The sequence below is a fragment of the Nocardiopsis sp. LDBS1602 genome (genome assembly GCF_035818715.1).
Classification (GTDB): Bacteria; Actinomycetota; Actinomycetes; order Streptosporangiales; family Streptosporangiaceae; genus Nocardiopsis; species Nocardiopsis alba.
Genome location: NZ_JAYLVW010000004.1, coordinates 228,686 through 342,518 on the forward strand (window position 1 = coordinate 228,686; position 113,833 = coordinate 342,518).

Genomic DNA, 113,833 nt, shown 5'->3' on the forward strand with positions numbered 1-113,833 from the left:
TGCATGAGGGCCCCGCCCCCGTGCCTCTCCTCGTACATCCAGGTGAACGGCAGGACCGGCACCCCCATCGTGCAGGTGGTGCTCACGTGCAAAGGCCTGCCCACCACGCCCTCGGCGAGGAGTCGCCGCATGTGGGTGAACGCGGGGTCCAGTCGCCAGATGAACCCGGTGGCGTGATGGACACGATGTTCCCGCACCGCGCGGAGCATGGCTTCGGAGGCTTCCGAGTCCAGCGCCATGGGTTTATCGCAGAGCACGTGCCGTCCTGCGGCAGCGGCCCGTAGCACCGCTTCCTCGTGTGCCTGCGGTGGGGTCGCCACGGACACGACGTCCACCGCGTCGATCAGTTCGTCAAGGGTGTCCACGACTGAGTCGACGCCGTATTCCGTGGCCAGTTTCTCGGCCGTACCACGCGTCCGGCTGGTCAGGGCGACCAGGTCCACGCGTCCGGTGCGCTTAAAGCCTTCCAGGTGCAGCTTCGCACCCCAGCCCGCTCCGATGACACCTACGCGTGGGCGGTCCGCGAGACTCACGACGCCACCGCCTCAATGGCGGTTTCTCCGCCGGGACCGGGAACCTCGGGACGGCGCACGCCGGTGACCTGGAATCCAGACTTGTCGAGGAGGTCCGTCATCTCTTCCACGGTCCGTTCCTTACCTCCGAGGACGACGAGCATCTGGAGGTCGGTGAGCTTGCCCGGGTGGAAGCCCGGGGTGTCAGGGATCGTCTGGTCGACGATGACGAGCCGAGCACCGGGCCGCATGGCCGAGCGAACCTGGTCGAGCAGGCGCAGAGAGTCCTCATCCGACCAGTCGTGCAGTACGCGGCAGAGCAGGTAGACGTCGGCGCCCTCGGGGACTCCGTCGAAGAAACTCTTCCCCACGATCTCACAGCGATCCTCAACCCCGTATCGACGCAGTACCTCGGGAGCCTCGGCTACCACGTTGGGCAGGTCCTGCAGAATGCCGCTCGCCTGCGGATTGCCTCGCAGGACCTCTGAGAGCGTGGTGCCGGTGCTTCCTCCGATGTCGACGATCACACGGGCTTCGGACAGATCGAGGTCGGCCAGGATACGCGGGGTGGTGCCGGCCCCGGCCATCGCGTTGAAGTCGGAGTTGGCCTCCGGGTTCTGGGCCAGATAGTCGAAGTGGGGCATACCGTGCACACGTTCGAACGCGGGCTCGCCCGTACGAACGCTGTGTTCCACCTCGGCCCAGGCCGCGAAGGCCTCGGCCCCGTTGACCACAGCGAAGTGGCGGAAACTGCCCGGTGCTCCGGTGCGGAGCAGGTGACCCCCCTCTGTGAGAGAGAAGCGCCTGTCGCTGTGCTCCTCCATGAGTTCCAGAGCGGTCATGGCACGGCAGAATCGGTAGAGCGCGCCCGGGTGAGCGGAGACCTGCGCCGCCAGTTCGTCGGAGCCGACGGGGCCATCGGCGAGAGCGTCGGCGACGCCCAGTTTGGCGATGACGTAGATGGCCTGTCCCACCCACGGCATGCCCAAGAGCAAAAGCCTCTGCACCCTGCGCGTCTCCTCTGGGGAGACAGGCGGAATCGGGAAAGCGTTCGTCGCGGGTTCGGTGGTCATGGTTCGCTGTGTCCTTTCGGAACAGGGTGGTGGAGTCAGATCAGTTGACGTAGTTGAGCGCGGTGCAGGCCGAAGTGCAGGGACTCCGCGTACCTATGGATGTGGCAGAGGGACCCGAGGACGGTCTCACAGTGGTCCAGGCTCCCGTCGGTGATGACGAAGCCGATGCGGTCGGTGCTCTCTTCCCGCATCGCTTCCAGGACCCGCCCCAGGAAGGGACGTACGGTCTCGAACGCGGAGGCGAGCTGACGGTCGCACTCATGTCCCATGCCCGGGCCGACAGGTGATTCCAGCAGTTCCTCGCACACGACGGTGTGCGGTCGTGTCTCCAGGGCCAGGGTCACGATGTCCTGTCGCATGACCTGTTCAGATCGCATCCGCTGATGTGAACGGTGCAGGCCCAGGGTGTAACCCATGAGAACCTCGGCGTAGAGGGAGGCGATACCGTCCTTGAACTTGGCGATTTCGCGGACCTTGCGCGACAGCAGCTCGCCGCAGATGTCCACTATGGGGCCGGAGTTCGCATGTTGGGACTTGCCCAGGCTGATCTGCGCGTCCGCTAAAGAGACCTGGGAGTACTGGTAGGAGACCGACATTTCCGAGCAGACATGACCGAGGACGGCCAATGCGTGGAGCGTACTGGTATCGGGTTCCCGGTTCTCCGCTTCGATTTGTGGAATCTCGAACATTGCTTTGTGTGCCACTTCCGCGGTCGAGGTTGCTAACAGTGGTTGGAAGATCAGGTGTTCTTCGGGCTCCTCAGCATGCTCATCGGTGCAGAAGATGGGTGGCACAGGACGGGTGGCCGGGGAGAGCCTTGGGATACTTTCGGTCGGCTCTTCGTTATCTCACTGTGGGAGCTCGGTGCTCTCTCGTACGACGCTGAATGAAACTTCGGCCCGGGTACGACTGTCCGAGCCGAATCGCCGATGAGGGTGGCGACCTGGCGGCGTCGCGGAAACACCACCGTTCGACGGTCCACCGAGTGAGGGCGGCAGTGTGTGGCGGAGCGAGACCGGAACGATCCGAAGAGGCGACGACCTAAACCGGACGGGCCACGATCGCGCTCTCCGCCCGGGGGTCCGCGCCCGCGGACGGTGGAATCAACGATTCAACGGAGAAACCGTGCCGTTCCAGAAGGGAGCCGTACTCCTTTCGGGTCCGGTCCCCTCCTCCGAGGACGACGAGCATGACCAGATCCGCGATCTTGCTCGGGTGGGGGCCGGAGACGTCGGGGACGACGCGGTCGAGCACGCACAGGCGCCCCTCTTCAGGGATGACCTCACGGATTCGATCCAGGATTCGTCCGGCCCGCTCATCGTCCCAGTTGTGCAATACCCGGGAGAGGAGGTAGACGTCTCCTCTGGGAGCCGGGCCGAAGAAGTCGCCCGGAACGAAGGTCATACGCGCACCGACCTCGGTGCCTCCGTAGACGCGCTCGGCTTCGGCGACGGCGTCCGCGACGTCGACCAGAACGCCTTTGGCATCGGGGTATCTCTCCAATACGCGGGTGAGCAGGGCGCCGGATCCCCCACCCAGGTCGATGACGGTGGCGGGATCGCGAAAGTCGATCTCGTCCGCTACGACCGGGGGCGCACCCGAGATCCCCATCGCAGCGTGGAAGGTGGCCTCGGCCTCGGGGTGCTCGGGGAGGTACTCGTAGAAACCCTTGCCATAGACCGCGTCGAAGGACGGGAGGCCGGTACGGACGGTATGCAGTACATCCGCGAAGGCCCGGAAGGTCTCCTCCCCGTGCATGATCACGATGTGCCTCATACTGGCGGGCGTGTCGGAGCACAGGTGGCGTGCGGGAGCGTTCAGCTCGTACACACGCGATCCGACCTCGGCGAACACTCCGGCCGAGGTCAATGCCCGGAGGAAGCGGTGCAGGGCTGCCGGATCCGCGCCCACACGGTCGGCGATCTCCTCGACGGGGAGAGCACCCTCGATGAGGGCGTCGGGGACACCGAGCTTCGTGACCGCGTACAAGGCCTGTGACAACCAGGGAGCGGTGGACAGTTCGCGGATTCTCATCCGGTCGGCCGGTGGTGGCCCGGCGGGCATGGGCGGCCGTTCGCCGGACGCTGTGTCGTTACTCAAGGGTGTCCTCCTGGACCGACGGGTGGATCATGGTGTGCGCGCTGGGGATCGGAGGCCTTGATCACCGGCCGGCGCGACTATCGCGGGCCGGTGACGGGCCATGGCGAGGCGTCCCGCCAGACGTGCGAGACGGGCTCCGTGGGCACGACCCACACGCGGGTCGTGCCCTGGGGGCGGGGTGTCCGCGGACACGAGGCTGCCCCAGTGGTAGGCGGTGCGGTACACGGCCGATCGGGCCGAGGCCGATTCCACTGATGGATCGGCGGAGAAGGCCGAGACGAGCAGCGACCCGAGCCGACGTGCCTGCCAGAGGGAGGCCGTGTGCTCGAGGAAATTCTTGGACCCGGGGGCCAGGGTTCCGTTATGCCCTTCGACGCCGAAGGTGACGCCGTCCGCCCAGTCCAGCAGGGCCAGCACGGTCTCCTGCCGTGCGTCGGCGTCGCCGACGCAGCGGACCTGCGCGCCGGCCGAGGTGGCTCCGAGGCGGATGTGCTCCGCCACGGCGTGCAGGCGTGGGCGGTTTTCGAGGGCGATCACGAGTACATGAGGTCGATTCATATAAACCCGCATTACTGTGAGTATCAGCCAGAATACTCAGCCGACTTAATTGCACCGGAAAAGTATTTCTTCGCCATTGGAGTCTGTTTCCTTAAGTTGAAAACTATAGAACAAACGCGACCCCCACAAAGATCTACAGTGGCCAAATGTGGCCAATTCACGACACCATCACGACCCACAATAGATATACTCTCCGTCACCCCTCCGATGGAAATCGTGAAATCAATGCCAATCCAACCCGAAAACCGGAACACCCTGGCATGGTTTTTCATATTTCACAATGAGCAACAAAGGTGAGCTCCTTGTTGCGACACAAATAACCCCTGGCCAGAGCGGTCGGTCCACTCGGCCAGGGGCTATGGATATTCTTTGAATCAACGACTGTTCGGAATTCGGTATCCGATGATCACGATCAGCCCGACCACGATGTGCATCAGGGAGAGAATCACCCTGACCGCGCCATCGATCCCCGGCATCGCCAAGGGGGACAGCATCGACCCGGCGAGAACGATCGCGGCGATGATGGTCCAGATCAGCGTGCCCTTACTCGTGAACCTCTCCAGGAGAGCGAGGAGCCCCCAACCGACCAGGCCGCTCGCCAGACTCATACCGACGATCATGCCCGGACCGATCTCCATGGGCTCGGCATCGCCCTGCCCCGGAACGACCAGTTCCACTCCGAGCAGGGGGGTCGAGACCACCCACACCAGGAGCGCGGCGACCGCGGCGGCCACGAGCGAAGCCCCTCGTATCATGGGCTTGTTCCGGACCCCCGTCTGATTCCGTACAGATGTCTCCATCGAACTTCTCCTTCGTGCTGGGGATACCTCAGAGGGTGAGCGTGAGACGACCGGTGGTCTCAGCCACCCGACGGCCGAGGAATCGTCCCGCCGTCAGGTCGTCGTCGGTGGGGACGAGACCGGTGGGCCCGCCCGCTCGAGCCGCCGCCCCATAGGGGCTGGACGCCTGGTGCTGGATCGGATCCCCGTAACCGGGCGGGACGATGACCACGCCGAAGTGCATGAGCGCGGTCAGCAAATCGTGGATGGTCTTCTCTTGGCCGCCATGAGGGGTGGAGGCGGTCGCGAAGGCGCCACCGACCTTCCCGTTGAGGGCTCCGGTCATCCACAGACCAGAGGCGCTCTCCAAGAAGTGGCGCATCGGTGCCGACATGCCACCGAAGCGGGTGCCGCATCCGAGGATGATCCCGTCCACCTGGGCGAGGTCTTCGAACGTCGCGACCGGGATCTCGGCCACGTGCTCGGTGAAGAGGTGGCCGAAGCGCGGGTTGGCGGCGAGGTCGGCGTCGGAGGTCGCGGGATCCGGCACGCGCAACAGGCGCACCTTGGTGTCCTCGACACCTTCCGCGCCTTCGCTGATGGCACGCGCCAAGCGAGCGCTCGATCCGGCCATGCTGTGGACGATGACGGCGATCTCGGTCATGGGGTCACTGCTCCAATGTGTTCTCGGGTGGTGCTTCGGCCGAGGCGCGGTGGGACTGTCGCCTAGGTGGATGATTCGTTCTCGCCGGAACCCGTGGGGGTCCCGGCCGGGGCCTGTCGGCCCGCGGGCGCCTCCGTGGATGGACGACGGGTCAGGAGGAGGAAGGAGGCGAGTGCGCACACCGCGGCCACAGGAGCCACGACGAACGCGATCTGAAGCCCTTCCCCGGCGAGGTACTCGTCCCCACCGCTGCCCAGCCAGACGATCGTGGCCAGGCCGGCTCCGAGAGAAAGCCCCAGCTGGCGGCCGAGGCCGGACAGGGCGGCAGAGGTGCCGCGCAGATCGGGTGGTGCCGATGTCATCAACAGGGTCTGGTTGGGGCCGGCGAAGAGACCCAGGCCCAGGCCGAACAGGACCAAGGCGATCACGAGGACCGGAACCCCACCCGAGCCGACGCCGAAGAGCATGAGGAGGGAGCCGGCGAGCACGCCCCCGACCCCGATGACCGCGGTCCACATCGGCTTCCACTTGTCGGTGAGGTAGCCGGAGAACGGCCCCGCGAGTCCCATGGCCAATGGCTGGAACAGCAGGACCGCGCCGACCTCCGCCGGGCTCCAACCATGGAACACCTGAAAGGCGAAAGGGGGAAGGTAGTTGAAGGTTCCGGACGCGATGGTGATGAGCGCGAGCGAGAGTACGCAGGCCGCGACCATGCGCTCGCCCAGCGACCGCCGGACGGCGGCGAACCCCGGAAGCCTCCACCACATGAGGAGGGAACCGACGGCGACCAGGCCGAGCAAGACGATCGTGAAGCCTGCGGCCTCCGGATCGGCGAGCATGCTCAGTGCTCCGAAAAGGGCGAGGAAGGCGATACCGACGACGACGGTCTCCACGACCAGGCCGCCTTGAGGGAGCGTCATCGGGTTCAAACGATTCAGGTTGGCCAAGGCCACCGCGACGGCTCCGAGACTGAAGGGGACCACCACGAAGAAGATGGCCGGCCACCCCCAGAGCTCGGTGAGGACACCGCCGAGTCCCGGACCCGACACGGCTCCGAGGGGGCCGAGGACACCGATGATGCTCAGCGCCCTGCCCCGCTGTTCGAGCGGCACCGATCGGGTGGCGATGACCGGGACGGTCGAGGTGATCACCGCTCCGAAAGCCCCTTGGAGGACACGGAAGATGATGAGTAGGGTCAAGTTTCCGGCGAACCCCGCCAACATGCTGGCCGCGGCGAACCCGAGGACTCCGAAGACGAAGGTGCCACGTAGGTCGCTCTGGTCGACGTAGCGCCCTGCCGGGAGTCCCAGGGCGATCATCGCCGCCGCGTAGCTGAAGATCAGCCACTCCCCCTGGTGGGGACTGATGTCGAGATCCTCGTTGAGAGAAGGGAGGGCGATGGCCACGGCCGTCATGTCGAAGGTGGTCATGAACACTGCGAGCCCAGCGGCCGCGATGGCGAGCCATCCGCTCCTCTTGACGAGTGCGTCGGGAGGGGCTGGGGGGTTGGTTCCAGATGCCATGAGAGCATTCTATTAGCCGGCTAATTAAATACAAGTTCGTTCGTTCGAACCGGGGCTCCTGATAGGGCTTCACATGCCCTCAGACCAGGTGCGACAGATTTTCCTCGAGTCCGAGCAGACAGCGCGCGGCACGCCCTTCGGCCTCCGCGCCGAAGGCGATGTGCTGCCCGCCTGCGACCAGGTCCCGCCATAGGCCTTGGAGCGGATGAGCCGTGTAGACGGCGCTTCCCCCCACGGACCGGAAGGCCCAGTCGACCGTGTCGGTCGCGCTCCGCATGGCGTGTTGCACAGCCGCTACGAGTGCGGCCCGCTCCGGCGGTGCGGCACCCTCTGCCGCGGCCTTCTCCGCCACCGTGGCCAGGGCTTCGTCCACGAGCAGGCGTGCCGCGCGCATCCCGGTCCTATGGCGCAGGAGATCCGCCTGAATCAATGGATCCTCGATGAGCCGGTGCCGGGTTCCCAACCTCGACCGGTCACGTGCCCGAGCGGTGAATTCCGCCAGTGCCCGCTCCCCTACGCCCAAGGGGAAACCGGCCATCATCGCCATGAGGAAACTGTAGAACGTCCAGCCTCGCAGCGGCCCCTCATAAGCGGAGGGGGCGGCGAACGGGTCGAAGGTCCAGGCGTCATCGACGCGAACGCCCTCGACGATCAGGTCGTCGCTTCCGGTGCCCCGCAGCCCCATGACATCCCATGTATCGACCAGCCGTGCTTCGCTGCTCGGCAGTACCGCCATCAGGACCCGGGGGCGACCATCGCCCTCGGCGGGATGATCGAGGAAGGAGAGGACGTACCAGTCGGCGTGCCGGCAGCCGGAGTTGTACGGCCATCGCCCCGAGAGCAACCGGCCATCACCATCAGGAATCGGGGTTCCACGCCCGGTCGGGGCCATGGAACCGGCCATGATCGGAAAAGGCGTGCGCTCCGTGACCCGTTCGGCGATTTCGGGAGCGGCCCAAGCGAGGAAGGCCGAGGTCTGACCCACCAGGGTCGTCCAGCCGATGGAGGGATCGGCCGCGGACAGCGCGGCGACCACGTCGACCATGGCGGCCGGCCGCGCGCCCAGGCCTCCCAACTCTCGAGGCAGTGCCAGGGAGAACAATCCCGCCTCTCGCATGTGATCGACGAGCGAGGAAGGGAGGCCGCCTTCCGTCTCCGCCTCCGACGAAACGGACCGCGCTCTGTCGGCCACCGTGTGGACCGCCTCCGCCAACGGTGGTGGCAATTCGGGGAAGGTCGGGAGGCCTGGCTCTCGTTCCGTCGAGATGACGTTCTCGGTCATGGGAATCCTCCGGGAGTGTGGGGTGTTCGGGGGCGCCGGTTCAGACGTGAAAGAGCGCGGGGGGAGCGGTCAGACCGAGAAAGGTGCGGCCATAGGCCGAGCGCAGATCGGGTGAGAAGGCGAAGTGTTGCCCACCTGCTTGAAGATCGCGCAGGCACCGTTGCAACGGGTTGTCCAAGTGCAAGGCGGAGGTACCGGCCAGCCGGACCAGCTCTCCCGTGATCCCACGCCCGGTCTCCATCGCGTGCACGGTCGCCGCGGCGATCGAGGCCCGTTGTGCCCCCGAGGGTTCCCGTCCATCGGAGAGGACCTCCCACACCTCTCCGAACACGTCGTCGACCAGGGACCGCGCCGCGCGTAGCGCGGTCTCCGCACGCATGACCGTGGACACGGTGCGTGGTGACTCAAGCAGGGAAGTGGAGGCGCCGGGTCGGGTCTTGGCCCCGGCCTGGGCGGTGAACTCGTCGAGCGCCCGTCGCGTCACTCCCAAGGGAAAACCGGCGAGCAGCACCATCAGGACGTTGTAGGGGGTCAACCGGAACAGCGGGCCGTCGTGATGGGACCGCGCCGTGCTGAGGGCCACGACCCGTGAGGAGGGCACCACGGCCCCGGAGAGTTCGACATCGTGACTTCCTGTCCCTTGTAGCCCCATGGTGTGCCAGGTGTCGTGCACGACGGCGTCCCGCGCGGGAACGAAGGCCACTCTCGCGCGTTCGAGCATGGGGGAGTCCGCCGGGCCGTCCGCCCGAAAACCGGCCATCATCACGTCCGCGCCGGAGATGCCGGAGCAGAACGCCCAGCGACCGGTCACCTTGAACAGACGGCCCCCGTCCTCCACAGTCGAGGAACCCGCCGGAGCCGTCGACCCGGCCATGAGCGGTGCCGTGGAACCGACTTCCGCCAACAGTTCCTCGGCCGCCCACGGTTCGAGCCAGGCGAGGAATGCGTTGGTACCCGCGATGAGGGTGTTCCAACCCGTCGATCCATCCGCCCGGGAGATCTCCTGGACAGTGGAAACGATGGTCTCAGGATCGGACTGGAGCCCGCCGAGCGCGTGGGGCAAGGCCATGGAGAAGACTCCACCCCTGCGCAGTTCCCGCACCAGTTCGGGCGTCGGCCCCCGGGTTCCTCGGTGTTCGGCGGCCCACGTGGACAGACGCGGGAAGCTCGCTCTGGCCGTGGCTATGGGATCCGGACGGAAGCCGGGATCGGAGTGCTGTGCGGTGGCCTGGGATCTGCTCATGGGGTCTTTCCTCTCGGTGAGGAGGCGGTGGCCGGGATATCGCGGAGTCGCTCGTAGGCGAGCCGACGCAGCCGACCCGAAGCGAGGAAGCGGTCGAACCCCTCATTGGTGCGTAGGTCGAACCCCTCCCTCAAATGACTGACCAGGTCTTGGGCGGCCGGCCCTCGAGAAGCGGTGGCCCTGAGGTGAGCGAAGCCGTCAGCGAGGTCTCCGGCCACCTCCACCAGACGGAGGACAAGATCACCTTCGCGGAAGAGGCTGGTCGAAGCCAGGGCGGTCCTCGAAGTGGCGCGTACCGGGAGATCGGGGCGACCGGACAATGCTGCTTGGACCTGGGCCCCCCGCCCCGGTAGCACCGGGTAGCGCAGAAGGGCGCGTTCGCGCACTCCGGTACCGGGTAACGCTTCCAGCGGGGTGATCCGTCCGGCGAAGGCCGGGACCGAGGCACGTGCCAGCGCGTCGGCCGTCCCGGCCCGTGAGGATGTGGTCGCTCCGGTGCCGCATAGGAGCAGCGCCTCGGCCTCGGCACGAGCGACCTCGTCCAGCTCTGCCAAGGCAGAGGCGAGGAAGCGAGACCAGGCGGCCTCTGCGTCCTGGGGGACGTCGGAACCCATCGGTTCCAGGTCGAATACCCGGACCAGGCGGGTTCCGTCGATGAAGGCCGTATAGGCGGTCAGGCGAGTACGCCCATCGCTCCAACCCGGCGGCCACAGGGACATCGACGCCAATTCCTCGGCCCGAGCCCGGTGATCCCTCGGCACGGTCTGCACTACGGCGTGGCGCCAAGGTGCGGTCACTTCGGAAACACTCACACGCCCCTCCTTGTCCGGACGCCGGTGAGCAGTGGCCGTTCGTCCAGGCGCACCATCGCGCGCTGTTGCCACACACGATGTGGCGTGGCCCGGATGACGGTGTCGCGGACCAGACGTATCGCGGGATTGTTCACGTGATGCATGCGTCCGAGGCCCGACGCCTCCGCGGCCACTCGAAGAGCGGAGTGTTGCCGTTCCCCGATGTGCCGGGCGATCGCCTCGGGGACCTGCCGTGCTCCGATCCCCCTGAGATGGGAGGCCAAGGACAGGGCGTCCAAGAGGGCCTGGCCCGCCCCTTGGCCGGTGGTCGGCTGCATCCCGTGCGCGGCGTCGCCGATCAGTACCGCACGGTCCTTGTACGGCTTCCCGATTCCGACGAGCTCGTGGACGGGGGTGCGCAGGACACCGCGGGGGTCGGTCGTGGCGAGCAGTTCTCGCACGGCCCTCGGAGCACGCTCGCCGAGCCGTGCGGGTGGCCGGTCGGGAGCCGAGTCCTGATCCACCCTCAGTGTGGCGACCCAGTAGGTGCGGTCTTCGGGCAACGGCCAGCAGCCGACCGTGGTTCCTTGGCCGAGGTAGTGCTGCGCGGTACCCCGCTCCAGACCGGACGGCCGTGTCGGGGAGATCCCGCGCCAGGCCGTGTAACCGGCGTAGGAGGGACCTCCCGCGATACCCAGGCTCCGGCGGACCCGGGAGCGTAGACCGTCCGCACCTACCAGGAGGTCCGCACCGACCCGATCCCCGTCCGTGAGGTGGGCCGTCACCCGGTCGTCCGTCTGCTCCACACTCTCCACGACAGCGCCATAACGCAGATCACAACCGGCGACCAAAGAGGATAATCGAGCAAGGAGTTCCGCGCGGACCACCGTGATGTTCGGGGCCTGGAGTTCCCGTCCGACCTCACCTGGGGACCACCACGCCAGGCGCGAGCCTCGCCATGAGCGAAGTTCGAAGCGTTCGACGGGTACACCGTTCAGCTGCTCCACAGGATCCACACCCAGTTCTCGCAGGGCCAGAACGGCGTTGGACTGGAGGCCTAAGCAGGCCCCTCCTGTGCCCGGCCCCGATGAGCGTTCGAGGACGGTCACGTGGTGCCCCGCATCCCTTAGGGCCGCGGCGGCCGCGAGTCCACCGATACCGGCCCCGACCACGAGAACCCGTAACGGGACCGGCGTCGGTGCGTCGCGGGTGTTCACAGAAGCGTCAGGTGTTGCCATGTTCGACCCCTTCAGGTTCGGGGCACTCGGACAATTTTCATGACCGGACTCTAGGAACACCGACAAACTATGTCAATGAAATATTTACAGACTTTGAAGGAAAGTGTGGCCGCAAGAGGACACACAGCCCTGATCAGGGGATACCCACCGCGCCGAGAGCCCTCTGGAAAGCGTCGAGGGCACGCGCGCCCTCCCCCAGAACACCCAGAACCTCACCCGCGTACTTCCACCCTCGCGCGCACTCACGTGACGGGGGGAGCGTCTCCAGGTCCGAGATCGCCTCGTCGACCGCGCTCAGCGCCGCCTTGGACAACTCCCGATCCGCGCCACCCGAGCGTTCACTCAGCGCCCGAGCCAGTGTGAGCCGGGCGATCGATCGGATGAGAACGTCGTGTTCGTCCCCCGCTCCTGGTTCGTCGAGCCCTCTCAGGGCCCGGCGCGCCCACTGCTCGCTCTCCTCCCACTCCCCCAGGGCGAGGTACGCCTCGGCGATGCGCGCCTCACCTCGAGCCAAGGCCCAGGAGAGACCGGTCATCTCCAAACGCCCCTGGGCGTCCAGCAAGCACTGCAGGAAAGCTCGGGAGTCCTCTCCACCCGAAGCCGAAGGCGCCACCATGAGCTCGGCTCTTTCCAGGGAGATCTCGGCCTGTTCGGTGGCCGCCCAGGCCAAGGAGCTCCCGGCTTCCGCAAGCCAGACGGCGTCCTCGATCTCTTCACGCTCCTCGGCCTTCCGGCTGGCCCTCGTGTAGCGGACGGCCTGCTCGATGAGGGGGAGCGTCGCAGTGCTCGAGGAAGGACCCACCTCCATACCGAGCCTTCTGCACAAAAGGCGCGACCGCGCGTCCAGCCCCGTCCCCTCGAGCCCCAACACGCCGACTCTGTCCACGAGCTCCGACAGACTGTGCCGCGCGGCTTCGCGACTGACGGAACGGGTGCTTTCGGCGATACCCGCCTCGACGACCAGCAGATGCTCGGCGATCGAACCCGGTTCGCGACCCTCGAGCGAATCACGCACCCGACGCGCGCAGCTCGCTCCGGGGTCATTCGCCGCAGCGACCTGTATGCGCAGTAGAGCGACCTCCCGACGCATGTCGGGGTCATCGCACATGTAGCTGTGGAGCAGCTCCATCTCCTCCGCGGCGCCCCGGGAGTCTCCCGAGACCAAGGCGCTCTTGGCCTTCGCGATCCGCAGCCGGAAGAGCGCGCTCTCCTGGAGCCGACGTCCGTTCAGCAGGTAGTCGGGGGTCGTGTCCAAACGCTCCGCGACCAGGCGCAGGGTGTCGGGGTTGGGCTCGCGACGACCTGACTCGATCAGCGAGATGGCACTGGTGGACAGATCCTCCCCAGCCAGATCGGACTGGGAGAACCCCCTTCGGAGGCGCAGTTCTCTCAGGCGTCGCCCGAGCTCCGGCTGATGGCTCGGCTTCTCTGTCGTCCTGTTAACAGCCAACGATGACCTTTCTCCCAGCGGTGCGTGGTTCTCGGAGGCGCACGTCAACGCGACGTCCGCCCCTGCCCCGTTCGCCTGCTGTTGACAGGCACCCCAACACCAAGTCTTTCACATCCACGTGCCGCCACAGAATCCGTCACACACACAAAAGATCTTCTTGACAGAATTTGACAGCATCTGCATGATGAATCTGACGCAACGGTGTGAGAACAGAGCTCTCATCCAGCAGGAAAGGATGTCCGTGAACAGTCGAGTGGCGGTGGTGTTCCACAGCGACACCGGAGCGACCAGGGATTTGGCGCTCGCCGTCGAACAAGGAGCACGGAGCCGAGGAAGCTTGACACGGCTGTGCTCGATCACCGGTCCTCGTGACGGATCGGGAACTTCGCGCGCGGCCGTCACCGATGACCTCTCGTGGGCCGATGCGATCGTTATCGGAACCCCCACGCTCTTCGGCGGGGTCTCCGCGAAGATGCTCGATTTCCTCTCCGATGCCAGACGCGACGTGGGTGACGACCTCAAGGACAAGGTCGTCACCGGTTTCACCGTGGCCGGGTCGGCCAACGGGGGCCAGGAAGCCTGCCTGTTGTCTCTATGCGACATCGCGCACCACTGGGGGGCCGTGGTCATGCCCACTGGTCTCGTACCGCAGATGCGTCGCCTGGGCGGCAACCCCTATGGACTCTCCGTCACCCGCTCTAAGGGCGAAGCCCCCCTCCCCGAGGCGGCCACGGAGGCCGCGCACGAGCTCGGGGCGCGCGCCGCCCAAGCCGCCGAGATCCTCTTCGCGTCCACACGCACCAAGGGACACCTCGTCCAGACCAACGCACCTGAGGGAGCCGCCCCATGACCGAGATTTCAACGCAGCCCAGGAAGGATGACGCACCTACCCGGGCAGGCCTGCGTGTCGTCTTCCTCATCACCGTCGCGCCTGAGGATCAGGACAGGTTCCTCGACGCCTACGACCAGATCCGTTTCCGTGTCGCGGAACGTCCTGGCCACCTGTGCGACCAGGTCGGCCGGTCTACGGACGACCCCACTCGCTGGGTGATCACCAGTGAATGGGCCACACGCCACGACTTCGAGTCCTGGGAGCGCAGTGCGGAACACCGAGAGCTCGTCGCCCCGATGCGCGCCCTCCTGAGCGCCCCCGTCTCACTCCGCTTCGAGGTCCACCGGGAGACCCGATGAGCCCCGCGGTCGGCGCACCGATGGTTCGTGCCGCCCTCAGCTTCACGGTTCTCCCTGAGAGCGTGGATGAGATCTCCGCGATCCTGCGTGGCTACCCCCGCCCGGCACTCGTGGTCGATCAGGACACCAGACTGTTGCGCACCTCGGTGTTCCTCCACGGCAACCGTGTGGTGAGGGTCGTCGACGTTCAAGGGGACCTGGGAGCGGCACTACGCCACCTCGCGGCCCAGCCCCGTGTTCGCCGGGTCGAGGAGAGACTGAACCCACACCTGACCGAACCACGTGACCTCACAGACCCCCAAGCGGCACGAGCGTTCTTCACACGCGCCATGCTCAGAGCCACCAGGACCCCGTCCATGACCGGAGCGGCCCGCCCTCGGCGCGACGCCTATCTTCTCCCCCTCGGTGAAGGGAGCGGGGAGCAGGCGGCGAAGATGCTCGCCTCGGTCTCCGACACCCTCCCACCTGAGGTGGAGGCGACCGTCCTGCACCGCGAAGACGTGCTGGTGTGGCTGATCGAAAGCGAAGGGGGAGAGGGCGCCGACGCGATGCGTCGCGCCTTGACCACCCATCAGGAAGCGCTGGCCGACTTACTGGACGCGGACCCTGCGAACGGGAACACGCCTCTGCTCGAGCGATGCCACATGTCACAGATCACCGACCGGGTGGCGGAGGAGGGCGTATGAGCACGACCGCGAACACAGATGGCCATATGGCCGTATGCGGACTCGGGGCCATGGGCTCCGGGCTCGCCCACCGACTGCTCTCGGCCGGATTGAACGTGCGTGTCTGGAACCGTACACCGACGCGGACGGCCGACCTGGTCAAGGCCGGAGCGGTCGCCGACCCCACCCCCGGACAGGCCGCGTCTGGAGCCTCGACGGTGTTCGTCTGTGTCTCCGATGACGAGGCCGCCGAGACTGTTCTGACCGGGCCGAACGGGGTGCTCGGCTCACTTGAGAGGAACGCCGTGGTCGCCCTGGCCTGCACTCTCTCCCCTCAGACCGTTCAGGAACTGGTGGAACGCGTCGGCGTAGAGCACGTGGTCGACGTCGGGATGCTGGGCAACGCCGAACACGCCCGAAAAGGCGAACTGCGACTCTACGTCGGAGGTGCCTCCGACACGGTGAAGGGGCTCTCTCCAGTACTGGAGCTCCTCGCCAAGCAGGTGCTGCACGTAGGAGGAACGGGGCAGGGCATGCGGCTCAAACTGGTGATCAACTTGATCATGGGTGTCGAGATGCAGGTCATGGCCGAGGCGACCGCCCTGGGTATCGCCTCCGGTTTGGACCGCTCCCTGGTTCTCGAAGCGATCGCCGAAAGCGGCTTCGCCTCCCCTGTCATGGCGTTCAAGGCTCGCCGAATGCAGACACGCCGCTATGATTCCCCCGACTTCCGCCTGGACCTGATGGCCAAGGACCTGCGCCTGGCTCAGGAACAGGGAAGTGCCGCCGGGCTCGGGCTTCCTGTGACCTCCGCGACTCTGGCCACCCATCAGGAAGCGGTCGGGGCCGGGTTCGGAGCCAAGGACTGTGCCGCGATCGAAAGCCATCTCGTGCCCGCACACGGGGAGGCGTGAGCACGTGATCATCGACGTTCATGGCCATCTCAGCCCTCCCGAATCCTTACGCCGCTTCCCCATGCCCCCGTCCCTCGGTGACGTCGAGGGGATGATCGAGCGCAAGCTGGACCAGGGCATCGGCCTGACCGTGATCGGCTCACCCGTCGGTGCCGGAGCCATGGCCCCCGGCCTCGCGGCCGAGAACTACTCCCAAAGTGAGGACGTACTCGCAGCCTTCCACGAGTGGATCGCCGAGACCGTGCGTGAACATCCCGACCATCTGCGCGGATACGTGTACGCGAACCCGTTCGGTGGAGAACGGCACCTCGCCCGCGCCCAGGACACGGCCCGCGGTGACCACTTCGTAGGATTCGTCGCCAATAGCAGTGTGCTCGGTAGGTACACGTCAGGCCCACCGGCCGAGGACTTCTGGGCGATGGCGGCGGACACGGGCCTCCCCGTCCTGCTACACGCTCCGGCTCTTCCCGCAGCCGCGGCAGGACTGGACGAGGCCGTGGTGATCGAGCAGCTCGGCAGGTTCTGTGACGTCGCCATCGCGGTTGCCATGATGCTCTTGGACGGGGTGTTCGACCGCCATCCGGACCTGCGGCTCATCGTCCCCGGAACAGGGGGTCTACTGACCCTGCTCCCCGAACGGTTGGACATGGCCGCCGACCCACCGCACTGGGTGGGTCCCCCTTCGCGTACGACCCCCCGAACGACGCCGCCGAGTGCTCACTTGTCACGGCTGATGGTCGACACCTCCACCACCAACCGTGCGGCGCTCGCCCTGATGCTGGAGCATTTCGGGCCCACACGCGTACTCGTGGGCACCGATAGCCCCCCGCTGGGAGAGGCCGCCATCCGCACCCCGCTCACCTTGCTGTCCGAGCTTGTACCGGACCGGGACGAACTGGCCCTCGTCCATGAAGGCAACGCCCGCTCCCTGTTCGGGGAGCGACTGGCCCAAGACCTTGTCCCGACCCGTGAACGGTGACCCGCGAACCGAGGACAGGCCCCCATCGCAGACACCCGGCCGACCGGGCCGGACGACACGACACCCTACGGAGCGACCATGACCTCCACTCGCATCTTCCCCGTGGTCAACGCGGACGACGTCGCGGTGAACCGACGAAGGGGAGGAGAGATCCGTACCCTCCTCAGCCCTGCGACGACCGAGGCGACCACCGGGTTCATGGGCACCGGGCGTGTTCTGCCCGGAGACCGCATCACCGAGCACTATCACCCCTACTCCGAGGAGTTCCTTTACGTGACCCAGGGCAGTCTGGTCGTCGACCTGGACGGCGTGGAACACCACGTGCAGGAGAACCAGGGCCTCATGATCCCCCGAGAGGTGCGCCACCGAGTCCGCAACATCTCGGACACCGAGGCCGCCTTCGTCTTCCATCTGTGCCCTCTCGCGCCCCGCCCCGACCTGGGACACGTCGACACCGAGGAAAACTCATGAGCACCTCGGCACGAAGGGGTCGCGACGCCGTGGTCACCGGTGTAGGCGTCGTCGCCCCTGGAGGAGTCGGCGGTCAGGAGTTCTGGGAGGGGCTGACCGCCGGGCGCACCGCCACGCGCGCGATCACCCTGTTCGACGCTTCTGACTTTCGTTCCAGGATCGCCGCCGAGGTCGACTTCGATCCTGGTGCCCACGGTCTGGATTCCGAGCAGGTCGCCCGCATGGACCGCTATGTCCAGTTCGCCGCTGTCGCGACGAACGAAGCCCTCGCCGACAGCGGTTGGTCCGTCGAAGACCTCGATGTCTGGCGCACAGGGGTCTCCATGGGCACGGCCGTCGGTGGGACCAGCCGCTTGGAGGCCGATTACGTCAAAGTCAGCCGGAACGGGGCCGACTGGGTGGTGGACACCGATGCGGTGTCACCGTGGCTGCATCACGCCCTGACCCCCAGCATGCTCTCCGGCGAGATCGCCGCCCTGGTGGGAGCCCGGGGACCGGTACGAACCGTATCCACGGGATGTACCTCGGGGTTGGACGCGATCGGCTATGCCGCGCAGCTCATCGAAGACGACGTGGCGGACGTGGTGATCGCAGGAGCCGCGGAGTCACCGATCTCGCCCATCGCCATGTCCTGTTTCGATGCCATCAAGGCCACGACCGACCGCAACGACGACCCCGCCGGCGCCTCCCGACCCTTCGACCGGTCCAGGAACGGCTTCGTCATGGGTGAGGGCGCCGCCGTGCTCGTCCTGGAGGAGGCCTCGCACGCACGCAATCGGGGCGCCCGTGCCCGATGCCGGGTAGCCGGGTTCGCCAACCACGGGAACGCCTTCCACATGACCGGACTGCGCAGGGAGGGTCGTGAGCTGGCTCGGTCCATCGAGACCGCCCTGAAACAGGCGGGACGCTCCGCGGACGAGGTGGACTACGTCAACGCCCACGGCTCAGGGACGGTCCAGAACGACCGACACGAGACCGACGCTGTCAAACGCTCTCTCGGCGCACACGCCTATCGCACCCCGATGAGCTCGATCAAATCCATGGTCGGCCATTCCCTGGGCGCCATCGGCGCGATCGAACTCGCCGCCTGCGTGTTCGCCATGGACACGGGGGTGATACCGCCCACCGCCAACCTCAGGACACCCGACCCTGAATGCGACCTGGACTACGTTCCGGTTACCGCGCGCGAAAAGACCAGCGACGTCGTGCTCTCGATCGGCAGCGGGTTCGGTGGCTTCCAATCTGCGGTCGTCCTCGACCGAGGGGAGTGAGAAAACCATGTCCATGGTGATCACCGGGTTGGGCACGGTCTCACCCGCCGGTACCACGACAGCCGAATACTGGGAGGCGATCCGAGAAGGGCGTTCGCTGATCGGTCCCATCCCCGACTTCGACACCGATGGCTTCCCCGTGCGCCTCGGCGGAAAGGTACCCGGCTTCCGGGCCCGGGAGCATTTGGAGGGCAAGTACGCCGTCCAGACCGATGCCTTCACCCAATTCGCCCTCGTCGCCGCCGACGAGGCCATGACGGACGCCAGGCTCACCATCGACCGGGACCCTTTCTCGGTGGGCGCGCTCATCTGTTCCTATGCGGGAGGCGTGGAATTCGGGCAGCGTGAGATCGCGGCGCTGTGGAGTAAAGGCCCCGACCACGTCGGCCCGTACCAGTCCATTGCCTGGTTCTACGCCGCCAGCACCGGACAGGTGTCGATCCGTGGCGGCCTCAAGGGGATGTGCGGCGTCCTGGTCACCGACGAACCAGGCATGCTCGATGCTCTGGGGCAGAGTGAGCAGGCGCTCCGGAGAGGCACGTCCGCCATGCTCGCCGGCGGCAGTGAGGCCCCGCTCGGCTCCCCCTTCTCCCTGGCCTGCCAAGTGGGAACCGAACTACTCAGCGGCTCCGACGACCCGGCGTCCGCCTACGTACCCTTCACGGAGCAGGCGAGGGGCTACGTCCCCGCCGAAGGAGCGGCCATCGTTGTGGTGGAGGACGAGGAGACCGCAGCCGCACGAGGAGCACGGCCCCGCGCGGTCGTCGCCGGGCAGGCGAGCACCTTCAGCGATGTCGGGGGGTTCGACCCCGGAGGAGAGGGATTGCGGCGGGCCGCGCGGGAGGCGCTGCGACGCGCCGAGATCTCCCCGGACCGCGTCGATGTCGTCTTCGCCGACGCCTTGGGCGTCCCCAAGGCCGACGCGGATGAGGTCGCACTACTGCGCGGGCTCTTCCCCGACGGTGTGGCCGTTACCGCGCCCAAGACCGGTTTCGGCCGCGCCTACGCCGGGTCCTCCGCGCTGGACGTGTCGGCCGCCGTCCTGACCCTCGAACACCAGATCATCCCGCCCACACCCAACGTCCACACCACGGTCTCCGGTCTCGACCTGGTCGCGGGGGTCGCCCGCCGAACCCGCGTCGAGACCGCCCTGGTCCTGTCCCGCGGTCTGGGCGGAACCAACTCGGCCGCCGTCCTGACCCTGCCGGCCCCGCACCACGACACAGACCACAGACCACAGATACCGAGAGAACGAGCCGAGGAGGACCATCATGGCTGAGCCGCTCAAGATGGAAGAGATGGTGGAGATCATCTCCACCTGCGCCGGGGTCGACACCGACCCCGTCACCGCCGCCACTCACACCTTCGAGGAGCTGGGAGTGGACTCCCTCGCGGTCATGGGCATGGTGACCGAGATCGAACACCGCACCGGCCGAAGGCTGGCGGAGGGGGCCGACAGTAGTCCCGGCCCCACGGATCTGCTCGATCTGGTCAACGGCACCATCACGAAGGAGGCCTGAAAGCCATGCCCGGACGTACTGAGAACAGCATCGTCATCAAGGCCCCCTACGACCTGGTCTGGACGATGACCAACGACGTCGCCTCCTGGCCGGAGCTCTTCAGCGAATACGCCTCCACGGAGATCCTCCACCAGGAGGGGGACACCATCCGTTTCCGGCTCACGATGCACCCCGACGATCAGGGACGCGTGTGGAGCTGGGTCTCCGAACGGACCATGGACCGGACCGCGGGCCAGGCCCGCGCCCACCGGGTGGAGACCGGGCCGTTCGATTACATGCGCCTGTTCTGGACCTACGAGGAGGTGCCGGAAGGAGTGCTCATGACCTGGAGACAGGAGTTCACCATGAAACCCGAGGCGCCTGTCGACGACCAGTGGATGACGGACAACATCAACCGCAATTCCCCTGTCCAGATGCGCCTCATCAAGGACAAGGTGGAGGCAGCGGCGGCCTCCAGAGCCGTTGGGGGAAGCCGGTGAGCACCTCCTCCGAGCCCGACACGGGGCCGTACCGAACCCTCATCGTGGCACGTCTGAAGCCCGGATCGGAGGAGGACATCGCACGAGCGTTCGCCGAGTCCGACGCCGGCGAACTCCCCGGGCTCGTGGGCGTCCGTTCACGCAGTCTCTTCCGATTCGGTGACGTCTACCTCCACCTGATCGAGGGGGACCGCCCCCTCGGCCCCGCCGTCGCCGCGGTCGGCTCCCACCCCGAGTTCACCGGGTTGAGTGAGCACCTGAAGGCCTACGTCAGCGCCTACTTCCCAGAGACATGGCGCGGACCACAGGACGCCATGGCCACGGAGTTCTACCGATGGGAGCGGCCGGAGACGGAAGGCTGAAAAGCGGGTGTACCTCCCCCAACACCGGTCGGGCCACAGGGGTCCACCTTTCCCACACAAGACCGATGCAGGCAGAGAGGAAGGATGAGGCACATGACGTCTGCGGCCACGACCGAGTGGATCGCGTGCGGGGGATGTGCTCAACCCGTCTATGGCAAGCGCTTCGCCCGGACCGAGAAGGTGTGCCCCCTGTGCGGGTGGCATGCTCCACTGAGCGCGGTCGAGCGGATCACGTCACTCTTCGACGAAGGGTCCGCCCGGCCACTGCCCTGGGTGGAGACCACCGAGGACCCGCTCGGCTTCTCGGACACGACTCCCTACAGTGCCCGCCTGGCGAAGGCCCGCGATGCGACCGGGGCTCGGGAGGCGATCCTGTGCGTACGAGCCACCATCATGGGGCACCCTCTCATCGCAGCGGTCATGGACTTCGCTTTCCTCGGTGGCAGCATGGGAACCGCCGTCGGCGAAGCGATCGCGGGGGCGGCCGAGACCGCGTTACACGACCGGGTGCCCCTGCTCGTGGTCACCGCTTCCGGGGGCGCCCGCATGCAGGAGAGCATCCTCTCCCTCATGCAGATGGCGGTGACGGCACGGGCCTTCGCCGACCTCGACGCTGCTGGGATCCTCTCGCTCGGGCTGATCACCGACCCCACCTACGGGGGCGTCGCCGCCTCCTTCGCCGCCCTGCCCGATGTACTCATCGCCGAGCAGGGCGCCCGGATGGGGTTCGCCGGCCCTCGGGTGATCCGACAGACCATCGGCGCCGAACTCCCCAAGGGCTTTCAGACCGCGGAGTTCCTCACCGACCACGGGTTCATCGACATGGTGCGCCCACGCGGCGCCCTGCGTCACACCCTCGCTCGTCTGCTGGATGTGTGGGCGGCACGAACGACGCCGCCCAAACCCGTTGAACCGGTGCCCGGGGCCCCTTTCACCGTGCACAAGCCCTCCGACCTGGCCGATGTCGACCCGTGGCAAGTGGTCCGGGATGCCCGTGACCCGCGGCGACCCACCTCCGCCGACTACGTGACGGAACTGGTGCGGGGATTCGAAGAGTTGCGTGGGGACCGTGTGTCAGGCGACTGTTCGGCGATCATCGGCGGGTTCGGGCTTCTTCAGGGCATGCCCGTCCTTGTCCTGGGCCACCAGAAGGGGCACGAGACGGACGAACTGGTACAGCGCAACTTCGGAATGGCCTCACCACAGGGTTACCGGAAGACCACTCGTCTGATGCGACTGGCCGCCAAGCTCAAAGTCCCCGTCTTGACGTTCATCGACACCCCGGGCGCCTATCCCGGGATCACCGCGGAGGAGGACGGCCAGTCCTTCGCCATCGCCGAGAACCTGCGGGTGATGTCCTCGCTGCCGGTGCCGATCGTCAGCGTCATCACAGGGGAGGGCGGCAGTGGCGGAGCCCTCGCCTTGGGAGTGGCCGATCGGGTCTTGGCGCTCTCCGGCAGCTGCTACTCGGTCATCAGCCCCGAAGGGTGCGCGGCGATCCTGTGGAAGAGCCCTCAGGAGGCTCCACTGGCCGCCCGAGCTCTGCGTATCCGTGCCCGCGACCTGCTCGGGTCAGAGGTCGTCGACGCGGTCGTCCCGGAACCACCCGCCGGTGCGGCGGAGGATGGCGCGGCGATGGCGCGGGCATTGGAAGGCGCCGTCGTCGAAGCCTTCCTAGAACTGATCGAAACCGACCCGGAGAACCTGACCGCCATCCGACGCCGAAGGTTCAGGAAATTCGCCAACCACATCGACAAGGGGGAGCTGTGACCGGTTCACCGAGGGAGCAGGCGAAGCGCATGGAGGATGTCTGCGTCGGTCTGGGGCGAGTACTCGGACTCGCCGGCCATGACCTGACCCGGGTCCGGATCACCATGGACGGGGTCGAGCTGGAGATCGACTGGGCGCGGACCTCGGAGGCGACCCCTGTCCGCGTGGAGGGGCCGGTGAGCACGAGGAACGACGGGGAAGAGGAGCCCCGGAGCGACACGCACACCGTGCGCTCTCCCCTGGTGGGCACCTTCTACAGTGCCCCGGAACCGGGGGCCGAGCCCTTCATCAAGAACGGACAACACGTGGAGAAGGGCGACACCCTTGCCATCGTCGAGGCCATGAAGCTCATGAACCACGTCGCGGCCACAGTTTCCGGCACCATCGTGGAGGTGCATGCGCAGGACGGGCAGCCTGTGGAGTACGACCAACCGTTGGTCACTCTCTCTCCCGACTCGACGGTCTAAAGGACGAGGAACGTGATGTTCAAGAGACTGCTGGTCGCCAACAGGGGAGAGATCGCCGTACGGATCGTCCGGACATGCCGCGAGCTGGGTATCGAGTCGGTCGTCGTATATTCCACGGAAGACCGGGACTCCACCGCTGTCCGCCTCGCCGACCAGGCCGTGCACATCGGCCCGGCCGAGGCCAAACGCAGCTACCTCCACGCCCCATCGATCCTGGAGGCCGCGCTGGCCACCGGTGCCGAGGCCGTACACCCCGGATATGGTTTCCTCTCCGAGGACGCCGATTTCGCCGACGCGTGCGCCGCGGTAGGGCTGGCTTTCGTGGGCCCCTCCTCCGAGGTCATGTACCGCCTCGCCGACAAGTCCGCCGCACGTCTCCTCATGGCGGAAGCGGGTCTACCCGTTCTGCCTGGCAGTCCCGGCCCCGTCTCCACAGCGACGGAGGTGAAGGAGGCGGTAGGTCTCAGCGGCTACCCCCTGATGCTCAAGGCCGCCGCCGGCGGCGGCGGGCGGGGTATCACCGTGGTCCGTGAGCCGGAGGACCTCGACGCCTCCCTGAGATCGACCCGGGCCCAGGCCCAGGCGCTTTACGGGAACGACGACGTCTACGTAGAGCGCCTGGTCGAGGGGGCCAGACACGTGGAGGTGCAGGTGCTCGCCGACCGGCACGATGCGGTGGTGCATCTCGGGGAGCGGGACTGTTCGGTCCAGCGGCGCCACCAGAAACTGGTGGAGGAGACACCAGCACCCAATCTGCCGCCGGAGCTGTTGGAGGAGATCCGCGAGGCCGCCGTACGCGGTGCCAGAGCCGTGGGATACGAGGGGGCGGGCACCCTGGAGTTCCTGGTGGACCCTAAGGGCCGGTACTACTTCATGGAGATCAACTGTCGACTCCAGGTGGAGCATCCGGTCACCGAGATGGTCACCGGGGTCGATCTGGTGGCGGAACAGATCCGAGTGGCGTCCGGCGAGCCCTTGAGTTTCCGTCAGGAGGACGTGCGGCCCATCGGTGTGGCCATGGAATGCCGAGTCAACGCCGAGCACCCCGAACGTGGATTCCTGCCCACCGCGGGGACCCTGGACAGGTTCGAGGTGCCGGGTGGAGCGTTCGTCCGGGTCGATACGCACGCCTATCCAGGCTGGCGGATCAGCGCCTCCTACGACTCACTGGTAGCGAAAGTGAGTACCTGGGGACCGGACCGTGAAACGTGTGTGCGCAGGATGCGGCGTGCCTTGTCCGAGTTGGTCGCCGAGGGTCCGGGACTGCACACTACGGCCGACTACCTTGGTCGTCTCCTGGGTCACGAGGCCTTCTCTCGTGCCGAGCACACGGTCGCTTTCGTTGACATGATCACGGAGAGCGACCATGGACGTGCGTAGTATGTGGGAAAAGCCCTACCCCCCCCCGGGAGTGTGATGGAATCCGGACTCGCAAGGCGTACGGTCATCGTCACCGGCGCCTCCAACGGCATCGGTGCGCGCACGGCGCTGGCCTTCGGCCGTGAAGGCGCGCACGTGGTCGTTGCCTACCACCGGAACCGCGACGGAGCCGCGAAGGTCTCCGAGCAGGTGGAGGAGGTCGGCGGCACGGCACAGGTGCACCCTTACTCGCTCGCCGAGGAGGGCTCTGCGGACGAACTGGTGTCCGCGGCGGTCGAGACGACCGGAGGCGTCGATGTCGTGGTGGCCAACGCCGTCCGCTGGTGGGGCCGTGGGCCAGGCGGTTTCGAGACTCTGCCGGACGGAGAGTGGGAACAGATCGTCTCCGACAACCTCTCCGGGACCATCCGGCTCATGAGGGCCGCCGCCCCACCCCTGCGTAAGAGTGAACAGGGCCGCGTCGCCTTGATATCCAGCAACCTCGCCTTGGAGGGTCTTCCTGGAGCCGAGTACTACAGCGCCGCCAAGTCCGGGCTGCACGGCTTGTGCAAGTCTCTGTCATGGTCGATGGGTCCGCACGGGGTGTTGGTGAACACGGTGGTTCCCGGCTTGACGATGACCGACCGGAACAAGGCCAACTTTCCCGAACACCTGAAGAAGATGGAGGAGGCCCGAACTCCGCTCGGTCGGCTGGTGACCCCGGAGGACGTCGCCGCCACCACGGTCTACCTCTGCTCCGCGCTCAACACCGCGGTGACAGGTCAGCTCCTCAACGTGTCCGGAGGACGCTGAGCCTCGGATCTGAGCCGAGTTCGTTCGATCCGCCCGGGGGCTTCTCGTGAATGGACGACCGTCCACCGTGGTGAAGATCCCCGGGACAGGGTATTCGGCACCGGTTCAACGGCCCCGCCTGCGCCGATCAGCCCGCCCCAGAACCGGCCGGGTGCCGTTGGCGGTGTGACGGGCGCGCCGACGTTCGACGGGCGCGAGGCGATCGCTCCCGTCGTTGATCGCGACGGGAAACGACTGGCACCGGCCGGGTGAGCGAACTCGACACGCGGTCCCGGATCGACCTACCCGAACCCCCGTCAGCAGGATCGCCACGAGGAGCGCGTGCCTCAAAGCGAGCGACGGTGGAAGATCCCGGAGCACATGGCGGGCGGCCTTCCATCGGCCCCGTCCTCAGACGCCTGGGCTCTCTACGCATCGGGAGGCGTCATTCGGTCTTCGGGAACTCCGGAGAACGTGGAACCGCCGACAGACGAGTGTGTCACGCGGTCGTCGTGTCGCCCCTTGGGACGCCACCGAACGATGAAGAGGAAGAATCGGCGCGGTGAACATATCCGGCCTCGAATCGAAACCCCTTATTGGGGGCATCGAAATCGAACGGGCGCTCCTCCCGCCTCCGTGGCGCTCGCCGCCAGGCCTTTTCACCGCTTCCGGACATGGGCTCTCCCCCCCGGGGGACGGGGCAAGGACCTTCGCGTTACAGCATGTGCTAGAGCACCGCTCTCACCGAGGACCAGGAACCCTTGTGGGATCCGGGGGCGATCCTCATACTGAGGTCGGACGAAGCGCCGTTCCTGTCCCGTCCGGGGCCGACGCACACCACCACCGGTAGGGCGGCCCGAGGGGCCTCATGCCTTACCGCGAGCTCGGTCTCGCCCGCCTCGCCCTGTGGACGATCTTCTTCGTCAACGGCGCGATCCTCTCCAGCTGGGCGCCACGGATCCCCGAGGTGAAGGATTCCCTCGGACTGACCGACGCCGAGCTCGGAATCGCGCTTCTGGGGATCGCGGGCGGTTCCGTTCCGGCGCTGATCCTGACCGCGAAGCTGCTCCAACGCCTCAGGGACACCCCTATCTGTGTGGTCTCCGCGATCGTCTTCAGCGCGGCCCTGCCGCTCATACCGCTGACCGGAGACCTGGCCCGGCTGACGGCGGTGCTCTTCGTACTCGGGGCGGCCAGTGGCGCGCTCGACGTGGCGATGAACACCGCCGGCATCTCGCTCCAGGCGGTTTCGGAGCGGCCCGTACTCTCCGGTCTGCACGGCGGTTACAGCCTGGGGGTGCTCACCGGCGTCGGAGGAGGGACCATCGCCACGTACATGGGCGTAACGGTCTTCGCCCATTTCATGGTCACGGCCGCGGTACTGGTCCTGATGACCCTGCTGTCCGCCCCGGTCCTCCTGCGGTTCGCCCCCAGGACACATCACCCTTCCGTCGAGATGGAGAAGAGCGAACGGAGGGGGCGTCGTCTACCGGTCCTCGTCGCCGTACTCGCCGTCTCCTGCCTGTTGGTCGAGGGGCTGGTGACGGATTGGTCGGCGCTGCTGATCACGCGTGATCTCGGCGCCGGACCCGCTCAGGGGGCACTGGCCCTGACCGTCTTCAGCCTCGCCATGTTCGTCTCACGGTCGTGCGGAGACGCGATGCTGCTGCGCTTCTCCGAGAAGCGGATCGTCATGGCGTCCGCCCTTCTCCTTCCCGTGGCGGTACTGATCGGGATGCTCGTCCACACTCCGCTCGCGATGAGCGTCTCCGTCGCCGTCATCGGTCTCCTGGTCGGCCCGCTGTTCCCCGTGGCGATCTCGCGTGCGGGCCGCTCCGATCCGGGCCGCGCGGCCTCCATGGCGGCGAAGGTGAGCGTCATCGGGTACATCGCCCACCTGGCCGGTCCGCCGTTCATCGGTCTCGCCGCCGAGGCCGTCTCCTTGCCGGTCACCTTCACCCTGGTCATCGTCCTGGCGGCTCTGGGGATAGGCGTGGCGGCACGCGAGAGGAGAGCGGGCCTCCCCGGGCGGACCGGTCGGTGACCTCCCGGCCCGAAGGTCCGAGTCCCGAGGCCACGTGTGCTCCACCGAACTCGACACCCTGTCGACCCACGGTCCGGATGCGGATGTTTCCGACGAAACCGCCTATCTTGAGGGTTCCGAACCGCCGACGGACGGCGGAAACGGAGAACCCTTCGGCCCTGCCCCGGATCCACTCCGGTGACGGCGGGCCGGATCCCGTTCTCCCTTCGGGACGACGACGATCCGGCGGACTCTCCCTCGCCACTCCGACGAAAAGGGCCGACACCGTGGACCCCCTGCTCCCCACCGACCCCCCGCAGGTCGGCAGGTACCGGCTGACCGCACGCCTCGGTTCCGGCGGCATGGGCCAGGTCTACCTCGCCCGCACCGCCTCCGGCCGCGGGCTCGTCATCAAGGTCATCCGCCCCGAACTCGCCTCCGAGGACGGCTTCCGTGCCCGCTTCGCCCGGGAGGCCGAGGCCGCGCGACGTGTCGGTGGTTTCCACACCGCCCAGGTCGTGGACGCCGATCACGAAGCCGATCCGCCCTGGATCGCCACCGCCCACATCCCCGGGCTCACCCTGGTCCAGGCCGTACGCGAACACGGTCCCTTGGATCCACCGGCGCTCCGGATCCTGGCGACCGGGCTCGCCGAGGGCCTGGACGCGATCCACCGGTGCGGCCTGGTCCACCGCGACCTCAAACCGGCCAACATCATCCTCGCCGCCGACGGGCCCCGCATCATCGACTTCGGCGTCGCCCGGCCCATGGACGCCGACAGTATGACCACCCACGGCACCGTGTTCGGCACCCTGCCCTACATGTCGCCCGAACAGACCGAGAGCTCACGGGTGGGACCGGCTTCGGACGTCTTCTCCCTGGGCAGCGTGCTGGCCTTCGCCGCCACCGGCACCGGCCCCTTCACCGGCGGGACCATGGCCGAGACCCTGCGCCGTCTCCTCGGTCCCCCTCCGGACCCGGGCGAGATCGACCCGGACGTCCGCGACCTGATCCGGGATTGCTGGGACCACGACCCCGGCCGGCGCCCGACCCCGGAGCTGATCCTCACCCGCTTCGAGGCGGACGACCTCCACACCCCCGGAGCCTCGCCCCACTTCACGGCACCCGAGGAGAACACGGCGTTCCCCTCCGTGCTCTCGGTCCCGACCGGCTCCGGGCAGGCACCTCCCCCGTCGACGGCCGCTACGATCGCTCGGGGCGGCCTCCCGCATCACACCAGGGAACAGATCTCGTCCCCCGGGTCCCTGGAGGGAACCGGCACACCACCGTCCACGGCGGGTACGGGCTCCAACGGAAAGAGGTCGAGGAAGGGCCTGTACATCGGCGCTGCGGCCGTGACCGCCCTCGCCCTCGTCTCCGCCCTCCTGTTGTGGAGGGCCGATATCGGTGGCGCCGAGGACCCGGCGCAGGCGGAGGAGGCCGAGGTCGAGGGCCCCGTCCCGATCGGTGAACACGACGATCACGTGAACACGGTGGTGTTCGACTCGGACGGCGACACCGTCGCCACCGCCGGCAGCGACGGCACCGCACGGCTCTGGGACGTCGAGACCGGCGATCTCGTCGCCACACCCAAGAGCTTCGACGGTCACGTGTGGTCGGTGGCCTTCTCTCCCGACGACGCCACCGTCGCCTCGGTCCACAGCGACGGCACGGCGCAGCTCTGGGACGTCGAGACCGAAGAACCCACGCCCCTTCCCGGGCACACCGGTTACGTGAGATCGGTGGCGTTCGGTCCCGACGGCTCCACCGTCGCCACCGCCAGCGATGACCGCACCACCCGTCTCTGGGACGGACGGACCGGTGAGTTCGTCGACACCTTCGGCGGGCACACCGACACCGTGAACTCGGTGGTCTTCGGCCCCGGTGGGTTCGATCTCGCCACCGCGAGCAAGGACGGCACCGCACGGATCTGGGACATCGAAACCGGCGAACCCCGCACCACCTTCGACGGACACGAGGGTTCCGTGTGGTCGGTGGCCTTCTCCCCCGAGGGGGCCTTCGCCGCCACGGCGAGCGAGGACGGCACCGCACGGATCTGGAACGCCGGGACCGGCGAACCCCGCATCGTCCTCGACGGACACGACGGCCCCGTGAACACGGTGGCGTTCAGCCCCGACGGCATGCTCCTCGCCACCGGTGACGACAGCGGTACCGCACGTCTTTGGGACGCCGAGACCGGTGAACCCGTCACGGTCCTCGAGGGGGAGCACACCGACGCCGTGTGGTCGGTGGCCTTCTCCCCCGACGGCGCCACCCTGGCCACCGCGAGCGATGACGGCACCGTACTGCTGTGGGACATCGGTTGACCGACGAAGACGCACCGATGTAGCGGTGTCCAGGGCGGACGGGCCCGTGGCCCCGTGGCCCCGTCGAGCGATCACGCGAAGCACCCCGTGCTCCTCCGCCCGGAACGGACCACGCTCGGACCGTCGTGGCCCCGGTGTAGCTTCTCCATTCACCCCTACCCGGAAGGCTCGTCATGGAGTTCCACACCCCCGGTCGCCCCGAGGACCTGCCCCCGTTCGATCTCCTCTGGGCCCGCGCCGCCGCGTTGGCCTCCCTGGAGGCGGGTGGCGGCGCGAGTCAGCACGTCTACGCCGACGCGGTCGTGCACCACGACGACGCGGGAGGGAACGAGTGGCGGCTCGCCCGTCTCGACGACGGTCGCGGGGTGCTCGTCGGTGCCGACCACGAGTGCGACGAGCACGTCGACATCGAGGGCTACGACCCCTATGTCGGCCCCGACTGGTTGCCCTGGACCTGGTTCACCGAGCTGGAGAGCGGCCGTGAACAGGGGTTCGCCTACTGGTGGGACGGGGCCGTCTGGGACCGTATCGACTACCCCGACATCATCGACAACGACGGTCTGAACCTTCTCTTGACCCATCTGTCCACCACGGAGAGGACGGTCGAGAGGGTTCTGAACTTCCTCGACCTGCGTGAGTCCACGAACGAGTGGGAGGAGGGGGTCCTCATCCTGACCCGGGTTCTGGAGCTCGCCGAGCGGGGCGCCGGGTCCGAGGAGGAATGGCGTGAGGCCCTGGAAACGGCTCTGGACTTCGCCGCGCGTCAGGACTCGCAATACGTGAACCGCGCGAAGGACGACTTCGACGTGGCCGCGTCCATGGCGGTGGCACGGGCGACCGGGCTGATCGACGGGTTCGAGGCCGAGGTCAAACCCACCGAGAACGGCCGTCCCCAGGGGTGGGTTCCGCGTCCGGGGTGAGGACGCGGATCGTCGGGGGTGATCGTTAGGCTGGGCTCCGCGCGCCGTCCTCTCCCCCGGGTCCCGGTGTGTTCCCACCCTCATCGAGAACAAGGAACCTGATGCCCTACCCCTTCGACCCGGAGGAACCACTCTCCGACCCCTCGGCCTCGGACGCGGCGGCCCGCGCCTGGGACGAGCGCCGGGAACTTCTCACGGGTTGGCGCGATTTCAGCCGCGAGGTGGTCACCCGACTGGGCGAACTCTCTCGCTGGAACCCGCCCGAGACCCTCCTGGAGAACCCGAGCCACGGCCTCATGCACATGAGCATGATCTGCTCATCGGAGGACCTGAGCCTGTACGAGATGATCGGCTACCAGCCCTTCGACCTGTTCCTGACCACGTACTGCGCCGAGTACATGTTCAGCGACGTCGGCGGTGCGTGGGTGCTCGACGAGGATCCGGGGTCATCCACCTTCGGCCGTTTCCTCATCGGTGAGTACGACACCGATCGTCCGGAGGCGACGGTGGACGTCTACGCCGCCGTGGCGGCGTTCCTCGAAGAGCCCGAGGGACGCGACCTGGAGAAGCTCCTGGAATCGCTCCAGGAGTCCATGGGCGCCCCGGTGGGTGTCCAGGACACCTCCTACCCCTGACGAACCCTGCCCCGCCCCGATGGCCCGCCCTCCGTGGCGGGCCTTTTCATGTCCGCTTCGTGCCCCGGCCGGCGGCCTAGCCCTCGATGATCGAGGACGTTCCCGCCGCTGTCGTCCTCTCTTCTCCACCCCGGGTCTACCGGGTGCGCTCAAGGCTGTGTAGAGTATGAAAACGATTTTCATTTCCACGCTTGGAAAAGACACCTCGAGAGGAGCATCCGATGCGCATCGCACTGGCCGCCGGCCTGCACGCGGCCGCGCGGCGCCGGGCCGTGGACGAACTACTGGCCGCCGTGCCGGGGTCCATCGCCGTACACCACGACATGAGGGACATCGGTGACGGTGCCGTGCACCGTGTGGTGCGCGACCACGCGGGCCCCACCGAGATCGCGGCCGTCGACCTCGACCACGCCTGTGCCTCCTGCACCCTGCGCGAGGACCTCGTCCCCTTCCTCCTGAGCACCGCGGACACCGGCCGACACGGCCTGTGCGTCGTGGAGGCCTGGGAGGCAGTGGAACCCCGGTCGATCGCCGAGGCGATCTCCGTTCAGGAGAGGCTCCACCTGACCACCGTCGCCACGGTCGTGGACACCGCCCGCCTGACCTCGGACCTCGGTGGTGACGACGACCTGACCGACCGCGGACTGGACGTCGCACAGGACGACTCCCGCACGGTCGCCGAGGTCCTCCATCGGCAACTGGAGTACCCGAACACGCTCGTACTTCGCGGTACGGAGAACGAACACCACGTACGCTCCCTCCTCCGACAGCTCAACCCCGCGGCCACGCTCCTCCGGTCGGGGGCCGATCTGCGGAGCCTCCTCGACCGGCGCTTCGACCCGGCCTCCACCCATGACCGGCTCAACCCGGCCTGGGCCCACTACACGGACCACGCCGAGGAGCACGGGGTGGGATCGGTGACCTGGACCAGGCGCCGACCCATGCATCCCGAACGGTTCGCCGACGCGCTGGAACGGATCGTCTCGATGAGCCTGCGCGGCCGAGGAAGGTTCTGGCTGGCCGGTCAGCCCGACTCCCTCCTCGTGTGGGACTCCTACCGTGACCTGCTCATGGTGGAGAACGGAGGCCCCTGGATGGCCTCGCTCCCCGAGGCCGCCATGGACCTGGTCTCGCCCACACGACGCTCCCGTGCCCTCGTGGACTGGGATCCGGTGGTCGGCGATCGCCGCCAGCACCTGTCCTTCACCGGGATCGGTATGGACACCGACGCCCTGCTCTCCCTGCTGGACTCCTGCCTGGTCACCGACGGGGAAGCGGACCAGGACTTCCACAACGACCCCTTCGCCGAGTTCTCCGAGAGGTGATCATGTCCGCCGATGAACGCCGCGCCGCGAAACCCGCCCGCCGGCGAGCCCTCGCCAACCCCTTGGGCGAGGCCGACCACGTCGACTACAAGGACGTCGCCCTGCTCCGCCGGTTCCTGTCGGACAAGGGCAAGATCCGGGCCCGGCGCGTCACCCGGGTCACGGCCCGTCAGCAGAGGCTGCTCGCCGCGGCGATCGCGAACGCCCGCGAGATGGCCCTGCTGCCCTACCCCTCCTCCGTGAAACAGAACCGATCGACCTGAAAGGAAGAACCGTGTCCCGTATCTGTCAGGTGACCGGGAAGGCCCCCGCGTTCGGCAACGCGATCTCCCACTCCCACCGGCGCACGAAACGCCGTTTCGACCCCAACGTCCAGCGAAAACGCTACTGGCTGCCGAGCGAACGACGCTTCGTCCGGCTCCGGGTCAGTGCCAAGGGCATGAAGGTGATCGACGCCCGGGGCATCGAACGCGTGGTCGCCGACATCCGCGCCCGTGGAGAGAGGGTCTGATGGCGAAGAAGAGCAAGATCGCCCGGAACGAGCAGCGCAAGGCCGTCGTCGCCCGCTACGCCGAACGCCGTGCCGAGCTCAAGCGCCTCATCAAGAACCCGCGCACCGGCGAGGACGAACGCGCGGCCGCCCTGGCCGAGCTGCGACGTCAACCGCGTGACGCCAGTGCCACCCGGGTGCGCAACCGCGACTCCGTGGACGGCAGGCCCCGTGGACATCTGAGGAAATTCGGCCTGTCCCGCATCCGGTTCCGGGAGATGGCCCACCGGGGAGAGCTGCCCGGGATCACCAAGTCCAGCTGGTGACCGGGCCGGGGCCGGCCGTTCGCCCCGGCCGGCCCCGCCTCACACCCCTGGCTCCCACCTCGGTCGAGGTGGGTACGGAAGGGCCCGTCACCGTCGCGGGGTCGGTGGCGGGCCCTTCTCTACGAGGGCCCGTGCCCTCCGGTGGGGTCACCGGAGGGCCCGGGGCGGGTCGGGGCCTCAGGTCAGGTCGATGGTGACCCGCTCGGTGACGCCGTTCACGGTGACGGAGAGGTCGACGGTGGCCGCCCTCAAGGCGTCGAACCGGCCCGTCGCCGGGTCGAAGGATGCGGCGTGCTCCTCCCCGGCCTCGTCGGCCGGGCCGATGTGGACGTCGTCGGAACCGGACCAGTCCGCGCTCACCGGGTAGGCGACCGGGACCGCGCTCCCGTCGTTGTCCACCGTGGCGGTGATATCGGCCTGTTCGCCCACCGCGACCGAGGCCGGGGCGTCGAGTTCCAGACCGTCCACGTGAGGACGCAGTTCGGTCCGCACCCAGTCCCGCGAGGCGGCGCCGTCGGTGTCGATCCCCCACAGGGACCAGCCGGTGAAGCCGCCGTCGGCGGGGCCGGTCGAGGGGTTCTTGCCGGCGTTGCCGTTGATGACGTAGGGCACCCCGTCCACCCGGTCGGCGTGGAACGTGCCCGCGTGCGCTCCGATGAACGCCGCGCCCTTGCCGCTGTCGGCCTGGAAGTCGGCCAGCCAGTTCTCGACGGTGGTGGCCTCCTTGCGGTCCGCCAGTTCGCTCGCCCTGGAGGGGGACGGGTCGCGGAAGGGCACGTGCTGGGCGACGACGACCGAGGTCACGGAGGGGTCCTCGGCCGCGGAGTCGAGCTCCTCGCGCAGCAGGGGCAGTTGTGACCAGTCGCTGGACCGGTACGAGAGCCGAGCCGTGTTCAGGAGGATGAACCTGGTGCCGTGGTGGTCGACCACCTGGTGGGGCTCCCCGAAGGCCTCCCGGAAGTTGTCCAGAGTGCCCTCGGACACCTCGTGGTTGCCCGGAACGTAGTAGTAGGGGAGCTCACCCTCCAACTCCTCGTCGAGGATGGTCCGGGCCAGGGCGAAGTCCTCCGGCGCGGCCTCGTCGACGAGGTCTCCGTTGATGATGAGGAACTCGGCGTCGCTGTCGCGGATCTCTCGGAGCGCCCGCCGGGTGTAGGCGACGATCTCGCTGTCGGGGTCGCGGGCGACGAACTGCGCGTCGGACAGGACGGCGAACCGCCAGTCCTGGTCGGCCACGGCCGTTCCGGAGGCCACCACGGGGTCGACGACCGGTTCGGTGGGCGGCACGTCGATCGGGGGCGGCACCATCGCCGTCAGTTCGTCGAGGATCACCTCGCCCCGGTAGCTCGCGTCCGGTTCGGTCTCGGCGAAGTAGAGGCGCCGCAGCGACAGCGGGTACTGCGTGCCCGGCGGGACCTCGAAGACCAACTCCCGCCACCCCTCCTCGTCGAGGTATCCGGCGCGCAGGGCGGGCAACAGTTGGCCGGCGCCGTCCCAGACCTGGAGGCTGGCCCACTCTCCGTTCCCCTCGGTACGCACCTGGGCGCGCAGTTCCTGCGGCTGTCCGGGGATCTCCAGTCGCCCGCCGGGCGGCAGGGCGCCTCCGGTGCGGGTCCCGGTCGAGGTGGTGAAGTCGTAGGTCAGGCCCACCGCCTTGCCGCCCCGGCCCTCGGCGACCGTGACGTCCCCGTCGGCGCGTTCGCCGAAGTAGGTCCAGTCGGCGGCGTCCTCGAAGTCGGCGACGACGACCTCCTCCAGTCCGACGGTGATCGCCATGGTCGTCTCGACGTCGCCGACCCGGACCGCGGCGAGGGTGGAACCGCTGTCGGTGGCGGCGGTGATCTCGAATCGTCCGTCCTCGGTCACCGAGACCCGGGCGACGCTCTCGTCGACGGACAGCTCGACGTCGGCCGGTTCGATCGGCGCGGCGAACCCCTGGGCGTCGTAGCCGGTCACCTCGACCACGGTGGACGCGTCGGCGTCGGCCAGTCCGACCCGTTCGGGGGTGGTCTCGATCCGGGCGAGGTCGCCCAGAACGGTCAGCTCGATCTCGCCTCTGGCGCGCAGTTTACTCGCGGTGACGGTGGCGGTACCGGTCGCGTGGGCGGTGAACACGCCCTCGCGGTCCACCAGACCGACCCGGCCGTCGTCGGAGCGCCAGTTCGGAACGCCCTCGGCCGGGCCGAAGGTCTCGTCGTGACCGAACGCGGTGAGCGTGCGGGTCAGTCCGGGGAAGACCCGGTCGGGGCGGCTCGGGGCGACGTAGCCGGAGGCCGCGGCGCGTTCGGGTTCGATCCGCGTCTCGACCCAGAAACCGTCGAGTCGTCCACTGCCCTCGGGGGCGAACAGCGCGAGTCCGTTGGGGACGAGTCGTTCCGCGCCGTCCGAGGGGCGGTTCTCGACCCGTACCCGCTCCGAGCCGGGGGTCCTCGCGACCATGGTGGTCGACCCGCCCCCGTCGAGGTTGAGCGCGGTGTGCGCGCCGGCATCGACCATCATCTCGCCCAGCTCGTCGAGGCCCACGCCTTCGGAGAAGGAGGGCTGGCGGCCGTCGACGCTGAGCAGGTACATCCGCGAGCCGTCCTCGGAGAACCCGATCGCCGTGCGCGGGGCGCCCGGGGTGTTGTTACCTTCGGAGGCCCGCTGGACCTCGCCGTCGACGACGAGCATCTGACGGCCGTTGAGGGCGGCGTGGATCTCCTGGTCCTCGGCGGCCCGGGCCTCGTAGTCGATGCCGACCGCGTCGCCCACGGCCAGATCGGAGAGGGCGGTCGCACCGTCCTCACGGCCGACCAGGACGAAGGTGTCGTCGGGGATCTCCCCTTCTCGCGGTCGGTCCACGATCTCGGTGACGACGCCGTCGGCGACCACCACCTCCAGTGTCTCCGCGGCGCCTTCGACCGCCCGGCAGCGGCAGTGGTCGCCCCATAGCGGGGTGAACGCGGCGATCTCGCCGACGCCCAGCGCCGGTTTGTTGATCGCGTCCAGAGACGGCGTCTCTCCGGTCGGCAGGTCGACGGTGCCCTCGAAGAACACCTCGCCGATGGAGCCGAGTCCGTCCGGGGTGAAGATCACCGAGGAGCCGGCGTACTCGCCGGGCATCGGGGACTGGATCAGCTCGCCGTCGCGCACCGCCACCCCCTGCGGGGCTCCGGAGGCGTTGATGTCGAAGAAGTCGCCGTTCACCGCGGCGACCGCGCCGACGCGGTCGGCCTGGGCGCTCAGGGGTTCGCGGTCGGTCACCCGGCCGGGGAACAGGTAGTCGACGCCGACGCCGCCGGTGAGGTCGGTGGTCAGCAGGTCGCCCTGCAACCAGGTGGGGTTCCCGGTGTAGCCGTCCGGCCCGTAGGAGTCGAACGATCTCAGGGTGACGCCGGGGGCGACCGGACGTTCGGACTCGAACGTCTCCAATCGAGGGGCGGGAGCGTCGTCCCGGGCCACCGAGCCCTCCGGGGGGACCTCGACGTTCTCGCTGAAGGCGGTGTGGTCGCGTGGATCGTCGTCCGCGGCGGCCGTACCGACGGCCGGGGGGAGGGTGAGGATCAAGGCGCAACCCGCGGCCACGACCGCACTCGCGCGTGAACGGATCGACCACCGGCGTTTCATGGGAAGCCTCCGGGCGGCTGGGGGAGCCTTACGCGTGAACTTCTATCAGCCGACCGGGCGGTTGTGTAGGAGGTGAAGGATCCCCGATTTCCGCGCGGCTCCCGAGCCGGAATCGTGCACGTGAGCTCTCGACCTGCGGATACGCGCCGCACGCGAGGTGCGCGAAGGAGGTGAGGAAGGTCCCCTCCCCTCTCCACATTTCACCTGGGGACAGCCCATTGGTCATGAGGAATCCGATCACGCGCGACGTGGAGCGAACGGTTCAGGGCGTGGGCAGCGGACAGGACTCGGCGGCGCGCAAGCGGGAGGCGAGCGCCCACGCGGAGAGCGCCAGGCCCGCGACCGCGAGCAGAGGTTGGAGCGGCGCGAACCAGGTCATGGCCCCGTTGGCGCCCAACGCCAGGAGCACGAGCTTGTTGCAGACCGGACAGCCGATCGCGAACCAGGCCAGGGCGGCCCCGACGATCCCCTTGCCCCGGCCTCGATCGACGTCCTCCGTCGCCGATCCCGCCGCGCCGCGGACGTAGGTCGCCGCCACCAGGCCGGTCAGGACCGAGGCCGCCGCCCACACCGGATAGGACCACCACGTCGGATCGACCTCCCTGGAGAACAGCCCGTTCGGAACGAGGACGGCCGGAACCCCTAGGAGCAGCAGGGTCGCGGCCGTTCCGATCGCCGCGACGGTCCACTCTCGACGCCCCCATGAGCGCATACGTCCCCCTCTTCCTCGAACACCTCGGCAGCATTTTCTATCCTCCATAGAATACTCTCTATGCAAGATAGAAAGAAGGTGCCCATGTCGAGCCGGACCAAGAGCCGCTCCAACATGCCCCTGATCGTGGCCGGGGCCGTACTGCTCGCCCTCGTCCTGGCGGTGACCATCGGCATCGCCCTGGAGGACGGGGACTCCGAGGGGGACGCCTCCGACGTCCAGGTCTCGGGGGGCTCCGGCGAGGAACAGCGAGCGTGGGGAGAGACCCTGGCCAGGCGCGAGCCCGAGGACCCCGGCGCCATGGGGGCCGCCGACGCGCCCGTGGTGATGGTGGCCTACTCGGACTTCGCCTGCCCCTTCTGCGCGACCTGGGCCCGGGAGACCCAACCCGAACTGGTCGAACGCTACGTCGACTCCGGGGACCTGCGCATCGAATGGCGCGAGTTCCCCTACCTGGGCGATCTGTCCCGCGAGCTCTCCCTCGGCGCTCTGGCCGCCGCCGAACAGGACGCCTTCTGGGAGTACCAGGAGACGGTCTTCGCGCACCAGGAGGAACTGAAGTCGTCCTCGGACCCCGACGCGCTCCTCCGAGAGCTCGTCGAGGAGAGCGGCCTGGACCCGGAGCGTTTCGAGAAGGCCCTGGACGACGAGAGCCTGCCGGCCAGGGTCGACGCCGACTTCCTCGAAGGCCAACGGATCGGTGTCTCCGGCACCCCGGCCTTCATCGTCAACGGGGACCCCGTGATGGGGGCCCAGCCGCTGCCGGTGTTCGTCGAGAGCATCGAGTCCGCCCTGAACGCCGCGGAGGGGTGAACCCATGGACATCGGTCTCCTGGCGGCGACGGCGGGCGGGGTCCTGGCCCTGTTCAGCCCGTGCAGCGCCCTGCTGCTGCCCTCGTTCTTCGCCTACGCCTTCCGGAACCCGGGGCACCTGCTGCTCCACACCGGCATCTTCTACATCGGCCTGTGCCTGACCCTGATCCCGCTCGGGGCGGGATCGGCCATGGTCAGCGTCCTGTTCTACGGGCACAGGGAGACGCTCATCGGCATCGCCGGCGGCGTCATCATCGCCTTCGGAATCATCCAGATCCTGGGGTGGGGCTACACCTGGGGTCCTCTGGCCCGGGCCCAGTCGCGTTTCGCCTCGGGGCGCGGACGTCTGTCGGTCCTCGGGCTCGGGGCGGTCTACGGTCTGGCCGGCTTCTGCTCCGGACCGATCCTGGGGGCGGTGCTGACCGTCGCGGCCACCGGGACCCCGGCGCGCGGCATGCTGTTGATGGCCGCCTACGCCCTGGGCATGGTCCTTCCCATGTTCCTCCTGGCCCTGGGATGGGACCGGTTCGACCTGGGACGCCGTCGCTGGTTGCGCGGCCGTTCCCTGCGCGTGGGTCCGTTGACCACGCACACCACGGCCGTGCTGAGCGGCGCCCTGTTCATCGGGGTCGGGGTGATCTTCCTGGTCTTCGACGGCACCGCGTCCATGAGCGGCCTTCCGGGGATGCGGTGGTTGGAGGAGGTCGCCTACCGGGCTCAGGAACCTCTGTCCCGGCTGGGGAGCACGACCGACGTCATCGCTCTGGTCCTGGTGGCGGTCCTGCTCGGCGCACTGGCGTTGTTCGCCCGGCGCGGCGGCGCGAGCGCCTCCGACGACGCCAGGACGACGGACCGCGACCCGAGCGCGCGCGAGACCTCGGAAGGGGAGTGATCGTGCCCTCGAACGCGGGCCGCGCGGTGGTCTTGGCGGTGACGCTGCTGGTGGGCGCGTGCGCGCCGCCCGGTACGGAGGACGCCGCCGTGCGGCTCGTGGACGATCCGGCCCTTCCCCCGCCCGAGGTCTCCGTCTCCCCTCCCCCGCCGCTCCGGGGAGAGCCCCTGTGGACGGCGCCGTTCACCTCCGAACCCAAGGCCGCCGGGTCGATGTTCATCGGCGTGGCCCAGGGGTCGGCGGGCGAACGGCTCCGGTTCCTGGCCGTCGACGCCGAGGGCCGGACCAGGTGGGCGGCCGAACGCGACCCGGAGTGCACCGGGTTCGCCATCGCCCACGACCCTCGGGACGGCTCGGAACCGGTGGTCCTGCTCGACAAGGAGAAGGACCCCGAGGGAGGTCTTCTCGCCACCGTGACCACGGCCTCGGCCTTCGACCCCGACGACGGCGGGCGCGTATGGGGCCCCGTGGACGTTCCGGGCACCCTGGTGGGGCCGGGGCTGATCTTCGCGGCCGTGCAGGGCAGCGTCATGAGCGACCGCACCGGCCCCAAGGTCGCGCTCGACCCGGCGACCGGCTCGGTGATCGCGGACGAGGAACGGGGGGAGACACCCCTGCACGAGTACCGCGGCATGGTCCTGACCCGGAGCGTGGACACCCTCCGGACGATCGACTCCACCGGCGGTACCCTGTGGGAGCACACCGACCTGGAGATACCTCCCCTCTGGGAGGAACCGGGGGTCCGCGTCGGCCCCGGCCCCCGTCCCACCGACGGGACCACCGCGGCCGTGGCCCTCGAGTGGACGTCGGAGGCCGAGGGGATCCTGGGATACTCGGTGCACGACCTTGCCACGGGGCACCTCCTGCTCACGCTCGCGGAGTCCCGGGCCCCCGTGCTCTTGGACGCCGGGCGGGGACGGACGGTGGTCGTCGCCGCCCCCGTCGACGAACCCGAGAGCCGGTACGCGTTCAGGCTCGACGACGCGGGAGAGGCACCCGTTCGGCTGGGGCGAGTGGAAGATGACGAACGACCGCGGGCCCTGGTGGCCTCCACTCTGTATCTCGCGGGCGAAGGCTCTTACCGGGCCCTCGACGTGAGAACGGGTGAGGCCGGGGAGAGGTGGCGGGACGCGAGGGAACCTCCCGTGGCCGCCCTCGAGGACGGTCCGGCCATCATGGGTGTGGAGACCACCGATCGGACCCGGGTGTTCACCGCCCTGGCCACCGATCGAACACGATGATCGACCATGGACCACCACTTCGAGGACGATGGGCTCGACACCGATGAACGCCAACCCGATCCCCGGACTCGGATCCTTGGAATCCGAGGTCATGTCCGCCCTGTGGCGATCCCGAGAGCCGCTCAGCGTGCGCGAGGTGATCGAGTCGCTGAGCGGCCGGGACCCCGCCTACACCACGATCTCCACCGTTCTGGAGAACCTGCGCCGCAAGGGATGGGTGGAGCGTGAACGCGTCGGACGGCTGTGGTTCTACCGCCCTATGAGGGACCGCAACTCCCTCGCCGCCGACCGTATGCGGGGTGCCCTGGACGACAGCGGGGACGCCCGCGAGGCGCTTCTGCTGTTCGTCGACCGTATGGACCCGAACGACCTCGACGTTCTCCGTGAACTGCTCGCCGACGTCCCCCGAGACGAGGACGCATGACCTGGTCCCTGCTCGCCGTGGTCGGGCTGATCGCCTGGAGTCTGTACGGGCATCGGTTCCTCCGGGCCTTCCACCACCGGCACAGGGCCTCGCCCCGGGTCATGCTCGGTCTCTGGTGTCTGGGCATCGCCTCCTGGGCGTCGACCTGCGTGGTCCTCGCGGGCGCCCTGGCGAGCCAGGTCATGGGCCCTGGGGTGAAGGCGCTGATCGCCGCCTGCCTGAACCTGGTACAGGCGATCGACGCCAACGACGCCGGGGCGGGTCTGATCGTGATCGCGGGCACCTCCGCTCTCGCCCTGACCCGGTTGGGCTGGGTGGCCGTGCGCCGACGTCGGAAACGGAACCACTGGTTGATCCGGCATCGGCGCTGGCTCCTCTCCCAGGCGAGCAGGCGCACGATCGACCGCGAGGACTTCTGGCTGGTGCGCGACCCCCGACCACGCGCCTACTGTCTCCCGGGGCGGGGAGAGGACATCGTGGTCAGTGTCGGCGGTCTGGAGCGCCTCACCCGGCGAGAGCTCCAGGCCGTCCTGGCCCATGAGCGCGCCCACCTGCGAGGACGCCACCACCTCCTGACCGCTTGGGCACGACTGCTGGACCGCGCCTTTCCCGGGGTGCCCCTTCTCGCCGCGGCCTCCGTGGAGATCTCCGAACTGGTCGAGTGGGTCGCGGACGACCACGCGGCCCGGGAGGTGAGCCCCAACGCGCTGGCACACGCCCTGGGCAGGATGGCGGCTCCGGAAGGGGCTCCGGACCCGACCCTGTCCATCGGCGGTGCCTGCCCTGTGCGCCGTGTTCGGCGCCAGATAGCCCCGAACGAACCTCCGGCCGGTGCCGCCCTCACCCTTCTGGCCGTGGTGTCGACGGCCGCGCCCCTGGTGTTGGCGGTGGCGGCCGTGGTCCTCAACGTGGCCCTGCCCCACTGCGAATGCGTCGGTTGAGACCACGTCGGGCGTACCCGGCCTCGCGGGGGTCTTCGTAGACTCTCTCGAAAACGGAACATCGAGAGAAGGGCGCCCCGTGATCCCCCAGGCGCGCAACACCGCGGGCACGAGAGCCATACCCGACGTCATCCGCGACCCCCGGCAGTGGTGGTGGGGGATCCAAGGCGGGAACCCGGAGGCCGCCGCCCAGGACCTGCGCGACCTCCGCGCGGGCCTTCCGTTGAGGGCCGTCGCCCATCTGGAGGCCGAACACCGCTACCGGCAGGGCCTGCTCATCATGCGCTTCGGGGCCGCCGAGCCGCTCACCTGGCGCCGGTATCGACCGTTCCGGAGCTACGCGGAGCCCATCCCGATCCCCTCCCCCATCGAGATCCTCGGGCTCAGGGCTCCCAGGCTCCTCCGACCACGGGAATACGGCCTCGCCGGTTCGTGCATCCTCGATCTCCGCTCGGGTGCCCTGAAATGGCGGCTGGCCGTGGTCGCCATCGACGTTCCCGTCGTCATCGCCGCCCTGACCGAGGCGGAGTCCTGGGCCCCCGGTGCCTCGACGGAGACCCCCGACCCCCGGGTCTGAGGCGTTCGGGCCGGAGGAGGGTGCCGCCGTGGCGCGACCACGGCGGCGCCCTCCCGTGCCTCAGCCGATGGCGCGTCCCGCGTAGTCGGGGGCGGGCTCGGCGAGGGCCCTGATCCGATCGGCGACCTCATCGGGGAAGGGCACCGTACGCCCCTCCCCCTGATCGACGTGGAGCGTCATGAGCTCCTCGGTGGCCGCCAGGACGTCACCGACCCACATCTCGTGGCAGATCCGCGCCTTCTTGAGTCCGGGACCGGCGGTGCCCGGGTCGATCACCCGGGTGTGGACCTCGACCTCGGCGTCGGCGGCGACCTCCCTCAGGTACCGGACGTGCGCCTCGACCGTGTACAGCGAACATCCCGTGCGTTCGCGGTAGGCGGCGTCCAGGCCGATCCGGTCCATCAGGGCGTCGGTCGCGAAACCGAAGATCAGGACGTAGTACGCCTCGCTGAGATGGCCGTTGTAGTCGATCCACTCAGGGAGGAGCCGCTGGACGAGGGGCGCGCTCACGCGGTCCCCTCCGCCCGCTCGGCGGCCTCCGCGCGTTCGACCTCTTCGAGGGCGCGGGCCACGGCGATGAGGCGACGGTCGCGCTGGGCGATCAGCTCGGCGGTGGAACGCCCCGCCACGACCTCGTCGGTGCCCGCCACCATGCGGTCGCGCAGCTCGGTGGTGAGCTCGGGGGCCTCGAGGCGGGTCCACGGCGACTTCAACGAAGGGCCGAAGTGGTCGAGCATGTGCGCCATGCCGCCCTCTCCCCCGGCCAGGTGGAAGGTCAGGCAGGGGCCGAAGAAGGCCCAGCGCAGTCCGGGCCCGCTGGTCATCGCCAGGTCGATCTGCTCGACGGTGGCCTCGCCCTCGGCGACCATGTGCAGCGCCTCGCGCCAGGCGGCCTCCTGGATCCGGTTGCCGATGAAGCCGGGGAGCTCGCGGTCCATGCCGATCACCGACTTGCCGGCGATCCGGTAGAAGTCGCAGGCCCAGTCCACGGCCCACCGTTCGGTCCGCTCGCCGCCGACGACCTCGACCAGGGGGACGAGGTAGGGCGGGTTGAACGGGTGGCCGACCACCAGCCGCTCGGGTGTCCGGGCGCTCCCCTGCATCTCGCTCATGCTGTAGCCGGAGGTGGAGGAGCCGATGACCACGCCCTCGGGGGTGGCGGCGTCGATCTCGGCCAACAGGTCGATCTTCAGGTCGAGGCGCTCGGGCGCGCTCTCCTGGACGAAGTCGGCGTCGGCGACCGCCTCGGCCAGGGTGGCGGCGACGCTCAGGTTCTCCATGGAGGCGCCTTCGGCCAAGCCGAGGCTCTCCAGGGCGGGCCAGGCGGCGGAGACCAGGTCGCGCAGGCGTTCCTCGGCGTTCGGCGCCGGGTCCCAGGCGACCACCCGGTAGCCGCGGCCCAGGAAGTGGGCGACCCAGCCGCCTCCGATGACGCCCGCTCCGATACAGGCGACCGTGCGCACGGCCTCGGGGGCGACTCTCGCGTTCTCTGTCATGGTGCTCCTCAAGGAGTGGGCGGTGCGGGGGTCAGGAGGCGGCGCTGCGCAGCTCGAGCATCGCGCGGGTCTCGTCGGGGGTGGCGACCCGGGCGCCGAGCTGCTCGATGATGTTCACGGCCTTCTCGGTGAGCTGCCCGTTGGTGGCCTTCACCCCGCGGCTGAGGTAGAGGTTGTCCTCCAGACCCACCCGGGCGTGCCCGCCGAGCAGCACCGACTGCGCCACCCAGGGCATCTGCCCGCGACCGATGGAGAAGCTCGCCCACTGCGCGCCCTCGGGGAGCATGTTCACCATCGACATGAGGACGCCCGGGTCGGCCGGGGCCCCGTAGGGGATGCCCGTGCAGAGCTGGAACATGGTCGGGTCGTCGATGAGGCCCTCGGCGTGCATGGTCTTGGCGAACCACAGCTGGCCGGTGTCGAAGATCTCCAGCTCCGGACGGACGCCCAGCTCCTGGATGCGCTTGGCGCCGGCGCGCAGCATGTCCGGGGTGGAGATGTAGACCTGGCTGCCGTCGCCGAAGTTGAGGCTGCCGCAGTCCAGGGTGCAGATGTCGGGCAGCAGCTCCTCGACGTGGGGCAGTCGGTCCAGCCCGTTGACGAGGTCGGTGCCCTCCTCGAAGAGGAGCGGGTCGTCCTGACCGATCACCAGGTCGCCGCCCATGCCGGCGGTGAGGTTGATGACGATGTCGACGCCGGTCTGGCGGATGCGGTCGACGACCTCCCGGTAGAGGGCGTTGTCGCGCGAGGGGGCGCCGGTCTCGGGGTCCCGGACGTGGATGTGCACCGCGCTGGCGCCGGCCTCGGCGGCCTCGACCGCGGAGGCGGCGATCTGCTTCGGGGTCACCGGAACGTGCTCGCTCCGGCCTACGGTGTCGCCGGCACCGGTGAGTGCGCAGGTCAGGATGGGTTTGAGGTTCATGGTGTCGCTCATGGCGAGGCTCCGTCTCTTCGCGGGGACATGGGTGGCGGGGCAGGGTCGGGTCAGGTCCGAGACCGGTCGGGGTACGGGCCCGAGGGGTCAGGAGGAGGTGCGGGGCATGCGGTCGGCCAGGAGGTCCTGATCGATGACCGAGCGCAGGGTGGCGCGCATGTGGTCGACGGACCGGCCGGGCATCCCGGTCAGGACCTGGATGCCCAGTCCGTCGATGAGGGCGGTGAGACGCCGGGTGGTCTCCTCGACGTCGAAGTCGCCGAAGACCCCGCGCTCTCGCCCTTCGCTCAGGGTGAGGGCGATGGTCTCGTGCCAGCGCCGGTAGGAATCGGCGTGCAGCGCGCGCATCCGGGGGTCGAGCGCGGCGGCCGTCCAGATCTGGAGCCAGACCGACCATTCGAGGCGCAGCCGTTCGGAGGCGGGCAGTTGCAGTTCGATGAGCCGGAGCAGCCGCTCGTACGGGTCCTCGATGGTGTGCAGACCGGCGACCTGCCGGTCGAAGGCCTGCTTGACCGAGTGGCGCAGGGCCTCCACGAGGAGGTCGTTCAGGGTCGGGAAGTGGTAGTGGACGGTGGCGCTGGAGGTTCCGCAGGCGCGGGCCACCTGGGCGACGCGGACCGAGTGGTATCCGTGCTCGGCGATGAGCGTCCACGCGGCCTCGATGATCTGCAACCGGCGGTTGTGCTCCTTGGCGGCCGTGGGCCGGTCCGCGAGGCCCGGGGGCGGCGGTCGCACGGCCGAGGAGTCACGGGGCGGCACCGAGACCGTCTCGGCGTCGTCCTGGCCGTTGAGCAGCCAGTTGACGGTCACCCCGGTCTCGTCGGCGATCCCGGCCAGTTCCCGGGCGGTGAAGCGTCGGGTCCCGGTCAGGGACTTGGAGAGTTTGCTGGGGTCGATGCCGAGTCGCTCCGCGAACCGTCTCTGGGAGAGTCCGGATCGGCGGATCGCCTCTCGGGCCCTACCGCGCACGTCGTCGGTCGCGTCATCGCTCACGAGAGTGAACGTAACAACGCCATGGCGATTTTCGCAATGTTCCGTTGCGATCGGGCACGGAGACACGGCGCCCGAGCGAACGCGAAGAGACCCATGTCTTCGCAGGTGAATGGGGAATTCAGGTGAAGAAGGGGCAGGGTCGTCGCGGCCTTCGGTACGACTGACCGATCAGTAGATCGCAACACGAACGCGGCCGATCCCTCCCCGGCTCTCGTCATCGTTCCCGGAAAGGACGACGGCCACACCGCCCGTCCCCCCGGGGTGGGAGAGGGGGCTCCCGACCCGCCCCGAGGGTCAGCGGGAACCGGAGGAGGCGGGCGCCTCGTCGGCCAGGCCCCGGATCAGTTCGGCGACGGGCCGACGCGCGAACCCCGGAACGTCGTGGCCGACCCCGGGCAGGACGACCGGTCGGGCCCCGGGCACCCTGGAGGCGATGTCGGCGGCCGCGCGCGGCCGGATCAGCGGATCGTCCTGGCCGTGGATCACCAGTGTGGGCACCGTGATGGCGTCGATCCCCGGCCCGTGCCACTGGGCGCCGATCTGCCGACTGTGCGCGAGGTTGTCACGGCTGCCGTGGTCGACGAGGCGTTCGGCCCTCTCGCGCGCCTCCTCCTCGTCGAAGGGGCGCCGGGAGGAGGCGCAGAACCGGGCGATGTCGAGGCTCCCCTGGATCGCCCCCTCCCTGGTGGCGGGGTGGTTCCAGCGAACGAGCCGGGCCATGGAGAAGAGGTTGATGTAGCGCAGCAGCCCCGGGCCCGACACGTCGGCGGGGACCGCGGCCATCGAGGTCAGGGTGCGGACCCGATCCGGGTGTCCGATGGCGACGCGTTGCGCGATGGCCCCGCCGAGGGAGATCCCGAAGACGTGCGCCGACCCCCATCCGAGCTCGTCCATGACCGCGATGGCGTCGTCGGCCATGTCCTCGGCCGTGTAGGCGTCGCCGCGGCGCCTCATCAGGGCGGTGAAGGGTTTGCGGGTCCTGACGGGCGGCAGGTACGTCGATTCACCGGAGTCGCGGTTGTCGTAACGGGCGACGGAGAAACCCTGTTCGGCCAGCGCTCGGCACAGGTCGTCCGGCCACCACTGCCGGTTGATGCCCATACCCATGATGAGCAGGATCGGGTCTCCTCCGTTCTCCTCCCCCCAGGTGTCGAAGGCCAGTCGAACCTCGCCGTTCCGGGCCCACCGGACGGGACTCCACGTTCGTCGGTCCATGGTCGCTCTCCCTTCAATACTGCGATCACTGTTCTCAGTATTAGGATAGGGGACCGTCGTGGCAAGGGGAACAGGGGGGCCGATGGCCGAGGGACCGACGAGCGTATGGAGCCGTCCCGAACGGGGCGCGCGGGGCCCCGCGCCGGAGCGCAGCCGCGAACAGCTCACCGCCGCCGCGATCGAACTGGCCGACGAGGGCGGCCTCGCCGCCGTGTCGATGCGACAGGTCGCCCGAAGACTGGGCACCGGCCCCGCCTCGCTGTACCGCTACATCTCCGCCCGGGACGACCTCCTCGACCTCATGGCCGACGCCGTCACCGGGGAGATCGACCTCGACGCGCCGATGAGCGGCGACCCGGTCGAGGACCTGGCCGCCCTGGCCGGCCGGGCCAAGGAGGTCCACCTGCGCCACCCGTGGCTGCTCGACCTGCCGACGGAGCCCACCGTGGGACCTCGCGGCATGGACTACCTGGAGCATGCCCTCCGCGCCCTGGAACCGACCTCACTGCCCCAGGCGTCCCGCCTGGAGATCATCGGCCTGGTGAACGGGCTGGTGACGCTGTTCGCGCGCACCGAACTCCAGCGCCGGAACACGCCCGACGGCCCCGGGCGCGCTCGCACGTCCTACCTGGCCACCGCGACCGAGGAACGCCACCCGCTCATCGCGGCGGCACTGGCCGCGAGCCCCGGCACCGAGACCTCTCAGGACACCCACGTGTTGTTCGAACGGATGGTGCGCCGAGTACTCACCGGCCTCATCGAACTCCCCTGAACACGTCTCCCCCCGCTCAGGGGGACGTCCGGGCGTCCGGATCGGTGATCGTCTCCGCCAGATCCCGGACGAGCGCCAGGGCACGCTCATCGGTGAGGTCGTGCACGGTCATCCGCAGGTACCGGACCGCCGCCCCCTCCCCGCTCAGGGAGAAGTCGTCCCCCGGACGGGCCAGCCATCCTCGGCGCATGAGCCGCCGTGCGGCCCGACGCGCGTCGCCCCGCACGTCCACCCACACGTTCAGCCCGTCCGCGGCGTGGGCGGTGACACCGTGCTCGGCCGACAGGGCGACGAAGGCGTCGTTACGGCGCGCGTAGTGGTCGCGCGCCTCTGTGATGACCCGCCGGGCCTCCGGGTCGGTCAACAGCCCGCCGGCCAGACGCTGGAGCAGGTGGCTGACCCACATGGTGCCCGGACTCAGCCGTGATCCGAGCCTCGTGGCGACCTCGGGGTCGGAGGCCACCAGTGCCAGGCGCAGGTCGGGGCCGAGGAACTTCGACACCGATCTGACCAGCGCCCAACGGGCGTGTCCGGGGCCGATGAGAGTCCGATAGGGCGCACGGGACAGCAGGGAGAAGTGGTCGTCCTCGATCACCAGCACGTAGGGGTGGTCGGCCAGGACGGCCCGCAGTTCCTCGGCTCGGGCCGCGCCGAGGCCCACCCCCGTGGGGTTGTGGGCCCGGGGCGTGCACACCACGGCGCGGACCCCGGCGTCGAGGGCGGCCCGTAGCCCGTCGACGGTCATCCCCTCACCGTCGACCGGCACGGGGACGGTCCGGTATCCGGCCGTGCGAACGGTGTGGATGCTGGTCAGGAAGCAGGGGTCCTCCAGCGCGACCGCGTCCCCATGGGTCAGGGCCTGGGCGAGGAGGCGCTCCACCGCGTCGACGGCCCCGCCCGTCACGGAGAGGCGGAAGGGGCCCGGACGGTCCTCGGAGATCCATCGTGCGGCCCACTCCGCGAGGGCGGGGTCGATCACCGGCTCCCCGTACAGCACCGGCTCGTTCGCCAGGGTGGCCAGAACCGGGGCCGGGTCGGGAAGGCGCGCCGGGTCGGGGTTGCCGCTGCCCAGGTCGTGGAGGGTCGTGTCCCGGGAGAACCCCTCCTCGGGGATCGGTTCGGGGTCGACGATCGAGGTGCCGGCCCGGCCTCGGGTGACCGCCACCCCGGCCCGGACGAGCAGGCGGTAGGCGGCCATGACGGTGTTGCGGTTCACCTCCAGCCGTTCGGCCAGGTGCCGTACGGGGGGCAGGGAGTCTCCCGCCGTGAGCTCACCGCTGTCGACGAGACGGCGCACGTCGGCCGCGATCTCGCTCGCTGTTCTCCCTGTGATCTCAGTGTCCATCGATGTACCTCCTATCACTTTCGACCCCCACTTCGCTTTGTCCTATGACTATGTTACTTTTGGCCTATGCCAAAGACTGACAGGTCCGCCGAGGCGGAGGGGCGCTATCCGACGGCGCGCACGGTCGACGACTTCGCGCGCAACCTCGCCACCGTGCGCGAACGCATCGCCGCGGCGGCCGAGCGTTCCGGACGGGACGCGACGCGGATCCGTCTCCTCCCGGTCGGCAAGACCGTGCCGGAGGAACGCCTTCGCACGGCGGCGCGAGCCGGATGCCGCGAGTTCGGGGAGAACAAGGTCCAGGAGGCCGACCGCAAACGGCGCGCCCTGGCCGACCTCGACGTGAGGTGGTCGATCATCGGCCACCTTCAGCGGAACAAGGCGCGCGATGTCGCCGCCTTCGCCTCCGAGTTCCAGGCACTGGACGGTCTGCGCGTCGCCGAGGCCCTGGACCGCCGGCTCCAGGCCGCCGGCCGCGGACTCGACGTCCACGTGCAGGTGAACACCTCCGCCGAGGACTCCAAGTTCGGGCTGCCTCCCGAGGAGCTCCCCGCGTTCCTGGCCGCGCTCCCGCGCTACTCCTCCCTGCGCGTGCGCGGACTGATGACCCTGGCGGTCCTCGACACGGACGTCGACCGGGTGCGCGCCTGCTTCTCGCTCCTGCGCACGTTGCGCGATCGCGCACGGGAGGTCGACCCGGACCTCATCGGCCCGGGTGAGCTGTCCATGGGCATGTCGGGCGACTACGAGGTGGCCGTCGAGGAGGGCGCGACCTGCGTACGCGTCGGCCAGGCGATCTTCGGCGCCCGCGCCACCCCCGACTCCCTCTACTGGCCCGAGAAGACCACCGGCCGGGGGGAGGCCCCTCCCTCGTGAGGGCCCCGCCCGATTCCGGTACCCCCCGCCACCATCCGCAGAACAAGGAGTGATCCCCATGTCCCGTGTCGACCTCGTCCACAACAAGGACGTCCGAGGCGAGAGCGCCGAACGCTTCGCCCGCATCCACGAGACCTTCGGCGTCGTCCCCAACATGTTCAAGGCCGTCGCGAACTCGCCCGCCGCGCTCGCCGGTATGTGGGGCTTCTTCGGCGCTCTGGGCGAAGGGGTACTGGGAGCGAGGATCGGCGAGCAGATCGCCGTCGCCGTGGCCGACCGCAACCGTTGCGACTACTGCCTGTCCGCCCACACCCTGCTGGGCCGGAAGGCCGGGGTCACCGCCGAAGAGCTCGCCCAGGCGCAGAAGGGTACCTCCCACGACCCCAGGACCGCGGCGATCCTCGCCCTGGCCACCGCGCTCGTCGACCACCGTGGACAGGTCGAGGCCGAGGTGATCTCCGACGCCCGCGAGGCCGGTCTGACCCAGGAGGAGATCGTCGAGACCATCGCCCACGTGGCCCTGAACCTCTTCACCAACTACGTCAACGTCGCCCTCGACGTGCCCGTGGACTTCGATCGGGTCCCGCTGACGGGGGCGTAGAACCGGCCCGCGCCGGCCCGGCCTCGGTCGGCGCGGGATCGGACGGGGGCGGGACCGGTCGAGCCGCTCCGGGCGGCCGGTCCCCTCCCCCGCACACCGTGGACGCGACGAGGGGCCGCCACCCCGATGGTGGCGGCCCCTCTCCCAGGTGGGCGACTAACGTTCGTCGACGACCTCGAAGACCAGGGTGTCGGTGAACGCGCGACCGTAGGGGTCGGTCGCGGTGACCTCGGCGGTGTGCTCACCGAGGTCGAGATCCTCGTCCAGGTCGAAGCGCCACAGGTGCATCGTCCGGTCGGCGAGGCTGCCGCCGTGGACCAGCTGTTGGGCGACCGCGTACGGGTCGGAGTACTCGACACCGACGTTGACGGCCTCGCCCTCCATCCGCTGGGTGCGCACCGCCTCCTCGACGGGCCCGCCGTCGATGGACACCTCCACCGTCGACCCGGTGGAGCCGAGGAAGAAGTTGGTGGTCAGCCAGCTGCCGTCGGCCAGGTCGTCCCGGTCCAGCACCAGGGGCGCGTCCAACTCGGGGGCCTCGCCCACGGGGTCGTCGTTCCACTCCCGACGCTCGTCGAACCACGCGCGGTAGGTCGGACTGTTGATGCCCAGTTGCGTCTGCACGTCGTCGGACTCACCCGTGACGGTGTAGCGCTCCTGGAAGTCAGACCCCTCGATGTCGAGCGTCACCACGCCGGGACGGCCGCCGTCACGACCGATCGCCGTCGGGTAGCCCTCCTCACCGACCTCGCCGGAGTACCAGTCGCCGGAGATCGCGCCCACGGTGATGTGCGGGAAGGGCAGCCCCTCGATACCGAAGAGGTCGCGCCAGCCCTCGACGTCGTCACCGGTCCTCATGTTCTCGATGCTGTGGCTGTGACCGGCCACGGACACCGCCTCGCGGCCCTCCAGCAGTTCGTGCACGCGGGCGACCTGGTCGACCTGGTGCACCGCCGAGCCCTCGTCGGCGTAGTTGAGCAGGGCGATGTGGCCGGCCACGACGACCAGCTTGTCGGGGTCGACGTTCTCCAGGTCGCTTTCGAGCCACGCCAGCTGGTCGTCGCCGATCCGACCGTTGTAGGAGGGGCTGCCCTCCGGGTCGGAGCAGTGGTCCTCGATGCCCTCGGGGCTGTCGTCGGCGGCCACGCACGGATAGTCGACGGTGTTCAGCGCGATCACGTGCACGTCGCCGACGTCGTAGGAGTAGTACGCCGGGGCGAGTTGAGCGCGGAAGGTGTCGAAGGAGTGCTCGGCGCTCGGAGCGTCGAAATCGAGGTCGTGGTTGCCGGGCAGGAAGCGGGCCGGCCCGTTGGTCTCTCCGACCAGCTCCTTGATCGCGGGGTAGAGGGACAGATCGTCGCCGACGATGTCGCCCACGAACAGCGTGCCGCAGCCGGCGTAGTCGTCGCGCTCGGACAGGTCCTTGATGGCCCCGGCCCGGGCGTACTCGATCTCCTCCTCATCGTAGGTCTGGAGGTCGCCGGCGATGACGCAGTTCTGTTCGGCCTTCGCGGTCTCCTCACTCTCGACGACGGGGAAGTTGAGCTCGGCCGGTAGCGGGCCGGTCGGCTCGATCCCGCCGTAGCGCAGGTCGGGAGAGCCCTCGGGAAGGTGGTTGTAGTGGAACTGGGGGATGTTGTACTCGTCCAGGGGCACCTGGTAGCCCGACGGCTGGGTGATCGACACGGTCATGTTGTCGAACACGGGCAGGCTGTAACGGCCCTCGTCGTCGGTGAGCGTCACGTCGCGGCCGTTGGTGACCATGACGTCGGCCAGGCCGGTCTCGTCCTCGTCACCGGTGCCGTCCCGGTTCTCGTCGACGAACACCCGACCGGTGAGGGTCGAGTCGTCGGTGGAGCCGTCGGCGTCGCGGACGACCTCGACCTGACCTCGGTAGACGGACTCCTCCGAGTCCTTGGTCGGGGCCGCCGCGGCCGGAGCGAGCACCGTCGTCACGGAGCCCGCGAGGGTCACGGCCAGGGCCGCGACGATCATCGTGCGAGGGCGCGGGGGGTTCCACGTCCGCGTGTGTCGTGAGTGTGTCGTTGGCATGGGGATCGCCTCCGATACGGGGGTATCGCCGGCCGGGGGGACCGTCGGTAGGCAACCCTCGTCGACGGGGCTGAACACGACCCCAGGCGTCGACCAACGCTCGGACACCGTCCGGTGACGTCTGGTGGTCGAGCGGGGCCCGTGTGACACGCGAAAGGGCGGTGCCCACCGGGGGATGGTGGGCACCGCCGTCGAGAGGTGAGGGGAGAACGTGGAACGGGGGTACGTCCTCCTCCGCCTCCGCTCTACCGGGAGAAGTCGTCCTCTCCCCTGGTCGGGCCGTGGTAGAACTCGCGCTCCGGCTCGTTGTCCGGGACGGCCGGATAGGTCGGGCCGTTCTCGTCCGGCTCGTGCCGGGCGGCGGCGATCGGGATGTCGTGGGCCAGCATGGTCTGGGCGACCCTGTTGCGCAGGTCGGGGAGCATCGAGTAGAGGACGTCTCCGGGGCAGGCCGTGGCGTTGAAGTCCCGGTGCCCCAGGATGGCGCTCTGCGGGTTGAGGCCGTAGGCGCCGCACAGCCACGCCAGGGTCTGCACCAGGGTGTTCGTCAGGGCCTGGGTGGGGCTCGCGCTCGTGTAGGTGCCCTCGTTCTCGATGCCGATGCAGGTGTTGTTGTTATTGGCCACGTGGGCGCCGACGACGTGCTGCCGGGCGGCGATGGACTCCGGCGTGCGATCGCGGCCCTCCATGAGGTGGCCGCCGCGGCTGATGGTGAGCTGCTGCCCCGTGTCGATCCAGCCGTTGGAGTCCATGTGGTAGTTCTGGATCGACTTGGACAGGGCCAGGGCGTGGTCCAGCGTGTAGTTGGTGCTGTTGGCCGTCGCGGTGTGGTGGACCACGATGTAGCGGGGCGGGGCGGCCAGCACCTGGATCGGGCCGCTCGGCGGGCGGGCGTTCCAGGCGCCGCGCCAGTACAGCTCGGGTTGTGCGATCCGTGCGACGTCGGTGGCGTCGACGGGCTGGGCCGAGGCGTTCGTGGCTCCGAACGCGCCGAGCGCGACGGCGCCCGAGGCGATGGCGGCTCCGCGCAGGATGGCGCGTCGGTCCAGACCCGATCCGGGGTTCTCGGTCATGGGGGATCCTTCGTGGCTCGCGGGGTTACTTGCCAGTCATAAAAGAACATGGACCCCGCACGGCGCGCAAAGGGTGGTGGCCCGGATTTCCATGGCCGATTCCGGTCAGAGAATGAACCGGTCACCCCCATGGGAAAACGGTTCCCCTTGTTGTATAGGAGAAAATCGAAAGAAGGGGAGGATCACCCCTCACCACCTGTAACGATTCATCCCACCCTCCCTCGAAGGGGAAAGATGGGACCTTTCCTCTCCAGAGATCCGAATCCCGGATCAATCCGTAATTCGGACTCCACACTCAGGACACGCGCCGTTCTCCACCGATTCCGAAACCCGTGCCGCGAATGCCCATGGGTCGCACCTTCGAGAAAAAAGACCGCGTACCGTTCGGAACGGTAAATCCGTTCCTCGAAAGAAGACGGTCCGTCGAAGCCGGGGCACACGCCCGCGGCCCGGCGCGCCCCCGGGGTCGAGGGGCGCGCCGGGCCGTCCGTTCGCGAGCGGAAGGACCGACGGGTCAGACCTTGGTCGTGTCCCGACGGTGACCGCGCAGGCGGTCCGCGATGTCCCAGACCGCGATGACGATCACCAGGGCGGCGAGGAGGTCGTTCGAGATCGTCAGGTCGATCGTGCCGCCGAACACCTCGGAGAGACGCTCGGACAGGTCGGAGACGATCAACCGGTCCTGGATCAGCAGGTACACGGTCACCAGCGCGCCGGTGGCGGTGACCAGGACATCGATCACCGAGAGCCCCGAGGTCCACCGACCGACCCGCCAGGCCGCCAGGGCGGTGACGGCCCCGGCCGCCAAGGTCCCGATGAGCAGGACCTTCCAGGCCAGACCGAGCCCGGGGTCCAGGACCTGGATCTGGGAACCGGGGTCGGAGACACCGGAGAACTGCCAGACGAGGAGGGCGATCATGGCGGCCTCGAGGGCCACACGGGCGACGGTCCCCGGCAGGCCGACCCGCCCGCCGGGAACGTCGACGTCCAACCGGTCGGGGTCCCAGGCGGTCAGGGGCAGGTCACGCCGGTCGGCGGGGCGCACCCGCTCGATGACCGCGAACACCAGGGTCGTCCAGAAGGCGACGTGCACCGTCACCGTCACCAGGACGACGGCCGCCTCGATGCCGATCTCGCCGAGACCACCGGCGCCGGACTCGAATCGGTCGACGAACAACAGGGCCAGGGCGAGCGGGGCCAGGATCGCGAGCAGCGCTCTCAGCAGTCGCACGTAGTCGGGATACAGCGCGGGCCCGATCAGGTGACGGGGGAGCTCTCCGTACTCGCGGGCGAGCGTCTCGGGGTCGCCGAGTTCGGTGAGCGCCTCACGCTCCGCCGTCGCGGGGTCGTTCCCCGCCTCGATCCCGGCCTCCACACGGTCCCGGATGGAGGCGCGCAGTTCCCGGGCCACGTCGGGACCGGCCTCCGCCCCAAGGTGGCGTGTGACGGTCCAGACGTAACGGTCGGTCAGGGTGGTCTCGGTCTTACGGTCGTCCATCGGGGTCCTCTTCCATGAGAGCTCGAATCGAGCCGTCGAGGGCACGCCACTCCCCCATCAGCGCGTCGCGCAGTTCCTCACCGTCCGGACCGACCTTGTAGAACTTGCGCGGTCGGGCCTCGTCGGTGTTCCACTCGCTGGTCAACAGCCCCTGTTTCTCCAGGCGCCGCAGAAGCGGGTAGAGCGTGTTGCCGTCCACCGAGAAACCCGCCTTCTCCAGGGTCTCGAGCAGTGCGTAGCCGTAGTGGGGGCGGCCGAGGATGGCCAGGCAGGCGAGCACGACCGTGCCGCGCCTCAGCTCCTGAACATGTCCGGCCCAACGCTCATCATCCAGCATGTGTCACACGATAGTGTGCGACACACACTATCGTCAATGGCACACCCTCCAACGAGAAGAACGGGCTCCTTCGGCCTCGCCCCTCGCGGGGACGGGGGTCGAAGGAGCCCGTTCGAGAGGGCCGCCCCGATCAGCGCAGGGCGACGATCGGCGTTCGGGTCGGTTCGGGGGCCTCCCCTCCTCCCACGACCATCTCCTCCGCCGCCCCCATCCGTCCCGCGACCCAGGGGGACGCGAACGTCCCACCGGGCACGAGCAACAGCGCCCCGGGGACCGGCAGGAAGGACGGCTCCCCCGTCTCGTCGAGCCCCTCCTCGCCGACGCCCCACAGGGAGATCGTGTCGGTCCCGCCCGCGAGGTCGGTGACCTCCACCCTCGGCCCATGGCCGCCCCCGGGCGAGGTGTCCGAGGTCCGATACCGGCTCAGACCGTAGGCGCAGACCGCGGAGCCCGCCGTCATGAGGCAGCCATCGCTCTCATGGGTCAGGTCGACCAGCCGTTCGGGCTCCCCCGAGGAACCGAACCCCACTCTCTCCAGGCGGACGCCCGTCCCGTCGTTCGGACGCCCGACCCTCGCGTAGTAGGCGTCCTCGTCGAACCCCACCGGTTCCTCGGCGAAGGGGTCCGGCCGATCGCCGTCCTCAGGGGGTGTGAAGGGGACGTCCCGCTCCTCCTCCAGTACCTCCCCGGTCGTCGCGTCCAACACGAACAGACCCTCGTACCAGGTGTCGGCACGGCTCACCAGGACACGGTCGCCCCGGTCGTCGAAGTCCCGGTGGGAGAAGAGATCGCCCTCGCCGGCCTCCCCGCGGTCCTCCGCGGGAGCCTGGATCGACCCCCGGCTCTCCCCCGCGACCCGGAGCGCGGGCGGCTTCTCGACGTCCTCGCCCGCCTCCCACTCGTGCCGCCACCGTTCCCGCCCGGTGTCGACCTCCCAGGCGGCCACGGCCATCCGGTCCGGGCAGCCGTCCTCGTCCTCACAGTCCTCCTCGCCGCGAGGGATCGAGCAGAGCCGGGAGGTCAGCACCAGGTCGCCCACGAGCGCCGTCCGATCCCACTCTCCGGCCCCTCGATCGACGCAGTCCTCCTCCTCGGGGAGGGTCCACGCCGTCTCCCAGGTCTCCAGGTCGTAGGCGGTCGCGTACCCCTCCTCGGAACCGAAGGGGACGCTCCGTTCCTCACCCCCGACGGAGAGCAGGAGATCGTCGGTCATGTGCGCGAGCACCGGCGGCAGGTCCTCCACATCGCCCGACTCGGCGGGGACGACCGACAGCGGACGGTCGGTGTCCACGTCGTCGCCCGTCCCCGCGTAGACCTCGACGACGCCCTCCCCCGCCTCGGTGTCGAAGAACGGGGCGAGGGTGCGTTCGTCGACGATCTCCCCGGTGCCGGCGTCCAGACGGAGGAACTCGACCCCGACGCCTCCCTCCAGGTGATGGGCGTGGGGCAGCGCGAAGGCCATGGCGACGGTCGTGCCCTCCGGACCCACCCCGGCCCGAAGGGTGTGGCCGGGACGCCGATGACGCCACAGCTCCTCCCCGGTCTCGCCGTCCAGGAGCAGACCGCCGTCCACCAGCCGCACGAAGACCCCGCGCTCCACCGCCAGCGCCCCCGCGGGAACGAGGTCGTCCTCCGGTGTCCACCGCCAGGCGACCTCGGAGACCGATTCCGGAACGGAGGGCGCCGCGCCCTCGAGAGGAGCCGCCGTGGTGTGCTCGATGAGCCGCGCACCGACCTCGTCCGCGATCGGTCGGACCATCACCATGGCCAGGACGACCGCCAAGGACGCGGCCCCGGCTCCGACCAGTGACGAAGGCCTCCGCCAGAGCCCCTTCCCTCCGACCGGGACCACGGCGTAGAGGACGGACCCCAGGGTGACGGCCACCATGCCGATCCAGAGCCAGAGGTCACCGAGACCGTACGCCCAATGATCCGCCCGTTCGTCGCGCAGGTACTCGAACACCCACAGCGGCCGGAGCGCGTACACGAGCCCCGTTCCGGAGACCGCGGAGAGGACCGCCAGAGCCCGTCTGACCCCGCGTTCCCCTATTCCGGCGGCGGCCATCGGGGCCAGCACCACGACCCCGGTCATGAAGACCACCAGAAGGAAGCCCACGATGGGGGTCCGCTCGGTCAGTTCGGCCATGTCGGAGCGGGTCGAGAGGTTCACACCCGTGAAGAGGCAGATCAACCCCGCGAAAAGGGCCGCCACGCCGAACCCGGCGAGAAGAGACCGAAGGGGAGGGAGCGGATCCTCCCGTTCTCGTTCCGCGGATGCCGCATCCTCCGGGACCCTTCGGGCGTCGACGTCTTCCATTCCGCTCGAACCGTCGTCCGTCATACCGACCGTCTCTTGTTCTCGTGTGTTCGGGGGACGCCTCAGAGGCTAGGTCGTGTTTTTCGGATCATTTCTCGCCCACCCCACGAGATCCTCCCTCCCGACGCAGACACGACGTCCGTTTCATAACCGAGCGAAGGCGACGAGCCGCCCATCTCGAACAGGACGAACGGGATGGAACGACAAAGCCGGCCGGCCAGGTGCCCACCCACGCGCATTTCGTCACGACGATCGACCACGAAGCGTGATACGACATGTGCTGGAAGTAAAAACGCGGGCCACGACCAGGCCTTACTCCTGGTCACACGACCTCCGCGTCCCCCGTGTGTCCGCTCTCCACCACCGACCAGCCCTCGTCCCGACCGTGCCCCGCGCCGCCCCGGACCGCCCGGCGACCCGCTCCCGCCTCCGGCCTCGATCGGTGCCCTCGACCCGTGGAAGAAGACGTCCTTGAGCCAGCATCACCACCTCGCGATGGTGTCGATGCCCGACACCTCGCCACCCGTGCCCGCGCGCCCCTCGTCGGAGGACGGGAGGCGGCGACATGAGGCGTGAAGCCGTCGTCACCGGAATCGGCGTGGTCGCGCCCGGAGCGGTCGGAACCACCGCCTTCTGGGACATGCTCACCGCCGGGCGGACCGCCACCCGGGCCGTCACCCTGTTCGACCCCGCCGGGTTCCGCTCCCGCATCGCCGCCGAGGTCGACTTCGATCCCGCCGCCCACGGACTGGACGCGGAACAGGTCGCGCGGATGGACAGATACGTCCAGTTCACCGCCGTCGCCCTCGCGGAGGCCCTCGCCGACAGCGGGACCCCGTTGGAGGGGTTCTCGCCCTGGCGTCTGGGCGTGAGCATGGGCACCGCCGTCGGCGGCACCACACTCCTGGAGAAGGAGTACGTCACGATGAGCCGGAGCGGGGCGGACTGGGTGGTCGACCCCTCCAGCGCCTCGCCCCACCTGTACCGCGCGCTGACGCCGAGCATGCTCTCCGGCGAGGTCGCCGAACTCGTCGGGGCGCGCGGCCCGGTCCAGACCGTCTCCACCGGATGCACCTCCGGGCTGGACGCGGTCGGCTACGCCGCGCAGGCCATCGAGGACGACCTCGCCGACGTGGTCGTCACGGGCGCCGCCGAATCGCCGATCTCGCCCATCGCCATGGCCTGCTTCGACGCCATCAAGGCGACGTCGGACAGCAATGACGACCCCGAACACGCCTCTCGACCCTTCGACCGGCACCGGAACGGCTTCGTGATGGGCGAGGGCGCGGCGGTACTCGTCCTGGAGGAGGCGTCCGCGGCGAAACGTCGGGGCGCCGACATCCGCTGCCGGGTGGCGGGCTTCGCCAACCACGGCAACGCCTTCCACATGACCGGGCTGCGGCGGGAGGGCACCGAGATGGCGCGCGCCATCACGACCGCCCTGGACCGGGCCCGGCGGTCGGCCGAGGACGTGGACTACGTCAACGCCCACGGTTCGGGAACCGTGCAGAACGACCGGCACGAGACGGACGCGGTCAAGCGGGCTCTGGGAGCGCACGCGCGGCGGGTGCCCATGTCCTCCATCAAGTCGATGGTGGGGCACTCGCTGGGCGCCATCGGCTCGATCGAACTGGCCGCCTGTGTCCTGGCCATGGACACGGGGGTGGTCCCGCCCACCGCCAACCTGACCACGCCCGACCCCGAATGCGACCTCGACCACGTCCCCTTGACCGCCCGTGAGCAGAGGAACGACGTGGTGCTGTCCGTGGGCAGCGGTTTCGGCGGCTTCCAGTCGGCGGTCGTCCTGGACAGGGGGGTGTGAGGGATGACCATGGACACGGTGATCACCGGCCTGGGCACGGTCTCGCCCGCGGGTCTGGGCGTCGAGGCGTACTGGGAGGCGTTGGTCGAGGGGCGCACGCTCATCGCCCCGATCCCCGACTTCGACACCGAGGGCTTCCACGTCCACCTGGGCGGGAAGGTGCCCGGGTTCGACCCCTACGACCACATCGAGGGACGTTTCGTCGTCCAGACCGACGCCTTCACCCGGTTCGCGCTGGTCGCCGCCGAGGAGGCGCTGCGCGACTCGGGCGTCGACACCTCCGTCGACCCCTACGCGACCGGTGCGCTGATCTGTAGTGGCGCCGGCGGCGTGGAGTTCGGCCAGCGCGAGATCGAGGCCCTGTGGAGCGAGGGCCCCGACCGGGTCGGCCCCTACCAGTCCATCGCCTGGTTCTACGCCGCGAGCACCGGACAGGTATCGATCCGCAACGGGCTCAAGGGCATGTGCGGTGTCCTGGTCACTGACGAGCCGGGCATGCTCGACGCCCTAGGACAGAGCGCGCGGACCCTGCGTCGCGGTACCTCGTCGATGCTGGTCGGAGGCGCCGAGGCGCCGATCGGGTCGCCGTTCTCACTGGCCTGCCAGGTCGGATCCGAGGTCCTGAGTCCGGGTGTCGACCCCACCACGGCCTACGTCCCCTTCACCGAGGGGGCCACCGGTCACGTCCCGGCCGAGGGGGCCGCCGTGGCCCTGGTGGAGCGGGCCGACGTGGCGCGGGAGCGCGGGGCCCGGATCCGGGCCGTCGTCGCCGGGCAGGCGAGCACCTTCGGGGGTGTCGGCGTCTTCGACCCCGGCGGTGAGGGTCTGCTGTGGGCGGCCCGGCAGGCGATGGAACGCGCCGGGGTCTCCCCCGAGGAGGTGGACGTCGTCTTCGCCGACGCCGTGGGCCTGCCCAAGGCCGACGCCGACGAGGCGGCCACGATCCGCCGACTCTTCCCGAAGGGGGTGGCCGTGACCGCCCCGAAGACCGGCTTCGGCCGGGCCTACGCCGGCGCGGGCGCCCTGGACGTGGCCGCGGCCGTTCTGAGCCTGGAGCACCGGATCATCCCGCCCACGCCCCATGTCCTCGACGCGCCCTTCGGCCTCGACCTGGTCGTCCGGGTCCCCCGACCCGCTCGACCGCGTACCGCCCTGGTGCTGTCGCGCGGTATGGGCGGCGCCAACTCGGCGGTCGTCCTCAAGCATCCCGAACACGCCTGAAACAGGAATTCCAAGGAGGAACATGTCCCAGAGGAACATCACGATCGAGGAGCTGGTGGAGCTGGTCTCCATCTGCGCCGGGGTCAGGACCGACGTCGCGACCGCTTCCACGAGTACCTTCGAGGAGCTGGGCGTCGACTCGCTCGGTGTCCTCGGCATCATCGCCGAGATCGAGCGCCGTGTGGGCCGCAAGCTGGGCCCGGACGCCGAGCTGGTGCCCTCCCCCACCGCTCTGATCGCCTTCGTCGCCGAGGGCGACGCCGTCACCGCGGACGGGGTGTGATCGTCGTGCCCGGACGTACCGAGAGCAGCATCCTCATCGACGCCCCCTACGACCTGGTCTGGGAGATGACCAACGACGTCGCCTCCTGGCCCGAGCTCTTCACCGAGCACGAGTCGGTGGAGATCCTCCACAAGGAGGACGACATCGTGCGGTTCCGTCTCACCAAGCGCCCCGACGAGCAGGGCCGGGTGTGGAGCTGGGTGTCCGAACGCGTCATGGACCGCGCCGCCGGTGTGGCGCGCGCCCACCGGGTGGAGACCGGGGCGTTCCAGTACATGAACATCGAGTGGACGTACGAGGACCGCCCCGACGGGGTCCTCATGACCTGGTGCCACGACTTCGCCCTGAAGCCGACCGCGCCGGTGGACGACGCCCAGATGACCCGCAACCTGGAGCGGAACATCCCCAAGGAGATGGCTTTGATCAAGGAGAAGGTCGAGGCCAGGGCCCTCGCCGAGAACCCGGTCGGCTGATCGGGTCGCGGTCGCCACCGCGGGCCCCGACCCTTCCCGGGGTCGGGGCCTCTCGCGTTCTCAGGACGCGCTGCCCTCGGAACCCCGCCCCGCCAGGCTCCGGGTCGGGTGGTCCATGGACCACCCCGGGCCACCCGGGATCCGGGTCGAGGAGGACTCGAAGGGCGTCTCTTTCCCTTGGGGCATGGGCGACAGGGTATCCGGGCCGCCGGAACCATCGATGCGGGTTACGACTTTCACCCACGCGGGACCGCGAAACCTAGTTTGCTGGGACGAGCGCACCCGAGTGCCCCGCCGTGCGCGAGGGTCGAGGGGTGCGCTCCGACCATGCCACGAGTTTCCACGGGGGAAGACGAGATGCGCGCAGCAGTGATGTACGGGGCGGGGGACGTCCGGGTCGAGACCGTAGCGGACCCGAAACCGAGAGAGAGCACCGACGCGGTCGTGCGGGTGGTGAGCTCCTGTGTGTGCGGAAGCGATCTGCACCTGTACCGTTCGATGCCCGCCATGCCGGAAGGGCTGCCGATGGGGCACGAGTTCATCGGGGTGGTCGAGGACACCGGGTGGGACGTCACCGGGTTGAAGAGCGGCGACCTGGTGGTCGCTCCGTTCTCCTACGCCGACAACACCTGTGCCCTCTGCCGGGAGGGGCTGCACACCTCCTGCCCGGAGGGCGGCATCTTCAGCGGGGCCCAGGCCGAGGCGGTCCTGGTCCCCCACGCCGAGGGCACCCTGGTGAGGCTTCCGGTGGAGGAGGACTCGGCCCTGCTGCCCTCTCTGTTGACCCTGGCCGACGTCTACACCACCGGCCACCACGCCGCGGTCACCGCCGGGGTGCGGCCCGGGAAGACCACCACGGTGGTCGGCGACGGGGCCGTGGGGCTCCTGGCCGTGCTGTCGGCGCGCCGTCTGGGGGCCGAACGGATCATCCTGATGGGCCGGCACACCGACCGCACCGACCTGGGGCGCCGGTTCGGCGCCACCGACGTGGTCGCCGAACGCGGTCCGGAGGGCATCGAGAGGGTCCGTGAGTTGACCGGCGGCGAGGGTACCCACACCGTCCTGGAGGCGGTGGGCCACCTGGACGCCTACGAGACCGCCGTGGGGGTGGTCCGGGCCGGCGGTGTGGTCAGCCGGGTGGGCGTACCGCAGTACGAACGGGCGCCGATCGGCTTCTCGACGGTGTTCGGCGGCAACATCACCCTGACCGGCGGACCGACCCCGGTGCGCTCCTACATCGAGGAGCTGCTGCCCGACGTGTTGGAGGGGCGGGTCGAGCCGGGCCTGGTCTTCGACCGGTCCGTCGATCTGGAGCGGACCCCGGAGGGGTACCGGGCGATGCACGCCCGCGAGGCGTTGAAGGTCCTCGTCCGGCCCTGAGCCCACCCGGAGAGAGCCCCGTCCGGAGAGGCGCTGTCGCGGAACGTCTTCGACGGTGTCTCCCCGGGGCTCACTCCTCGTCGAGAAGGAGCAGGTCCGCCAGCAGGGCCGTCCACTCGCGGACGTAGCGGTTCCTGGTCTCGACGTCGTCCGATGCCACCGATCTCCTACGTTCGCGCAGGTCGATGACGCGCTCCTCCCAGCAACGCCGTTCGTACTCGTCCACGGCCCGGTCGTGCAGTTCGACGTAGCGGGCGGAGAGCCTTCGACCGAGGACCGTGAAGGCCTCGTCTCCGAGAGGGTCGTCGGTGTGGTCGGGGCCGTGCAATCGACGCCTCTCTTCGATCCGGGGTCTTCGATCCGCTCGCGATCCGGTGAGGCGGGGCCGGTCGGTGGGGCGTTCGAAGGGCCGGACCATCGTAACGGGGGTGGTCGGACCGTCGCCGGGGTTCCGGTAGGAAATCCCGAGCGGCCGGTCCGGGACCTCCTCCATGGAGACGAAATCGGGAACCCGGGCACGTGTGGACCCGGGGCGCCGGTTACAGTGATGATCCTTTGCCCGTGGCTTCAGGAACCCGGTGTGAGTCCGGGGCGGTTCCGCCACTGTGAACCTCCATGACGGAGGTCAGCCAGACACTGGTCTCGGGCGATCCGACCGCCGATGGGGCGAGAACCCCGAGGGAGGAACCGGCCATGACGGCACGGGTCGCTCTGCTGTCCACTTCCGACACCGATCTGCTCTCCGCGCGGGCCAGTGGTTCCGCGTACACGTGGGCGAACCCCTCCCGCGCCACGGAGGCGGAGCTCACCGGCGCCGTCGACGGCGCCGATCTGGTGGTGGTGCGGCTGCTGGGGTCGCCGCACGACCTGTGGCCCGGTCTGGCCGCCGTCCGTGAACGGGGCACCCCTCTGATCGTCCTCAGCGGTGAGCAGCAGCCCAGCGCCGAGCTGATGGAGCACTCCACCGTGCCGATCGGGGTGGCGACCGAGGCCCATCGCTACCTGGCGGAGGGAGGACCGGCCAACCTCGGTCGGCTGCACTCCTTCCTGTCGGACACCGTGCTGTTGACCGGTGAGGGTTTCGAGGCTCCGCTGGCCCTGCCCGCGTGGGGTTTCGCCGAGCGCGACCGGCCCGTGGACCCGGATCTGCCGCGTGTGGGGATCCTCTACTACCGGGCGCACGAGGCCGGCGGGAACACCGCCTTCGCGCACACCCTGGCCGACGCCGTCGACGCGACCGGTCGGGCCGTCGGGGTCCCGGTGTTCGCCGGTTCGCTGCGCTCGGCGCCCGACGAACTGTACGAGGCCCTCGGCGACCTCGACGTCCTGATCGTCACCGTGCTGGCGGCGGGCGGCAGTGTTCCCGCGTCCGCGAGCGCCGGCGGGGACGACGAGGCCTGGGACGTGGAGCGGATGGCCGCGCTGGACGTGCCCGTCCTGCAAGGGCTGTGCCTGACCTCCTCCCGGGCCGCCTGGGAGGCCTCCGAGGACGGCGTCACCCCGCTCGACTCGGCGAGCCAGATCGCCATCCCGGAGTTCGACGGCCGGATCATCACCGTCCCGTTCTCCTTCAAGGAGATCGACCGCGACGGTCTGCCCCGCTACGTCGCCGACCCCGAGCGCTGCGCCCGGCTGGCCGGGACCGCCGTCGCCCACGCGCGGCTGCGGCACGTCCCGGTCGAGGCGAAGCGGATCGCGGTCGTGCTGTCCGCCTACCCCACCAAGCACGCGCGCATCGGGAACGCGGTGGGGCTGGACACGCCCCGTTCGCTGGTGCGCCTGCTGCGCCGGCTGCGGGCGGAGGGCTACGACCTGGGCTCCCCCGAGGATCTGCCCGGACTGGACCTGGAGGACGAGACCGAGGCCGGCGACGCCCTGGTCCACGCGTTGATCGCCGCGGGCGGTCAGGACGAGGACTGGCTGACCTCCGCCCAGCTCACCGAGGCCCACGTGCGGATCTCCCCGGAGGAGTACTCGGCCTGGACCGAGGGACTGCCCGAGGCCCTCAAGGAGCAGATGGTCGAGGCGTGGGGCCCCGCCCCCGGCCGGCTGTACGTGAACGACGACGGGGAGATCGTCCTGGCCGCGCTGCGCGCCGGCAACGTCGTCGTCCTGGTGCAGCCCCCGCGCGGCTTCGGGGAGAACCCGATCGCCATCTACCACGATCCGGACCTGGCGCCGAGCCACCACTACATGGCGGCCTACCGCTGGCTGGAGCACGGCTTCGGCGCCCACGCCGTCGTCCACCTGGGCAAGCACGGTTCCCTGGAGTGGCTGCCCGGTAAGAACGCCGCTCTGTCGGCCTCCTGCGCCACGGACGCCGTGCTGGGCGACCTGCCGCTGATCTACCCGTTCCTGGTCAACGACCCGGGCGAGGGCGCGCAGGCCAAGCGCCGCGCGCACGCCACGGTCATCGACCACCTCATCCCGCCGATGGCCCGGGCGGAGAGCTACGGCGACATCGCGCGGCTGGAGCAGCTTCTCGACGAGCACGCCAACATCGCCGCCATGGACCCGGCCAAGCTGCCGGCGGTCCGGGGCGAGATCTGGTCCCTGATGCGCGCGGCCGAGCTCCACCGCGACCTGGGGTTGGAGGAGCGTCCCGACGACGAGGAGTTCGACGACTTCCTGCTGCACGTCGACGGTTGGCTGTGCGAGATCAAGGACACCCAGATCCGCGACGGTCTGCACGTGCTCGGCGACGCGCCCGCCGGGGAGGCCCGGGTGAACCTGGTGTTGGCGATCCTGCGCGCCGCCCAGGTCTGGGGCGGGGTCGGTCGCGCCCTGCCCGGTCTGCGCTCCGCCCTGGGGTTGAAGGACGACGCTCCCACCGTCGAGGTCGACCGGGTGGAGGCGATCGCCCGCGATCTCGTGGAGCGGATGGAGGAGGCCGGCTGGGATCCGGCGTCCGTGATCGACCGGAGCGAGGACCCGGAGGTGCGTCCGGTCCTGGAGTTCGCCGCCGAACAGGTGGTGCCCCGTCTGGCCCGGACCACCGACGAACTCGACCACGTCCTGCACGCCCTGAACGGCGGTTTCGTACCGGCGGGCCCGTCGGGCTCTCCGCTGCGCGGGCTGGTCAACGTGCTGCCGACCGGCCGCAACTTCTACACCGTGGACCCGCGCGCCGTCCCCTCCCGGTTGGCCTGGCAGACCGGGCAGGCGATGGCCGATTCCCTGCTCCGCCGCCACTTGGAGGAGACCGGGACCTACCCGGAGTCGGTGGGGTTGTCGGTGTGGGGGACCTCGGCCATGCGCACGTCCGGCGACGACATCGCCGAGGTGCTGGCGCTCTTGGGCGTGCGCCCGGAGTGGGACGAGGCGTCCCGACGGATCCACCGGCTCGACGTGGTGCCCTTGGAGGAGCTGGGCCGGCCGCGTATCGACGTGACCGTGCGCATCTCCGGTTTCTTCCGTGACGCGTTCCCGCACGTGGTCGCCATGCTGGACGACGCCGTGAACCTGGTCGCCGACCTCGACGAACCCGAGGGGCTCAACTTCGTGCGGGCGCACACGCTCGCCGATCTGGAGACGCACGGCGACCGGCGGCGCGCCACCACGCGGATCTTCGGTTCCGCGCCCGGCTCCTACGGGGCGGGCATCCTCCAGCTGGTCGAGTCCGGGAACTGGCGTGACGACCGCGATCTCGCCGAGGTCTACACCAACTGGGGCGGCTTCGCCTACGGTCGTGGTCTGGACGGGGTTCCCGCCACCGACGACATGCGCGCCAACTACCGGCGGATCAAGGTCGCGGCGAAGAACATCGACAGCGCCGAGCACGACATCGCCGACTCCGACGACTACTTCCAGTACCACGGCGGCATGATCGCCACCGTGCGGGCCCTGACCGGCACCGAGCCCAAGGCCTACGTCGGCGACTCCACCACCCCGGACGCGATCCGCACCCGCCCCCTGGCCGACGAGACCGCGCGGGTCTTCCGGGCCCGGGTGGTCAACCCGCGCTGGATCGAGGCCATGCGCCGGCACGGCTACAAAGGGGCCTTCGAGCTGGCCGCCACCGTCGACTACCTGTTCGGTTTCGACGCCACGGCAGGGGTCGTCCACGACTGGATGTACGAGAGGTTGGCCGCCGAGTACGTCCTGGACGCCGAGACGCAGGAGTTCCTGCGCCGGTCCAACCCGTGGGCGTTGCACGGCATCGTCGAGCGTCTGCACGAGGCGGCGCGGCGCGGCCTGTGGGCGGAGCCGGAGCCGGAGACCCTCGAGGCCCTGACCGAGGTCTACCTGGAGGTCGAGGGGGACCTGGAGGAACGGGCGGAATGAGGGTACGGATCCTCGGCATCGGTATGGGGCCCGGACATCTGACCCGGGAGGTCGCCGAGGCGTTGGAGGGCTGCGACTACGCGGTGGCGGCCCGCAAACGTCGGGACGACGACCTGTTCGCTCTGCGTCTCGGTGTCTGCGACGCGTTCGACCTCCCCTTGGTCGAGGTCCCCGATCCCGAACGCGACCGTGACGATCCCGCAGACTACGGGGCCGCCGTCGCCGACTGGCACCGGGCCCGTGTGGTCGCCTTCGAGCGGGTGTTGGCGGAGCGCGGCGGCACCGCCGCGTTCCTGGTCTGGGGGGATCCGTCCCTGTACGACTCCACCCTGCGGATCGTGTCGGCCATCGCCGGGCGAGGGAACGTGCCGCTGGACTACGACGTGCTCCCCGGGATCGGGGCGCCCCAGCTCCTGGCCGCGCGGCATCGGATCGTGCTGCACGAGGTGGGGAGCCCGGTCCACATCACCCCGGCCCGTCGGCTGCGCGAGGCCGTGGAGTCCGGCCAGGACAACCTGGTCGTCATGCTGACCGGCCGGCACGGTCTGGAGGGGTTGGAGGCATGGTCCCTGTGGTGGGGCGCCAACCTGGGGACCGACTCCGAGGAGTTGGTGGCCGGCCGGGTCGGCGACGTGCTGCCCCGGATCGAGGAGGCCCGGCGCCGGGCCCGGGAGAGGGCCGGTTGGGTGATGGACACCGCGCTGCTGAGGAGGAACGGGTGAGCGGGAACGGTACGGGGCGCGTCGGGGCGTCCGGACTGCTGGTCGCCGGCGCCACCTCCGACGCCGGCAAGAGCGTGGTCACCACCGCCCTGTGTCGGGCCTTCGCCCGCCGTGGTGTCCGGGTCGCGCCGTACAAGGCGCAGAACATGTCCAACAACTCCATGGTCTGTCACGGCCCCGACGGCCGCCCCGCGGAGATCGGTCGGGCGCAGTGGGTGCAGGCGTTGGCCGCCCGCGCCCTGCCGGAGCCGGCCATGAACCCGGTACTCCTCAAACCGGGGAGCGACCGGCGCAGCCACGCGGTCCTGCTCGGCCATCCGGCCGGGGAGGTGTCCTCCTCGAACTGGGAGGAGGGCCGCCGCCACCTCGCCGAGGCCGCGCACGCCGCCTTCGACGACCTCGCTTCCCGCTACGACGTCGTGGTCGCCGAGGGGGCGGGCAGCCCGACCGAGATCAACCTGAGGGCGGGCGACTACGTGAACATGGGCCTGGCCCGGCACGCGGGTCTGCCCACGGTGGTGGTCGGCGACATCGACCGGGGCGGGGTCTTCGCCGCCCTGTACGGGACGGTGGCGCTGTTGGAACCCGCCGACCAGGAATTGATCGCCGGTTTCGTGATCAACAGGTTCCGCGGGGACCCGGAGCTGCTGCGGCCCGGGCTGGAGGACCTCGAACGGCTCACCGGACGTCGCGTGTACGGGACCCTGCCGTGGGATTCGCGGCTGTGGTTGGACTCCGAGGACGCCCTCGACCTGGAGGGACGGCGCGCGGACGGGGTCTCGGCCCGCCGTGTGGCCGTGGTGCGTCTGCCCCGGATCAGCAACTTCACCGACGTGGACGCGCTCGGTCTGGAACCGGGGCTCGACGTGGTCTTCGCCTCGGGGCCGCGCGACATCGCCGACGCCGACCTGGTGGTCCTGCCCGGTACCCGGTCCACCCTAGCCGACCTGGCCTGGCTGCGTTCGCGGGGGCTGGACGCGGCGATCGTCGAGCACGCCCGCCGGGGGCGGCCGGTGCTCGGCGTGTGCGGCGGGTTCCAGATGCTCGGCCGGGACGTCCACGACCCCGAGGGGGTGGAGGCCGAACCCGGGGCGTACGCGGAGGGGCTGGGCCTGCTCGACGTGCGCACCGACTTCACCCCGGACAAGACACTGAGGCTGCCGTCCGGCGAGGCGCTGGGGGCGCCCGTGGACGGCTACGAGATCCATCACGGCCGGATCACCGTGGGCGACGGCGTGGAGGCCTTCCCCGGCGGGGCCCGTTCGGGCGTCGTGTTCGGCACCATGTGGCACGGGGCGTTGGAGGGGGACGCCTTCCGTTCGGCCTTCCTCGCCGAGACGCTCGACCAGGAGCCGTCGGGGGTGGACTTCCCTGCCGCGCGCGAGCGACGGGTGGACCTGCTCGCCGATCTGGTGGAGCGGTACCTGGACGTGGACGCGCTGCTGGAGCTGGCCCGTTCCGGCGGCTCCGAGCCCATGCCCGTCCTGGCGCCCGGCGGCCCGCCCGCTCGCACGGCGGGGAGCGCCCGATGAGGCTGTTGCTGCTGGGCGGGACCTCCGAGGCCCGTGAGCTCGCCGCGCTGCTGGTCGAGGCCGGGGTGGACGTGACGTCGTCGCTGGCCGGCCGGGTGGCTCGCCCCCGTCTGCCGGTGGGAAAGGTGCGGATCGGCGGCTTCGGCGGTGTGGCCGGACTGCGCGCGGCCCTGGTCGACTACGACGCGGTGGTGGACGCCACCCACCCCTTCGCCCTGGGCATGAGCGCGAACGCGGTGGCCGCCCACGACGGGCTTCCCCTGCTGCGATTGCAGCGTCCCGGCTGGGAGCCCGACCCGGCCTGGCATTACGTCGACACCCACGAGGAGGCCGCGGAGCGGGCGGCCGCGCTGGGGGCGCGTCCGTTCGTGACGGTCGGCCGACAGGAGCTGTCCAGGCTGGTCCCGGCCCTCGGCGACCGCGCGGTGCTGGCCCGGGTGGTGGACGTGCCGGAGCCCGCTCCCCCGGCGGCCTGGCGGGTGGTGACGAGCCGCGGTCCCTACACCCTGGACGGCGAACGCGCGCTGATGACCGGGCACCGGGCGGACGTTCTGATCACCAAGGACTCCGGCGGCACCTACACCTGGCCGAAGATGGCGGCGGCTCGGGAGCTGGACGTCCCCGTCGTGGTGGTGCGGCGTCCACCGGACCCGATCGGGGTCCCCACCGTCCACGACGTGGAGACCGCCTTCGCCTGGGTGATCGCGCTGGAGCGGGGCGACGACCTCGACCGGGCCGGGCCCGTCCATGGAACCCGCCCCGACGACACGGGCTCTCAGGCGCCGACGTAGGCCGCCAGGTGCTCGCCGGTGAGGGTGGAGCGCGCGGCGATCAGCTCGGCCGGGGTCCCCTCGAACACGACCCGGCCTCCCTCGTGTCCGGCGCCGGGGCCCAGGTCGATGATGTGGTCGGCGTGCGCCATGACCGCCTGGTGGTGTTCGACGACGATGACCGACTTCCCCGAGTCGACGAGCCGGTCCAGGAGGGCCAGCAGCTGTTCGACGTCGGCGAGGTGCAGGCCGGTCGTCGGCTCGTCCAGGACGTAGACGCCGCCCTTGTCGCCCATGTGGGTGGCGAGCTTGAGCCGTTGGCGTTCGCCTCCGGACAGGGTGGTGAGCGGCTGTCCCAGGTGCAGATAGCCGAGCCCGACGTCGGAGAGCCGGCCCAGGATCCGGTGGGCGGCGGGCAGTCTCGCCTCACCGGCGCCGAAGAACGTCTCGGCCTCGGCCACCGACATGGCGAGCACCTCGGCGATGTCGCGTCCACCGAAGCGGTGTTCCAGGACCGAGGCCTGGAACCGCCGCCCCTCGCACTCCTCGCAGGTGACGGTGGCACCGGCCATCATCACCAGGTCGGCGTAGATCACCCCGATCCCGCCGCAGTTGGGGCAGGCCCCCTCGGAGTTGGCGCTGAACAGTCCCGGCTTGACCCCGTTGGCCTTGGCGAACGCCTTGCGGATCGGGTCGAGGAGCCCGGTGTAGGTGGCCGGGTTGCTCCGTCGGGAACCGCGGATCGCGCCCTGGTCGATCGAGACCACGCCCGCGTCGGAGGAGATCGAGCCGTGCACCAGGGAGCTCTTGCCGGAGCCGGCCACGCCGGTGACCACGACGAGCGTCCCCAGCGGGATGTCGACGTCGACGTCGCGCAGGTTGTTGGCCTTCGCGCCGCGGATCGGCAGGACCCCGGTGGGCGTGCGCGTGCTCTCCTTGACCCGGACCCGGTCGTCGAAGTGGCGTCCGGTGAGGGTGCCGGAGGAGCGCAGTCCTTCGACGTCCCCCTCGAAACCGACGCTTCCGCCCTCCGTCCCGGCCCCGGGTCCGAGGTCGACGACGTGGTCGGCGATGGCGATCGTCTCGGGCTTGTGCTCCACGACCAGCACCGTGTTGCCCTTGTCCCGCAGGTTCAGCAGCAGTTCGTTCATCCGACCGATGTCGTGGGGGTGCAGGCCGATGGTGGGCTCGTCGAAGACGTAGGTGACGTCGGTGAGGGAGGAGCCCAGGTGTCGGATCATCTTGACGCGCTGGGCCTCGCCGCCCGACAGGGTGCCCGAGGGACGTTCCAGGGAAAGGTAGCCCAGGCCGATGTCCACGAACGAGTCGAGGGTCCGTCGCAGGGTGGTGAGCAGCGGCGCCACCGTGCCGCGCGCCTCGCCTCCTCCGGCCTCGGCGCTCTCCTCGATCCCGTCGAGCCCCCGGACCCAGTCGGCCAGATCGCTGATCTGCATCGCGCAGGCGTCGGCGATGTTCACCCCTCTGATCCGCGATGAGCGCGCCCTCTCGGTGAGGCGGGTCCCGTCGCAGTCGGGGCAGGTGGTGAAGGTGACGGCCTCGTCCACGAACGCCCGGATGTGCGGCTGCATCGCCTCCCGGTCCTTGGACAGGAACGACTTGCGGATCTTGGGGATCAGCCCCTCGTAGGTGAGGTTGACCCCGTCGATCTTGACCTTGACGGGCTCGTGGTGGAGGAGGTTCCACCTCTCCTTGTCGGTGAACTCGCGGATCGGTTTGTCCGGGTCGACCAGCCCCGACTCGGCGTAGAGACGCACGGTCCAGAAGCTGTCCGACTTCCATCCGGGGATGGTGAAGGCGCCCTCGGAGATCGCCTTGGTGTCGTCGTAGAGGCGCGAGAGGTCGATGTCGGAGACCGTGCCGCGGCCCTCACAGGTGACGCACATGCCGCCGGTCCGGCTGAAGGTCGCCTTGACCGCCTTCCTCGCCCCGCGCTCGACCGTGATGGCGCCGCTCGCCTTGACCGAGGGCACGTTGAAGGCGAACGCCCCGGGCGGGCCGACGTAGGGGGTTCCGAGCCGGCTGAAGAGGATGCGCAGCATGGCGTTGGCGTCGGTGGCGGTACCGACCGTGGAGCGGGGGTCGGAGCCCATCCTCTCCTGGTCGACGATGATCGCGGTCGTCAATCCGTCGAGCAGGTCCACGTCGGGCCGCTCCGTGCGCGGCATGAACCCCTGGACGAAGGTGCTGTAGGTCTCGTTGATCATCCGCTGCGACTCGGCGGCGATCGTGTCGAACACCAGCGAGCTCTTGCCCGATCCCGAGACCCCGGTGAACACCGTGAGTCTGCGCTTGGGCAGGTCGACGGCGACGTCCTTGAGGTTGTTCTCCCGCGCGCCCCGCACGCGGATCAGGTCGTGGCCGTCGGCGGCGTGTCCGGAACCGGTGCTCATCGTCTCTTCCATCCCCTGGACCTCCTCGACGTCCACACCGATCCGGGCGGGTCGCCTGTCCGGCCACACGGTCGCCGTTGCTCGACGCCCTCCTCGGCCACGCGCCACATCGTGACACAGGGCGAGGACAGAACGGGGTGAACGCGACCGGCCCGTCCCGGATCAGGCCGAAGGGGCGGTGTCCGGGACGAGGCCGGCCAGGGCGGCCGTCAAACGACGCGTGATCTCCGGCGGGCGTACCGCCACTCGGATCCAGGAGGGGTCCAGCCCCGGGAAGGTGTCGGCCCTGCGCGCCGCGATCCCCTGGGCGCGCAGGCGCGCGTGCGCCCCTTCCCCGGCCCGCACGAGGACGAACGGAGCCCGTGAGGGGACGAACCCCACCCCGGCCTCGCGCAGCCCGGCTTCGAGATGGGAGCGCCATCCGTCGAGTTCACGGGCGCGGCGCTCCGCCTCGGGGACCGCCTCCTCCGAGGTACAGGCGATCATGGCCGCGATCGCGGGGGTGGACACCGACCAGGGCGTGCTCGCCCGTTCCAGCCCGCGCACGGCCTCGGAGTCGCCGACGAGGTATCCGGCCCTGATCCCGGGGATCGACCAGTGTTTGGTGAGACTGCGCAACACCACCAGCCCTTCGAACCGCTCCTCGACCAGGCTCTCCGGCTCCCCCGGCACCGCGTCCATGAACGCCTCGTCGACGACGACCAATCGCCCGGGGCGGCAGAGTCGACGCAGGTCACGGGCGGGGTGGAGAACTCCGGTGGGGTTGGTGGGGTTGCCCACGACCACCAGGTCCGCGTCGTCGGGGACGGCGTCCGGGTCGAGGACGAAACCTCTCTCGGCCGGGCAGAGCACGCTCGTGACGGCGTGTCCGGCCTGTTCGAGCGCGGCGTGCGGTTCGGTGAACTGGGGGTGGACCACGACCGGCCGTCGCCAGGAACGGAGCCGCGCGATCAGGGTGAACGCCTCGGCCGCTCCGGCGGTGGGCAGCACCTCGTCGACCCCGCGCCCGTGACGACGGGCGATCGCGGCCCGGGCCGGTGCGGGGTCGGGGTAGGCGTCGATCTCGCGCAGGCTCTCGGCGAGGGCGCGGTCGAGCCACACGGGACGCCGCCCCGGATGGACGTTGACGGCGAGGTCCAGCATCCCCTCGCCCACCTCGACGTCACCGTGGTGGCGGAGCGGGTCGGCGACGGGTTCCGCCACCGCCTCCGCCTTCAGGGACACGAGGTCGGGTGCCGGGACGGAGGCGGGCGCGGGTGGCGGGGTCGCGCGCGCGGCGTCGGCCAGACGTGCCGCGAAACGCGGACGGCCGGCCCAGTGGAGGTGCAGGTAGGAGGCGTGCAGCGTGTCGGAGGCGAAGCCCTCCGGAGCTCCATCGACGACCCAGGCCGGGCGTTCGGCGCAGGCTCCGGGGCTCATGCGGGTGCGGTGGAACTCGTGACCGGTGGCGCTCTCGCCCGCGCGGGTGAGCAGCGTGTCTCCGGGCGCGGTCGCCACCGGATAGCGCAGGGTGAGCCGCTCCGTCATCCGGGCGTGCGCGGGAAGGACCCCGGCCATGGCCCTGTCATCGAGCGACCCGGCCAGGTACAGCATGCCGGCGCACTCGGCGACGGTGGGCACCCCGGAGCGGACGGCGTCGCGCAACTCGGTCAGCAGGGCCCGGTTGGCGGCGAGCCGACCCGCGTACACCTCGGGGAAGCCGCCGCCGAGGTAGAGGCCCCGGGTCCCGGCGGGCAGCGCGGTGTCCACGAGCGGATCGAAGGCCACGACCTCGCATCCGGCGGCGGTGAGCAACTCCTCCGTCTCCGGGTAGCGGAAGGTGAAGGCCCGGCCGCCGGCCACCGCGATCACCGGCCGCGGACCGTCGGCGGCGGCGATCCCCGGTTCGTCGGCGGGATCCCAGGGGCGGGCGTCCAGGGCCGGGGCGGAACGGGCCAGCTCCACCAGCGCGTCCAGGTCGACGTCGCGCGCGACGCGCTCGCCGAGCCGTTCGACGGCGCGGGCCGACTCGGCCCGTTCGGCCGCCGGGACCAGCCCCAGGTGGCGGGAGGGCGCGGCGATCTCCTCGTCGCGGGAGACCACCCCCAGGACAGGGATAGGCATGGCCCGGGCGATCTCGGCGACGTTGCGGGCCGACCCGGCCTTGTTCAAGATGACCCCGACGACCTCGACCGCGGGATCGTAGGCGACCATCCCCGCCACCAGGGCCCCCGCCGAACGCGACATGCGGGACACGTCCACGACCAGCACCACGGGGGTCGCGGTCAGGGCCGCCACGTGCGCGGAGGAGGCGAACCCGTCGGTGCCGATCCGTCCGTCGTGCAGCCCCATCACGCCTTCGACGACGGCGATGTCGGCGCCGCGCGCCCCGTGCAGGAGCAGCGGCGCCACCCGCTCCTCGCCCACCAGGTGGGGGTCGAGGTTGCGGCCGGGCCGTCCGGTGCCCAGGGCGTGGTAACCGGGATCGATGTAGTCGGGCCCGACCTTGTGCCCGCTCACCGTGTGACCGGCGGCCCGGAGCGCCGCCATCAGCCCGGTCGCGATCGTGGTCTTGCCCTGCCCCGTCATGGGCGCGGCGATCATCAACCGGGGCGGGGCGGTCCCCTCCGGGCGGAGGGGGGACGTCACCATTCGATCCCTCGTTGGCCCTTCCGGCCGGCGTCCATCGGGTGCTTGACCTTGGTCATCTCGGTGACCAGATCGGCGGCCTCCAGTAGACGCGGGTCGGCCCGACGGCCGGTGATCACCACGTGCTGGCGTCCGGGACGGCTCTCCAGGGCGGCGACGACGTCCTCGACGTCGACCCACCCCCAGGCGATCGGGTAGGTGAACTCGTCGAGGATGAGCAGGTCGTGCGTCTGCTCGGTGAGCCTGCGCTTGATCTCCTCCCACCCCTGCGCGGCGGCGGCCGCGTGGTCCTCGGCCCCGTCGCGGTGGCGGATCCAGGACCAGCCGGAGCCCATCTTGTGCCATTCGACCGGGCCGCCCTCGCCGGTCTCCTCGTGGAGCCGGCCCAGGCGTTCCAGGACGGTCTGCTCGCCGATGCGCCACTTCGCCGACTTGACGAACTGGAACACCCCGATCCGCCAGCCCTGGTTCCAGCCGCGCAGGGCCAGACCGAACGCGGCCGTCGACTTGCCCTTGCCGTCACCGGTGTGGACGGCCAGGAGCGGAAGGTTGCGGCGTTGGCGTGTGGTGAGTCCGTCGTCGGGGACGACGGACGGCTGTCCCTGGGGCATCAGGCGGCCCTTTCTCGTACGGCGTCGCTCAGGGCGTCGGCGTCGACCTCGCCGACGGGCAGATGGTCGGCGTCCAGGCGGGCGGCGAGGGTGGCGGCCAGCCCCAGACGCAGGGGGCCGGACTCGCTGTCCACCACGACCGTGGTGACCCCGAGGCCGGCGACGTGGTCGGCGGCGTCCAGGGCACGACCGACGGCGCCCCGTCCCCCGGTGGCCCGGCCGTCGGTGACCACGACCAGGAGCGGACGCAGGCGCGCGTCGCGCAGGCGTTCCCGTCGGACCACCCGGGCAGCCTCCAGCAGCCCCTCGGCGAGCGGGGTGCGGCCGCCGGCGGGCATCTCGTCGAGACGGACGGCGGCCACGTCCACCGAACGGGTGGGCGGCAGCGTGAGTTCGGCCGTGCTCCCCCGGAAGGTGATCAGGCCGACCTTGTCGCGTCTGCGGTAGGCGTCCAGCAGGAGCGAGAGGATCGCGGTCTTGACCTCGGTCATGCGTTTGCGCGCGGCCATGGAGCCGGAGGCGTCGACACAGAACAGGACCAGGTTGCTCTCCCGGCCCTCCCGGATCGCGACGCGCAGGTCCTCCGGACGCAGCCGGATCCGCTCCCCCTCGCCCGGTCGTGAGGCGGCGGCCCGCACGGTCTCCACCAGGTGGAGCGAGGAGCCCCGGCCCGGGCCGGGGCGGGAGGCGCCGACCCGGCGGCCCCGGGTTCCGATGGCGCGGCTGCGTCGACCGTCGGCGCCCTCTCCGGTCCCCCGCACGGTGAACGTACGGGGGCGGTAGGGGGCGGCCGCCTTGGCCGTGGGGAGCGGGGCGGCGGACGGCCGGGACTCGGAGTCGGGGCGATCCTCGCCCACGGGTTCTTGCGGAGCGGGCTCCGGGATCGTCTCCGGCTCCGGGCCGGTCTCCTCACCGATCGGTCCGTCGGCCGGGCCCTCGGTGGGTTCGGGGCCTTCGGCGTCCGGTGCGCCGTCGCCCTCGGGCGGGGTGTCGACGGGGTCGTCGCCGCCGTCCGGGCCCGAGGGTTCCGGCGGATCGGGCGGGAGCTCCTCCTCGCCCAGGACCCGGTCGAGGAGCTCCTCGTCCAGCCCCGGGGCGTCGAAGGGGTTGCGCCTGCGCCGGTGCGGCAGGGCGAGGGTGGCGGCGCGGCGGATGTCGGCGCGGGTCACCTCGGTCCGCCCCTCCCAGGCGGCGTGCGCGACCGCCGTGCGGGCGGTGACGATGTCGGCGCGCAGACCGTCGACCTCGAAGGCGGCGCACACCTCGGCGATCTTGAGCAGCGCCGCCTCGGACAGCCGGACCCGGTCCAGGGCGTCGCGCGCCTCGGCGATACGCGCGGACAGGGCCCGCTCGGTCTCACGGTAGCGCTCGGCGAAGCCGGCCGGGTCGGTGTCGTAGGCCATCCGGCGTCGGACCACCTCGGCGCGGGCACGGGGCTCGGTCGGCGCGGCGATCTCCACGGTGAGCCCGAAGCGGTCGAGGAGCTGCGGGCGCAGCTCGCCCTCCTCCGGGTTCATCGTGCCGATGAGCAGGAAGCGGGCCGTGTGCTCCACGGAGAAGCCGTCGCGTTCGACGGTCACCCGGCCGGTGGCCGCCGCGTCCAGCAGGAGGTCGACCAGGTGGTCGTGGAGGAGGTTGACCTCGTCGACGTAGAGCAGCCCGCGGTGGGCTCGGGCCAGTAGTCCGGGTTCGTAGGCGACCTGTCCTCGGGTGAGCGCCTGCTCCAGGTGCAGGGAGCCCAGGACCCGGTCCTCGGTGGCGCCGACGGGGAGTTCGACCAGCCGGACCGGCCGGCTCTCCACCGGGGTCTCGGGGCCGAAGGGACCATCGGGCGAGTGCTGTCCGGGGTCGGCCGGATCCACGGAGAAGCGGTCCCCGCAATGGACGTCGATGGGCGGCAGCAGGGAGGCCAGCGCCCGCACCGCGGTGGACTTGGCGGTGCCCTTCTCGCCGCGGACCAGGACGCCGCCGATCTCCGGCGAGACGCTGGTCAGGACCAGGGAGAGTCCGAGGTCGTCGAGGGGTTCGGTGTCGCAACCGACGATCGCGGAGAAGGGAAAGTGCGAAGACCGCAATGGCATGTGAGGCTCCCGCTCGTTTCGCCATACGTCATGGGCGGGCGCGAGGCCGGTCTTCGGACTTGCCGGGTCCTCCTCACGGAGGCTCGGTTCACCGCAGCGGGCCTGTGCCGGAATCTCACCGGGCTTCCCAGATTCTCCCCTCCCGCCGTCACCACCGTTTCCGATGGCCGGGCGGGCAGGGGCACCTCGCGCCTGTTGCCCGCCACGATAGCGTCAGGGCCATGAAGGACGACACGCGCCCTCCCCGTCGGGCGCCCGGCCGGGCCCTGCCGGGCGAGACGCCCCTCCCCGCCGAAGGGGTCGGGATCACCGTCGTCGGTGTCGGGGCCGACGGCTGGTCCGGGCTGCCCGAACGCCTGCGCACGCTGGTTCTGGAGGCGGAGGTGGTGCTGGGCGGCCACCGGCACCTGTCCATGCTTCCGGAGACGCCCGGGCAACGCCGCGAGCCCTGGCCCTCCCCGCTCCGTGAGGGGCTGCCCGACCTGTTGGCCTCCCTCGACGGGGCCCGTACGGTGGCGCTCGCCTCCGGAGACCCGTTGGTGTCGGGGATCGGCACCACCCTGATCGACGCGCTGGGTCCCGAGACCGTACGTCTGGAACCGGCCGTCTCCTCCGTCGCCCTGGCCCGCGCCCGTATGGGGTGGCCCGCCGAACGGTGCGCCGTGGTGAGCCTCGTCGGCCGGGACCCCCGCCCGCTTCTGCGCAGACTCGCGCCGGGACGTCGTGTCCTGGTGCTCTCCTCCGACGCGGGCACGCCCGCGACGGTCGCCGGGATGCTGGTCGGCGCCGGGTACGGAGAGAGCCGGATGACGGTCCTGGGCGACCTGGGCGCGCCCTCGGAGTCACGGTTGGAGGGCACGGCCGAAGGATGGGCGTCCATCCCCGTCGAGAAGGTCTCCGCCCTGCACGTGCTCGCCCTCGAACTCGCCGGACCGGTCGGGTACGGCCTGGTCACCGGACTTCCCGATGACGCCTTCGAACACGACGGCCAGCTCACCAAACGGGACCTGCGCGCCTCGGCCCTGGCCCGATTGGCGCCCTCGCCCGGACAGCACCTGTGGGACGTGGGCGCGGGGGCCGGATCGATCGGCATCGAGTGGATGCGCGCCCACCCGACCTGCTCGGCCGACGCCGTGGAGGCGAACGCCGACCGGGCGGCGCGGATCGAACGCAACGCCGGACGGCTGGGGGTCCCCGGTCTCCGGGTGGTCACCGGCCGGGCCCCGGAGGCGCTGGGCGATCTCGCCGGGCCCGACGCGGTGTTCGTCGGCGGTGGCGCGACCCGGCCGGGCGTACTCGACGCCTGCCTGGACGCCCTGTCGCCGGGCGGCCGGCTCGTGGTGCACGGCGTGACCCTGGAGACCGAGGCCCTGCTCGCGGACGCCCGCCGTCGTCACGGCGGAGAGCTCACCCGGATCCAGGTCGAGACCGCCGCGCCCGTCGGCACCTTCACCGGGTGGACGCCCGCGCGCACGGTCACCCAGTGGGCTCTGACGGTCGACCCTTGACCCTGGGGCGGCACGGATCGTAGAGGTGGGACTCCCCTCCCCCGCGCGGGTCCAGGGCCCGGCCCACGAGGATCACGGCCGCCTGCCGGAGTCCGGCCCCCTCCACCAGGTCGGCGATGTCGGCGACCGTGCCGCGCAGCACCGACACGTCCGGATGGCCGACCTTGTGCACCACGATCACCGGGCAGTCGTCGCCGTACTCGGGGGCGATCTCGACCATCAGTTCCCGGACGCGGCGGATCGCCAGGTGCAGGACCAGGGTGGCCCGCGTCCGGGCGAACGCGGACAGGCTCTCGGTGTCCGGCATCGCCGTCGAACGGGCCCGGGTCCGGGTCAGCACCACCGACTGGGCCACCAGCGGCACGGTCAGCTCCCGGCCGACCAGGGCCGAGGCGGCCGCGTAGGCGGGCACCCCCGGGGTGACGTCCCAGGGGACGCCGTGGGCGTCGAGTCGGCGGGTCTGCTCGGACAACGCGGAGTACAGCGACGGGTCGCCCGAGGTGAGCCGCACGACCTCGCGGTCCCCGGAGTGCGCCGCGACCAACAGTTCGGTGATGCGGTCCAGGTCCAGACCCTGGGTGTCGATCGCCTCGACGTCGGACGCGCAGTGGGAGAGGACCTCCGCGTCCACGTAGGTGCCGGGGTAGAGCACCACGTCGGCCGCCGCCAGCATGCGGGCGGCGCGCAGCGTCAGCAGGTCGGCGGCGCCGGGGCCCGCCCCCACGAAGTGGACGGTCACGTCCTCACCCACCTGGGGGTCCAGACCCGGCCGGCCGGGTCGACCCGGGTCCCGGAGGCGCCCACGATCAGCAGACAGCGCATGTCGATCGTGGTGGTGTCGAGCTCTTTCAAGGTGGTCGTCAGGAGGGTCTCTCCCTCCCGACCGACGTCGCGGCCGACGACGACCACGGTGTCGGGGTCGCGGTGCTCCAACAGGATCCGTCGGGCGTGGGCGATCTGCTCGGTCCGAGAACGGGAGGCCGGGTTGTACACGGCCAGCACCAGGTCGGCCTCGGCCACGGAGCGGAGCCGGCGTTCGATCACCTCCCAGGGCTTGAGCCGATCCGACAGGCTCATCACCGCGAAGTCCCCACCGATCGGCGCGCCGGCACGGGCCGCCACCGCCTGGACGGCACTGACCCCGGGCAGCACCCGGACCGGTACGTCCCGGTGGACGGGGTCCTGGGCCGCCTCGAACACGGCGGTGGCCATACCGAAGACGCCGGCGTCCCCGCCCGAGACCACGGCGACGCGCTCGCCCCGACGGGCCAGGTCCAGGGCCAGACGCGCGCGGTCGATCTCGACGGTGTTGCCGGAGGAGTGGCGGGTCAGGCCCGCGCGCTGGGGGACCCGGTCGACGTAGGGGCCGTAGCCCACCACGTGGTCCACCTCGGCCAGCGCCGCCGTGGTCTCGGGGGTGATCCAGTGGTCGGGGCCGGGCCCCAGGCCGACGACCAGCAGTTCGGCCTCGGCCGTCGCGGACTCCGGGGTCCGCGCCTCCGTCACGGCGCCGTCCCTGGAGCGCCGACCGTTGAGGCTGTCCCCGGTGACCAGGATCAGGGAGAAGTAGGGCACCGTGTCGGGGTCGACCTCGGCCACCGGGAGACGGCGTTCACGATCCATCGAGGCGCGCTCGACGTAGACCGCGTGCTCCAACCGGCCGGCCGCCTCCAACGCCCGACGGACGGCGGGGAAGGTCCGGCCCAGCTTCATGATCACGGCCGCGTCGGTGTCGGCGAGCCGCCGCGCCAACTCCGGTTCGGGCAGGGTGCCGGGCAGGACCGTGAGCACGTCGGTCTGGCGGGCCAGGGGCGCCGCCGCCGTGGCCGTGGCCGCCGTGAACGCGGGCACGCCGGGCACGATCTCCGTCTCGTGGTGTTCGGAGAGCCGGTCGTGCATGTACATGTACGAGCCGTAGAACAGCGGGTCGCCCTCGGAGAGCAGGACGACGTCCCGGCCGGCGTCGAGGTGGGCGGCCAGGCGCGCGGCGGACTCCTCGTAGAAGTCGGCCAGGGCCCCTTCGTAGCCGCCGGGATGGTCGGTGGCGCCGGTGGTCACCGGGTAGGTGAGCCGCTCCTCGATCGCCCCCTCGGGGATCAGGTCGGCGGCGATCCGGCGGGCGTTGGACCCTCGCCCGGAGGCCGCGTGGTAGGCGACGACGTCGGCCTCACCGATGAGGCGGGCCGCTTTGAGGGTGATCAGTTCGGGGTCTCCCGGACCCACACCGACACCTCGAAGACGTCCGGTCACTCTTCCTCCTTGGCCAGGGCGTTGAGGGCCGAGGCGGTCATCGCCGATCCTCCCCGACGGCCGAGCGCGACCACGTGGGGGACGTCGATCCCATGCCGTTCGGCCAGCTCGGTGAGGGCCTGCTTGGACTCGGCGGCGCCGATGAACCCGACCGGGCAGCCGATGATCGCGCTCGGCCTCGGGGCCCCGTCGATCAACATCTCCATCAGGTGGAACAGGGCCGTGGGGGCGTTGCCGACGGCGACGACCGCGCCCTCCAACATCGGTTCCCACAGGGAGACCGCGGCCGCGCTGCGGGTGGTGCCCCACTCTCGGGCCAGGGCCGGCACGCGGGGGTCTCCGAGGAGGCAGAGCACCTCGTTGTCGGCCGGTAGCCGGCTCCTGGTCACCCCGGTCGCGACCATGGTGGCGTCGCACAGGATAGGCGCGCCGGCCCGCAGCGCCGCACGCGCGGCGGACACCAGACCGGTATGGACGACCAGGTCCTCGGCCAGGTCGACCTGACCGGTGCCGTGGATCATGCGCACCGCGAGCCGTTCGGCGTCGGCGGGCAGGTGGTCGAGCCGGGCCTCGCTCCGGATGGTCGCGAACGAGTCGACGTAGATCGCGGGTCCGTCGTCGATGTAGTCGTAGCGTCTGGGCGGGCGTTTCGGGGTGGTCACCGTGTCCCTCCGGGGATGAGGACGCCACGCCGGGGCGTGACGACGAGTGCGTCGTGGCCGGCCGCGCGGGCCTCCTCCACGAGTTCCGTGATCGCGGCACGGTCCAGCCCCTCCTCTGGCACGGCCACGTGGCGGCCGCCGTCCGGGAGCGGGCCGTGCGGCAGGGGTGGTGCCGGGTCCGGCAGGCGGGGGTCCGGCCGGGCCGGTTCGGCCAGGGGGGAGGAGAGCTCGGTGACGTGCCAGGGCGCCGTGGGACCGGAGCCACGCCGTTCGAGGAAGGTCTCGGCGAGTCGGATCAGCGTCCCGGCGGCCTCGTCGAGGGGGACCGTCGCGCCCGGGTGTTCGCCGACCCGGAGCTGGGCCGACCGGTCGTCGAGGGCGGTCAGGCCCAGGTCACAGGTGCGGTCGAGCAGGTCACCGCGGCCGTCGTCCAGGACGAAGAGGAAACGGCCCGGAAGGGAGGCCAGACGAGGGTTCGCGCACAGCAGCCGGTCCAGTTCGGCCGCGACCGGCCGTAGGTCGGCCCGCCCTCCCGACGTGCCCGTGCACGGGGAGACCATCACGTTGCGGACCAGTTCGTGGGTGCGCGAGGGCAGGAGTCCGGTCGCCTCCAGGGAACGGAGCGCCTCGGGGTCCAGCCTCCCCTCCCGTCCGGGCAGGGCGCGCAGTTGGAGGTTGGCCCGACCGGTGACGTGGACCCGCCCGTCGCCGTACTCCTCGGCCACCGAGGACAGGGCGGTGAGCGCCGGAGCGGGTACGCGGCCTCCGATGAGGCGGAGTCTGACCAGGAGGCCGTCGTCGGCGGGCCAGGGGCGCAGGGCTCCGGGGCAGCGGTCGTGCCGGGTTCGGGGCACGGCGGTCGGGGACATGCGGGTCCTTCGATCAGGGGCCCGTTCGCGAGGCCCGCGGGAACCTGGCGGACCGTCACCGCCAGCGCCAGCAGGTCTTCGGACTCGGGGTCGACCGGTGCGGAACGCCTTCCCGGGCTCCCCGCCCAGTGGCCGTCCCGGGACCTCGGTCCCGGAACACGTCCGCCCGTCACCCTCACCGCTGCGCGTCAGTCCCGGATTCGCACCGGGTTCCCTGCTCCATGAGGTGGAGTTCGACTGGCCAGACGAGATTACCGTGTCCGGTTCGAGCGGATCGTCCCGGGGCCGCGGGGACCCTGCCTCGAGGGCCGGGAGACGTGATCAGGAGAGCGGTGGGCACGGCGAAGGGGACCCCACAGGGCCGGCACGCCCATGGAGGGCGCCCTGGGGATCGAGGGAGGGGGCTCTCAGGAGACGCGCGCCTCGGAGCAGGAGCCGCACAGGCCCCAGTAGACGACCTCGGCCTCGTCGATCTCGAACCCGTGGTCGTCGGAGGCGGTGAGGCAGGGAGCGTGGCCGACGCTACAGTCGACGTCGGCGATGGCGCCGCAGGAACGGCAGACGACGTGGTGGTGGTTGTCCCCCACCCGCGTCTCGTAGCGGGACACCGTGCCCTGCGGTTGGATGCGGCGCAGCAGACCCACGCCTGTCAGGGCCTTGAGGACGTCGTAGACGGCCTGGCTGGACACGGCGCCGATCTCTTCGCGCACGACGCGGATGATCGAATCGGTGTCCGCGTGCGGGTGGGCGTGCACGGCGGAGAGGACGGCCAGTCTGGGACCGGTCACCCGGAGCGCGGACTCGCGCAACATCCGCTCGAAGTCCGAGGGGGTCGGCATACTCGTTGGACCTTCCGTCTTTTCTGGATCAACTCAAATAATGTGATCGTTCCATTCTAATGGGGCGAGAGTTCCGCCGGGCCTGCCCACACCCCTGTCACCGTGATCGACGTCGGCGGCGGCGCGCGGATCACCCGACCCTCGAGCGCACCCTATGCCCGATCGTTCTCCCGATCCGGCCCGGATCATGCGCGTGGCCCGGCTTTCCGAACATCCGGACCCCGCACGCCATTCCCTCGGGGCCCTCGAACCCACCGGCGGAGAGGGCCGCGCCCGGGGGCGGATCTCACATTCACCGACCCCGGACATGCGACCGCCACCGGCCCCGGAAGCCTCGGGGACGGTGGCGGCGCGGTGGTCGCGAGGGTCAGTCCGTGCCGGACTCCATCGCGGCGTGGTCGAGCCACTCGGCGTCGTCGACCTCGCCGCGAGAGGCGATCTCCTGGGCGCCGCCCTCGGGCATGGCGCCGATGAGACCGGTCGAGGCCGCCTGGGCGGCGCCGATCGAGGTCGGGTGCTCGCTGCCGACCATGCCGAGCCGGGAGTAGTCCTCCAGCTTGGCGCGGGAGTCGGCGATGTCGAGGTTGCGCATGGTGAGCTGGCCGATGCGGTCGCCCGGACCGAAGGCGGAGTCCTCGGTGCGCTCCATGGACAGCTTGTCCGGGTGGTAGCTGAACGAGGGGCCCGTGGTGTCGAGGATCGAGTAGTCCTCGCCCCGACGCAGCCGCAGGGTGACCTCGCCGGTGACGGCGGTGCCCACCCAGCGCTGGAGCGACTCGCGCACCATCAGGGCCTGCGGCTCCAGCCAGCGCCCCTCGTACATGAGCCGGCCGAGACGCCGACCGTCGTTGTGGTAGCTGGCGAGGGTGTCCTCGTTGTGGATGGCGTTGACCAGCCGCTCGTAGGCGGCGTGCAGCAGCGCCATGCCCGGGGCCTCGTAGATGCCGCGGCTCTTGGCCTCGATGATGCGGTTCTCGATCTGGTCGGACATGCCCAGACCGTGGCGGCCGCCGATGGCGTTGGCCTCCAGGACCAGGTCGACCGAGGAGGCGAAGGTCTTGCCGTTGATCGTGACCGGCCGGCCCTGCTCGAAGCCGATGGTGACGTCCTCGGGGACGATCTCGACCTCGGGGTCCCAGAAGCGCACGCCCATGATCGGGTCGACGAGCTCGATGCCGGTGTCCAGGTGCTCCAGGGCCTTGGCCTCGTGGGTGGCGCCCCAGATGTTGGCGTCCGTGGAGTAGGCCTTCTCCGTGCTGTCCCGGTAGGGCAGGTCGCGCTCGGCCAGCCACTCCGACATCTCCTTGCGGCCGCCCAGCTCGTTGACGAAGTCGGCGTCGAGCCACGGCTTGTAGATACGCAGGGAGGGGTTGGCGAGCAGACCGTAGCGGTAGAACCGCTCGATGTCGTTGCCCTTGTAGGTGGAGCCGTCGCCCCAGATCTGGACCCCGTCCTCCAGCATGGCGCGGACCAGCAGGGTGCCGGTGACGGCGCGGCCGAGGGGGGTGGTGTTGAAGTAGGGCCGTCCACCGGAACGGATGTGGAAGGCACCGCAGGCCAAGGCGGCCAACCCCTCCTCGACCAGGGCGGCGCGACCGTCGACCAGGCGGGCGATCTCCGCGCCGTAGTCGGAGGCGCGGCCGGGCACCGACTCGATGTCGGGCTCGTCGTACTGGCCGATGTGAGCGGTGTAGGTGCACGGGACGGCACCCTTCTCGCGCATCCACGCGACCGCGACCGAGGTGTCGAGGCCTCCGGAGAAGGCGATTCCGACGCGCTCGCCGGCGGGAAGGGAAGTGAGTACCTTGGACATGACAATAAGCATGCACCCTTATGAATGAACATGCAATTCGGATCGGCGCGCGATCCTGTGACCCTCGTCATCCCACCACCCCCGACCTGCGGGTACCACCCTCCGAAACCGGGCCGCCCGGTTCGACCGGACCCCCTTCCTCCGCTCCCCGGCGACGACCACGACCCCGCGCCCCGGCCACCGTCCCATCACGGCTCCGACCAGAACGACGAGGGGGTGTTGACGCGGGGGGAGGCGCGGTATATCGCTGTCACACGGTGGGTCCGCGCACGGCAGGGGCGGGTGACGGACCCCGACGCCCCCTCCCCGCCCCGGGAGCCGCATGATCGTCATCGGTGTGTCCTCCGGCACCTCGGCGGACGGGATCGACGTCGCCGCCGCCCGGTTCGCCCTGGACGGCGACCTGATCCGGTTGACCCCGCTGGGCCACCTCGACCACCCCTACCCCGACGGTCTGCGGCGGGAGCTCCGTTCGGCCCTGCCTCCGGCGTCGACCACCCTGGAGACGGTCTGCCGGCTCGACACCCTGATAGGGCGCGAGTTCGGCAGGGCCGCGCTGGCCGGCATGGAGGCCTTCACCGAGGGCCGGGCCGACCTGATCTCCTCGCACGGGCAGACGCTCTTCCACTGGGCCGAGGGGCCCACCGTGCACGGCACCCTCCAGATGGGCGGACCCGCCTGGATCGCCGAGGCCACCGGGGTCCCCGTGCTCTCGGACCCGCGCACCGCCGACGTCGCCGCGGGCGGCCAGGGCGCCCCGCTGGCCGCCGTCCTGGACACCCTGCTGTTGGGCGAGCGGAACGAGGCCACCGCCGCGCTCAACCTCGGCGGGATCGCCAACGTGACCGTCGTACGCCCGGGGCGAGACCCCCTGGCCTTCGACACCGGCCCCGCCAACACCCTGCTCGACTCCGCCATGCGGCTGATCACCGACGGGGCGATCGACCTCGACGTCGACGGGCGGCTCGCCCGCTCCGGCGCCCCCGTCCCCGAACTCCTGGACCACCTGCTGGCCGAGCCCTACTACCGACAGGCCCCGCCCAAGTCGACCGGTCCGGAGCTATTCGGGCCCGACCACCTGGAGGCGGCCCTGCGCGCGACGGGCCGCCCCGACGACGGCGACCTGCTCGCCACCCTGGTCGAGCTCACCGCCGTCACCGTCGCCGACGCCCTGCGCCCCCACGGGGTCGTCGAGGTGCTGGCCTCCGGAGGTGGCACCCGCAACCCGGCCCTGATGGATCGGCTCGCCGCCCGGCTCGGACCGGCCCGGCTGGACACCGTCGACGCCCTGGGGTTGGACGGCGACGCCAAGGAGGCCTACCTGTTCGCCCTGATCGGCTTCCTGAGCGCGCACGGACTCCCCGCCGCACTCCCCGCGTGCACCGGGGCCCGCCATTCCGCCATCGCGGGCTCCTTCACCCCGGGATCCGGGCCGCTCCGGCTCCCCGAACCGGCCGATCGGCCCCCGCGACTCCTACGCGTCGAACCGGCCCCCTGATCCGGGTCGCCGACCTTCACGGGACCTCGGACCCGGCCCCCGTCCCCGGAGCCCACCGCCCGCCCCGTCGACCCTCCGGAGGAACCGCCCGGTGCAGACCATCGACATCGTCGTCATCGTCCTCTATCTGCTGTGCTCGGCCTGGTTGGGGCTGAGGCTGTCCGGTCGCCAACGCGACATCAAGGACTACTTCATCGGAGATCGGCGGCTGCCCTGGTGGGCCGTGTGCCTCTCCGTGGTGGCCACCGAGACCAGCGCGCTCACCGTGATCAGCGTTCCCGGGATCGCCTACCTGGGCGACGTCACCTTCCTCCAGGTCGCCGTGGGCTACCTGGTCGGCCGGATCGTGGTCGCCTTCCTGCTGCTGCCCCGCTACTACCGGGGCGAGATGACCACCGCCTACGCCTACCTGGGGCTGCGGTTCGGTCGAGGCATGCAGGCCACCGCCTCGGTCACCTTCCTGTTCACCCGGCTGCTCGCCGACGGGGTGCGCCTGTTCGCCGCCGCCATCCCGATGAAGATCGTCCTGGACTCGTTCGGTCTCGGCGTCTCCTACTTCGCGATCGTCGCGGTGATGGGCGCCGTGACCATCCTGTACACGCTGGTCGGCGGGATCCGCGCGGTGGTGTGGGTGGACGTGCTCCAGATGGGTCTCTACGTCCTCGGCGGGATCGTGGCCCTGGTGGTCATCGCCGTGAACCTGGACGTGAACTTCCTGTCGGTCGCGGCGGAGGAGGGCAAGACCCGGTTCCTCGACCTCACCTCCGACCCCGTCTCCTCCCCCTACGCGACGGTCACCGCCGTCCTGGGCGGGGCCCTGCTGTCGACCGCGTCGCACGGGGCCGACCAGATCATCGTGCAGCGGCTTCTGGGCTGTCGCAGCCTGCGCGACGCGCAGAAGGCCGTGATCGTCAGCGGGGTCGTGGTGTTCGCCCAGTTCGCGCTGTTCCTGACCGTGGGGCTGGCGCTCTACTCCTACTTCGAGCGGGCCACGATCGAACGGCTCGGGATGGGCACCTCCGACGAGCTCTTCCCGGTGTTCATCGCCGAAGGGCTTCCCCCCGGTCTGTCCGGGCTGTTGTTGGCCGGGATCATCGCCGCCGCGATGAGCACCCTGTCGTCGTCCCTGTCGGCGCTGTCGTCCTCCTCCATGTCCGACCTGTACCAGCGGTTCTCGCGCCGGACGCTCTCGGACGGCGAGGCCCTGCGCCTGAGCCGACTGTTCACCCTGGGCTGGGGTCTGGTGTTCATCGTCGCCGCCGCGATGTTCACCGGCACCGACAACCCGGTGGTCGAACTGGGGCTGTCGGTCGCCAGCATCACCTACGGAGGGTTGCTGGGGGCGTTCTTCCTGGGCTTGTGGGTGCGCCGGGCCCGCCAGGCCGACGCCGCCGTCGCCTTCACGGTGGCCGTGGCGACCATGGCCTGGCTGTTCCTGTTCGCCCCGGGATTGGTCGGGTTCACCTGGTACACGGCGATCGGCAGCGCCATCACCGTGGGTCTGGGCGCCCTGCTGTCCCTGCGCCATCGGGACGAGGCCCCGGAGATCGAGACGGCGGAACGCCCCTCCCCACTGGAGGAGGAGCGCCCCTGAGCCGCGGTCCGGGACGGGGCCACGACGGTCCCGTCCCGGACGGCGCGGATCATTCGTACTCGGTGCCGCCCTTGCGGGTGAGGTAGGCGTCGGAGACGAACTTGGCGATCGCGCGACCGCCCAGCTCCTTCGAGAACCGTTCCCTGGCCGGTCGGACCACGAGGCCCTCACGGATGTTCAGGGCGCGCCCGCTCCAGGTCTCGGCGCCCGAGGCCGCCGCGATCAGCAGGGCCTCGTCGTAGGGGCCCTCGTGGAGCACGGGGACCGCGGGCAGCCCCACCTCGGCGAGGAGACCGCCCAGGTCGGCGGAGTCGACCCAGACACGTCGACCGTCCACGTCCAGAGCGACGTCGAACACGGCGTACCCCGGCGCCTCCTCGGTCCGACCGGTCTCTCCGTAGCCCAGGTCCTGGACACCTGAGCCGAAGACCTCACCGAACACGCCGACCCTGCGGGCTCCGAAGCGCTCGGCCAGGGCGCGGGCGGCCTTGCCGACCTCGGCGGCGCGGACCGCCCTCCAGTACAGGTTCCCGTCGTCGGGGGCCAGGGCGAGGTTCTTGCCACCGTGTCCCTTCGAGGAGACGAACTCCTCGCCGCTCTCGGCCAGCAGCGTGTAGAGGCAGGCGGTGCCGTGGATCTTCTCGGTGGCGACGACCGGCTCGCCCGACTCGAAGACGCCCGGGTAGCGCTTGACGTTCTCGATCTCGATCCACCGGAGGAGATCCGGGGCGGCCACGACGTCGCCGCTCAGGTGCACGGGCACCTCCGGGACCCACTTGGTGATCCCGAGTTCGGCGGAGAGGTCGGTGCCGGCCTCGTGCTCGGCCGCCAGGTCGCGGTCGGCGAGCGCGGCGGGACGGCAGACGATGCCCTGGGAGAGTTCGCCTCGGAGCCGGATGGCCTTGACCCGGTTCCGTTTCGACCCCGCGAGCCGTCCGGTCAGACCGATCTCCTCGATGAGGTCCTCGGGCAGGAGGGCCCCCTCGGGGATGTAGACGGCCCAGTCGCCCGTCCGGTAGGCGCCCTTGGCCACGACCGCGTGGAAGAGCCCGACCTTCGCCAGCTCCAGGGCGTCGGCGTCGGGGTGCGGCAGGATCGTGAGTCGTTCGGCGGTGACCCGGAGGGTGGACATGAAAGGACTCCTGGGGGGAGGTGTCGATGCGGATGGTGTCCCGGCCACTATCACGGAGGACGTGCCGGGATCACAACGTCTTTTCCATCCCTACCGGACCGCTGTGACGATCAGGGGAAGCGTCGGGGGCCTGCGCCGTCCCGCCCGAGCACGTCGTCCGGGTTGGAGTAGGGGCAGGAGACCAGGGACAGACAGCCGCAGCCGATGCAGTCGGAGAACCGGTCGCGCAGGGCGGTCATCTCCTCGATACGCCCGGACAGGTCGTCGTACCACTCGCGGGAGATCCGGGCCCAGTCGCGTTTGGTGGGCAGCCCCTCGTCGGGGAGACCGTCGAGGGCCTCCTTGATGCGCTCCAGGGACATCCCCAGACGTTGGGCCGTTCGGATGAACGCGATGATCCGCAGCGTGTCCCGGCGGTACTCACGACGGTTTCCCGCCGTACGCCTGCTGTCGATCAGCCCGAGGCTCTCGTAGTAGTGCAGCGTCGAGACCGCCACGCCCGCGCGCTCGGCGATCTGGCCGGGCTTGAGCCAGGTGATCTCCGGGTCCAACGGCGGCACGGTCCACCTCCTCGTCCTGGGCGGTCCGATGTTCTCGGACCGTGCTTGACATCAAGTCCACTTGACGTAGTGGACTCTACGCGACGGCGGTCCGGACGGCGGGGCGCCGATCGATCGAGGAGTGGACGATGACACCGACCGTCTGGGCCGACGTGAGATGCCCCTGGTGCTGGATGGGGCACCGCTCCCTGGCCGCGGCCTTGGAGCGAAGGGACCGGAGGGAACCGGTGGTGCGGGCGAGCTATCTCCTCGACCCCCACGGGGAGGGACACCCGGGGCGGACGGTGCGCGAAGTGGCCCTGGCCTCCTGGGGAATGGACGAGGACGGCTGGCGGGCCATGCGGGACCGGGTGGAGACCGCCGGCCGCGCGTTCGGCCTGAGGATTCGGATGGACGGGGTCCCCGCCATCGATTCCCGGCCCGCGCACCGGCTGCTGAAGCTCGCCCAAGCGCGCGGCGTGGACCCCGAACACGCCTGGGACCTGGCCTTCTCCGCCCTTCTCGAGCACAACCGCGACCTCGGAGACCCCGAGGTCCTGCGCGACCTGGCGGTCGAGATGGGTCTCACCGCCGAGGACACCGACCCCCTGTGGTCGTCCACCGCGTTCGCCGCCGAGGTCGACGCCGACCATCGGGCCGCCATCGAGGCGGGGGTGCGGGCGGTACCGACCTTCGCCGTGGGCGACCGGACGCTGAGCGGGGCCCGGAGCGTGGACGAACTGGTGGAACTGCTGCGGGTCGGCGCCGAGGAGGTCGGCCGATGAGCGAGGGCGCCGAGCGTATGGAGGACACCACGATGCGGGCCGCCCTGATCGACGCCTTCGGCCCGGCGGAGGCGTTGGAGATCAGACGGATCCCCCGCCCCCTGCCAGGGCCGGACGAGGTGACGGTCCGGGTCAGGACCGCCGGGGTCCAGTTGACCGACGCCGCGATCCGGGCTGGCTGGACCCCGCCCGGGGCGCGGATCGACTTCCCGCAGACCCTGGGGAACGAGTTCGCCGGGATCGTGGTCGACGTCGGCTCCGAGGTGGGCGACCTGCGGGTGGGCGACGAGGTCGCCGGTTTCCGTGTACTGGGCTGTTACGCGGACTTCGTCGCGGTGCCCGCCACGCAGGTGGTGCGCAAGCCCGCGACCGTCCCCTGGGAGACGGCGGGCGCGCTGTCCGCCTCGGGCCAGACCGCGCACACGGCGCTCGAACTCCTGGACGTCCGTGAGGGGGAGACGCTCGTCGTCCACGGCGCGGCGGGCGGCGTCGGTTCGATGGCGGTCCAGTTGGCGGTGGCCCGCGGGGCCCACGTCGTGGGGACGGCGAGCGCCGTCAACCACGAGTACGTACGCTCCCTGGGCGCCGAACCGGTCGAGTACGGCGAGGGGCAGCTGCGGCGGATCCTGGACGCGGCGCCCCGAGGCGTGGACGCGGTCCTGGACACCGCCGGCCACGACAACCTCCTCACCGCCGTCCACTTGGGCGCCGATCGCGACCGGATCGGCACGATCGTGGACGTGGGGCTCCAGAGCCTGTTGGGCTGCCGGTGGATCCGCAGCGACCGCTCCGCCGCACGACTCGCCGAGCTCCTGGACCTGTGCGCCGCCGGTTCCCTGAACGTGCACGTCCGGGCCGCGCTCCCTCTGGAGGAGGTCGCGCGGGCCCACCGGGACGTGGAGACCGGACACGGTCGGGGCAAGATCGTCCTGGTCGTGTCGGAGGACGTCCCCGGCCCCTCGCCCGCGGACGGCGGGAGACCGTGAGCACGACGTCGGACGCGCCCGACCCCTCGATACGGCTCCTGACCCCGGAGCGTCGACCCGTGGTGCTCGGCGTGTTCGGGCTGATGGGCTTCATCGCCTTCGAGTCCTTCGCGGTGACCACCGCGCTCCCCGTGGTGGCGCGGGACCTGGACGCGGAGCGCTGGTACGCGGCGGCCTTCGCCGCGACGTTGACCGCCGGGCTGATCGGGATGACCGTCGGCGGTTCCTGGGCCGACCGGCGCGGCCCCCTGCGTCCGCTCCTGTTCGGCGGGACGACGTTCCTCCTCGGGGTGGCGCTGTGCGTGGCCGCCCCGGGGATGGGGGTGTTCGTCCTCGGTCGGCTCCTCCAGGGGATCGGCGGCGGGATCGACTCCGTCGTGCTGTACGTGATCATCGCGCGGTTCGTGCACGAGGACGTACGGCATCGGATGTTCGCCCTGCTGACGGCCGCGTGGCTGTTGCCCTCGCTCGCGGGTCCGCTGATCTCGGGCGCGCTGGTGGAGCTGGTCCACTGGCGGACGGCGTTCGCGTTCGTCCTGGCCGGTTCGGCGCTCTCCTTGGCGTGTCTGGTGAACGTGGTCCGCCGCTCCCCGTCCTCGGGCACCGGCGGCGCCGTCCTGGGAAGGCGGGAGCTGTGGGCGACGGTCGCGGCCGCCGCCCTCCTCGGGCTCCATCTGACCGGACCGGGCGGGGGCACCGTGGGCATCGCCGCGATGGCGGGGTCCACGGTGCTCCTCCTCGTGGCCGCGGTCGCGCTCCTGCCCTCGGGCACTCTGCGCGCCCGGGCCGGGATCCCACGTCTGGTCGCCCTCCGAACCCTGCTCGGGGCCTCGGTGACCGCCACCGACGTCCACCTTCCGCCCTATCTCCAGCACGTCCTCGGGTACACGCCCACGATGTCCGGGCTGGTGGTCGCGGTCGGGGCCCTGGGCTGGGCGTCGGGAGCCTGGTTCCAGGGGCGGTCCACCGCCGACCCGCACGACCCCGGCCTGTTATGGCGCGCGGGCGTCCTGGTCGCGTGCGGGCCGCTCGGCGCGGCACTGGTCGTCGGCGGGGTCCTCCCGGTCCCGGCGGCGGTGGTCGGCTGCGTGCTGATGGGGTTCGGGATGGGGGCGGCCTACCCGAGGATCAGCGCGTCCGTCCTGGCCCTGTCCCCCGTCGAACGGCGGGGAGAGCACGGTTCGTCCCTCCAGATCTCGGAGGCGATGGGCTCTTCTCTCCTCTTGGCGGCCACCGGAGCGATACTCGCCTCCTCGCTCGTCGGCGGCTATCCGATCGTGTACTCGGCGGCCACGGTGGTGGCTCTGTGCGCTTTGGCGGTGGCCCTGGCCGCACGCGGGGACGGCGGGGCCCGCCGGGTCGAGGACGGCGGATGAGTCCCGGGGCGTCGTCGCAGTTCGAAAGGGGGATCCGGGCGTCGGCGCCAGGACACCGATGACTAGAGTAGGCAAGCCTAACCTCAGATGATCGGAGTCCGATGTCCTCCTCACCACGCGCGCTCGCGGGCGCCCTGGCCCTCCTCCTCACCCTCACGGCCTGCGGTAACGGAGGCGGGACCGAGGAGACCGACGCACCGGGTACCGCGTCGGAGGGGGCCTTCCCCGTGACCATCGAGCACGAGTTCGGCAGCACCGTCATCGAGGAGGAGCCCACGCGGATCGTCACCCTCGGGGTGACCGACGCCGACCCGGTGCTCGCCCTGGGCCTCGTCCCGGTGGGCAACACCGGATACACGTTCTACGAGTCCGGTCTGGGCCCGTGGACCGACGACCTGGTCGGCGACGCCGAGTTGACCCGCATCGACTCCGACTCCGAGCCCAACGTCGAACAGATCGCGAACCTGGCCCCCGACCTGATCATCGGGGTCTCCGCCGGGTTCGACGAGGGCGTCTACGAGACGCTCTCCCAGATCGCCCCCGTGGTGGCGCGTCCGGCCGGATCGACCGCCTACACCGTGCCCCGCGACGAGGCCACCGAGATCATCGCGACCGCGCTCGGCAGACCCGAGGAGGGCGCCGCCCTCAACGAGGCCACCGACACGCTCTTGTCCCAGACCCGCGAGGACCACCCGGAGTTCGAGGGCCTCGAGGGTACGGCGGTGCTGCCCTACGAGGGCAAGTACGGCGCCTACCTGCCCGGAGACGCGCGCGGACGCTTCCTGGTCTCGCTCGGCTTCGAGGTCCCCGAGGCGATCACCGAACAGGACACGGGGGAGAGCTTCTTCGTCGAGCTGTCGACCGAGCGCGTGGACATGATGGACGGCGACCTCCTCCTGGTCATGAGCGACGACGAGGACTTCGACATCACCGAGGGGGTCGCCGTGTTCGACGACCTCGACGTGGTGCGCGACGACGCCGTCGTCACGACGAGCCTGGACGAGCGGGGCGCCGTCACCTACAACTCCGTGCTCTCGGTCCCCTTCGCGGTGGATTCCCTCGTGCCGCAGATCGCCGAAGCGCTCTGAACGGAATCGGTGCGGCACGAGAACACCACAGCCATAAATACACCGAAAACACCCATTTCCCCCTACATAACCACCAACAGAAACTGACAAAGCGCCATAAAAAACCCATTGATCGCATTACCGGCAACCTCACGTAGGAGTGTTGCATTCGGTGGGCAAATCATGAAGGTTTTCTCCTAGGGAGTGTTCTTCGGAGCCTTCTCCGGCACCGGCGACGGTCGGGCCGCGGTCGACGAGGATCGATCGCGACCCGGCCGACCTCGTCCTTCACGGGTGGGGCGGCACCGCGAGAACGAGCGGGACGACACCGACCGGAACGTTCCGGAGCACACGCCCCGAGCCCGAGCTGAACGTCGCACACGGGTCGGACCGTCTCCGACCCCCGCCCGTACGACAGAAGCCTGAAGGAGCAACCTTGGCGTACTCGAACCGGAACCGCCCGGCACCGCGCACCGCGCCGTCCCCGGCCGCACTCCCCCGCGGCGCCGCGCGCGCCGCCCTGTTCGGCGGTGCCCTGGCCGCCGCGCTCACCGCCTCGCTACTGCACGTCCCCCAGGCCGCGGCCGTCCCGGCGCAGGCGAGGAACGCCTGCGAGGTCGACCCGAAGGCCCCGCCCAAACGGCAGATGCGGGCCGAGTGGATCGCCGGCGTGCAGAACATCGACTGGCCCAGCGGTCAGAACATGAGCGTCGAGGATCAGAAGGCCGAGCTGGACGGACTCTACGACGAGGCCGTCTCCAACGGGCTCAACGCGGTCTTCGTCCAGGTCAGGCCGACCGCCGACGCCTTCTGGCCCTCACCCCACGAACCGTGGTCGGAGTGGCTGACCGGCGAGCAGGGCAGGGATCCCGGCTACGACCCGCTGGAGTACGCCGTCCAGGCCGCCCACGAGCGGAACCTGGAGTTCCACGCCTGGTACAACCCCTACCGGGTGGCCATGCACGACGATCCCGCGCGCCTGGTCGAGGACCACCCCGCGCGGCGGAACCCGGACTGGGTCTTCGCCTACGGCGGCAAGCTCTACTACAACCCCGGTATCCCCGAGGTCCGCGAGTTCGTGATCCGGGCGATGATGGACTCCGTCGAGAACTACGACATCGACGGCGTGCACTTCGACGACTACTTCTACCCCTATCCGGTGGAGGGCGAGGAGATCCCCGACGCGGACGCCTTCGCCGAGCACGGCGGCGACTTCGACGACATCGAGGACTGGCGACGCGACAACGTCGACCTCATGGTGCGGGACATGAGCGAGGCGATCAACGCCGTCAAGCCGCACGTGAAGTTCGGCATCAGCCCCTTCGGCATCTGGCGCAACTCCTCCACCGACCCGGAGGGCTCCGACACCGGCGGCTTCCAGTCCTACGACCAGCAGTACGCCGACAGCCGCAAGTGGGTCACCGAAGGGTGGCTCGACTACATCAACCCGCAGATCTACTGGGAGATCGGGCTCCCCGTGGCCGACTACTCGGTCCTCGTGCCCTGGTGGGAGGAGGTCGCCTCCACCACCGACACCCACCTGTACATCGGGCAGGCCGCCTACAAGGTCGGCAACGCGGGCGCCTGGGAGGACCCGAACGAACTCTCCCGGCACCTGGACTTCAACCGGGACCACGAAGGGGTCCAGGGCGACGTCTACTTCAGCGCCACCTCGCTGAGGACCAACGCCGAGGAGGCCACCGAGATCCTGGTGGCCGACCACTACTCCTCTCCCGCCCTGATCCCGATCAAGGACGATCTCGGTGGCACCGTCCCCGCTCCTCCGCGGGTGAGCGGCGGCGAGGACGGGACCCTGAGCATCGCCTCCGGCCCCGGGGAGAAGCCCGCCTACTACGCGGTGTACGCGTTCGACGGGGCCCCGGACCGGGAGCGGGCCCGCTGCGGCATCGAGGACCCGCGCGCGATGCTCGGCACGGTGCGGGCCGACGAGGACGGGGCCGCGACCTTCGACGTCCCCGGTGACGCCGACACCACGTACTACGTGACCGCCCTGGACCGACTGCACCACGAGAGCCGCGCGAGCTCTCCGGTGCACGCTCCCTAGGTCGTGAACCATGTATGAAGGGGCCCGGTGGTCTTCGGACCGCCGGGCCCCTCCCGCGCCGGGGCCGGGGTCAGCCCTGTTCGTTCCAGCGCATGTGGAGCAGCGGGAACGGACGTCCCTCCCCGTCCAGCGGAGAACGCCCGACCACCCGGAAGCCACGACTCTCGTAGAAGGCCAGGGCGCCCGGGTTCTGCTCGTTGACGTCCAGCTCCAGCACCGGATGGCGGGACGCCGCCCACTCGATCAGCCGGGTGCCCACACCCCGACCTCGACCCCGGTCGGCCACGAACAGCATCTCCACACGGTGCCCGTCCATGCCCAGGAAGCCCACGGGACGGTCGTCTGCGTCGACCGCGACGTGGAGCTCCACCGCGGGCAGCCACTGTTCACCGAGCCGGACCCGGTAGTCCTCGATGTCCTCCGGGGTGAGGAAGGCGTGGGTGGCCACCACCGCCTGGCGCCACACCTCGACGAGGTCGTCGTATTCGACGGGGCCGCGGGTCGGTCGAAGGTCGACCGGCATCCGGCCCGAGGAGGGTTCGTCTTCGTGCATCACGCCAGGTTAGAACCCGATCCGGGCCGGCGCGAAGGGTTTTCCCACCCCCGCCGCGCGCCTCGCCGAACGGGGCGGCAGACTCGGAACACGGGCCCCATAGGCCCCGATTTTCTCCCTGAAACGCTCCATACCCTCACGGGGTACGGGTACCCTGGCGGACATGATGTCGTCCGAGCCGCTCCGGAGCAGCACGGGACGCGCCTGGGTGCGCCTCCTGCTGCTGGCCGCGCTGCTGCTCGGTATCGGCGCCATGCACACCCTGGGCCACGTCCAACACGAGGCGCACGCCTCCACCGAGACCAAGGGTCCCGCCCCGGTCATGGCCGCCGACGGGCTCCCCCTGTCCGACTCCGAGGGCGGACACACCGCGAGCGACGACGATCAGCACGCGGCCGCCCTCCCCGACCTGGACCCGACCTCGATCTGCCTGGCCCTGGGCGCCCTCACCGCCACCCTGATCGGTGTGGCCGCCTTGGCGTTCGTCCGCTGGCCCGGAAACCCCCCGCGCTCGGCCGGACCGGTCAACCGACCGCCCCCGTCCGCCCTCCCCCCACGTGAGGGACCCTCGCTGTCCCTGTTGCAGGTGCTGCGCATCTAGATGCCCGCGGGACGCGGCCGACCCGGCCCGTCTCCGCTTCCACGCGCACCTACGACAGCCGTGCCGGAACCGGGTTCCGCACGGAGGACATTCGAGAGGAAACGGGTCGACATGACCTTTCAGCAGCGTGCCCTGAACCGCCGTGTGCCGGCGATGATCGCCACCGCCCTGGCCACCGCCCTGTTCGCCGCCGCCTGCGGCGGGGACGACTCCGCACCGGAGAACGCCGACACCTCCCAGAGCGGGGAACGGGCCGCGGAGTACAACCAGGCCGACGTGCACTTCGCCCAGATGATGATCCCCCACCACGAGCAGGCCGTGGAGATGGCCGACCTCGCCGATGACCGGGCCGGTGACGAGGTCCGGGAGCTGGCCGAGGAGATCCGTGCCGCGCAGGGTCCCGAGATCGAGCTGATGGAGGGCTTCCTCGACGATTGGGGGGCCGAGGCCGAACACGGCATGGACCCCTCCGACATGGACGGCATGCTCTCCGAGGATCAGATGTCCGAGCTGGAGGGCTCCGAGGGGGACGCCTTCGACACCCTCTTCATGGAGTACATGGTCCTGCACCACGAGGGCGCGGTCATGATGGCCGAGACCGAGCTCGACGAAGGGGTGAACGAGGAGGCCCGTGCGCTGGCCCAGGAGATCATCGACGCTCAGGAGCGGGAGATCGAGCTGATGAACGACCTGCTGGGCACGGACGGTGACGTCCAGGAGGAGGACGGCGGCGACGACCGCTGACCCCTCTCCCACGGGGCGGGGCGCGCGAAGGGGCGCGCCCCGCCCCGGTCATGGACGTACCTCCTCGAAAGAAGGACGCGAAACGCATGCCCGGAACACACGAAACCCGCACCGGGAGAACACCCGGGGGCCGCTACCGCGCCGTACTCGCCTCGGTCGGGTTGATCGCCCTGGCCACCGCCTGCTCGGCCCCGGGAACGGTGCCCGGAGCCCTCGGGGACGCCGAGGGCGACCGGCCCCGCAACACGGTCGGGGTCGCCCTGCCCGATGAGGCACGGCACGTGCACGGCGCGGGGGTCGACCCCGAGACCGGCGAGGTTCTGGTGGCCTCCCACGCCGGCCTGTACACACTGCCCGCGCCGGACGAGGCGGGCGACGGAGACGTCGAGCCGACGCACGTGGGCCCCGAGATCGACCTCATGGGGTTCGCGGTCCAGGGGCCGGGGCACTATCTGGCCAGTGGCCATCCGGAGGGCGACACCGACATGCCCGACCCGGTCGGCCTGATCGAGACCCGTGACGGTGGGCGGAGCTGGGAGGCCCTGTCCTTGGCGGGGGAATCCGACTTCCACGCTCTTACCTCGAACGACGACCGCGTGTTCGGCTTCGACGGCGCGTTGCGCGCCACCGGGGACGGCGTCGACTGGGACGACCTCGACCCCTCGGTACAGGCCTTCTCCCTGGCCGTCTCCGACGACGGCGAGACGGTCCTGGCCACCACCGAGCGGGGCCTGCTCCGCTCCACCGACGGCGGTGCCGATTTCGAGGCCGTCCCGGACGCGCCCATGCCGGCCCTGGTCTCCTGGGTCCGCGGCGGCGACCGGGTCTTCGCGATCACGCTGGACGGCACCGTGCACCTGAGCGAGGACGCCGGGCTCACCTGGGAGCGGACCGGCGCGCTGCCGGGCACCCCGGAGGCCCTCTACGCCGACGACGAGCAGGTGATCGTGGTCTCCGACCTGCACGTGGCCCGGTCCACCGACGAGGGCGCCGGCTTCGACGCCTGGTGACCGGTCGCCCTCTCGATGCCCGAGACCCGTCGGGACCGGTGCGATCCGGCCCCGACGGGGCGCGTCACTCGGAGGCGACGGGGATGACGCTGCCCTGGTAGGTCTCCTCGATGAAGCGGACCGTCTCCGGGGAGGTCAGCAGCTCGGCGAGGGTCGCCACCCGCGGGTCGTCGACGTTGTCGGGACGGGCCGCGAGGATGTTCACGTACGGGTTGTCCTCGACCACCTCGAGCAGGATCGAGTCCTTCTCGAAGTCCAGCCCGGCCTCCTGGGCGTAGTTGTTGTTGACGATCGCGGCGTCGACGTCGTCGAGGGAGCGGGGCAGCTGAGCCGCCTCGACCTCGCGGAAGTCGAGGTCGAAGGGGTTCTCCTCGATGTCGGAGAGGCTGAAGGAGGCCTCGTCCGCGCCTTCGGCGAGGGTGATGAGGCCGCCTTCCTCCAGCAGGAGGAGGGCGCGGAACTCGTTGGTGGGGTCGTTGGGCAGCGCGATCTCGGAGCCGGCCTCCAGCTCGGAGAGCTCGTCCACGCTCTTGGAGTACAGGCCCAGCGGCGGCAGGTAGATCCGCTCGACCGCGACGAGGTCGGTGCCGTTGCCCTCGTTGTACTCCAGCAGGAACGGCTCGTGCTGGTAGAGGTTGACGTCGAGCTGTCCCTCGGCGAGGGCGGCGTTGGGCGCGATGTAGTCGGAGTACTCGGTGATCTCCAGGTCCAGTCCGGCCCCGGGGGCGAGTTCGGACTCGACGAACCGGAGGATGTCGCCGGCCGGGACGGCCGTGGCGCCCACCGCGAGCGGGCCCTCTCCCTCGGTGGTCTCGGAACCCCGCTCCGAGGGGGCGCCGCAGGCGGTCGCCGCCAGGAGGGCCAGGGCTACGGGGGCGACGATGACGGAGCGGCGCATGAGTGTCCTTCGAGTGCTGCTGGGAGACGGGACCGGAGAGGACGCGGGAACTTTCTCCCCGCATTTCCTATTTTCCCGATATTAAATTCGGGATTACCTCGGAAGTCCAGTGTCCGTGACCAAGTGCACACGCCCTGACCAGCCCTGACAAAGGAGGTCGAACGACATCAGGATCCCACACGACACCCTTCGCCAACGAACCGCCTCCAAGAGTGACCGGACCCACATCCATCGACCCACCCCGCCGAACCGGACACCCCCACCGAATCCCGGCACACCCCTCCGAGCAGCGCCGGAAAGCCCGACCACGTAAGGCTTGTGGTCGTCCGGCCGGGCCCCTAGCATCCTGAAATGCGCACCTCCTCACCACTTCCCGACCGACTGACCGGCTGCCTTATGGGTGGAGCCGTCGGAGATGCCCTCGGAGCCCCCGTCGAAGGTCTGGGGCTCGACCAGATCCGCGAACGCTACGGGACGACCGGCCTGAGCGACTACGTCGAGGGGTCCTACGGGGTCGGTGCCATCACCGACGAGACCCAGCTGACCCTGCGCACCGCCGACGCGCTCCTCCGGGCCCACATGCGGGCCCGGGACAAGGGGATCGAGGGGGCCGCCCTGGGGATGGTGCAGGCCTCCTACCTGGAATGGCTGAACCACCAGATGCCGAGCGCCTCACTGGAGAAGGAGGAGGTCGGCCCGGGGTTCGGGGGTGCCGCGCTGCGGGCCCGGCGAGGATACGGGGCCGCCACCGTGGACGCGCTTCGGGCCGCCTCCGCCCGCGTGGAGAGGCGATGGGTGCCGCTGGGCACGCCGAAGGCCCCGATCAACAACTCCAAGGGCTGCGCCGCGGTGGTCCGTGTCGCCCCGTGCGGGTTTCTCACGGTGTCCCCCGCGAAGGCGTTCGACCTCGGCGGCGAGGTCGCCGCCCTGACCCACGGGCACAGGACCGCCCACCTGGCGGCCGGGACCCTGGCGGCCACCGTATGGGGCCTGGTCCGCGACGAACCCCTGGATTCCGCGCTGGAGACGGCCCGTGAGGAGTTGGAGGGGCGGACGGGACACGAGGAGGTCTCCAGTGCCCTCGACAAGGCGGTCGCGGTCGCCGAGCGCGGGATCCCCGAGGCCCGCGACCTGGCCGAACTGGGGGACGGCTGGACCTCCGAGGAGGCGCTCGCGGTGGCGATGTGCGTGGCCCTGAGCGCCGAGGCCGTCCTGGCCCGGGAGCCCTCCCGGCACTTCTCTCGCGGTGTGGCCGACGTGGGCGCGCACTGCCTGCCGCTGGCGGTCAACCACTCGGGGGACAGCGACACCATCGGGGCGATCTGCGGCGGCCTCATCGGGGCCCGCTACGGGTCGCACGCCTTCCCCGGACACTGGCAGTCGGCCCTGGAGGTGCGCGACGAGGTGATCCGGCTGGCCGCCGACTGCGCCCTGGAGTTCGGCCCGCACCCCCCGAGCGATCAGCGGTACGGCGGGGTGCACCACACCTGGTTCCGCCACCACTGATCGAGGTCGTCGAATCGGCCGGCAGAAAACCCCGAAAAAGGACGGAAACGCCTTCTCCTGGCCGTTTACCGACGGCTTACCCGCTGTGGGCAAGGCTGGTGGGACAACACAACACATGGGGGCCCGGGCTCCCGCCGGAGGCGGAACGAAGAGCGATGTTCGGTGATGTGATCGAGTGGTTCAAAGGGATGTTCGGCGGAGGCGCCGATGAGCTGGTCGACGGGGCGAGCGGGGCCCTGGACCAGGCCGGAGCGGGGGCGGAGGACCTGATGGGCACCGCCCAGGAGGCGGGTCAGTCCTTCGGCGAGGGAGTGGTCGGGGAGCAGTTCCTCCAGGACAGCGGGCTGGACGCGGCGGCCCAGGATCTTCAGGAGGGCGCCCTGGGCGAGGTCACCGAGACCGCCCAGGGATTCCAGGAACAGGCCGAGACCTGGAGCGGTGTCGCCGAGGACCCGATGGGCGCCGCCGCGGACGAGATCCGCGGCCGCCTCACCGGCGAGGGCTGACGCCGCGCACGACGCCCCGGTGGCCCCGGCCCCTCGAGGGACCGGGGCCACCGGCGTCTCAGGCCATGTGACCGCGTACGGTCTTGCGGATGAGTTCGGCGTGGGTGTAGATGTCCTCCAGCGAACCGAGCAGGTGTCGGGTCTCCCGCTTGTCCTCGTCGAAGGTGCCCAGGTACTTACGTCGACGCCCGTTGAAGTGCAGACGCGCGATGGTCTTGCGATTGTTGTCGTCCAGCAGGACCGCGAAGTAGGACTTGGAGTCCCGATAGGCGATGCGGTCCGGAGGGACCTCGCCACAGGCGATGGCCTTGACGATCCTGTAGCCCTCCAGTTCCTCCAAAGTCGTCGTGATGCCGTCATCGGAGGTGGGAGGCTCCTCCTCCCCTTCCTCCACCGACGGCTCCTCCACCTCCGTGACCGTGAAGGACGTGTTCAACGCGCTCTTCAGTCGGCTGTTCACCTGGTCGTTGAGGAACTGGGCCGAGGCCTCGCGCACGAACGGGGTGAACTGCTCGCGCACCCTGCGAGTGAACTGACCGTTGTAGACCCGGGTGGTGAAGAACCTGACCCAGTCCTCCTCCGGGTCGTTGAACTGCGCGTTGAACATCCGCTTGATCTCACCGATGTACTTGAGCTTCTCGGCCGCGTTGATCACGGAATCGAGATCGAAGGCGTCTTTGGTGAGTTTGCGCAGCTCCGGAAGAAGCGCCTCGTCTATCTCTCTGAGATCCAGAACCAGGAAAGGTGTCGAGTCCATCCGATTGGGCGCTTCGAGATCGGTGTAGAACCGGTAGACCACACCGTTGGTGAGGGCCGCGATTCGAGCGTTCGTGACCGCGAAGTAGCGGTACAACTGCGAAGCGTTCTCGACCGACAGCTCCGCACCGGCCTTCTTGCACTCGATGATGATGCGCACTTCGCCGTCCTGAACGACGGCGTAGTCGACCTTCTCACCCTTCTTCACCCCGACGTCGGCGGTGAACTCCGGGACAACCTCATGAGGGTCGAAGACGTCGTACCCGAGGACGGTCGAAATGAACGGCATCACGAAGGCGTTCTTCGTGGCCTCTTCGGTTTCGATCATCCCCTGCTGTTGCCGGACCTTGGCGGCCACGGCGGCCACACGCTCTTCGAATTCCATATCGCCTCCCGGGTCTTCCTCACCGAGCACAGTAGCAACCGTTCACGAAGAAAAAAGCAGGAGAAACGACGCCTCCGGCGCTCGCACGGAAATGGAGACCCGCTTTCTTCTGCTGCAATAAAAGGGCTTCGAAAACCCTTCGAAAAACGCTCGTGTCCGCTTCCGGACACCGGGTCACCCTCGCCGCCCCGTACGCGTCCTCGGGGAGAAGCGTCGACGCTCGGCGCGCACAGGCGACCACGACCATCATCGTGCGTAGCATTTCGATCGCACACAGTGACAGATGGTTGTCGAACAGGCAGGGAGAACCCTGATGAAGTCGCCCGTCAGACCGCACCAACTGATCCTGCGCCTCGCCACCGGCGCCTCCATCCTCAACTCCGGCCTGAACAAGCGCGGCGCCGACGAGGACACCGCCGTGTCCCTGCACGGCATGGCGGTCGGCACCTATCCCTTCCTCGACAAGATCGACCCGGCCACCTTCACCCGGCTGTTGTCGGCCGGGGAGATCGCCCTGGGATCGGCGCTGCTGGTCCCGCTGGTGCCGAACCGGCTGGCGGGGGCGGGGCTGAGCGCGTTCGCGGCGGGCCTGCTGGGGCTGTACCTGCGCACCCCGGGCATGCACAAGCCCCGCAGTCTGGCACCGACCCAGGAGGGGATCGGCCTGTCCAAGGACCTGTGGCTGTTGGGGGCGGGGTTGGCGCTGATCCTGGAGGAGTGCGAGGACCACTGTCACAAGGGCGACTGACCCCCGCGTGACCGGGTCCCGGAGCGAGCGTCCCCTGGCTCCGGGGCCCACCCGTCGACGGGTCCGGGCCTCCCTGGACCGGTCTCCGGGGAGAGGGTCGGTTACCGTGGGTCGGACCTTCACCCCCTCCGACCCGAAGGGCCCGCCATGTCCTCCCCCACCACCCGTCGTACAGCCCTGGTCACCGGGGCCTCCTCCGGCATCGGGGCCGCCGTCGCCGCCGCCCTCGTGGAGCGGGGCCATCGCGTGTACGGGACCAGCCGTTCTCCGGAGGGGATCTCCGATCCGATCCCCGGGGTCGAGTACCTGGCCCTGGATCTGACCGACGCGGCGTCGGTGGAGGCCTGCGCCACGGCCGCGGGCGAGGTGGACATCCTGGTCAACAACGCGGGCGAGAGCCAGAACGGCCCCATCGAGGAACTGCCGATGGACGCGATCGAGCGCGTGTTCCGGCTCAACGTGTTCGGCGCGGTCCGCCTGACCCAACTGGTGCTGCCGGGGATGCGTGCGCGCGGGTACGGCCGGGTGGTGATGGTGGGGTCGATGCTGGCGAGCTTCCCCCTGGCCTACCGGTCCTCCTACGTGGCGACCAAGGCGGCGATCAAGGGGTTCGCGGACGCGGCCCGGCGCGAGGTGTCGCCGTTCGGTGTGGGGGTGACGACGGTGGAGCCGGGGTCGATCAACACCGGCATCAGCGAGCGGCGCACCCAGTACGTGGGCGAGGGCTCCCCGTTCGAGGAGGAGTACCGGACCATGGTGAACGCGCTCAACGCGAACGAGGCCCGGGGGATCTCCGCGGAGGCGGTGGCCGCCACCGTGCTCCGCGCGATCGAGGCCCGCTCGCCACGCCCCCTGTACGCGGTGGGCAGCAACGCGCCCTTGGTGTTCGCCCTGCGACGACTGCTCCCGCGTTCGGTGATGCTGCGTATCGTGGCCCGCAAGCACGGTCTCCGCTGACCCTCGTCGGCCGGGTCGGCGCGGCCCTCTCGGAGCGGTCCCTTAGGTTGGCCACGACAGGTGTCGAACCGACCGGAGGAACCCGTGACCAGTGTCGTCAAGTTCAACGTGCTGACCGTCCCCGAGGGCGGGGGCGCCACCCTGGAGGAGCGCTTCGCCAAGCGGGCGGGGCTGGTGGAGGACCAGGAGGGCTTCGAGGAGTTCCAGCTCCTGCGCCCGGTCGAGGGCACCGACAAGTACCTCGTCTACACCCGCTGGCGGTCCGAGGAGGACTTCCGGAAGTGGGTCGAGGGTCGGGCCTTCGCGAAGGGGCACGCCCAGGCGGCCGCCGACGCGGAGAAGGAGGGCCGGGCCCACGGCGGGCACGGCGGCCCGGCGGCGACCGGCAGTGAGATCTGGGGCTTCGAGGTCGTCCAGCACGTGACCGCGCGGGACTGAGCCGCGCACCCGTACCCCCGGGCGTCCGGCTCTTCGCCCGGGGGACGCTCCTCGTGACCTCCGACCGTTCACTCCGGCCTGCGTGCCTCCACCAGGATCCGGGAGGAGTACGCGACGAAGGGCCCTTCCTCCTCGATCGATTCGTGCAGTTCCCGCAGCCGCTCGCGGTGGGCGTCCACCGTGAACCCGGGGACCATCCACACCACCTTGCGCAGGAAGTACACGACCGCCCCGATGTCGAGGAACTCCATCCGGAGGCGTTCGGTGCGCAGGTCCACCACATCGAGTCCGGCGGCCTCGGCCCCGGCCCGGTCGTGGTCCTCGTGGCGGGACTCGCGGACCTCGCGCGGCTGGGGGCCGAGGAAGTACTCGACCAGTTCGAAGACGCTGGCGGGCCCCACGTGTTGGGCCAGGTAGGTGCCTCCGGGGGCCAGGACCCGGGCGATCTCCTTCCAGTGGACGGTCACCGGGTGACGGCACACCACCAGGTCGAAGGCGCCGTCGGCGAAGGGCAGCGCGGGCTCGTCCGGGCAGGCCACGACGACCACGCCCCGGGGGTGCAACAGCCGCGTGGCCGCCTCGACGTTGGGCGGCCACCCCTCGGTGGCGACCGTCGACGGCGCGTACCGGGGGATCCCGGCCAGTACCTCTCCCCCTCCGGTCTGGACGTCCAGGGCGGCGGTGGCGCGCGCCATCCGCTCCCCCATCAGACGCTGGTACCCCCAGGAGGGTCGTTCTTCGGTGGCCCGGCCCTCGAACCAGGAGAAGTCCCAGCCCGCGGTGGGCTCCGCCTCGGCCTCGGCCACGAGTGCGTCGAAATCCCGTCTCATACGCCCATCCTGACGAGACGGCCACATCCGGACAACGGGTTTTCCACTCTCCGGATCCGAGGAAAGGGCCTGGTGGTGGCCCTGGCGGATAGGTGACACGATCGTCGGAGCGCGGAAAAGGGCCTTGCGCGAGCACTCGAAGCGCCCCTATAAAGAGACCCGCCGCACCGAACGACGGTGCCGGCCCCTGACCCGAGAGGAGGCGCATCCGATGTTCACCGTGATCACCGCGCCCTCCGAGGCCTCGGCCCGACGCTGACCTCGACACGGGCGCACCACACCGAAGGTGTCGCCTTGACCGTTCTTTCGAACGACCTGACCATCCGTCCTCTCGCCGGTTCCGAGGAGCTCTCGCTCTTCGACCGTTTCCCCTACCTCCTCAACGAGGAGTTCCCCCGGGACATCGCCGACGGCCGTCGCCGTCCCTCCTGGATGTGGGTCGCCCTGCACGGGGACCGCCTGATCGGCCGTCTGTCCTGGTGGTGCCGCCCTCAGGACGACGCCCCCTTCCTGCTCGACGTGTTCGACGTCGTCGACTCCCCCGACATCGACCGGACCGACGTGGCCCGGCACCTGCTGCGGACCGCCTCCGCGGCGACGCTCGCCCCGGACGCCGGTCTCCCCGAGTTCCTGCGCTTCCTTCCGGCCGGATGGCGCGAGGACCCCGCCGAGGCCTCCATGGTCCGAGACCTGATGAAGGTCCTGGAGGGCGAGGGGTACTCCCCGCTCGCCGAACGCCTGCGCTTCGAGCTGCCCGCGGGCACCCCCGCCCCTCGCCCCGGGGGCCGTCTCCGGTTCCGCGAGATCGAGGACACCGACGAGATCCTCGGGCTGATGACCCGGGCCCTCGAAGGGACCCTGGACGCCCACGACCGTGCCGATCTTCGGGACAAGAGCGCCGAGGAGGTCGCCGCGGCCAACTTCGCCGACGAGTTCGCCGAGTACACCACTCCGCGTTCCTGGTGGCGGGTGGCGACGCTCCCCGACGGGGAACCGGTCGGTTTCGTCATCCCGGCGCGCAACGCCTACCACCCGATCATCGCCTACATCGCCGTGCTCCCCGAGCATCGCGGCCACGGACACATCGACGATCTTCTCGCCGAGGGCGGCCGTGTCCTGCGCGAGGAGGGCGAGGCCGAGTACGTGCGCGCCGCGACGGACCTGGGCAACGGGCCGATGGCGGCGGCCTTCCGTCGGGCGGGTTACGAGGTCCTCAGCGAGCTGCTCACCATGACCGGCGAGCGGCCCTAGCTCGGCGCGCCCTGGTCAGCGGGTCATGGAGATGATCCGGCCGGCCTCGGCTACGGCGGAGAGCAGGTCCTGGGGGTCGGCGGTCATACCGGCGACCACCAGGTCCGTCTCCTCCAGGTCGGCCAGGGAGAGCAGCGTCTTGTCGTTGGTGGCCCACACCCCGCGCCCGGCCAGGACCGCGTGCGCGGCCTGCGCGGCGGCCTGGGCCACCAGTCCCGCGCACTGGGCCACCCGCCCTTGGGGCGCGTGGTTCCGTTCGGCGTAGGCGAGGGTGGCCGAGGCGAAGCCGCGCCAGACCGGCGGCGCGTTCCGGCGCAGGGCCTCCGGGTAGCCGGGGGCGGGGAGGTCGCCCGCCAGGACCCGACCGAGGGCGAGTTCGGCGACCACCAGGTAGGTGGGGATCCCTACCAGGTGGAACATGAGGGGTTCGACTCGGAAGCGGCCCTCCTCGGCCTCGGCGATCTCGTGTTCGACCACGTCGAGGTCGCGGTAGTGGACGTCCACGGGGCGTCCGTCGATCCGCAGCCAGGCCCCGCCGTTGAAGACCCCCTCGCTCCAGCCGCCGATCTCGGAGACCTCGCCCTCCCAGCCGACCTCTCGCAGGTGACGTGGGTCGAAGAGCCCGGCGCCGCCCCGGTAGTACACGGCGAGATCCCAGTCGCTGTCGGGGCGGTGGGTGCCCTGGGCTCGAGAGCCGCCGAGCGCGACCGCCTCCACCCCGGGGAGCGAGGCGAGACGGTCGGTGGTGGCGGCGAGGAAGCGTTCGTCGGTGTCGGAGAGGGTCATCCCTCCATGATGGCCGGTCGGCCGGCGCGCCCGCTCCCCCTTTTCCGCCGGTGGCTATCGTGCCCCGTCTCCGGTCCCGTCCGTGCCCGAGGCGACCGGGACCGGGGCTTTCCGCCGTGCCCCGCCGTAGGTCATCCGGCGCAGGAAGGTCTCCGCCGGTCCTCGAAGGCCGAACCGTTCCATCACGGCGGCGATCACCACGGTGGCCGCCCAGACCCCCGCACCGACCAGGACCGCCTGGGCGTCGTTCAGCCGCTCGGCCAGGTTCATCGTGTAGGGGAGGAAGAGCGCCACCCACGCCACGGACTGGAGCAGGTAGCAGGTCATCGACCGCCGCCCGGTGGCGACCAGGGCCCCCACGATCGGGCCTCGCCGGTCTCCGATCGCCACCGCCACCAGGGCGATGAGCGCCGCGTACCCGAACCCTCCGGCGTACCCGGACACCACGTGCAGCCACTTGGCACCGATCAGGAAGGGGAGTTCGGGGTTCCACACCCGGATCATGACGAACATGTGCGGGATCGCTCCGATCACCGCGAGGGCGATGCCTCCTCCGGCGACCCGGCGCAGGAACCGGAGGTGGAGTTCGGGTTCCTCCAAGAGGCGACGGCGGGCCGCCCAGACCCCGACGGTGAAGGGGAGAACGGAGATGCCGACCATGAGCAGGGTCAGTACGGGCCAGGCGGAGAGCCTGAGGAACAGGTCCGTCGACGGGTCGACCTCGACCGCGCTCGTCTGGGCCCCGGACACTGCGAGCAGCCCCTCGGCGATGGCGTACAGCAGGGTGCCCACGGACGCCCAGGCGAACCCGTGGGCGAGCAGACGGTGGTCGCTCCGGTGCAGTAGCCCCGCGAGCAGCAGGGCGATGAGCCCGTACGTGGCGATGACGTCGCCGTAGAACAGGAGAGCGGTGTGCAGGAACCCGATGAGGATCATCCACCCACCGCGCCGGCGCACCAGGGAACGGACCCAGGGCCGGGGTCTGCCCTCGGCCGTGCGTCGCAGGTATATCAGGGCGAGCCCGTAGCCGAACAGGGCGGCGAACATCGGGTAGCCGCGGGCCTCGGCGAAGAGCGTCATGAAGGCGGTGACGGCGGTGTCCAGGGTGCCGGCCAGGGTGAAGGTCTCACCGCCGGTCGCGAGCTGCCGGAACATGTGGGCGTGGACGGTGGCGATGACCAGCAGCATGAGGCCGCGCGCCAGGTCGGGGGCGAGGGAACGGCGTTCGACCGGGGTCGCCGTCACCTCGGTGGTGGGTGGCAGGGGTGTTCGAGGCATGGGGATCTCCGTTCATTGGATACGGTGGCGTATCTCCTTGAGAGAATAAGATACGCAAGCGTTTCCTAGGAACTCGATATCCATGACCGACCGGAAGCGGCCGGAACCGGCCACCAAGGCCACGCGCAAACGCGGACGAGAACTCCTCGACGCCATCCACACGGCCGTCCTCGCCGAGGCCGCCGAGACCGGCCTGCCCGGCCTGACCATGGAGGGGATCGCCCGCCGCGCGGAGACCGCCAAGACCTCGCTCTACCGTCGCTGGTCGTCTCCGGAGGACATCCTGATCGAAGCCCTCCATCGGCACTATCCGCAGGAGACCCCCACCCCCGGGGCCGATGACCTCAGAGGGGACCTCGTCCGCGCGCTGGGCCTCCTGCGCGGCCTCATGGAGGACCCGCTCCTGGGTCGCGTGCTCCTGGCGGTGGCCGCCGAGACCACGCGCCGCCCCGAGCTCTCCCGGCGCGTGTCCGAGGAGGTCTACGAGCCTCGTGGGGGGCGCTTCACCGGGATCGTGCTACGGCACTACGCCGACCTGGGCCGGATCGACCCGACGAGGGTCACCGACCTGAGCCTCGACGTCGGCGAGGCCCTGATGCTCAAGTACCCCGTGGACCATCCGGGGGAGCTCCCTCCCGAGAACTACGAGGCCCGGATCGTCGACGAGATCCTGCTGCCCGTCCTGGGGATCACGTCGGACGCTCCCCGCCCCTGACCCCGCACGCCGAAGGGCGGCCCGGAGACGGACCGCCCTTCGGCTTTCGTGTGCGGACCGAGGCCCCTCAGACATCGTCCTTGGCCTCGGGGCCGAGGTGGTCGCCCCCGGAACCGTTGTCGCGCTGCTGTTCTCGCTGTTGTTCCCGTTGCTGCTCGCGCAGTTGGTCGCGGCGCATCCTCCTGGACCTGGCCTGGAGGGGTATGGTGCGTTGCCGATGCGCCCCCGACCCTTTCGCCGTCTCCTCCTTCAACGACTTCACCAGGGCGATCATCATGAAGAAGCCGATCACGAAGAAGGGCAGCCCGAACACGATGATCGTCTGTTGGAGCGCGTCCAGACCTCCCACACCGCTGGCCGTGAGCACGGTCGCGGCGACCACCCCCTGGGTGACGCCCCAGAAGACGCGCTGACGCGTGGGCGACTCCGGGGTTCCCGAACAGAGCATGTCCACCACCAGGGACGCGGAGTCGGACGAGGTGGTGAAGAAGATGACCACGATGACGATGGCCATGACCGACACGAACGTGGCCAGGGGATAGTGCCCCAGGAAGGAGAACAGCGCCCCCGGGATGTCCTCCTGGACGACGACCTCCTCGACCAGTCCGCCGCCCTGGTGCATCTCGATGTCGAAGGCCGACATACCGAACACGCTGAACCACACGATGCTGAACGCCGTGGGCAGGGCGAGCACGCCCAGCACGAACTCACGGATGGTGCGGCCCTTGGAGATGCGGGCGATGAAGATGCCCACGAACGGCGACCAGGTGATCGTCCAGGCCCAGTAGAAGACCGTCCAACTGCCCTGCCACCCCGTGTTGCCGAAGGTGTCGTTCCAGAACGAGAGCGGTATGAGCTGGTCCAGGTACACGCCCGTGGTCTCGATGATCCCCTTGGCCAGGTACAGCGTGGAGCCGGCCGCGAACACGAAGATCATCAGGCCGACCGCCATGACGATGTTGATGAAGGAGAGCCACTTGATCCCGGTGTCCAGTCCCGTGGCCACGGAGATCACCGCGATGAGGGTGACGATGCCGATCAGGATGATCTGGGTGGGACGGCTCTCCTCGATACCGAACAGCGCGTTCAGCCCACTGTTGATCTGCATGGTGCCCAGGCCGATGGTCACGGCCACCCCGAAGAGGGTGCCCAGGACCGCGAAGATGTCGACGAAGCGTCCCACCGGCCCGTTGATGCCGTCCCCGAGGAACGGGTGGAGGATCGAGCTGACCCGGAAGGGCAGCCCTTTGCGATAGACGAAGTAGGCGAAGGCCAACGCGGGCAGACAGAAGATCGTCCAGGTGTGCAGACCGAAGTGGTAGAGCGTGAAGCCCATGGCCTGCTGGGCCGCCTCGACCGACTCCGGAGCCACGTTCTGCTGCGGGGGATTCGCGTAGTGGCTGATGGGTTCGGCGACGCCCCAGAACATCAGGATGCTCCCGATGCCCGCCGCGAACAACATGCAGAACCAGGCCAGGTTGCCGTACTCGGGCCTGCTGTCCGGCGGACCCAGGCGAATGTTCCCGAATCTGCTGGACGCGATCCAGATCAGGAAGATCAGGAAGGTCGTCACCCCGAGGATGTAGACCCACCCCAGATGGGACAGGATCCACCCCGAGGTGGCGCCGAAGATCGCGTCCACCGTGTCGGTGAAGGCGATGGCGCACACCACGAACAGGATGGTCAGCGCGGCCGATATGAAGAAGATCGCCGGGTTGGTGTCCATACCCAGCTTGCCTGCCAGCTTTGCGAACATGCCGACTGCTTTCTGGTTTCCGGGGTTTTCGTCAGGGGTGGGGGATCCTCGTCACCGCCCCTTCGCCATCGGGTGAGAACACGCACCTTAGAGGGACTTACCCCTTACCCCTTACCCTTACATGAAGAGCGAAATCCCCGCTCTCGACACATAGAACCGCATTTTAAAAAACATCCCAGAATTGTCAGAAATAACTTTATTCGGGCATAGCGCCCGTTCTGTCATGCGGGAGAGGCGGGTTCCAGGGCCTTCTCCGGGGCGTCGGCACCGTATCCGATCTCTCGGCGTGCCGGGCGGCGCTCGGATGTCGTCGGAGTGTCGGGGAGCGGGGGCGACGCGGACCGGGCCCGCTCTCCGGGACCCGGGAGGGAGGCGGACCGACGTCCGCTCCCCGGATCTCCTCTCGGACACTCTCCGGCCGATGGTGTCCTAACGTGGAGCGGGCAGCCGCTCCGCACCGACCGCACGACCCAGGGGAGAACCGTGAGGACCGTACTGTTCGACATGTTCGGGGTGGTCGCCATGGACCAGTCGCCGAGCGTCCGCGAGACGATGGTGGACCACTCCGGCCACGCCTCGTCCGACTTCTGGTCCGCCTACTGGGCGCCCCGTCAGGACTACGACCGGGGCGACCTGGACGGCCCCGCCTACTGGCGGGCCGTGGGCGAGCGTCTCGGCTCCCCCTTCACCCCCGAACAGG

General features: G+C 70.0%; 107 protein-coding genes and 3 riboswitches (2 of these 110 cut by a window edge). Of the genes, 61 read left to right on the forward strand and 46 right to left on the reverse strand.

What is annotated here, in order from left to right; translation table 11 throughout:
- From U9J66_RS16185 to U9J66_RS16245, 13 genes are all read right to left on the reverse strand, one after another.
- A protein-coding gene (locus U9J66_RS16185; protein WP_161110376.1) for a Gfo/Idh/MocA family protein crosses the window boundary here: on the reverse strand, positions 1-533 show its 5' portion. The gene continues 577 nt to the left of window position 1, outside the view; 533 of the gene's 1,110 nt are visible here — the first part of the coding sequence; it begins with the start codon at positions 531-533; the stop codon falls past the left edge of the window.
- Positions 530-1,519: a methyltransferase gene (locus tag U9J66_RS16190; protein ID WP_326338072.1), complete on the reverse strand. Its 990-nt coding sequence runs from the start codon at positions 1,517-1,519 to the stop codon at positions 530-532. The genes U9J66_RS16185 and U9J66_RS16190 overlap by 4 nt, the downstream gene beginning before the upstream one ends.
- 101 nt (positions 1,520-1,620) lie before the next feature.
- Positions 1,621-2,181 (reverse strand): hypothetical protein, encoded by a 561-nt coding sequence (locus U9J66_RS16195; protein ID WP_161110378.1) that lies wholly within the window; start codon positions 2,179-2,181, stop codon positions 1,621-1,623.
- Between the two features lie 445 nt (positions 2,182-2,626).
- Complete coding sequence (locus tag U9J66_RS16200) at positions 2,627-3,685, reverse strand: methyltransferase (RefSeq protein ID WP_161110379.1); 1,059 nt, start codon at positions 3,683-3,685, stop codon at positions 2,627-2,629.
- Positions 3,686-3,712: 27 nt separating this feature from the next.
- Positions 3,713-4,222: a hypothetical protein gene (locus U9J66_RS16205; protein ID WP_161110380.1), complete on the reverse strand. Its 510-nt coding sequence runs from the start codon at positions 4,220-4,222 to the stop codon at positions 3,713-3,715.
- Between the two features lie 395 nt (positions 4,223-4,617).
- Entirely contained in the window at positions 4,618-5,043 is a 426-nt protein-coding gene (locus U9J66_RS16210) for a DUF6069 family protein (RefSeq protein ID WP_326338074.1), read from the reverse strand.
- Between the two features lie 28 nt (positions 5,044-5,071).
- Positions 5,072-5,686 (reverse strand): NAD(P)H:quinone oxidoreductase, encoded by a 615-nt coding sequence (gene wrbA / locus U9J66_RS16215; RefSeq protein ID WP_161110382.1) that lies wholly within the window; start codon positions 5,684-5,686, stop codon positions 5,072-5,074.
- Positions 5,687-5,748: 62 nt separating this feature from the next.
- Positions 5,749-7,209: an MFS transporter gene (locus U9J66_RS16220; RefSeq protein ID WP_161110383.1), complete on the reverse strand. Its 1,461-nt coding sequence runs from the start codon at positions 7,207-7,209 to the stop codon at positions 5,749-5,751.
- 79 nt (positions 7,210-7,288) lie between these two features.
- Complete coding sequence (locus U9J66_RS16225) at positions 7,289-8,491, reverse strand: acyl-CoA dehydrogenase family protein (RefSeq protein ID WP_161110384.1); 1,203 nt, start codon at positions 8,489-8,491, stop codon at positions 7,289-7,291.
- Between the two features lie 40 nt (positions 8,492-8,531).
- On the reverse strand, positions 8,532-9,734 hold the full coding sequence (locus U9J66_RS16230) for an acyl-CoA dehydrogenase family protein (RefSeq protein WP_161110385.1): 1,203 nt from the start codon (positions 9,732-9,734) through the stop codon (positions 8,532-8,534).
- Positions 9,731-10,546: a SchA/CurD-like domain-containing protein gene (locus U9J66_RS16235; protein ID WP_326338075.1), complete on the reverse strand. Its 816-nt coding sequence runs from the start codon at positions 10,544-10,546 to the stop codon at positions 9,731-9,733. Before U9J66_RS16235 ends, U9J66_RS16230 begins: the two co-directional genes overlap by 4 nt.
- Entirely contained in the window at positions 10,543-11,763 is a 1,221-nt protein-coding gene (locus U9J66_RS16240) for an FAD-dependent monooxygenase (protein WP_161110387.1), read from the reverse strand. Before U9J66_RS16240 ends, U9J66_RS16235 begins: the two co-directional genes overlap by 4 nt.
- A gap of 133 nt (positions 11,764-11,896) precedes the next feature.
- Positions 11,897-13,213: a helix-turn-helix domain-containing protein gene (locus U9J66_RS16245; protein WP_161110388.1), complete on the reverse strand. Its 1,317-nt coding sequence runs from the start codon at positions 13,211-13,213 to the stop codon at positions 11,897-11,899.
- Between the two features lie 241 nt (positions 13,214-13,454).
- On the opposite strand from U9J66_RS16245, the gene U9J66_RS16250 reads away from it, so the two are divergent.
- The 23 genes from U9J66_RS16250 (at position 13,455) to rpsN (ending at position 33,499) form a co-directional block, all read left to right on the forward strand.
- Positions 13,455-14,063 (forward strand): flavodoxin family protein, encoded by a 609-nt coding sequence (locus U9J66_RS16250; protein ID WP_326338076.1) that lies wholly within the window; start codon positions 13,455-13,457, stop codon positions 14,061-14,063.
- Positions 14,060-14,404, forward strand: a complete 345-nt coding sequence (locus U9J66_RS16255; RefSeq protein ID WP_161110390.1) for an antibiotic biosynthesis monooxygenase family protein — start codon at positions 14,060-14,062, stop codon at positions 14,402-14,404. The genes U9J66_RS16250 and U9J66_RS16255 overlap by 4 nt, the downstream gene beginning before the upstream one ends.
- A gap of 20 nt (positions 14,405-14,424) precedes the next feature.
- Positions 14,425-15,090, forward strand: coding sequence for a SchA/CurD-like domain-containing protein (locus U9J66_RS16260; protein ID WP_326338138.1), 666 nt, complete (start codon positions 14,425-14,427; stop codon positions 15,088-15,090).
- A complete protein-coding gene (locus U9J66_RS16265) occupies positions 15,087-15,983 on the forward strand; it encodes an NAD(P)-dependent oxidoreductase (RefSeq protein ID WP_326338077.1) in 897 nt (298 codons plus the stop codon). Before U9J66_RS16260 ends, U9J66_RS16265 begins: the two co-directional genes overlap by 4 nt.
- A gap of 4 nt (positions 15,984-15,987) precedes the next feature.
- Positions 15,988-16,962: an amidohydrolase family protein gene (locus U9J66_RS16270; protein ID WP_161110393.1), complete on the forward strand. Its 975-nt coding sequence runs from the start codon at positions 15,988-15,990 to the stop codon at positions 16,960-16,962.
- 78 nt (positions 16,963-17,040) lie between these two features.
- Positions 17,041-17,433 (forward strand): cupin domain-containing protein, encoded by a 393-nt coding sequence (locus tag U9J66_RS16275; RefSeq protein WP_326338078.1) that lies wholly within the window; start codon positions 17,041-17,043, stop codon positions 17,431-17,433.
- The gene (locus U9J66_RS16280) at positions 17,430-18,704 is read left to right on the forward strand and encodes a beta-ketoacyl-[acyl-carrier-protein] synthase family protein (RefSeq protein ID WP_326338079.1); all 1,275 of its coding nucleotides are present in this window, start codon (positions 17,430-17,432) and stop codon (positions 18,702-18,704) included. Before U9J66_RS16275 ends, U9J66_RS16280 begins: the two co-directional genes overlap by 4 nt.
- 7 nt (positions 18,705-18,711) lie before the next feature.
- Positions 18,712-19,983, forward strand: a complete 1,272-nt coding sequence (locus tag U9J66_RS16285; RefSeq protein ID WP_161110396.1) for a beta-ketoacyl synthase N-terminal-like domain-containing protein — start codon at positions 18,712-18,714, stop codon at positions 19,981-19,983.
- The gene (locus U9J66_RS16290) at positions 19,976-20,224 is read left to right on the forward strand and encodes an acyl carrier protein (protein WP_161110397.1); all 249 of its coding nucleotides are present in this window, start codon (positions 19,976-19,978) and stop codon (positions 20,222-20,224) included. Before U9J66_RS16285 ends, U9J66_RS16290 begins: the two co-directional genes overlap by 8 nt.
- 5 nt (positions 20,225-20,229) lie before the next feature.
- Positions 20,230-20,703 carry an SRPBCC family protein gene (locus U9J66_RS16295; protein ID WP_161110398.1) on the forward strand — a complete coding sequence of 158 codons (474 nt, stop codon included), beginning with the start codon at positions 20,230-20,232 and terminating at the stop codon, positions 20,701-20,703.
- Positions 20,700-21,065 carry a TcmI family type II polyketide cyclase gene (locus tag U9J66_RS16300; protein WP_161110399.1) on the forward strand — a complete coding sequence of 122 codons (366 nt, stop codon included), beginning with the start codon at positions 20,700-20,702 and terminating at the stop codon, positions 21,063-21,065. Before U9J66_RS16295 ends, U9J66_RS16300 begins: the two co-directional genes overlap by 4 nt.
- Positions 21,066-21,158: 93 nt before the next feature.
- Entirely contained in the window at positions 21,159-22,835 is a 1,677-nt protein-coding gene (gene accA / locus U9J66_RS16305; protein ID WP_326338080.1) for an acetyl-CoA carboxylase carboxyl transferase subunit alpha, read from the forward strand.
- Positions 22,832-23,302 carry a biotin/lipoyl-containing protein gene (locus tag U9J66_RS16310; protein WP_202421438.1) on the forward strand — a complete coding sequence of 157 codons (471 nt, stop codon included), beginning with the start codon at positions 22,832-22,834 and terminating at the stop codon, positions 23,300-23,302. Before accA ends, U9J66_RS16310 begins: the two co-directional genes overlap by 4 nt.
- Before the next feature lie 15 nt (positions 23,303-23,317).
- On the forward strand, positions 23,318-24,682 hold the full coding sequence (locus U9J66_RS16315) for an acetyl-CoA carboxylase biotin carboxylase subunit (RefSeq protein ID WP_161110401.1): 1,365 nt from the start codon (positions 23,318-23,320) through the stop codon (positions 24,680-24,682).
- A 36-nt stretch (positions 24,683-24,718) separates the two neighbouring features.
- Complete coding sequence (locus U9J66_RS16320) at positions 24,719-25,474, forward strand: SDR family NAD(P)-dependent oxidoreductase (protein WP_161110402.1); 756 nt, start codon at positions 24,719-24,721, stop codon at positions 25,472-25,474.
- Positions 25,475-26,321: 847 nt separating this feature from the next.
- Positions 26,322-27,497: an MFS transporter gene (locus tag U9J66_RS16325; RefSeq protein ID WP_326338081.1), complete on the forward strand. Its 1,176-nt coding sequence runs from the start codon at positions 26,322-26,324 to the stop codon at positions 27,495-27,497.
- 266 nt (positions 27,498-27,763) lie between these two features.
- Positions 27,764-29,803 (forward strand): WD40 repeat domain-containing serine/threonine protein kinase, encoded by a 2,040-nt coding sequence (locus U9J66_RS16330; protein ID WP_326338082.1) that lies wholly within the window; start codon positions 27,764-27,766, stop codon positions 29,801-29,803.
- Between the two features lie 173 nt (positions 29,804-29,976).
- Entirely contained in the window at positions 29,977-30,723 is a 747-nt protein-coding gene (locus U9J66_RS16335; RefSeq protein WP_326338083.1) for a hypothetical protein, read from the forward strand.
- A gap of 101 nt (positions 30,724-30,824) precedes the next feature.
- Complete coding sequence (locus U9J66_RS16340; RefSeq protein ID WP_326338084.1) at positions 30,825-31,358, forward strand: hypothetical protein; 534 nt, start codon at positions 30,825-30,827, stop codon at positions 31,356-31,358.
- A 221-nt stretch (positions 31,359-31,579) separates the two neighbouring features.
- Positions 31,580-32,683: a CobW family GTP-binding protein gene (locus U9J66_RS16345; protein WP_326338085.1), complete on the forward strand. Its 1,104-nt coding sequence runs from the start codon at positions 31,580-31,582 to the stop codon at positions 32,681-32,683.
- A 2-nt stretch (positions 32,684-32,685) separates the two neighbouring features.
- Positions 32,686-32,946, forward strand: coding sequence for a 30S ribosomal protein S18 (rpsR, locus tag U9J66_RS16350; protein ID WP_026124852.1), 261 nt, complete (start codon positions 32,686-32,688; stop codon positions 32,944-32,946).
- 11 nt (positions 32,947-32,957) lie between these two features.
- A complete protein-coding gene (gene rpmB, locus U9J66_RS16355; protein WP_014909195.1) occupies positions 32,958-33,194 on the forward strand; it encodes a 50S ribosomal protein L28 in 237 nt (78 codons plus the stop codon).
- Positions 33,194-33,499, forward strand: coding sequence for a 30S ribosomal protein S14 (gene rpsN, locus U9J66_RS16360; protein ID WP_017533729.1), 306 nt, complete (start codon positions 33,194-33,196; stop codon positions 33,497-33,499). Before rpmB ends, rpsN begins: the two co-directional genes overlap by 1 nt.
- A gap of 177 nt (positions 33,500-33,676) precedes the next feature.
- Here the strand turns inward: rpsN and U9J66_RS16365 are convergent, their stop codons facing one another.
- Complete coding sequence (locus U9J66_RS16365) at positions 33,677-37,105, reverse strand: phosphodiester glycosidase family protein (protein WP_326338086.1); 3,429 nt, start codon at positions 37,103-37,105, stop codon at positions 33,677-33,679.
- A 262-nt stretch (positions 37,106-37,367) separates the two neighbouring features.
- Positions 37,368-37,817, reverse strand: coding sequence for a hypothetical protein (locus U9J66_RS16370; RefSeq protein WP_161110409.1), 450 nt, complete (start codon positions 37,815-37,817; stop codon positions 37,368-37,370).
- A gap of 84 nt (positions 37,818-37,901) precedes the next feature.
- Here U9J66_RS16370 and U9J66_RS16375 point away from each other — a divergent pair, with 84 nt between their 5' ends.
- From U9J66_RS16375 to U9J66_RS16400, 6 genes are all read left to right on the forward strand, one after another.
- Entirely contained in the window at positions 37,902-38,630 is a 729-nt protein-coding gene (locus U9J66_RS16375; protein ID WP_326338139.1) for a DsbA family protein, read from the forward strand.
- Between the two features lie 4 nt (positions 38,631-38,634).
- On the forward strand, positions 38,635-39,522 hold the full coding sequence (locus tag U9J66_RS16380) for a cytochrome c biogenesis CcdA family protein (RefSeq protein WP_161110410.1): 888 nt from the start codon (positions 38,635-38,637) through the stop codon (positions 39,520-39,522).
- Positions 39,523-39,524: 2 nt separating this feature from the next.
- A complete protein-coding gene (locus U9J66_RS16385; protein WP_326338087.1) occupies positions 39,525-40,763 on the forward strand; it encodes an outer membrane protein assembly factor BamB family protein in 1,239 nt (412 codons plus the stop codon).
- 28 nt (positions 40,764-40,791) lie between these two features.
- Positions 40,792-41,187, forward strand: a complete 396-nt coding sequence (locus tag U9J66_RS16390; protein ID WP_017533723.1) for a BlaI/MecI/CopY family transcriptional regulator — start codon at positions 40,792-40,794, stop codon at positions 41,185-41,187.
- Positions 41,184-42,128 (forward strand): M56 family metallopeptidase, encoded by a 945-nt coding sequence (locus U9J66_RS16395; RefSeq protein ID WP_017533722.1) that lies wholly within the window; start codon positions 41,184-41,186, stop codon positions 42,126-42,128. The genes U9J66_RS16390 and U9J66_RS16395 overlap by 4 nt, the downstream gene beginning before the upstream one ends.
- 79 nt (positions 42,129-42,207) lie before the next feature.
- The gene (locus U9J66_RS16400; RefSeq protein ID WP_017533721.1) at positions 42,208-42,705 is read left to right on the forward strand and encodes a hypothetical protein; all 498 of its coding nucleotides are present in this window, start codon (positions 42,208-42,210) and stop codon (positions 42,703-42,705) included.
- Between the two features lie 60 nt (positions 42,706-42,765).
- On the opposite strand, the gene U9J66_RS16405 is transcribed toward U9J66_RS16400, so the two are convergent.
- From U9J66_RS16405 to U9J66_RS16425, 5 genes are all read right to left on the reverse strand, one after another.
- The gene (locus tag U9J66_RS16405) at positions 42,766-43,215 is read right to left on the reverse strand and encodes a thioesterase family protein (RefSeq protein ID WP_017533720.1); all 450 of its coding nucleotides are present in this window, start codon (positions 43,213-43,215) and stop codon (positions 42,766-42,768) included.
- Positions 43,212-44,201: a 3-hydroxyacyl-CoA dehydrogenase NAD-binding domain-containing protein gene (locus U9J66_RS16410; RefSeq protein ID WP_042285170.1), complete on the reverse strand. Its 990-nt coding sequence runs from the start codon at positions 44,199-44,201 to the stop codon at positions 43,212-43,214. Before U9J66_RS16410 ends, U9J66_RS16405 begins: the two co-directional genes overlap by 4 nt.
- Before the next feature lie 31 nt (positions 44,202-44,232).
- Positions 44,233-45,135 (reverse strand): 3-keto-5-aminohexanoate cleavage protein, encoded by a 903-nt coding sequence (locus U9J66_RS16415; RefSeq protein ID WP_161110417.1) that lies wholly within the window; start codon positions 45,133-45,135, stop codon positions 44,233-44,235.
- An 87-nt stretch (positions 45,136-45,222) separates the two neighbouring features.
- Positions 45,223-46,128 (reverse strand): TetR/AcrR family transcriptional regulator, encoded by a 906-nt coding sequence (locus U9J66_RS16420; RefSeq protein ID WP_017533717.1) that lies wholly within the window; start codon positions 46,126-46,128, stop codon positions 45,223-45,225.
- A 294-nt stretch (positions 46,129-46,422) separates the two neighbouring features.
- Positions 46,423-47,343, reverse strand: a complete 921-nt coding sequence (locus tag U9J66_RS16425) for an alpha/beta fold hydrolase (protein WP_326338088.1) — start codon at positions 47,341-47,343, stop codon at positions 46,423-46,425.
- Between the two features lie 82 nt (positions 47,344-47,425).
- Here U9J66_RS16425 and U9J66_RS16430 point away from each other — a divergent pair, with 82 nt between their 5' ends.
- Positions 47,426-48,115 (forward strand): TetR/AcrR family transcriptional regulator, encoded by a 690-nt coding sequence (locus U9J66_RS16430; protein ID WP_326338089.1) that lies wholly within the window; start codon positions 47,426-47,428, stop codon positions 48,113-48,115.
- A 16-nt stretch (positions 48,116-48,131) separates the two neighbouring features.
- Here U9J66_RS16430 and U9J66_RS16435 read toward each other — a convergent pair whose 3' ends face one another.
- Entirely contained in the window at positions 48,132-49,460 is a 1,329-nt protein-coding gene (locus U9J66_RS16435; RefSeq protein WP_326338090.1) for an aminotransferase class I/II-fold pyridoxal phosphate-dependent enzyme, read from the reverse strand.
- A gap of 66 nt (positions 49,461-49,526) precedes the next feature.
- Between U9J66_RS16435 and U9J66_RS16440 the strand changes: the two genes are divergently transcribed.
- Both U9J66_RS16440 and U9J66_RS16445 read left to right on the forward strand, forming a co-directional pair.
- Entirely contained in the window at positions 49,527-50,336 is an 810-nt protein-coding gene (locus tag U9J66_RS16440) for a YggS family pyridoxal phosphate-dependent enzyme (protein WP_161110422.1), read from the forward strand.
- 58 nt (positions 50,337-50,394) lie between these two features.
- Positions 50,395-50,937, forward strand: coding sequence for a carboxymuconolactone decarboxylase family protein (locus tag U9J66_RS16445; RefSeq protein WP_161110423.1), 543 nt, complete (start codon positions 50,395-50,397; stop codon positions 50,935-50,937).
- Between the two features lie 156 nt (positions 50,938-51,093).
- On the opposite strand, the gene U9J66_RS16450 is transcribed toward U9J66_RS16445, so the two are convergent.
- From U9J66_RS16450 to U9J66_RS16470, 5 genes are all read right to left on the reverse strand, one after another.
- A complete protein-coding gene (locus U9J66_RS16450; protein WP_326338091.1) occupies positions 51,094-52,932 on the reverse strand; it encodes a calcineurin-like phosphoesterase family protein in 1,839 nt (612 codons plus the stop codon).
- Positions 52,933-53,234: 302 nt separating this feature from the next.
- Positions 53,235-54,062, reverse strand: coding sequence for a peptidoglycan recognition protein family protein (locus U9J66_RS16455; RefSeq protein ID WP_326338092.1), 828 nt, complete (start codon positions 54,060-54,062; stop codon positions 53,235-53,237).
- A gap of 514 nt (positions 54,063-54,576) precedes the next feature.
- Positions 54,577-55,560, reverse strand: a complete 984-nt coding sequence (locus U9J66_RS16460) for a permease prefix domain 1-containing protein (RefSeq protein ID WP_326338093.1) — start codon at positions 55,558-55,560, stop codon at positions 54,577-54,579.
- Positions 55,547-55,897: a PadR family transcriptional regulator gene (locus tag U9J66_RS16465; protein ID WP_014910919.1), complete on the reverse strand. Its 351-nt coding sequence runs from the start codon at positions 55,895-55,897 to the stop codon at positions 55,547-55,549. The genes U9J66_RS16460 and U9J66_RS16465 overlap by 14 nt, the downstream gene beginning before the upstream one ends.
- Positions 55,898-56,027: 130 nt before the next feature.
- Complete coding sequence (locus U9J66_RS16470) at positions 56,028-58,043, reverse strand: hypothetical protein (protein ID WP_326338094.1); 2,016 nt, start codon at positions 58,041-58,043, stop codon at positions 56,028-56,030.
- 736 nt (positions 58,044-58,779) lie between these two features.
- Here U9J66_RS16470 and U9J66_RS16475 point away from each other — a divergent pair.
- The 5 genes from U9J66_RS16475 to U9J66_RS16495 all read left to right on the forward strand — a co-directional run bounded on the left by U9J66_RS16475 (position 58,780) and on the right by U9J66_RS16495 (position 63,393).
- Positions 58,780-60,036, forward strand: a complete 1,257-nt coding sequence (locus U9J66_RS16475; protein ID WP_017533710.1) for a beta-ketoacyl-[acyl-carrier-protein] synthase family protein — start codon at positions 58,780-58,782, stop codon at positions 60,034-60,036.
- Between the two features lie 9 nt (positions 60,037-60,045).
- The gene (locus U9J66_RS16480; protein ID WP_199806175.1) at positions 60,046-61,257 is read left to right on the forward strand and encodes a beta-ketoacyl synthase N-terminal-like domain-containing protein; all 1,212 of its coding nucleotides are present in this window, start codon (positions 60,046-60,048) and stop codon (positions 61,255-61,257) included.
- A 22-nt stretch (positions 61,258-61,279) separates the two neighbouring features.
- On the forward strand, positions 61,280-61,540 hold the full coding sequence (locus tag U9J66_RS16485) for an acyl carrier protein (RefSeq protein ID WP_326338095.1): 261 nt from the start codon (positions 61,280-61,282) through the stop codon (positions 61,538-61,540).
- On the forward strand, positions 61,537-62,013 hold the full coding sequence (locus tag U9J66_RS16490) for an SRPBCC family protein (protein ID WP_017533708.1): 477 nt from the start codon (positions 61,537-61,539) through the stop codon (positions 62,011-62,013). The genes U9J66_RS16485 and U9J66_RS16490 overlap by 4 nt, the downstream gene beginning before the upstream one ends.
- 357 nt (positions 62,014-62,370) lie before the next feature.
- Entirely contained in the window at positions 62,371-63,393 is a 1,023-nt protein-coding gene (locus U9J66_RS16495) for an alcohol dehydrogenase catalytic domain-containing protein (protein WP_326338096.1), read from the forward strand.
- Positions 63,394-63,463: 70 nt separating this feature from the next.
- On the opposite strand, the gene U9J66_RS16500 is transcribed toward U9J66_RS16495, so the two are convergent.
- The gene (locus U9J66_RS16500) at positions 63,464-63,721 is read right to left on the reverse strand and encodes a hypothetical protein (protein ID WP_017533706.1); all 258 of its coding nucleotides are present in this window, start codon (positions 63,719-63,721) and stop codon (positions 63,464-63,466) included.
- Positions 63,722-63,938: 217 nt separating this feature from the next.
- Positions 63,939-64,052, forward strand: a riboswitch (cobalamin riboswitch).
- Positions 64,053-64,086: 34 nt separating this feature from the next.
- Here U9J66_RS16500 and cobN point away from each other — a divergent pair.
- From cobN to U9J66_RS16520, 4 genes are read left to right on the forward strand one after another with little or no spacing between them, the layout of a single operon-like run.
- The gene (gene cobN, locus U9J66_RS16505) at positions 64,087-67,677 is read left to right on the forward strand and encodes a cobaltochelatase subunit CobN (protein ID WP_326338097.1); all 3,591 of its coding nucleotides are present in this window, start codon (positions 64,087-64,089) and stop codon (positions 67,675-67,677) included.
- Positions 67,674-68,399 carry a precorrin-6A synthase (deacetylating) gene (gene cobF / locus U9J66_RS16510; RefSeq protein ID WP_326338098.1) on the forward strand — a complete coding sequence of 242 codons (726 nt, stop codon included), beginning with the start codon at positions 67,674-67,676 and terminating at the stop codon, positions 68,397-68,399. Before cobN ends, cobF begins: the two co-directional genes overlap by 4 nt.
- Entirely contained in the window at positions 68,396-69,931 is a 1,536-nt protein-coding gene (locus U9J66_RS16515; protein WP_326338099.1) for a cobyric acid synthase, read from the forward strand. The genes cobF and U9J66_RS16515 overlap by 4 nt, the downstream gene beginning before the upstream one ends.
- Positions 69,928-70,722: a cobalt-precorrin-6A reductase gene (locus U9J66_RS16520; protein ID WP_326338100.1), complete on the forward strand. Its 795-nt coding sequence runs from the start codon at positions 69,928-69,930 to the stop codon at positions 70,720-70,722. Before U9J66_RS16515 ends, U9J66_RS16520 begins: the two co-directional genes overlap by 4 nt.
- Here the strand turns inward: U9J66_RS16520 and U9J66_RS16525 are convergent.
- The 4 genes from U9J66_RS16525 to U9J66_RS16540 form a co-directional block, all read right to left on the reverse strand.
- A complete protein-coding gene (locus U9J66_RS16525; protein WP_026124847.1) occupies positions 70,707-73,124 on the reverse strand; it encodes an ATP-binding cassette domain-containing protein in 2,418 nt (805 codons plus the stop codon). The two genes, U9J66_RS16520 and U9J66_RS16525, sit on opposite strands and share 16 nt — an antisense overlap.
- Before the next feature lie 150 nt (positions 73,125-73,274).
- Positions 73,275-75,743: a cobyrinate a,c-diamide synthase gene (locus tag U9J66_RS16530; RefSeq protein ID WP_326338101.1), complete on the reverse strand. Its 2,469-nt coding sequence runs from the start codon at positions 75,741-75,743 to the stop codon at positions 73,275-73,277.
- Positions 75,737-76,351: a cob(I)yrinic acid a,c-diamide adenosyltransferase gene (gene cobO / locus U9J66_RS16535; RefSeq protein WP_014910662.1), complete on the reverse strand. Its 615-nt coding sequence runs from the start codon at positions 76,349-76,351 to the stop codon at positions 75,737-75,739. Before cobO ends, U9J66_RS16530 begins: the two co-directional genes overlap by 7 nt.
- On the reverse strand, positions 76,351-78,426 hold the full coding sequence (locus U9J66_RS16540) for a VWA domain-containing protein (RefSeq protein ID WP_326338140.1): 2,076 nt from the start codon (positions 78,424-78,426) through the stop codon (positions 76,351-76,353). Before U9J66_RS16540 ends, cobO begins: the two co-directional genes overlap by 1 nt.
- 33 nt (positions 78,427-78,459) lie before the next feature.
- A riboswitch (cobalamin riboswitch) is annotated at positions 78,460-78,598 on the reverse strand.
- 55 nt (positions 78,599-78,653) lie between these two features.
- On the opposite strand from U9J66_RS16540, the gene cbiE reads away from it, so the two are divergent.
- Entirely contained in the window at positions 78,654-79,940 is a 1,287-nt protein-coding gene (gene cbiE / locus U9J66_RS16545) for a precorrin-6y C5,15-methyltransferase (decarboxylating) subunit CbiE (RefSeq protein WP_326338102.1), read from the forward strand.
- On the opposite strand, the gene U9J66_RS16550 is transcribed toward cbiE, so the two are convergent.
- The 6 genes from U9J66_RS16550 to argG all read right to left on the reverse strand — a co-directional run bounded on the left by U9J66_RS16550 (position 79,909) and on the right by argG (position 86,373).
- Positions 79,909-80,691: a cobalt-precorrin-4/precorrin-4 C(11)-methyltransferase gene (locus U9J66_RS16550; protein ID WP_017533697.1), complete on the reverse strand. Its 783-nt coding sequence runs from the start codon at positions 80,689-80,691 to the stop codon at positions 79,909-79,911. The two genes, cbiE and U9J66_RS16550, sit on opposite strands and share 32 nt — an antisense overlap.
- Complete coding sequence (locus tag U9J66_RS16555; RefSeq protein WP_042285142.1) at positions 80,676-82,190, reverse strand: precorrin-2 C(20)-methyltransferase; 1,515 nt, start codon at positions 82,188-82,190, stop codon at positions 80,676-80,678. The genes U9J66_RS16550 and U9J66_RS16555 overlap by 16 nt, the downstream gene beginning before the upstream one ends.
- Positions 82,187-82,852 carry a precorrin-8X methylmutase gene (locus tag U9J66_RS16560; RefSeq protein ID WP_326338103.1) on the reverse strand — a complete coding sequence of 222 codons (666 nt, stop codon included), beginning with the start codon at positions 82,850-82,852 and terminating at the stop codon, positions 82,187-82,189. The genes U9J66_RS16555 and U9J66_RS16560 overlap by 4 nt, the downstream gene beginning before the upstream one ends.
- Positions 82,849-83,721: a nitrite reductase gene (locus U9J66_RS16565; protein WP_326338104.1), complete on the reverse strand. Its 873-nt coding sequence runs from the start codon at positions 83,719-83,721 to the stop codon at positions 82,849-82,851. The genes U9J66_RS16560 and U9J66_RS16565 overlap by 4 nt, the downstream gene beginning before the upstream one ends.
- 52 nt (positions 83,722-83,773) lie before the next feature.
- Positions 83,774-83,977, reverse strand: a riboswitch (cobalamin riboswitch).
- 151 nt (positions 83,978-84,128) lie between these two features.
- The gene (locus tag U9J66_RS16570) at positions 84,129-84,560 is read right to left on the reverse strand and encodes a Fur family transcriptional regulator (RefSeq protein ID WP_014910190.1); all 432 of its coding nucleotides are present in this window, start codon (positions 84,558-84,560) and stop codon (positions 84,129-84,131) included.
- Positions 84,561-84,927: 367 nt separating this feature from the next.
- Positions 84,928-86,373 (reverse strand): argininosuccinate synthase, encoded by a 1,446-nt coding sequence (gene argG, locus U9J66_RS16575; RefSeq protein WP_014913159.1) that lies wholly within the window; start codon positions 86,371-86,373, stop codon positions 84,928-84,930.
- A gap of 322 nt (positions 86,374-86,695) precedes the next feature.
- Here argG and U9J66_RS16580 point away from each other — a divergent pair, with 322 nt between their 5' ends.
- A complete protein-coding gene (locus U9J66_RS16580) occupies positions 86,696-87,871 on the forward strand; it encodes an anhydro-N-acetylmuramic acid kinase (protein WP_042285137.1) in 1,176 nt (391 codons plus the stop codon).
- Positions 87,872-87,962: 91 nt separating this feature from the next.
- Positions 87,963-89,465 carry a sodium:solute symporter gene (locus U9J66_RS16585; protein ID WP_326338105.1) on the forward strand — a complete coding sequence of 501 codons (1,503 nt, stop codon included), beginning with the start codon at positions 87,963-87,965 and terminating at the stop codon, positions 89,463-89,465.
- 49 nt (positions 89,466-89,514) lie between these two features.
- On the opposite strand, the gene U9J66_RS16590 is transcribed toward U9J66_RS16585, so the two are convergent.
- On the reverse strand, positions 89,515-90,597 hold the full coding sequence (locus U9J66_RS16590) for an RNA ligase (ATP) (protein ID WP_161110438.1): 1,083 nt from the start codon (positions 90,595-90,597) through the stop codon (positions 89,515-89,517).
- Positions 90,598-90,707: 110 nt separating this feature from the next.
- Positions 90,708-91,157 carry a redox-sensitive transcriptional activator SoxR gene (gene soxR, locus U9J66_RS16595; protein ID WP_326338106.1) on the reverse strand — a complete coding sequence of 150 codons (450 nt, stop codon included), beginning with the start codon at positions 91,155-91,157 and terminating at the stop codon, positions 90,708-90,710.
- 128 nt (positions 91,158-91,285) lie between these two features.
- Between soxR and U9J66_RS16600 the strand changes: the two genes are divergently transcribed.
- The 5 genes from U9J66_RS16600 (at position 91,286) to U9J66_RS16620 (ending at position 97,415) form a co-directional block, all read left to right on the forward strand.
- Positions 91,286-91,921, forward strand: a complete 636-nt coding sequence (locus U9J66_RS16600) for a DsbA family oxidoreductase (RefSeq protein ID WP_326338107.1) — start codon at positions 91,286-91,288, stop codon at positions 91,919-91,921.
- Positions 91,918-92,907: an NADP-dependent oxidoreductase gene (locus tag U9J66_RS16605; protein WP_326338108.1), complete on the forward strand. Its 990-nt coding sequence runs from the start codon at positions 91,918-91,920 to the stop codon at positions 92,905-92,907. Before U9J66_RS16600 ends, U9J66_RS16605 begins: the two co-directional genes overlap by 4 nt.
- Positions 92,904-94,283, forward strand: a complete 1,380-nt coding sequence (locus tag U9J66_RS16610; RefSeq protein WP_326338109.1) for an MFS transporter — start codon at positions 92,904-92,906, stop codon at positions 94,281-94,283. The genes U9J66_RS16605 and U9J66_RS16610 overlap by 4 nt, the downstream gene beginning before the upstream one ends.
- Positions 94,284-94,384: 101 nt before the next feature.
- On the forward strand, positions 94,385-95,371 hold the full coding sequence (locus tag U9J66_RS16615) for an iron-siderophore ABC transporter substrate-binding protein (protein ID WP_326338110.1): 987 nt from the start codon (positions 94,385-94,387) through the stop codon (positions 95,369-95,371).
- A gap of 415 nt (positions 95,372-95,786) precedes the next feature.
- Positions 95,787-97,415, forward strand: coding sequence for a glycoside hydrolase family 10 protein (locus tag U9J66_RS16620; RefSeq protein WP_326338111.1), 1,629 nt, complete (start codon positions 95,787-95,789; stop codon positions 97,413-97,415).
- 70 nt (positions 97,416-97,485) lie between these two features.
- Here U9J66_RS16620 and U9J66_RS16625 read toward each other — a convergent pair whose 3' ends face one another.
- The gene (locus U9J66_RS16625) at positions 97,486-97,968 is read right to left on the reverse strand and encodes an acetyltransferase (RefSeq protein ID WP_326338112.1); all 483 of its coding nucleotides are present in this window, start codon (positions 97,966-97,968) and stop codon (positions 97,486-97,488) included.
- A 163-nt stretch (positions 97,969-98,131) separates the two neighbouring features.
- On the opposite strand from U9J66_RS16625, the gene U9J66_RS16630 reads away from it, so the two are divergent.
- From U9J66_RS16630 to U9J66_RS16640, 3 genes are all read left to right on the forward strand, one after another.
- Positions 98,132-98,569 (forward strand): DUF6153 family protein, encoded by a 438-nt coding sequence (locus U9J66_RS16630; RefSeq protein ID WP_161110444.1) that lies wholly within the window; start codon positions 98,132-98,134, stop codon positions 98,567-98,569.
- Between the two features lie 111 nt (positions 98,570-98,680).
- On the forward strand, positions 98,681-99,313 hold the full coding sequence (locus U9J66_RS16635) for a DUF305 domain-containing protein (protein WP_161110445.1): 633 nt from the start codon (positions 98,681-98,683) through the stop codon (positions 99,311-99,313).
- A gap of 86 nt (positions 99,314-99,399) precedes the next feature.
- The gene (locus U9J66_RS16640; protein ID WP_017533685.1) at positions 99,400-100,323 is read left to right on the forward strand and encodes a F510_1955 family glycosylhydrolase; all 924 of its coding nucleotides are present in this window, start codon (positions 99,400-99,402) and stop codon (positions 100,321-100,323) included.
- A gap of 64 nt (positions 100,324-100,387) precedes the next feature.
- Here the strand turns inward: U9J66_RS16640 and U9J66_RS16645 are convergent, their stop codons facing one another.
- Positions 100,388-101,221: a MetQ/NlpA family ABC transporter substrate-binding protein gene (locus U9J66_RS16645; RefSeq protein ID WP_017533684.1), complete on the reverse strand. Its 834-nt coding sequence runs from the start codon at positions 101,219-101,221 to the stop codon at positions 100,388-100,390.
- Positions 101,222-101,572: 351 nt separating this feature from the next.
- On the opposite strand from U9J66_RS16645, the gene U9J66_RS16650 reads away from it, so the two are divergent.
- Together U9J66_RS16650 and U9J66_RS16655 are read left to right on the forward strand one after the other, a co-directional pair.
- Positions 101,573-102,727 (forward strand): ADP-ribosylglycohydrolase family protein, encoded by a 1,155-nt coding sequence (locus U9J66_RS16650; RefSeq protein WP_326338113.1) that lies wholly within the window; start codon positions 101,573-101,575, stop codon positions 102,725-102,727.
- A gap of 155 nt (positions 102,728-102,882) precedes the next feature.
- Positions 102,883-103,233 carry a hypothetical protein gene (locus tag U9J66_RS16655; protein ID WP_014910169.1) on the forward strand — a complete coding sequence of 117 codons (351 nt, stop codon included), beginning with the start codon at positions 102,883-102,885 and terminating at the stop codon, positions 103,231-103,233.
- A gap of 58 nt (positions 103,234-103,291) precedes the next feature.
- On the opposite strand, the gene U9J66_RS16660 is transcribed toward U9J66_RS16655, so the two are convergent.
- Positions 103,292-104,374: a type I restriction endonuclease gene (locus tag U9J66_RS16660; RefSeq protein ID WP_161110446.1), complete on the reverse strand. Its 1,083-nt coding sequence runs from the start codon at positions 104,372-104,374 to the stop codon at positions 103,292-103,294.
- Between the two features lie 313 nt (positions 104,375-104,687).
- Between U9J66_RS16660 and U9J66_RS16665 the strand changes: the two genes are divergently transcribed.
- From U9J66_RS16665 to U9J66_RS16675, 3 genes are all read left to right on the forward strand, one after another.
- Entirely contained in the window at positions 104,688-105,122 is a 435-nt protein-coding gene (locus U9J66_RS16665) for a membrane protein (RefSeq protein WP_014909079.1), read from the forward strand.
- 147 nt (positions 105,123-105,269) lie between these two features.
- A complete protein-coding gene (locus tag U9J66_RS16670) occupies positions 105,270-106,079 on the forward strand; it encodes an SDR family oxidoreductase (protein WP_017533682.1) in 810 nt (269 codons plus the stop codon).
- 84 nt (positions 106,080-106,163) lie between these two features.
- Positions 106,164-106,517: an antibiotic biosynthesis monooxygenase family protein gene (locus U9J66_RS16675; protein WP_014908140.1), complete on the forward strand. Its 354-nt coding sequence runs from the start codon at positions 106,164-106,166 to the stop codon at positions 106,515-106,517.
- A 68-nt stretch (positions 106,518-106,585) separates the two neighbouring features.
- Here the strand turns inward: U9J66_RS16675 and U9J66_RS16680 are convergent, their stop codons facing one another.
- Positions 106,586-107,347 (reverse strand): class I SAM-dependent methyltransferase, encoded by a 762-nt coding sequence (locus tag U9J66_RS16680; RefSeq protein WP_042285111.1) that lies wholly within the window; start codon positions 107,345-107,347, stop codon positions 106,586-106,588.
- 124 nt (positions 107,348-107,471) lie between these two features.
- Between U9J66_RS16680 and U9J66_RS16685 the strand changes: the two genes are divergently transcribed.
- Together U9J66_RS16685 and U9J66_RS16690 are read left to right on the forward strand one after the other, a co-directional pair.
- A complete protein-coding gene (locus U9J66_RS16685) occupies positions 107,472-107,606 on the forward strand; it encodes a hypothetical protein (protein WP_017533680.1) in 135 nt (44 codons plus the stop codon).
- A 35-nt stretch (positions 107,607-107,641) separates the two neighbouring features.
- Positions 107,642-108,598, forward strand: a complete 957-nt coding sequence (locus U9J66_RS16690; protein WP_161110447.1) for a GNAT family N-acetyltransferase — start codon at positions 107,642-107,644, stop codon at positions 108,596-108,598.
- 15 nt (positions 108,599-108,613) lie between these two features.
- Here the strand turns inward: U9J66_RS16690 and U9J66_RS16695 are convergent, their stop codons facing one another.
- Both U9J66_RS16695 and U9J66_RS16700 read right to left on the reverse strand, forming a co-directional pair.
- Positions 108,614-109,384, reverse strand: coding sequence for a nucleotidyltransferase domain-containing protein (locus U9J66_RS16695; protein ID WP_326338114.1), 771 nt, complete (start codon positions 109,382-109,384; stop codon positions 108,614-108,616).
- Between the two features lie 54 nt (positions 109,385-109,438).
- Positions 109,439-110,662 carry a DUF418 domain-containing protein gene (locus U9J66_RS16700; protein WP_326338115.1) on the reverse strand — a complete coding sequence of 408 codons (1,224 nt, stop codon included), beginning with the start codon at positions 110,660-110,662 and terminating at the stop codon, positions 109,439-109,441.
- An 82-nt stretch (positions 110,663-110,744) separates the two neighbouring features.
- On the opposite strand from U9J66_RS16700, the gene U9J66_RS16705 reads away from it, so the two are divergent.
- Positions 110,745-111,377 (forward strand): TetR/AcrR family transcriptional regulator, encoded by a 633-nt coding sequence (locus U9J66_RS16705; RefSeq protein WP_017533676.1) that lies wholly within the window; start codon positions 110,745-110,747, stop codon positions 111,375-111,377.
- Between the two features lie 67 nt (positions 111,378-111,444).
- Here U9J66_RS16705 and U9J66_RS16710 read toward each other — a convergent pair whose 3' ends face one another.
- Positions 111,445-113,133 carry a BCCT family transporter gene (locus U9J66_RS16710; protein WP_161110450.1) on the reverse strand — a complete coding sequence of 563 codons (1,689 nt, stop codon included), beginning with the start codon at positions 113,131-113,133 and terminating at the stop codon, positions 111,445-111,447.
- A gap of 483 nt (positions 113,134-113,616) precedes the next feature.
- Between U9J66_RS16710 and U9J66_RS16715 the strand changes: the two genes are divergently transcribed.
- Positions 113,617-113,833: the 5' portion of an HAD family hydrolase gene (locus U9J66_RS16715; protein ID WP_326338116.1), read on the forward strand. It continues 398 nt past the right edge of the window; only the first 217 of its 615 coding nucleotides appear in the window; the start codon lies at positions 113,617-113,619; its stop codon lies beyond the right edge, outside the window.

Bases quoted from the DNA above. Each gene is read 5' to 3' on its own strand.
- U9J66_RS16240 (WP_161110387.1), bottom strand. From the start codon at position 11,763: ATGGCAACACCTGACGCTTCTGTGAACACCCGCGACGCACCGACGCCG.
- U9J66_RS16520 (WP_326338100.1), top strand. From the start codon at position 69,928: ATGAGGCTGTTGCTGCTGGGCGGGACCTCCGAGGCCCGTGAGCTCGCC.
- U9J66_RS16285 (WP_161110396.1), top strand. From the start codon at position 18,712: ATGTCCATGGTGATCACCGGGTTGGGCACGGTCTCACCCGCCGGTACC.
- U9J66_RS16495 (WP_326338096.1), top strand. From the start codon at position 62,371: ATGCGCGCAGCAGTGATGTACGGGGCGGGGGACGTCCGGGTCGAGACC.
- U9J66_RS16320 (WP_161110402.1), top strand. From the start codon at position 24,719: ATGGAATCCGGACTCGCAAGGCGTACGGTCATCGTCACCGGCGCCTCC.
- rpsN (WP_017533729.1), top strand. From the start codon at position 33,194: ATGGCGAAGAAGAGCAAGATCGCCCGGAACGAGCAGCGCAAGGCCGTC.
- U9J66_RS16365 (WP_326338086.1), bottom strand. From the start codon at position 37,105: ATGAAACGCCGGTGGTCGATCCGTTCACGCGCGAGTGCGGTCGTGGCC.
- cobO (WP_014910662.1), bottom strand. From the start codon at position 76,351: ATGCCCCAGGGACAGCCGTCCGTCGTCCCCGACGACGGACTCACCACA.
- U9J66_RS16260 (WP_326338138.1), top strand. From the start codon at position 14,425: ATGGTTCGTGCCGCCCTCAGCTTCACGGTTCTCCCTGAGAGCGTGGAT.
- U9J66_RS16290 (WP_161110397.1), top strand. From the start codon at position 19,976: ATGGCTGAGCCGCTCAAGATGGAAGAGATGGTGGAGATCATCTCCACC.
- U9J66_RS16380 (WP_161110410.1), top strand. From the start codon at position 38,635: ATGGACATCGGTCTCCTGGCGGCGACGGCGGGCGGGGTCCTGGCCCTG.
- U9J66_RS16645 (WP_017533684.1), bottom strand. From the start codon at position 101,221: ATGCGCCGCTCCGTCATCGTCGCCCCCGTAGCCCTGGCCCTCCTGGCG.
- U9J66_RS16230 (WP_161110385.1), bottom strand. From the start codon at position 9,734: ATGAGCAGATCCCAGGCCACCGCACAGCACTCCGATCCCGGCTTCCGT.
- rpsR (WP_026124852.1), top strand. From the start codon at position 32,686: ATGTCCGCCGATGAACGCCGCGCCGCGAAACCCGCCCGCCGGCGAGCC.
- U9J66_RS16340 (WP_326338084.1), top strand. From the start codon at position 30,825: ATGCCCTACCCCTTCGACCCGGAGGAACCACTCTCCGACCCCTCGGCC.
- U9J66_RS16210 (WP_326338074.1), bottom strand. From the start codon at position 5,043: ATGGAGACATCTGTACGGAATCAGACGGGGGTCCGGAACAAGCCCATG.
- accA (WP_326338080.1), top strand. From the start codon at position 21,159: ATGACGTCTGCGGCCACGACCGAGTGGATCGCGTGCGGGGGATGTGCT.
- U9J66_RS16225 (WP_161110384.1), bottom strand. From the start codon at position 8,491: ATGACCGAGAACGTCATCTCGACGGAACGAGAGCCAGGCCTCCCGACC.
- U9J66_RS16390 (WP_017533723.1), top strand. From the start codon at position 40,792: ATGGGCTCGACACCGATGAACGCCAACCCGATCCCCGGACTCGGATCC.
- U9J66_RS16445 (WP_161110423.1), top strand. From the start codon at position 50,395: ATGTCCCGTGTCGACCTCGTCCACAACAAGGACGTCCGAGGCGAGAGC.
- U9J66_RS16605 (WP_326338108.1), top strand. From the start codon at position 91,918: ATGAGCGAGGGCGCCGAGCGTATGGAGGACACCACGATGCGGGCCGCC.
- U9J66_RS16275 (WP_326338078.1), top strand. From the start codon at position 17,041: ATGACCTCCACTCGCATCTTCCCCGTGGTCAACGCGGACGACGTCGCG.
- U9J66_RS16655 (WP_014910169.1), top strand. From the start codon at position 102,883: ATGTTCGGTGATGTGATCGAGTGGTTCAAAGGGATGTTCGGCGGAGGC.
- U9J66_RS16460 (WP_326338093.1), bottom strand. From the start codon at position 55,560: ATGGACGACCGTAAGACCGAGACCACCCTGACCGACCGTTACGTCTGG.
- cobN (WP_326338097.1), top strand. From the start codon at position 64,087: ATGACGGCACGGGTCGCTCTGCTGTCCACTTCCGACACCGATCTGCTC.
- U9J66_RS16410 (WP_042285170.1), bottom strand. From the start codon at position 44,201: ATGACAGAGAACGCGAGAGTCGCCCCCGAGGCCGTGCGCACGGTCGCC.
- U9J66_RS16415 (WP_161110417.1), bottom strand. From the start codon at position 45,135: ATGAGCGACACCATGAACCTCAAACCCATCCTGACCTGCGCACTCACC.
- cbiE (WP_326338102.1), top strand. From the start codon at position 78,654: ATGAAGGACGACACGCGCCCTCCCCGTCGGGCGCCCGGCCGGGCCCTG.
- U9J66_RS16430 (WP_326338089.1), top strand. From the start codon at position 47,426: ATGGCCGAGGGACCGACGAGCGTATGGAGCCGTCCCGAACGGGGCGCG.
- U9J66_RS16325 (WP_326338081.1), top strand. From the start codon at position 26,322: ATGCCTTACCGCGAGCTCGGTCTCGCCCGCCTCGCCCTGTGGACGATC.
- U9J66_RS16435 (WP_326338090.1), bottom strand. From the start codon at position 49,460: ATGGACACTGAGATCACAGGGAGAACAGCGAGCGAGATCGCGGCCGAC.
- argG (WP_014913159.1), bottom strand. From the start codon at position 86,373: ATGTCCAAGGTACTCACTTCCCTTCCCGCCGGCGAGCGCGTCGGAATC.
- U9J66_RS16220 (WP_161110383.1), bottom strand. From the start codon at position 7,209: ATGGCATCTGGAACCAACCCCCCAGCCCCTCCCGACGCACTCGTCAAG.
- U9J66_RS16280 (WP_326338079.1), top strand. From the start codon at position 17,430: ATGAGCACCTCGGCACGAAGGGGTCGCGACGCCGTGGTCACCGGTGTA.
- U9J66_RS16580 (WP_042285137.1), top strand. From the start codon at position 86,696: ATGATCGTCATCGGTGTGTCCTCCGGCACCTCGGCGGACGGGATCGAC.
- U9J66_RS16570 (WP_014910190.1), bottom strand. From the start codon at position 84,560: ATGCCGACCCCCTCGGACTTCGAGCGGATGTTGCGCGAGTCCGCGCTC.
- U9J66_RS16455 (WP_326338092.1), bottom strand. From the start codon at position 54,062: ATGACCGAGAACCCCGGATCGGGTCTGGACCGACGCGCCATCCTGCGC.
- U9J66_RS16590 (WP_161110438.1), bottom strand. From the start codon at position 90,597: ATGTCCACCCTCCGGGTCACCGCCGAACGACTCACGATCCTGCCGCAC.
- U9J66_RS16705 (WP_017533676.1), top strand. From the start codon at position 110,745: ATGACCGACCGGAAGCGGCCGGAACCGGCCACCAAGGCCACGCGCAAA.
- U9J66_RS16635 (WP_161110445.1), top strand. From the start codon at position 98,681: ATGACCTTTCAGCAGCGTGCCCTGAACCGCCGTGTGCCGGCGATGATC.
- U9J66_RS16265 (WP_326338077.1), top strand. From the start codon at position 15,087: ATGAGCACGACCGCGAACACAGATGGCCATATGGCCGTATGCGGACTC.
- U9J66_RS16650 (WP_326338113.1), top strand. From the start codon at position 101,573: ATGCGCACCTCCTCACCACTTCCCGACCGACTGACCGGCTGCCTTATG.
- U9J66_RS16660 (WP_161110446.1), bottom strand. From the start codon at position 104,374: ATGGAATTCGAAGAGCGTGTGGCCGCCGTGGCCGCCAAGGTCCGGCAA.
- U9J66_RS16295 (WP_161110398.1), top strand. From the start codon at position 20,230: ATGCCCGGACGTACTGAGAACAGCATCGTCATCAAGGCCCCCTACGAC.
- U9J66_RS16630 (WP_161110444.1), top strand. From the start codon at position 98,132: ATGATGTCGTCCGAGCCGCTCCGGAGCAGCACGGGACGCGCCTGGGTG.
- U9J66_RS16615 (WP_326338110.1), top strand. From the start codon at position 94,385: ATGTCCTCCTCACCACGCGCGCTCGCGGGCGCCCTGGCCCTCCTCCTC.
- U9J66_RS16670 (WP_017533682.1), top strand. From the start codon at position 105,270: ATGTCCTCCCCCACCACCCGTCGTACAGCCCTGGTCACCGGGGCCTCC.
- U9J66_RS16425 (WP_326338088.1), bottom strand. From the start codon at position 47,343: ATGGACCGACGAACGTGGAGTCCCGTCCGGTGGGCCCGGAACGGCGAG.
- U9J66_RS16440 (WP_161110422.1), top strand. From the start codon at position 49,527: ATGCCAAAGACTGACAGGTCCGCCGAGGCGGAGGGGCGCTATCCGACG.
- U9J66_RS16480 (WP_199806175.1), top strand. From the start codon at position 60,046: ATGGACACGGTGATCACCGGCCTGGGCACGGTCTCGCCCGCGGGTCTG.
- U9J66_RS16680 (WP_042285111.1), bottom strand. From the start codon at position 107,347: ATGAGACGGGATTTCGACGCACTCGTGGCCGAGGCCGAGGCGGAGCCC.
- U9J66_RS16315 (WP_161110401.1), top strand. From the start codon at position 23,318: ATGTTCAAGAGACTGCTGGTCGCCAACAGGGGAGAGATCGCCGTACGG.
- U9J66_RS16470 (WP_326338094.1), bottom strand. From the start codon at position 58,043: ATGGCCGAACTGACCGAGCGGACCCCCATCGTGGGCTTCCTTCTGGTG.
- U9J66_RS16530 (WP_326338101.1), bottom strand. From the start codon at position 75,743: ATGGTGACGTCCCCCCTCCGCCCGGAGGGGACCGCCCCGCCCCGGTTG.
- U9J66_RS16525 (WP_026124847.1), bottom strand. From the start codon at position 73,124: ATGGAAGAGACGATGAGCACCGGTTCCGGACACGCCGCCGACGGCCAC.
- U9J66_RS16710 (WP_161110450.1), bottom strand. From the start codon at position 113,133: ATGTTCGCAAAGCTGGCAGGCAAGCTGGGTATGGACACCAACCCGGCG.
- cobF (WP_326338098.1), top strand. From the start codon at position 67,674: ATGAGGGTACGGATCCTCGGCATCGGTATGGGGCCCGGACATCTGACC.
- U9J66_RS16475 (WP_017533710.1), top strand. From the start codon at position 58,780: ATGAGGCGTGAAGCCGTCGTCACCGGAATCGGCGTGGTCGCGCCCGGA.
- U9J66_RS16255 (WP_161110390.1), top strand. From the start codon at position 14,060: ATGACCGAGATTTCAACGCAGCCCAGGAAGGATGACGCACCTACCCGG.
- U9J66_RS16700 (WP_326338115.1), bottom strand. From the start codon at position 110,662: ATGCCTCGAACACCCCTGCCACCCACCACCGAGGTGACGGCGACCCCG.
- U9J66_RS16345 (WP_326338085.1), top strand. From the start codon at position 31,580: ATGCGCATCGCACTGGCCGCCGGCCTGCACGCGGCCGCGCGGCGCCGG.
- U9J66_RS16335 (WP_326338083.1), top strand. From the start codon at position 29,977: ATGGAGTTCCACACCCCCGGTCGCCCCGAGGACCTGCCCCCGTTCGAT.
- U9J66_RS16465 (WP_014910919.1), bottom strand. From the start codon at position 55,897: ATGCTGGATGATGAGCGTTGGGCCGGACATGTTCAGGAGCTGAGGCGC.
- U9J66_RS16370 (WP_161110409.1), bottom strand. From the start codon at position 37,817: ATGCGCTCATGGGGGCGTCGAGAGTGGACCGTCGCGGCGATCGGAACG.
- U9J66_RS16485 (WP_326338095.1), top strand. From the start codon at position 61,280: ATGTCCCAGAGGAACATCACGATCGAGGAGCTGGTGGAGCTGGTCTCC.
- U9J66_RS16450 (WP_326338091.1), bottom strand. From the start codon at position 52,932: ATGATCGTCGCGGCCCTGGCCGTGACCCTCGCGGGCTCCGTGACGACG.
- U9J66_RS16625 (WP_326338112.1), bottom strand. From the start codon at position 97,968: ATGCACGAAGACGAACCCTCCTCGGGCCGGATGCCGGTCGACCTTCGA.
- U9J66_RS16375 (WP_326338139.1), top strand. From the start codon at position 37,902: ATGTCGAGCCGGACCAAGAGCCGCTCCAACATGCCCCTGATCGTGGCC.
- wrbA (WP_161110382.1), bottom strand. From the start codon at position 5,686: ATGACCGAGATCGCCGTCATCGTCCACAGCATGGCCGGATCGAGCGCT.
- U9J66_RS16640 (WP_017533685.1), top strand. From the start codon at position 99,400: ATGCCCGGAACACACGAAACCCGCACCGGGAGAACACCCGGGGGCCGC.
- U9J66_RS16665 (WP_014909079.1), top strand. From the start codon at position 104,688: ATGAAGTCGCCCGTCAGACCGCACCAACTGATCCTGCGCCTCGCCACC.
- U9J66_RS16195 (WP_161110378.1), bottom strand. From the start codon at position 2,181: ATGTCGGTCTCCTACCAGTACTCCCAGGTCTCTTTAGCGGACGCGCAG.
- U9J66_RS16600 (WP_326338107.1), top strand. From the start codon at position 91,286: ATGACACCGACCGTCTGGGCCGACGTGAGATGCCCCTGGTGCTGGATG.
- U9J66_RS16395 (WP_017533722.1), top strand. From the start codon at position 41,184: ATGACCTGGTCCCTGCTCGCCGTGGTCGGGCTGATCGCCTGGAGTCTG.
- U9J66_RS16695 (WP_326338114.1), bottom strand. From the start codon at position 109,384: ATGACCCTCTCCGACACCGACGAACGCTTCCTCGCCGCCACCACCGAC.
- U9J66_RS16565 (WP_326338104.1), bottom strand. From the start codon at position 83,721: ATGTCCCCGACCGCCGTGCCCCGAACCCGGCACGACCGCTGCCCCGGA.